This window comes from Paenibacillus curdlanolyticus YK9 (assembly GCF_000179615.1).
Lineage (GTDB): Bacteria > Bacillota > Bacilli > Paenibacillales > Paenibacillaceae > Paenibacillus_T > Paenibacillus_T curdlanolyticus.
The window spans coordinates 173,015-273,121 of the sequence record NZ_AEDD01000013.1; the positions used below are offsets into that span (position 1 = coordinate 173,015).

General features: G+C 49.6%; 80 protein-coding genes, 2 pseudogenes and 1 other annotated feature (1 of these 83 running past the window's edge). Of the genes and pseudogenes, 13 read left to right on the forward strand and 69 right to left on the reverse strand.

The window, feature by feature from the left end; all coding sequences use genetic code 11:
- The 3 genes from PAECUDRAFT_RS21875 to PAECUDRAFT_RS21885 all read right to left on the reverse strand — a co-directional run.
- Window positions 1–1,523, reverse strand: partial view of an ABC transporter substrate-binding protein gene (locus PAECUDRAFT_RS21875; RefSeq protein WP_006040341.1) — the 5' portion only. It extends 175 nt beyond the left edge of the window; the window shows 1,523 of its 1,698 coding nt (coding positions 1–1,523); the start codon lies at window positions 1,521–1,523; the stop codon falls past the left edge of the window.
- A gap of 109 nt (window positions 1,524–1,632) precedes the next feature.
- Window positions 1,633–3,393, reverse strand: coding sequence for a sensor histidine kinase (locus PAECUDRAFT_RS21880; RefSeq protein ID WP_006040342.1), 1,761 nt, complete (start codon window positions 3,391–3,393; stop codon window positions 1,633–1,635).
- Window positions 3,390–4,970, reverse strand: a complete 1,581-nt coding sequence (locus PAECUDRAFT_RS21885; protein WP_006040343.1) for a response regulator transcription factor — start codon at window positions 4,968–4,970, stop codon at window positions 3,390–3,392. Before PAECUDRAFT_RS21885 ends, PAECUDRAFT_RS21880 begins: the two co-directional genes overlap by 4 nt.
- Before the next feature lie 126 nt (window positions 4,971–5,096).
- Here PAECUDRAFT_RS21885 and PAECUDRAFT_RS21890 point away from each other — a divergent pair, with 126 nt between their 5' ends.
- On the forward strand, window positions 5,097–6,254 hold the full coding sequence (locus tag PAECUDRAFT_RS21890; protein WP_006040344.1) for a glycosyl hydrolase family 8: 1,158 nt from the start codon (window positions 5,097–5,099) through the stop codon (window positions 6,252–6,254).
- 867 nt (window positions 6,255–7,121) lie between these two features.
- Here PAECUDRAFT_RS21890 and PAECUDRAFT_RS21895 read toward each other — a convergent pair.
- The 16 genes from PAECUDRAFT_RS21895 to PAECUDRAFT_RS21965 form a co-directional block, all read right to left on the reverse strand.
- Window positions 7,122–7,565, reverse strand: coding sequence for a hypothetical protein (locus PAECUDRAFT_RS21895; RefSeq protein WP_006040347.1), 444 nt, complete (start codon window positions 7,563–7,565; stop codon window positions 7,122–7,124).
- Window positions 7,566–7,632: 67 nt separating this feature from the next.
- Window positions 7,633–7,791 carry a hypothetical protein gene (locus tag PAECUDRAFT_RS25985; RefSeq protein WP_006040348.1) on the reverse strand — a complete coding sequence of 53 codons (159 nt, stop codon included), beginning with the start codon at window positions 7,789–7,791 and terminating at the stop codon, window positions 7,633–7,635.
- Window positions 7,788–8,147 carry a DUF2019 domain-containing protein gene (locus tag PAECUDRAFT_RS25025; RefSeq protein WP_006040349.1) on the reverse strand — a complete coding sequence of 120 codons (360 nt, stop codon included), beginning with the start codon at window positions 8,145–8,147 and terminating at the stop codon, window positions 7,788–7,790. Before PAECUDRAFT_RS25025 ends, PAECUDRAFT_RS25985 begins: the two co-directional genes overlap by 4 nt.
- A 36-nt stretch (window positions 8,148–8,183) precedes the next feature.
- Entirely contained in the window at window positions 8,184–8,501 is a 318-nt protein-coding gene (locus PAECUDRAFT_RS21905; protein WP_006040350.1) for a hypothetical protein, read from the reverse strand.
- A gap of 23 nt (window positions 8,502–8,524) precedes the next feature.
- A complete protein-coding gene (locus PAECUDRAFT_RS21910) occupies window positions 8,525–8,866 on the reverse strand; it encodes a DUF2019 domain-containing protein (protein ID WP_006040351.1) in 342 nt (113 codons plus the stop codon).
- 115 nt (window positions 8,867–8,981) lie between these two features.
- On the reverse strand, window positions 8,982–9,314 hold the full coding sequence (locus PAECUDRAFT_RS21915) for a DUF2019 domain-containing protein (protein ID WP_158306267.1): 333 nt from the start codon (window positions 9,312–9,314) through the stop codon (window positions 8,982–8,984).
- 56 nt (window positions 9,315–9,370) lie between these two features.
- Window positions 9,371–10,507, reverse strand: a complete 1,137-nt coding sequence (locus tag PAECUDRAFT_RS21920; protein WP_006040353.1) for an outer membrane protein assembly factor BamB family protein — start codon at window positions 10,505–10,507, stop codon at window positions 9,371–9,373.
- A gap of 347 nt (window positions 10,508–10,854) precedes the next feature.
- Window positions 10,855–11,298, reverse strand: coding sequence for an RHS repeat domain-containing protein (locus PAECUDRAFT_RS21925; protein ID WP_040713827.1), 444 nt, complete (start codon window positions 11,296–11,298; stop codon window positions 10,855–10,857).
- Between the two features lie 336 nt (window positions 11,299–11,634).
- On the reverse strand, window positions 11,635–12,096 hold the full coding sequence (locus tag PAECUDRAFT_RS21930) for a hypothetical protein (protein ID WP_006040355.1): 462 nt from the start codon (window positions 12,094–12,096) through the stop codon (window positions 11,635–11,637).
- 260 nt (window positions 12,097–12,356) lie between these two features.
- Complete coding sequence (locus PAECUDRAFT_RS21935; protein WP_006040356.1) at window positions 12,357–12,599, reverse strand: hypothetical protein; 243 nt, start codon at window positions 12,597–12,599, stop codon at window positions 12,357–12,359.
- A gap of 202 nt (window positions 12,600–12,801) precedes the next feature.
- Window positions 12,802–13,287 (reverse strand): hypothetical protein, encoded by a 486-nt coding sequence (locus PAECUDRAFT_RS21940; RefSeq protein ID WP_006040357.1) that lies wholly within the window; start codon window positions 13,285–13,287, stop codon window positions 12,802–12,804.
- 4 nt (window positions 13,288–13,291) lie between these two features.
- Window positions 13,292–13,810, reverse strand: a complete 519-nt coding sequence (locus tag PAECUDRAFT_RS26515) for a hypothetical protein (protein ID WP_006040358.1) — start codon at window positions 13,808–13,810, stop codon at window positions 13,292–13,294.
- Between the two features lie 133 nt (window positions 13,811–13,943).
- The gene (locus PAECUDRAFT_RS26520) at window positions 13,944–14,429 is read right to left on the reverse strand and encodes an RHS repeat-associated core domain-containing protein (protein ID WP_006040359.1); all 486 of its coding nucleotides are present in this window, start codon (window positions 14,427–14,429) and stop codon (window positions 13,944–13,946) included.
- A 231-nt stretch (window positions 14,430–14,660) separates the two neighbouring features.
- Entirely contained in the window at window positions 14,661–15,176 is a 516-nt protein-coding gene (locus tag PAECUDRAFT_RS21955; protein ID WP_006040360.1) for a hypothetical protein, read from the reverse strand.
- A 5-nt stretch (window positions 15,177–15,181) separates the two neighbouring features.
- Window positions 15,182–20,815 (reverse strand): RHS repeat-associated core domain-containing protein, encoded by a 5,634-nt coding sequence (locus PAECUDRAFT_RS21960; protein WP_006040361.1) that lies wholly within the window; start codon window positions 20,813–20,815, stop codon window positions 15,182–15,184.
- 32 nt (window positions 20,816–20,847) lie between these two features.
- A complete protein-coding gene (locus PAECUDRAFT_RS21965; RefSeq protein ID WP_158306268.1) occupies window positions 20,848–22,086 on the reverse strand; it encodes a fibronectin type III domain-containing protein in 1,239 nt (412 codons plus the stop codon).
- A 411-nt stretch (window positions 22,087–22,497) separates the two neighbouring features.
- On the opposite strand from PAECUDRAFT_RS21965, the gene PAECUDRAFT_RS21970 reads away from it, so the two are divergent.
- Complete coding sequence (locus PAECUDRAFT_RS21970; RefSeq protein WP_006040363.1) at window positions 22,498–23,808, forward strand: amidohydrolase family protein; 1,311 nt, start codon at window positions 22,498–22,500, stop codon at window positions 23,806–23,808.
- Window positions 23,809–23,905: 97 nt separating this feature from the next.
- On the opposite strand, the gene PAECUDRAFT_RS21975 is transcribed toward PAECUDRAFT_RS21970, so the two are convergent.
- From PAECUDRAFT_RS21975 to PAECUDRAFT_RS22010, 8 genes are all read right to left on the reverse strand, one after another.
- Window positions 23,906–24,880 (reverse strand): LacI family DNA-binding transcriptional regulator, encoded by a 975-nt coding sequence (locus PAECUDRAFT_RS21975; protein WP_006040364.1) that lies wholly within the window; start codon window positions 24,878–24,880, stop codon window positions 23,906–23,908.
- Entirely contained in the window at window positions 24,877–25,518 is a 642-nt protein-coding gene (locus PAECUDRAFT_RS21980; RefSeq protein ID WP_006040365.1) for a YczE/YyaS/YitT family protein, read from the reverse strand. Before PAECUDRAFT_RS21980 ends, PAECUDRAFT_RS21975 begins: the two co-directional genes overlap by 4 nt.
- Window positions 25,515–26,405: a Cof-type HAD-IIB family hydrolase gene (locus PAECUDRAFT_RS21985; RefSeq protein WP_006040366.1), complete on the reverse strand. Its 891-nt coding sequence runs from the start codon at window positions 26,403–26,405 to the stop codon at window positions 25,515–25,517. The genes PAECUDRAFT_RS21980 and PAECUDRAFT_RS21985 overlap by 4 nt, the downstream gene beginning before the upstream one ends.
- Before the next feature lie 146 nt (window positions 26,406–26,551).
- A complete protein-coding gene (locus PAECUDRAFT_RS21990; RefSeq protein WP_006040367.1) occupies window positions 26,552–28,465 on the reverse strand; it encodes an RICIN domain-containing protein in 1,914 nt (637 codons plus the stop codon).
- 473 nt (window positions 28,466–28,938) lie between these two features.
- Window positions 28,939–30,003 (reverse strand): hypothetical protein, encoded by a 1,065-nt coding sequence (locus PAECUDRAFT_RS21995; protein ID WP_006040368.1) that lies wholly within the window; start codon window positions 30,001–30,003, stop codon window positions 28,939–28,941.
- Window positions 30,004–30,147: 144 nt separating this feature from the next.
- Window positions 30,148–31,113 carry an acetylxylan esterase gene (locus PAECUDRAFT_RS22000; protein WP_006040369.1) on the reverse strand — a complete coding sequence of 322 codons (966 nt, stop codon included), beginning with the start codon at window positions 31,111–31,113 and terminating at the stop codon, window positions 30,148–30,150.
- A gap of 170 nt (window positions 31,114–31,283) precedes the next feature.
- On the reverse strand, window positions 31,284–32,918 hold the full coding sequence (locus PAECUDRAFT_RS22005; RefSeq protein WP_006040370.1) for a cellulase family glycosylhydrolase: 1,635 nt from the start codon (window positions 32,916–32,918) through the stop codon (window positions 31,284–31,286).
- 590 nt (window positions 32,919–33,508) lie between these two features.
- Window positions 33,509–34,345 (reverse strand): MBL fold metallo-hydrolase, encoded by an 837-nt coding sequence (locus PAECUDRAFT_RS22010; RefSeq protein ID WP_040713939.1) that lies wholly within the window; start codon window positions 34,343–34,345, stop codon window positions 33,509–33,511.
- Window positions 34,346–34,566: 221 nt separating this feature from the next.
- On the opposite strand from PAECUDRAFT_RS22010, the gene PAECUDRAFT_RS22015 reads away from it, so the two are divergent.
- Window positions 34,567–36,249 carry a ribonuclease J gene (locus PAECUDRAFT_RS22015; protein ID WP_006040372.1) on the forward strand — a complete coding sequence of 561 codons (1,683 nt, stop codon included), beginning with the start codon at window positions 34,567–34,569 and terminating at the stop codon, window positions 36,247–36,249.
- A gap of 120 nt (window positions 36,250–36,369) precedes the next feature.
- On the opposite strand, the gene PAECUDRAFT_RS22020 is transcribed toward PAECUDRAFT_RS22015, so the two are convergent.
- The 11 genes from PAECUDRAFT_RS22020 to PAECUDRAFT_RS22070 form a co-directional block, all read right to left on the reverse strand.
- Window positions 36,370–37,446: a hypothetical protein gene (locus PAECUDRAFT_RS22020; protein ID WP_006040373.1), complete on the reverse strand. Its 1,077-nt coding sequence runs from the start codon at window positions 37,444–37,446 to the stop codon at window positions 36,370–36,372.
- A 171-nt stretch (window positions 37,447–37,617) separates the two neighbouring features.
- Window positions 37,618–42,672, reverse strand: coding sequence for a glycoside hydrolase family 66 protein (locus tag PAECUDRAFT_RS22025; protein ID WP_233516801.1), 5,055 nt, complete (start codon window positions 42,670–42,672; stop codon window positions 37,618–37,620).
- Window positions 42,673–42,766: 94 nt separating this feature from the next.
- Window positions 42,767–44,359 carry an ABC transporter substrate-binding protein gene (locus PAECUDRAFT_RS22030; protein ID WP_006040375.1) on the reverse strand — a complete coding sequence of 531 codons (1,593 nt, stop codon included), beginning with the start codon at window positions 44,357–44,359 and terminating at the stop codon, window positions 42,767–42,769.
- Between the two features lie 68 nt (window positions 44,360–44,427).
- Window positions 44,428–45,315, reverse strand: a complete 888-nt coding sequence (locus PAECUDRAFT_RS22035; RefSeq protein ID WP_050794413.1) for a carbohydrate ABC transporter permease — start codon at window positions 45,313–45,315, stop codon at window positions 44,428–44,430.
- A 6-nt stretch (window positions 45,316–45,321) separates the two neighbouring features.
- The gene (locus PAECUDRAFT_RS22040; RefSeq protein WP_006040377.1) at window positions 45,322–46,290 is read right to left on the reverse strand and encodes an ABC transporter permease; all 969 of its coding nucleotides are present in this window, start codon (window positions 46,288–46,290) and stop codon (window positions 45,322–45,324) included.
- Between the two features lie 83 nt (window positions 46,291–46,373).
- Window positions 46,374–47,981: a helix-turn-helix domain-containing protein gene (locus PAECUDRAFT_RS22045; protein WP_006040378.1), complete on the reverse strand. Its 1,608-nt coding sequence runs from the start codon at window positions 47,979–47,981 to the stop codon at window positions 46,374–46,376.
- Window positions 47,978–49,732: a cache domain-containing sensor histidine kinase gene (locus PAECUDRAFT_RS22050; RefSeq protein ID WP_006040379.1), complete on the reverse strand. Its 1,755-nt coding sequence runs from the start codon at window positions 49,730–49,732 to the stop codon at window positions 47,978–47,980. The genes PAECUDRAFT_RS22045 and PAECUDRAFT_RS22050 overlap by 4 nt, the downstream gene beginning before the upstream one ends.
- Before the next feature lie 81 nt (window positions 49,733–49,813).
- Window positions 49,814–51,490 (reverse strand): glycoside hydrolase family 13 protein, encoded by a 1,677-nt coding sequence (locus tag PAECUDRAFT_RS22055; RefSeq protein WP_006040380.1) that lies wholly within the window; start codon window positions 51,488–51,490, stop codon window positions 49,814–49,816.
- Window positions 51,491–51,512: 22 nt separating this feature from the next.
- Window positions 51,513–52,535, reverse strand: a complete 1,023-nt coding sequence (locus PAECUDRAFT_RS22060; RefSeq protein WP_040713946.1) for a LacI family DNA-binding transcriptional regulator — start codon at window positions 52,533–52,535, stop codon at window positions 51,513–51,515.
- Window positions 52,536–52,622: 87 nt separating this feature from the next.
- A complete protein-coding gene (locus PAECUDRAFT_RS22065; RefSeq protein ID WP_006040382.1) occupies window positions 52,623–53,354 on the reverse strand; it encodes a ThuA domain-containing protein in 732 nt (243 codons plus the stop codon).
- On the reverse strand, window positions 53,351–54,415 hold the full coding sequence (locus tag PAECUDRAFT_RS22070) for a Gfo/Idh/MocA family protein (RefSeq protein ID WP_006040383.1): 1,065 nt from the start codon (window positions 54,413–54,415) through the stop codon (window positions 53,351–53,353). The genes PAECUDRAFT_RS22065 and PAECUDRAFT_RS22070 overlap by 4 nt, the downstream gene beginning before the upstream one ends.
- Window positions 54,416–54,550: 135 nt before the next feature.
- On the opposite strand from PAECUDRAFT_RS22070, the gene PAECUDRAFT_RS22075 reads away from it, so the two are divergent.
- On the forward strand, window positions 54,551–55,441 hold the full coding sequence (locus PAECUDRAFT_RS22075; protein WP_006040384.1) for an AraC family transcriptional regulator: 891 nt from the start codon (window positions 54,551–54,553) through the stop codon (window positions 55,439–55,441).
- 218 nt (window positions 55,442–55,659) lie between these two features.
- Here the strand turns inward: PAECUDRAFT_RS22075 and araA are convergent, their stop codons facing one another.
- Genes araA through PAECUDRAFT_RS22090 form a run of 3 tightly spaced genes read right to left on the reverse strand, consistent with a single transcriptional unit; the run spans window position 55,660 to window position 59,441 of the window.
- A complete protein-coding gene (gene araA / locus PAECUDRAFT_RS22080; protein WP_006040385.1) occupies window positions 55,660–57,084 on the reverse strand; it encodes an L-arabinose isomerase in 1,425 nt (474 codons plus the stop codon).
- 42 nt (window positions 57,085–57,126) lie between these two features.
- Complete coding sequence (locus PAECUDRAFT_RS22085; protein WP_006040386.1) at window positions 57,127–57,822, reverse strand: L-ribulose-5-phosphate 4-epimerase; 696 nt, start codon at window positions 57,820–57,822, stop codon at window positions 57,127–57,129.
- 2 nt (window positions 57,823–57,824) lie between these two features.
- Window positions 57,825–59,441 carry a xylulokinase gene (locus tag PAECUDRAFT_RS22090; RefSeq protein WP_040713948.1) on the reverse strand — a complete coding sequence of 539 codons (1,617 nt, stop codon included), beginning with the start codon at window positions 59,439–59,441 and terminating at the stop codon, window positions 57,825–57,827.
- Between the two features lie 298 nt (window positions 59,442–59,739).
- On the opposite strand from PAECUDRAFT_RS22090, the gene PAECUDRAFT_RS22095 reads away from it, so the two are divergent.
- Window positions 59,740–60,837 carry a GntR family transcriptional regulator gene (locus PAECUDRAFT_RS22095; RefSeq protein WP_040713837.1) on the forward strand — a complete coding sequence of 366 codons (1,098 nt, stop codon included), beginning with the start codon at window positions 59,740–59,742 and terminating at the stop codon, window positions 60,835–60,837.
- Window positions 60,838–60,887: 50 nt separating this feature from the next.
- Here the strand turns inward: PAECUDRAFT_RS22095 and PAECUDRAFT_RS22100 are convergent, their stop codons facing one another.
- From PAECUDRAFT_RS22100 to PAECUDRAFT_RS25420, 3 genes and pseudogenes are all read right to left on the reverse strand, one after another.
- Window positions 60,888–61,259 (reverse strand): hypothetical protein, encoded by a 372-nt coding sequence (locus PAECUDRAFT_RS22100; RefSeq protein ID WP_006040389.1) that lies wholly within the window; start codon window positions 61,257–61,259, stop codon window positions 60,888–60,890.
- 19 nt (window positions 61,260–61,278) lie between these two features.
- Window positions 61,279–62,772, reverse strand: a complete 1,494-nt coding sequence (locus tag PAECUDRAFT_RS22105; RefSeq protein ID WP_006040390.1) for an FTR1 family protein — start codon at window positions 62,770–62,772, stop codon at window positions 61,279–61,281.
- Window positions 62,773–63,091: 319 nt separating this feature from the next.
- Window positions 63,092–63,217: pseudogene (locus PAECUDRAFT_RS25420) on the reverse strand (sigma factor-like helix-turn-helix DNA-binding protein); the annotation flags it as partial.
- A gap of 222 nt (window positions 63,218–63,439) precedes the next feature.
- On the opposite strand from PAECUDRAFT_RS25420, the gene PAECUDRAFT_RS25990 reads away from it, so the two are divergent.
- Window positions 63,440–63,685 (forward strand): hypothetical protein, encoded by a 246-nt coding sequence (locus tag PAECUDRAFT_RS25990; RefSeq protein WP_006040391.1) that lies wholly within the window; start codon window positions 63,440–63,442, stop codon window positions 63,683–63,685.
- A gap of 61 nt (window positions 63,686–63,746) precedes the next feature.
- Here the strand turns inward: PAECUDRAFT_RS25990 and PAECUDRAFT_RS22115 are convergent, their stop codons facing one another.
- Window positions 63,747–64,529, reverse strand: a complete 783-nt coding sequence (locus tag PAECUDRAFT_RS22115) for a fibronectin type III domain-containing protein (protein ID WP_040713840.1) — start codon at window positions 64,527–64,529, stop codon at window positions 63,747–63,749.
- Window positions 64,517–64,777 (reverse strand): hypothetical protein, encoded by a 261-nt coding sequence (locus PAECUDRAFT_RS26760; protein ID WP_006040393.1) that lies wholly within the window; start codon window positions 64,775–64,777, stop codon window positions 64,517–64,519. Before PAECUDRAFT_RS26760 ends, PAECUDRAFT_RS22115 begins: the two co-directional genes overlap by 13 nt.
- Before the next feature lie 114 nt (window positions 64,778–64,891).
- Between PAECUDRAFT_RS26760 and PAECUDRAFT_RS26765 the strand changes: the two are divergent.
- Window positions 64,892–65,010 (forward strand): annotated as a pseudogene (locus tag PAECUDRAFT_RS26765) (LacI family DNA-binding transcriptional regulator); the annotation flags it as partial.
- Window positions 65,011–65,154: 144 nt separating this feature from the next.
- Here the strand turns inward: PAECUDRAFT_RS26765 and PAECUDRAFT_RS22125 are convergent.
- Complete coding sequence (locus PAECUDRAFT_RS22125; RefSeq protein WP_006040394.1) at window positions 65,155–66,315, reverse strand: hypothetical protein; 1,161 nt, start codon at window positions 66,313–66,315, stop codon at window positions 65,155–65,157.
- Window positions 66,316–66,540: 225 nt separating this feature from the next.
- On the opposite strand from PAECUDRAFT_RS22125, the gene PAECUDRAFT_RS22130 reads away from it, so the two are divergent.
- The 3 genes from PAECUDRAFT_RS22130 to PAECUDRAFT_RS22140 all read left to right on the forward strand — a co-directional run bounded on the left by PAECUDRAFT_RS22130 (window position 66,541) and on the right by PAECUDRAFT_RS22140 (window position 69,695).
- The gene (locus PAECUDRAFT_RS22130; RefSeq protein WP_006040395.1) at window positions 66,541–67,551 is read left to right on the forward strand and encodes a ketoacyl-ACP synthase III; all 1,011 of its coding nucleotides are present in this window, start codon (window positions 66,541–66,543) and stop codon (window positions 67,549–67,551) included.
- 156 nt (window positions 67,552–67,707) lie between these two features.
- Entirely contained in the window at window positions 67,708–68,802 is a 1,095-nt protein-coding gene (locus PAECUDRAFT_RS22135) for a glycosyltransferase family 4 protein (protein WP_006040396.1), read from the forward strand.
- Window positions 68,803–68,963: 161 nt separating this feature from the next.
- On the forward strand, window positions 68,964–69,695 hold the full coding sequence (locus PAECUDRAFT_RS22140) for a glycosyltransferase family 2 protein (RefSeq protein WP_006040397.1): 732 nt from the start codon (window positions 68,964–68,966) through the stop codon (window positions 69,693–69,695).
- A gap of 48 nt (window positions 69,696–69,743) precedes the next feature.
- Here PAECUDRAFT_RS22140 and PAECUDRAFT_RS22145 read toward each other — a convergent pair whose 3' ends face one another.
- From PAECUDRAFT_RS22145 to PAECUDRAFT_RS22245, 21 genes are all read right to left on the reverse strand, one after another.
- Window positions 69,744–69,983: a hypothetical protein gene (locus tag PAECUDRAFT_RS22145; RefSeq protein WP_040713842.1), complete on the reverse strand. Its 240-nt coding sequence runs from the start codon at window positions 69,981–69,983 to the stop codon at window positions 69,744–69,746.
- A gap of 1 nt (window position 69,984) precedes the next feature.
- Entirely contained in the window at window positions 69,985–70,710 is a 726-nt protein-coding gene (locus PAECUDRAFT_RS22150) for a glycosyltransferase (protein WP_006040398.1), read from the reverse strand.
- Window positions 70,707–71,693: an NAD-dependent epimerase/dehydratase family protein gene (locus PAECUDRAFT_RS22155; protein WP_006040399.1), complete on the reverse strand. Its 987-nt coding sequence runs from the start codon at window positions 71,691–71,693 to the stop codon at window positions 70,707–70,709. Before PAECUDRAFT_RS22155 ends, PAECUDRAFT_RS22150 begins: the two co-directional genes overlap by 4 nt.
- Window positions 71,690–72,520, reverse strand: a complete 831-nt coding sequence (locus PAECUDRAFT_RS22160; RefSeq protein ID WP_006040400.1) for a dTDP-4-dehydrorhamnose reductase family protein — start codon at window positions 72,518–72,520, stop codon at window positions 71,690–71,692. Before PAECUDRAFT_RS22160 ends, PAECUDRAFT_RS22155 begins: the two co-directional genes overlap by 4 nt.
- Complete coding sequence (locus tag PAECUDRAFT_RS22165; protein WP_006040401.1) at window positions 72,517–73,500, reverse strand: polysaccharide biosynthesis protein; 984 nt, start codon at window positions 73,498–73,500, stop codon at window positions 72,517–72,519. Before PAECUDRAFT_RS22165 ends, PAECUDRAFT_RS22160 begins: the two co-directional genes overlap by 4 nt.
- Window positions 73,493–74,584 carry a non-hydrolyzing UDP-N-acetylglucosamine 2-epimerase gene (gene wecB / locus PAECUDRAFT_RS22170; RefSeq protein ID WP_006040402.1) on the reverse strand — a complete coding sequence of 364 codons (1,092 nt, stop codon included), beginning with the start codon at window positions 74,582–74,584 and terminating at the stop codon, window positions 73,493–73,495. The genes PAECUDRAFT_RS22165 and wecB overlap by 8 nt, the downstream gene beginning before the upstream one ends.
- Window positions 74,585–74,610: 26 nt before the next feature.
- Window positions 74,611–76,176, reverse strand: coding sequence for a glycosyltransferase family 4 protein (locus tag PAECUDRAFT_RS25030; protein WP_006040403.1), 1,566 nt, complete (start codon window positions 76,174–76,176; stop codon window positions 74,611–74,613).
- 163 nt (window positions 76,177–76,339) lie between these two features.
- Window positions 76,340–77,464, reverse strand: coding sequence for a CgeB family protein (locus PAECUDRAFT_RS22180; protein ID WP_006040405.1), 1,125 nt, complete (start codon window positions 77,462–77,464; stop codon window positions 76,340–76,342).
- A 32-nt stretch (window positions 77,465–77,496) separates the two neighbouring features.
- Entirely contained in the window at window positions 77,497–78,633 is a 1,137-nt protein-coding gene (locus PAECUDRAFT_RS22185; RefSeq protein ID WP_006040406.1) for a CgeB family protein, read from the reverse strand.
- Window positions 78,634–78,828: 195 nt separating this feature from the next.
- Complete coding sequence (locus tag PAECUDRAFT_RS26525) at window positions 78,829–78,993, reverse strand: hypothetical protein (RefSeq protein ID WP_233516802.1); 165 nt, start codon at window positions 78,991–78,993, stop codon at window positions 78,829–78,831.
- 113 nt (window positions 78,994–79,106) lie between these two features.
- Complete coding sequence (locus tag PAECUDRAFT_RS22195) at window positions 79,107–79,406, reverse strand: hypothetical protein (RefSeq protein ID WP_006040408.1); 300 nt, start codon at window positions 79,404–79,406, stop codon at window positions 79,107–79,109.
- Window positions 79,403–79,738, reverse strand: coding sequence for a hypothetical protein (locus tag PAECUDRAFT_RS22200; protein ID WP_006040409.1), 336 nt, complete (start codon window positions 79,736–79,738; stop codon window positions 79,403–79,405). Before PAECUDRAFT_RS22200 ends, PAECUDRAFT_RS22195 begins: the two co-directional genes overlap by 4 nt.
- Window positions 79,739–79,767: 29 nt before the next feature.
- Window positions 79,768–80,052 carry a hypothetical protein gene (locus PAECUDRAFT_RS22205; protein ID WP_006040410.1) on the reverse strand — a complete coding sequence of 95 codons (285 nt, stop codon included), beginning with the start codon at window positions 80,050–80,052 and terminating at the stop codon, window positions 79,768–79,770.
- An 88-nt stretch (window positions 80,053–80,140) separates the two neighbouring features.
- Window positions 80,141–81,538 carry a glycosyltransferase family 2 protein gene (locus PAECUDRAFT_RS22210; protein WP_144266628.1) on the reverse strand — a complete coding sequence of 466 codons (1,398 nt, stop codon included), beginning with the start codon at window positions 81,536–81,538 and terminating at the stop codon, window positions 80,141–80,143.
- Window positions 81,539–81,562: 24 nt separating this feature from the next.
- Window positions 81,563–82,723: a GT-D fold domain-containing protein gene (locus PAECUDRAFT_RS22215; protein WP_144266629.1), complete on the reverse strand. Its 1,161-nt coding sequence runs from the start codon at window positions 82,721–82,723 to the stop codon at window positions 81,563–81,565.
- 4 nt (window positions 82,724–82,727) lie between these two features.
- A complete protein-coding gene (locus PAECUDRAFT_RS22220) occupies window positions 82,728–83,495 on the reverse strand; it encodes a sugar phosphate nucleotidyltransferase (protein WP_006040413.1) in 768 nt (255 codons plus the stop codon).
- Between the two features lie 50 nt (window positions 83,496–83,545).
- Window positions 83,546–84,304, reverse strand: a complete 759-nt coding sequence (locus PAECUDRAFT_RS22225; RefSeq protein WP_006040414.1) for a glycosyltransferase family 2 protein — start codon at window positions 84,302–84,304, stop codon at window positions 83,546–83,548.
- Window positions 84,301–85,134, reverse strand: coding sequence for a glycosyltransferase family 2 protein (locus PAECUDRAFT_RS22230; RefSeq protein WP_006040415.1), 834 nt, complete (start codon window positions 85,132–85,134; stop codon window positions 84,301–84,303). The genes PAECUDRAFT_RS22225 and PAECUDRAFT_RS22230 overlap by 4 nt, the downstream gene beginning before the upstream one ends.
- Window positions 85,124–86,056: a glycosyltransferase family 2 protein gene (locus PAECUDRAFT_RS22235; RefSeq protein WP_006040416.1), complete on the reverse strand. Its 933-nt coding sequence runs from the start codon at window positions 86,054–86,056 to the stop codon at window positions 85,124–85,126. Before PAECUDRAFT_RS22235 ends, PAECUDRAFT_RS22230 begins: the two co-directional genes overlap by 11 nt.
- Before the next feature lie 539 nt (window positions 86,057–86,595).
- Window positions 86,596–94,407 (reverse strand): WIAG-tail domain, encoded by a 7,812-nt coding sequence (locus PAECUDRAFT_RS22240; protein WP_144266630.1) that lies wholly within the window; start codon window positions 94,405–94,407, stop codon window positions 86,596–86,598.
- Window positions 94,408–94,567: 160 nt separating this feature from the next.
- Window positions 94,568–95,851 (reverse strand): MFS transporter, encoded by a 1,284-nt coding sequence (locus PAECUDRAFT_RS22245; protein ID WP_006040418.1) that lies wholly within the window; start codon window positions 95,849–95,851, stop codon window positions 94,568–94,570.
- Between the two features lie 312 nt (window positions 95,852–96,163).
- Between PAECUDRAFT_RS22245 and PAECUDRAFT_RS22250 the strand changes: the two genes are divergently transcribed.
- The 3 genes from PAECUDRAFT_RS22250 to PAECUDRAFT_RS22260 all read left to right on the forward strand — a co-directional run bounded on the left by PAECUDRAFT_RS22250 (window position 96,164) and on the right by PAECUDRAFT_RS22260 (window position 98,388).
- The gene (locus PAECUDRAFT_RS22250) at window positions 96,164–96,463 is read left to right on the forward strand and encodes a hypothetical protein (RefSeq protein ID WP_006040419.1); all 300 of its coding nucleotides are present in this window, start codon (window positions 96,164–96,166) and stop codon (window positions 96,461–96,463) included.
- A 133-nt stretch (window positions 96,464–96,596) separates the two neighbouring features.
- The gene (locus PAECUDRAFT_RS22255; RefSeq protein ID WP_006040420.1) at window positions 96,597–97,598 is read left to right on the forward strand and encodes a MerR family transcriptional regulator; all 1,002 of its coding nucleotides are present in this window, start codon (window positions 96,597–96,599) and stop codon (window positions 97,596–97,598) included.
- Between the two features lie 82 nt (window positions 97,599–97,680).
- Window positions 97,681–98,388 carry a class I SAM-dependent methyltransferase gene (locus PAECUDRAFT_RS22260; protein ID WP_006040421.1) on the forward strand — a complete coding sequence of 236 codons (708 nt, stop codon included), beginning with the start codon at window positions 97,681–97,683 and terminating at the stop codon, window positions 98,386–98,388.
- Window positions 98,389–98,436: 48 nt separating this feature from the next.
- Here the strand turns inward: PAECUDRAFT_RS22260 and PAECUDRAFT_RS22265 are convergent, their stop codons facing one another.
- Entirely contained in the window at window positions 98,437–99,666 is a 1,230-nt protein-coding gene (locus PAECUDRAFT_RS22265) for an MFS transporter (RefSeq protein ID WP_006040422.1), read from the reverse strand.
- A gap of 93 nt (window positions 99,667–99,759) precedes the next feature.
- Window positions 99,760–100,022: a binding site (T-box leader), on the reverse strand.
- Window positions 100,023–100,107 lie beyond the last annotated feature (85 nt).

A 100,107-nucleotide genomic window follows, 5' to 3' on the forward strand; every position in this document is an offset into this window, starting at 1 on the left:
TTCACTGTGAAAATTTGGGCCGGCGTGCCTTGCTCCAGCGCAATACTCCATGCCGGGTACCACGGACGAGCGTCAGGCGCGGCGAACAATTCTGCGTACGTCTGAACGCCGTATTTCGTGAGGCGATCCTTCTCTTCCGGCGTGAAGGACGCTTGCGCGACTTCAGGCTGTCTGCCAGGATCAACGGAGTTGCCGTCTGGGTACGTGGAGCCTTGACCGTACATCGGCCAGTAGTACGAATAGTAGCTGATGCCGACTTCACGGGAATAATCGTTGTCTTTGAGCTTCTCGATTTGTTCAGCCGTACGATACAGACGACCTTTGTCATCGATCTCATAGTTCTCGCCTTTGATGCCCCAGCGCGTCAGCTTCTGGTTGTCGTCCGTCAGCAAATTGTCGAAGTACTTGATGATGCGAACCGGATCGTCCGCGCTTACCGTAATGCCAATGCCGCGATTGTTAACGAATGCCGGCGGATCGAGATATTGATCCTTCACGTTCTCGTCGAATACGATCGGCAGCGGGAAATATTTCAGATCGTCGTTGCCATTCTTGTTCAACGTATTGAACGCTTGCTGCGCCTGCCAGCCGTAATCGAAGAAGCCGAGCACTTTGCCTGACGTCAGCTTCGCCAAGTATTGGTCATAGTTGTCGACGAACGACGATTTATCGAACAGCCCTTTCGCGTTCAGTTCGTTAAGCGTTTGAAGCCAACGCTTCGTGCCGTCGTTGTCGCCATAAACTTTGGCATCCATCGTAGTCAGGTCGACCTGTACGCCGCCGTCATTCGGGAAGCCAGCCAAGTGGTTCGGCGGGTTGGTCGTATCGAAGAAACGCCAGTCATGCGTCAGCGAAGTCATGCCGATCAAATCCTCGCTCTTGTGCTTCTCGCGATAATCGGCGATGAGCTTCGTGTATTGATCCAGCGTTTTAATTTTCGGATAACCCGCTTCCTTCAGGACACGGTTTTGAATCCAGAACGCGCCTTGGTCGATCGTCGGATTCGGCTTATATTCGCCTACGAGCGGCGAGAACGGCAGGAAGTAGATGTTGCCGTCATCCGCCTTCATGAGGTTGAAGTAAGGCTCATACACGCGTTTAATGTTCGGGCCGTACTGATCGATCAAATCGTTCAGCGGAATGAATGCGCCTGCATCCAACATTTTATCGATGCCCGCATCCGGCTGGATAACATCCGGAAACTCGTTGCTGGCAATCATCGTGCCGATTTTCGTTTGCAAATCGCCAACCAGAAACTCCTGCTTAAAGTTGACGCCTGTTTGATCCTCTAAAATCTTACCGATCTTGGTTTTATTCGTATCGATGTCTTTGTTTGCGGTTGCATTGAAGTACGTGAACGTGACGGGCGCCGGCTTGGCATCCTGCTCTTTCGTCGCCGACGCTTCGTCGGCATTGCCCGTTTTGGCCGGTTCAGTTGGACTGGAATCATTGCTGGAGCACCCGGAAATTGCAATTGCGAACGTCGCAGCGAGCATCGCCGTCAGCCATTTTTTATTACGCATAAATGTGCTTCCCCCTTAACAACCTTGTATTGTAAGCACTTTCATTATAGGGTCAGAAGCCTACGCAGCTTAATGGAGAAACTATACTTGTTACTGCATTATGTTTAGATCACGTGACAGCCGCCTGGCCATCAGACTCGCGGACGATAATCGACACGCAGGTGCCGACTCCCGGCTCGCTGCTCAACCGGAAATCAACCGCATCGCCATAAAAGAGCTTCAGCCGATAATACACATTCGCAATGCCGACATGCTCGCCCATTTCCTCGCTTTGCGTCAGATTGTCGTTAAGCGCCTGCAATTTGTCCGGTTCGATTCCGCCGCCATTGTCCGTAACTTTGCAGACGAGCCCGTCCCCCGTACGCTGGATGCTGACGTTAATCAATCCTGAACGCTTCACCGCTTCGATGCCATGAATGCTTGCATTCTCCACCAGCGGCTGCAGCGTCATCTTCGGAATGAGCGCTTGCTCGACGGAAGGATCGACATCGATGCTATAGTGCAGTTTATCCTCGAACCGATATTTCTGAATTTCTAGGAAGCAGACGACAAGGTCGATTTCCTCCTTCACCGTCACCCAATCCCGTCCCCAAGTGAGCGATTTGCGGAAAATTTTCGCCATATTCGAAATGATGTGCGCCGTCTCGTTCTCCTGCTTGATCAAGCTGCGCATCCGTATCGTCTCAAGCGCATTAAACAAAAAATGAGGATTAATCTGGCTCTGCAGCGCGTTCAGCTGTGCCTGATTGCGCTTAAGCTCCAGCTCCTTCTTCTGAATATCCGCAACGTACACATCATTAATGAGCCGGCGGATTTGCAGCGTCATCTGATTAAACGCTTGCGTCAATTGCCCGATCTCGTCGCGGGTTTCGGGCTCCACAATCGGCTCGAACGTCTGATTTTTCACTCGCTTCATCTGCTTCAGAATTCGAATAAGCCGCGTGTTCAAGGAGCGGTTAAACAAGATGATAATCAAGGTGGGGACAAGCAGATTAAGCATGGCGAAATACAGGACGAACTGCCGCGACCGGCGCACATCCGCCAACACGGTTTCTTCCTTAAATACGCCGACTACTTCCCAATTCATTAAATACGAGGCAGGAAACGACTCCTTGAATACGAGCGTCCCTCTGGCAGGCTTCGAGATGGCCGCTTCGGTCGCCGCACTGTCCGTCGAATAGAGCAAATGATCGTTTTGCAGCAAATAGAGCGTCCCGTTCAGCGACACGTTGCGGAACACATCCTCCATCAGATCCGGATGAAAATCTAACCGCAGCAGGATCGGCTGATTGTCGCCCTCCTCGCCACCGCTAATTCGGCGAAATAGGCTAAGCGTGTCCGGCTTGCCGGGCAAGTCCGATTCGATCTTCTCGATCGCGACTGCGGAAGGCGACGCTTCGATCACCCTTCCGTACCAGCCCTGCTGCTTGATGTGATCGGTAATCGGCTGAACCCGTCCGCCGTAAATGATCGTGTCATTAGTCGTATAGATCGTGATGGACTGTATCGTTTTATATAAAGGGCTGTATTTCTCAAGCATCAAGCTAATGTAGCTGTTGTACATCTCAACGTAATCCGCCAGACTATCGTAAGGCTGCCGCACATATTGCCATAGCAGCGTATCGTTATAGAGCACCGTGGAAATGCCCGCCGCCGCATTGATCTGGTCTTGAAAATCATCGCGAATCTGCTTGACGGCAAGAGAGATGTCATGCTTCTTCTGGTGGCGGATGTTGTCTGCCGTAATCGAATAGAAAATCACGTTCGTCATGACGACCGGAATAAACACGGACAGCATGTACATGATCAGCATTTTGTTTCGAAAACGGATATTGTTCATGTTCAGGCGCATCCGAAGCTTCGCGATCATGGCGTCTTCGCCAGCATGGCCTGCTTATAATCGGTTGGCGAACGCCCCTCCACCTTCTCGAATTGTTTAATGAAGTACTCGGAGCTATTGAAGCCCACCAGCTCTGCGATCTCATAGATTTTACGGTCGGTCTGCCTAAGCAGCCGTTTCGCCTCATCGATTCGAAGCTGCAGCAGAAAATCGTTAAAATAGACGCCATACGTATTTTTGAACAGCTGGCCCAAATAAACGGGATTAATGTAAAACTGCTTAGCCATGCTCTTCAACGTTATTTCCTCCTGATAATGCGTTTCGATATACTGCCGAATGCGATGGATGCTTCCGCACGTTTTATTTTTGCGAAGCTGCTCCATATGGCCGGCGCTTTCGAGCAAGAAGTGCAAGAGATCCTTCATGAGCATCGACAACGTCTTCGGCGCCTGATTCCACTGCGTCATAATCGAATGGGAAACAACCTTCGGCTCTTGCTCTTCGCCCATGCGGCGAAGCACCTCAAGGGCGCGCATCACGCATTTGGATACCGAAGCGATGACCGCATCCGGCGTAAACGCGCAGCGCTTGAAGTCGCTGCCCATTCGCGCCACCAGCTCGGAAATCGCCGGAATGTTGTTCTCCTCCAAGCCATCCTGCAAAGCGTTGTACACCTCTGCCTCTAAGTCCCGGAAAGATAACGCGATTCTTGCTGCCCGCTCCGGCGTAATCACTTGGCAGTCGTCGAGCGCAAATTTGTAACGCATCGCCTCCCGCGCTCCGTCGTACGAGCTTTTCAAATCCGCCGGACGCATCACGCGCGGGCCAACATAAATTCGGATGGCGGCAGCCTCGTCACTTGCAACCGTTCGCAGCAGCTGCGCTGCCATACGATCGCCGAACATGTCGCCCTGGAAAGCGAAATCGCTTTGTGCCATGAGAAAACCGAAGGTGTGCGGGCCCAAATCATGCAGGATCGGCGCGCTGCCGCCTGTTCGCATAAGCGCTTCACCCATGCTTGTTTTCCATTTGCGAATCGACTGCACCTCCGCCTCAGCCGACTCCTCTCTGCTGTTGCGCTCGACGATGCAATAACAGCAAGGTTCCTGCTCACGCAACCCCAGCACCGCTGCAACGTCTGTTGGAGGCTGCTCTGGCGACTGCTCGAAGAGCAGCTCGTTCAATACGGCTTCCGCCGTACGATGGGAAGCAGATTCCGCTTTCTCCAGCTTCGCCCACCGTTGATTGATGCGCTGCAGCGTACCGACCAATTCATCCTCGTCAATCGGCTTCAAAATAAAATCCTGCACGCCAAACCGCAGCGCGCGCTGCGCATAAGAGAACTCATTGTAGCCGCTTAATATAATAAATTCGGGCGAACGGCCGCCGCTTTCCTTAACCGTCGCGATTAAGGTCAAGCCATCCATGCCAGGCATGCGAATATCCGTTAGCACGAGATCAGGCTGCAGCTGCTTGATCAAAGCAACGGCCTCATCGCCGTCCTCCGCCTCCGCAACCACCCGGTAGCCATGCTCCTCCCACGGAATTAGCTCCATTAACCCTTTGCGCACGAAGATTTCATCATCGACCAACATGACTTTTCGCATGACGCTTCCCCCTTTTGTAAATCTAAGATTTCCGCAGCACGTTCTAAACTTATTACCTTTCTTCCCGCTGGCGTCGGCAGTAAGCTAACGATGTTGGAGTACTTTCTCTTATGGGAGGCCTAGTGGATGATAAAATCAGAACGACAAGGCGCTTTTCACACCGGCCAATATCGCAATTTGCTGCAGGAATATGGCTACAATCAGCAGGACATTGATGCGCGCATCCAAGCCTGCTGGCAGCAATTATTCGGCGATGCGCCCGATACCCGCATCTATTATGAAGCCGGCGATGATATGGGCTATATGCTGGACACCGGCAATCTGGATGTACGGACAGAAGGCATGTCCTACGGCATGATGATGGCTGTCCAGATGGATCGTCAGGATATTTTCGACCGCCTCTGGCGTTGGACGATGACCTATATGTTTCTTGAGCAAGGACCTAACGCAGGCTATTTCGCTTGGTCCTGCCAGCCGGATGGCACCCGAAATTCCGACGGCCCCGCGCCAGACGGCGAAGAATATTTCGCGCTTGCTCTGTTCTTCGCTTCCCATCGCTGGGGAGACCGTGCAGAAGCGCCTTTCAACTACAGCAAGCGCGCGCGAAGGCTGCTCCATGCCTGTATTCATAAAGGAGAGAACAACGACGGCTTCCCGATGTGGAATCCAGACAATAAATTGATCAAATTTATACCAAACTGCGAATTTACAGATCCTTCTTACCATTTGCCTCATTTCTATGCGTTATTCGCGCTGTGGGCGGACCCGAAGGATCGCATGTTCTGGACGGAAGCGACTCATGCGAGCCGCCAATATCTCGTCGCCGCCTGCCACCCCATTACGGGACTTGCTCCCGAATACGCCTACTATGACGGAACGCCGAACAACGAGCGAGGCTTCGGGCATTTCTACAGCGATTCGTATCGGGTAGCTGCCAATCTGGGCGTCGATGCCCTCTGGTTCGGCACCGAGCCGCCATTAGCAGACATCGCCGAGCGCATCTTAACATTCTTCTCGGACAAAGCACCTGCGGATTATCGACGTTATGCGATCGATGGCCAGCCGTTCGAAGAACAATCGCTGCATCCTGTCGGTTTGATTGCAACCAATGCAGTCGCAGCGTTGGCCGCATCAGATAGCGAGCATGCGCGACAAGCCGTCGAGCTATTCTGGCAGACGCCGCTCCGAACGGGCGAACGGCGTTATTACGACAATTGCCTCTATCTGCTGGCTCTGCTTGCGCTTAGCGGGCGATATCGGATCTGGCATCCGCAACGCATGTAATGGGAAGGACGAGTTCAGTTGCTACGGAACTCGTCCTTTTTGTAACCCCTTACAAAATTCTGGACCGTGTATGAAAGCAACACATATGCAACGGTTAGCAAGATGGTTGAGTCAGTTTACCATGGCGGAATTAGGCGGACAAGGACGCTGCGTTTGGGGAATGTCTCGTTATTTTTGGATGTAGTTTCCCGTTAACAGTTCCATCGTAGAGGAAGCGCGGGCTTGAAGGGGATGAAGGAATTAAAGAATTTGTTGCGAAAAGTATAGGGGTTTCTGCGGAAAAGCCCTTTTTCCTTCTCTATCCACTCTGAAAGTCATGATACAGAATAGTCGTTAAGGCGTACTGGCGAAAAAACGAATGAATTTATGAGATTTAATGATTCGGAATGGGAAAAGCCTCGGGGGAATGGGTTCCTCCGAGGCTTTTTGGACTGTAATTTATGGCCGCCCGATTACAATAGGAATCTCGTCAGGTCCATACTTAGATGTAACTTTTAGATGACATAAGTAGCCATTCATTCATCCCCTATAATCCTCTTCAATTACATATCTCAGTATCGTCTTCTTCTTATTAAATATATAAATCCGGGAACAGCTAGTGCATCGCCAAGCTTCGTTTTTAGGATCTGCATCGAAGATATCCATTAATCCATCTTGAACGTCTTCACAGATTTTTTCCCATTCCCTTTGCGAAACAGAATCAGTTCCATATCATTCGGAGAATCTACATTGGACATTAACGTGCCACATACACATCTCATGGATGCCATCGCTGGTCCCTCCTTCTAGAATCCATTTGACACAAGCTGCTGAGATATTAATTTGATCGCCAGAATTTTATACAAATTCCAGTTTACCTCGTTCCATTCAACACTTGCGTGCGCATATTTTGATGAAATCCAATGCCGCTTTATTTTCAGGATCATGATGCAATATCTCGCCAGCAACCTTTTTTGCCTCTTCATCTTCGACAACTTTATCAGGCACTAGATTAAGCAGCAATAATAACTCTTTTATCAAAACATCAGCAGAATCTAGTTCGATTGCTCTTCTTACGTGAAATAAACTTGACGCGTACGCCCCTTCCAGCAAACTTAACGGACCTATCAATACAGTTGCTGCAAGCACATGTAAATCACTAGTTTCATTCTTCATCAATTGATAACAAATAAATGAATATACGGAGACATCGAGCATTTCATAAGCCAGCTCAGTGATTAGGTTATCTAAATTCTCTCCAGCATTTTGACATTCTTGAAGTGCCTCTTCATACCTGCCGTTACTGATAAGATATTTTAATTTGAGTATCATTTAATCCCCCTCGTATTTATCTGTACCAGAGTTAAAAGAAGCACTTGAAACTCACCCTGACTGGGCGTCACATCAAGTGCTTTACGTGGTTTTCAAGCTCAAATCCAATACTTTCTGCTAAAGCAAATACATGCTCATATCCGCCTCGGCGATCTTTTTTTGTAGGATAAATATACCCATTATTAACATCCCAGGAGAGCACAATAAGCTTTTTATTTTTATTCATTCTCCCACCTCTTTTTCAATCAACTTCCCCGCTTCCCACTCTTGCAATATCATATTGGCTTCCATTCCTAAGAGCCCTCTCTCCTTAGACAGTTCAACGAGGGTATACCGTGCCTTCTCAGGTGCATAAGAAATAATAGTAAACGCTGCCTTTAAACGAACATAACCATCCTCATGCTCTAATAGCGTAACTAACTCTCCATAATTAAAATCAGATATTGCTTTAAACTTCAACCGAAGATTCGTTAACTTTTCAGACTCCGTATTAACGGCTCTGTGATCTCCTTCTAATTGTGCTGCACCATATTTAATTGATGTTTCAACAAACTCTTTAATTAACTTAGTACCCTGATCCATAGTTCACCTCTTTATAGTAGCAAGATAAGTTTATTTTCAAACCATTTCTTGCAGCACCATTTTAGCATTGAATCCAAGGAAACCACGTTCGATTTGCAAATCTTCTAGTACGGTTATTGCCTTGTTTTTTACTTGCTCAACTCGAATGAGGTAACTTCCTGCTGCTAGCCGAACATAAGGATTTTCATGAACTAATAAACTCGAAAACAATTGAATATCTGATAGCAATGCAGCCGAAAGCTTCTCAATTTTCTTATACTCTTTATTCGTCACCTTATAATTCCCTTGTTCTGTTGCCTCTCCATGCTTTATCGATGAAATAATAAAATGTTCAAATACCGTATCGATATCCATAGTTCACCTCCCCATTTAATGGTTTAATTCAGGTTGCCCTCTCTCCATTCAGATAAAATCAATTTCGCTTTAAAACCAACACCATCAGGCTCATTTACAGATTCCACTAGTTTCTTTTCACCTAGTTCGGGATGAAATGAGAGTACATGAAATGCTGCTCCTACTCTGACATGACCGTTTTCATGTTTCAATAAATTCAACATTTCCTCTTGCCCGTTTTCTCCTAATGATTTAATCTCTATAAAATAATTTGTCTTGTTCTTGTAATGTTTATTGGCCTCTTTATAATTACCAGATTCACTTTCGACACCATGTTTTATGGTTGATTCGATGTATTTATTAATTAAATCATTTAATTTTTCCATATAACCTCCTAAAATCATTCTAGGATATTTTCAATAACATGTTAAAAAAGAACCTGTAAGGGCTCACTTTCTTCAAGCGCACACCTCACAGGTCGAGTTCAAACATCTTAAATATTTAAAATTTCAAATTCCCATCTTCCCACTCTTTCAATGTCATCTCGGCGCTGAACGAGACATTATGTGAGAGGGATGATCTAAGCTCTTCAAGCACTTTTTCAGCTTTTTCTTTGTTCAGTATAAGCGTATATCTAGCTGCCCAACATCTAACACCTTCATTTTCATGATCAAGTAATATTACCAATTCAGAGACATGATTATTTTCTTTTAACCATACATAAGAGTTATAAAGTTTCTTGTATGATGCATTTGCTGTTCTTGAGTCTCCTTGATCTATACCTTCTCGATGTTTAATTGAGGCTTCTATAAATTTAGATATTGCAGTCTTCACATTCATAAACAACCTACCCTTTAATGCTTCATAGATCCATTTTACGGATAATTCCTCTACCTATACACTTCGAATGATGTCAACTCCAACAAGTAACTATCAGATTCAACTGTTATTGTATGCAGGCTGTTTTCTCCAAAATGAAACCACTGCATTGCCCCGTTCACTTTATAGTTCCATGAAATCTGACCATCCTTCTCTAAACACCAAAGAAATGACTGTGACTTCTTTTTTTTCACTGTTGTCTGCAGATAAATTTTACCCTCGCAGTCCACAATCGGAGTATATTGCGTAATGTGGCCAATATCCGTCTCCCATATAAGCACCCCGTTTAAATCAACCGCTATTACTTTGAAAGAAGTAATTCCCACTATTATATACCCCTCCTTACTTAACGCCGGGGATGAAACAATTCCATTATTATTATTGGGCATGTATACCCAATTTACAGTCCCATCTTGACGAATAGAATATAGCACATGTTTATTTTCTTGACTGGCTATCATGTATAAGTTTCCATGCTCATCTATTATGGGTTCATATTCCAAATAACACTTTCCTATCTCTTTACTCCACCTCAGTTGACCATTGCTAGTCAATGAAATGAGTACCCCCTCATCTTCTACGACACCTCTACTCGAAAAATATAAATCTCCTTTTCCATCCACTACAGGGCAAGTACTTATGTTTCGGCACTGGTATTCCCAAATTATCTCCCCTTCTGGGCTAATCTTAATTAATTTAGACCAAGTAGTTACATAAATTGAACCTTCTCTATCAAGAATAGGCTCAAAATGAAAATCATCGTCTATCAGGCAACTCCAAGCTTCATTACCGGAAGGGCTTAAACAAAGAAGTTTATGTCCAACATTATGATTATAGTCACTGAATATCATATATATATTTCTATCTGACCCAATAACAGGACTTGATATTGATCCTTCCTCACAAAAATAAGACCAGTTTACATCTCCCACCTTTGAAATAGAGGTAACCTTACCATAGTGTGTTCCGAAAATGATATTAGAATCGCGGTCTATTACTGGCCTTGAACTTGATATTGTTTCAGTAAATGGCACTTTCCATTTTATACTCTTTATTTTTGAAGGCCCTGCATAGTTTGTACGCTTCAGCCAAGCTGCATTGGTCGGATGTACGCTAAAGACATCATAACCTTCGTTATTGTATTCCATAGATACTCGCTCCTCCTTAAATGTTGCTTTTTTTGTAAATAGAAACATAAAAATTATAGTTCTTTTCCTCAAAAAATATAAATGATAGTCTTATGGCACAAGTACAGGCACTCCACCTGGAACTACACCAGGTACAGGAATACTAGGAACACTTGGAGTAATAGATTCGGGGAACTTAATTCCATATTGATCTTTAAGCACATTGTATACTTCTTTTGTGCTCATCGCAGTGACGATTACCTTACCATCCTTCCCCGTTTCCTCTCTGTAAAAAGAATATCTGGCTTCTCCATCACTGGGGAACTCAATTCTGCCCCAAGCTGTCCCGGACGTTGATCAGCTGACCGTTAGCATCGTAAGCATAGTACGTCGATAACGATTTGCCATTCGACGTCACATTCATGCTCGCTAGGAAGCCTAATGGCGTGTGCGCATACGTCGAAACCCTTAGCTTCGTCGGGCTTTTTTTCCTCCACTCTAGTTTTGCGCCCGAGCTTATCGTTGTAGGTCCACGTTTCTTTGCCATCCGGCTCGACGGTTTTCACCGTCTGCTGCAGATTGCCTTCGGCGTCGTTCGTCGCATAGGCAGCGTTGCTGTAATAGAAAGATGTCTTCTGCCCAAGCGGGTCCGTGACCTCGCTGATTTGCCCATTCGCGCCGTACAGGTAGGTCGTTTTCTTGGCGCTATCGTTATAAGGCAACGCTGCTTTCAATAAGGAACCGCTGCTGTCCGTTTCGTTCTTCAATATGATTTTGCTAGCTGCTCCAATGCTTCTCGTCTGCTTGTCCACTTCGCCGTAAGGCGTAAATGTGGTGGAGGTCCGCTGCCAACACGGTTTATCGAAAACAGCACCGGCGCTCAATATTCGACGAACGCGAACGTAAAGGAAATGAACCTGGAGTACGACGCCAAGCTCATGAACGTAACGAAGGAGACGGTAAGCGCCAAGCTGGGCAGCGGGCAGGCCTTGTTGCTGGTGGTGTAGGATAGATAGTCGGTTGTAACCGTATCCTGCAGCACCTTGTTCGTTTTTCTAAATGCGCAAAATGATGACTCCTGATGGTAGCCAACATCAAAGAAGCCTTGAAAGGCATAAAGCCAATCAAGGTTAAAGTTACAGTTACTTTCAATTATTTACTTGATAAACTGTTATGGCCTCTCCCATTTCTCCCATAATTGATTGCCTGATTTCTACAACAACTTTTTTATCAGGGAATAATTCCTTAATCAAATTTGACCAACAGTATGTTATTAAATTACAAAATTCACCGAAAATTTCATCATTATCCAGTGATTCATCTCTTGATTGCAAGAAAAAATCTGTTAAAGACCAACTATTAACAAACATTTCTATTTTCCTTTTATCATGTTTAAATTGCTCCTCCAAACTGTCGATGTTATCATTATAAAACTCTTCTATAAAAATATAATCTCTAACTAAAATAATCCTGGGAAACAAAACACTTGCAACTGATAAATAGCTTTCAACTCCACAAGTATTAAATGCATGGTTAATCATCGATTTACCCATAGGATTTCTAAAGCTTTTTAATATATCCTCTTTAATAATACTGGGAAATATCTTCATTATTTATCCTCCTACTTCAATAGCTCTGTTGGAAAAGCACCCTCAATTAAAAAATTAATCCTGAGAGGCTTACGCCTTTCAAGATTAATCTTATGTAACTGTTATATTTTAACTTCTTTTCTCATTAAAGAGTCAACTCTATCAGTCTTCATGGACCAAAAATCTTCTAATTCTTTTACCACAGGTGCCGTTTTATTAAATCTAAAAATTTTAAGAAACCCTGCCAATGAGTCCTGAGCTAATAAGAGGAACTCTACTTGTTAAAAAACTAATTTTATTCCAATATCCGCTTCGACCAACCAGTTAGAACTGTTATTTTGCCAAGTAGCAACATCCTTTAAAATAAGTATGTCCTTCAATCCCTCACCAACATACATTAATTTACAATCAAAGTTTAGTGTCGTTACATCCTCAATTATCAACTTAGGGTATTCATCACCATCGGAAGCATGCGTAGGAACTGAATTGAGCTTGCGCCCATTTCCTCTGTCCACTATTGCCATTCCTAGACACCTCACTAATATACCATTTATCACTCGGATCATAATACCTACCCTTAATTAAATTAGCCCAGCTTCATCATCATAGTAATCTCCAGAATACAACGTAGAAGTTTTTTCCAAATGCCCTAATCATGCCTGTTCACCTCAAAAACAACCGCACAAGTGAAAAATGCGGTTGTTTTTGAGTTTTTATCCGTAAACTTCATTGCTCATAAAGAGTGATTGAAAATCCCAACTCCCCCATAAACCCTTCACTATATTCAACAATTATATCTCTGTCTGGAAATAATTCTTTTGCTCTTCTCATCCAGTAAAATACTAAGATGTCTCCGAACTGTTTTAAGATTTTCTCATTATCCATAGACTCACAGTCTTTTCCTACAAAAAAATCGCCAAAGCTCCAACTATTTACCCATTGTTCAATGTGTTTTTTATTAGAGTTGAATTGTGACTCTAATCTTAATAACTTATCTACTGCTTTGTCCTTTTGAGTATCAAAGAAATCAGCGATAAATATATAACCATTAACTTCAATAATATTTGGGCATAGAACATATGCCACTGAAATAAAATCCTCAATATAATTACTGTTCGCTGAATGGTTAAATAACGAATTTCCCCTTTGTTCTTTGAACTCATGAAAAATCTGTTCGTTTACGATACTTTGGTATAATTTTAAATCATTCATCTTATCACCATCCAAATAAATCTTTAATGAATTGCGGAACTGCCCCATCTAACTTATATGGCTGGTAGAACTCTTTTCCAGCAGGATTAACGTTGATACTAAATGCCTTAACCCTATCCCCACTCAGGTCATAAATTAACTTCCCTTGTCCATCGTACACAAAGACATGCTCGCCATTTGCAGTAGTATAGTAACTATTTGGAGCGCCTGTCACTGGGCGATTACTCCCTGATGAATTAACTTTTACTACCCCATTATTCTTCAGCCCCTTAAACTGATTAACATTTAACTCAGAAGTATTGGTTGCGCCCCTACTAAATGCATTACCCGTACCCTTAGTAAATACACCTTTTACCGCTTTGTATGCAGATGTTGCACCTTTGGCAATTCCCTTTCCTGCCGCTTTTGCAGCACCTACAGTTGCTGTTGCTGCTACACTGGCAGCATCAGCAACATAAGCTGCAGGTGCAACCACCCCGACCATAATTATTTCAGTTACGTAGTCCTCACTAGCGCAGTCCATACATCCAGATACGACCCGACCATTGTCAATATAAACCATACTAGCACTGAGCTGAGCTTGCGCCCATTTCCTCTGTCCACTATTACCGTTCTTAGATACGTAAACTAAATAGTCGTATTGATTCTGACTATACTTAGGACTGAATCCTGTTGGATCCGAAAATATTATGTGGATTATTGCTCACATACGTATACAAATTCAAACTCAACGGATTCGTCAATTCTCCCTCATACGAATCCTCACTAATAAACCGCTTATCACCCGGATCATAATACCTTGCCCTTAAATAAATAAGCCCAGATTCATCATCATAGATTTCCCCGCTATACCTAAACGGATTAGACATCTGCTCCACGTAAGACGTGATCTTTCCCCAAATGTCATAATCATACTTGTTCAGCACAGCGCCGGAGCTGTCTCGGATGGCGATCACATCACCATGGCCGTTATACGAATAATACCCAGCCTTGTTCTTCGTGTAATCCACCCGATAGAGCAGCTCATTGCCCCAAATATTACGCCCAACCGGATTGCCGCTGGCATCCAGCTCCTCGATGACTCTTCCGTTCAAGTAAACGTAGCGAGTCTTGACGCCATTGACGGTTTTCGTTGCACGCAAGCCGTCTCCGTAGTACGTGTAGCTTTCGATTATGACATTAATAAATCATCCCACGAACACATCTCCACAAACCAGTAATCTCTCAAAGAGATGCTTCACAGCTCAATAAAATATAACCTAAAAACAGTGAGCATTAAAAAAGACGACTCCTAATGAATTCAGAAGCCGTCAATTCGCTAATAAACATAAAAGAATGACACAGTTCAACGATATAAGTGTAATGATCTAATATTATTCTTTAAATCCGTATTTAGATGGATTAATACGGTATTCTGTAACTGGAATACAGTCAGATAAATCAAACTCTAGGATAACTTTCCCTTTAGCAATGATATTAAGCTCACAACTTCCAAACGGATTATTATTAACCCCGCCAAATGAATATTTTTTCGCAGATTCATCTGGTAATTCCACTAGCCAGCTGTGAGTTAAGTTAATAATTTCTCTATCGTTACTGAGCAAGAGCTTCTTTGAAGCTTTATCGAGTAAGGCAACTTCCAAATCCCCACCTAACACTTGAGAAATCGTAAAAGTTGCCAACCCTACAACATGTAAATCTTCTTCATTATTTAATCGATCAGGTAATTCCATTAATTTATCTTTTCCAAATGAATATATTAAGTCAACTCCCCAGGCTTGAAACGAAACTGTCTGAGGTAATTTTTCGATTGGATTGAAAAAAAGGAGCGCTTCAGATGTTCCAATTAAATCGAATAAATTATCGGAAACGTCTAATGTTACAATCATATTCTCTACCCCCCTATTTTCCTTAATACAATCTGCATCAGTTTTTCTGGATTAATATCAGTGCCATCTGTAGTCTTTGTACCATACTTATAAGCCTCTTCTGCTTTCCCTGTGGAGACAACCTCATAACCCAATAGCTTCAGATCTTCCGCCGAAGCATTATAAAAGACTTTAAACCATGGATTACTAATAGTTCCAACTAGTGTGAAAGTCCCTCCAGGTTTTAAGGCAGCCGTTGTGAAAGAATTAACCGCAGCATATCCATATGGATTAAGAGCAATCATAGCATCAATAGATTCATCTGCGTACGGTAGTGCTTTTGTAGCATCAATAACTAAATCGATTCCTTTGCCTGTCTTAACATCGCTGTTTATTACTCCAGATATAATATTTTCACCTGCTCCAAGATTCAATACCTTCAATGCTTTTGATTCAGTGAATACTGCTTTTAAAATACCACTAACATATTTAATGGCGTATCCTATTGAACGAATAGATGAGGCTACTCCTGTGCCTACGGGATTTGAATTCAAGAGGTTGTCAGCCATAATTTCTACTGCAGCAATTGTAGGAGCTCTATGCGCTATTTGTAACTGCCTGTCAAATTCCCCTTTGGCTCTACATTCATTATCCCAATTTGCACAAGTTGGCCTGCCCATGTTACCAGTTGGATCAGTGTAATTTAAAGGATTATTGTACACATACGTATAAAGGTTCAAACTCAACGGATTCGTCAATTCTCCCTCATACGAATCCTCACTAATAAACCGCTTATCACTCGGATCATAATACCGTGCCCTTAAATAAATCAGCCCAGATTCATCATCATAGATTTCCCCGCTATACCTAAACGGATTAGACATCTGCTCCACATAAGACGTGATCTTTCCCCAAATGTCATAATCATACTTGTTCAGCACAGCACCGGAGCTGTCTCGAATGGCGATCACATCGCCATGGCCGTTATACGAATAATACCCTGCCTTGTTCTTCGTGTAATCCACCCGATAGAGCAATTCATTGCCCCAAATATTTCGCCCAATCGGATTGCCGCTGGCATCCAGCTCCTCGATGACTCTTCCATTCAGGTAGACGTAGCGAGTCTTGACGCCGTTGACGGTTTTCGTTGCACGCAAGCCGTCTCCGTAGTAGGTGTAGCTCGCAGTCGTCGTATCTGTAGAGTAACCAGATAGCTGATTCAGCGCATTATACGAATAGGAACGGCTTGGGATAAACGTTTCTTCCGTATCACTAGCCGAAGACACCAAAGCGGAAATATTACCAGCGCCATCGTAGCTGTAATAGGTATTCTTGCCGCTTGGAGGCTTCTCCTGTTTGATCCGATTCAGATCATCATATAAATAATCTGTTGCTGCCCCGTTCTCATTGATGTTTGTAATATTGCCCATTCCGTCATAGCCGAACGTTTCGCTCCATAACGTCGCGCCGACGCTATTGCTGTGCGTCACGCTTGTTAATTCGTCGAACGCATCCGTCACTCTAACCTGCTTAATGCCATAAGGGGAAGTCTGCGTATACTTATTCGAATTGCTGCTCGTTTCATAGCTGTTCGACACGCCGCCCATGCCCGGGTAGTAGACGGATTTTAATCGGCTCAGGTTATCGTAGGTGTACGTGACGGCTTGATTGTCCGGATAAGTTAAGGTTGAGAGTCGGTCATTGTTGTCGTAGCCCATCGCATAGGTTCTTCCCGCAACAATCTGCTGATCCTGCCGCTTCCACTGATCGTAATGGAATGCCTGGCTTTCATTCTCGCTGGTCGAGATACCCGTTAATAACCTTGTGGTCGGATCATACACATAGTTTCTTGCGTAGACCTGCGTACCCGAAGCGTTCTTGATCGTTTCACTCTCGACTTCATTGTATGCGGTATAGCCGGAAGTATGGGTAAGTCCTTTCTTATCTACGAAACTGTCTAACAGTCCATTTGTCTTGTAAGTATACGCTTCCGATTGCCCGTCAGCATTGGCCTTCTGAATCAACTGGCCGATTTCATTAAACACGTTCGTCGTCTTCGTCTTGGCATTGATTTTCACATTCGTAACCTGTCCGGAGCTGTTATAGACGTAATCGTATTTCTGTCCCAGGCTGTCCCGGACGTTGATCAGCTGACCCTTAGCATCGTAGGCATAGTACGTCGATTGGGATTTGCCGTTAGAAGTTACGTTCATGCTCGACAGGAAGCCCCATGGCGTGTACGCATACGTCGAAACTCTCAGCTTCGTCGGACTTTTTTCCTCTACTCTAATCTTGCGCCCGAGCTTATCGTTGTAGGTCCACGTTTCTTTGCCATCCGGCTCGACGGTCTTCACCGTCTGCTGCAGATTGCCTTCGGCGCCGTTCGTCGCATAGGCAGCGTTGCTGTAATAGAAAGATGTCTTCTGCCCAAGCGGGTCCGTGACCTCGCTGATTTGCCCGTTCGCGCCGTACAGGTAGGTCGTTTTCTGGGCGCTATCGTTATAAGGCAAGGCTGCTTTCAATAAGGAACCGCTGCTGTCCGTTTCGTTCTTCAATATGATTTTGCTAGCCGCTCCAATGCTTCTCATCTGCTTGTCCACTTCGCCGTAAGGCGTAAAGGTCGTGGAAATCCGCTCCCCATCCGGCGAAACGACATCGATCGTCCGATTGGCATCGTTATAAGCATAGCTAGTCGTTCGTGAAGCAGCTGTCGTTACACTGGAAACGAAGGTGTCGGTCAAAATCCGATCTTTATAGTCATACGTATACTCAGCTCGGCTATTGTCTGGATACGTGACGCTTCGCAATCGCTCTAGTTGGTCGTAAGCATATTGCTTCACGATCGTCGACTTGGCCTGCCCGCTGCCCAGCTTGGCGCTTACCGTCTCCTTCGTTACGTTCATGAGCTTGGCGTCGTACTCCAGGTTCATTTCCTTTACGTTCGCGTTCGTCGAATATTGAGCGCCGGTGCTGTTTTCGATAAACCGTGTTGGCAGCTTGCTGGTGGTGTACGATAGATAGTCGGTCGTAACCGTATCCTGCAGCACCTGACTGCTGCTGTTCGGATCGCGGTAGCTGCTCGTCTTCGTTGCTTTATTGACGGTACCATCCGCGTTGTAGACATAGCTTTGCTCAACGCTTGACAAGCCGTCGCTTGCTGTCTGCTTGGTATAACTCACCTGACGATACGGTCCGGCGTATTGACTCTCGACTTTATTGCCGAGCGCATCCTCCTGATAGGTCAGATTGCCGTACGCATCGTACTCGGTCTTAACCAATGTGCTGTACTTCTCGATATTGGCTGGCAGCGTTCGCGAATTGCCGTTCCGCAGGAAATCTTTGATCGCGGCTGGCGTATTATCGTTGGGCGCCCCGTCACCGAACGTTTTCGTTAAATAAGGCTTCGTTTTGCCATCATCGTATTGATAGCTGACGATTTGCTTCGGTGCATTGGCATAGCTATATCCGTTAGCCGTGAAGCTGAGCCCATTCGTTAATGGCACCGTTTCATTCGTAACGGCATCCAACTGGAGCTGGCCAAGCTTCGTTGCGGAATACGCATAGCTTGTTTTCGTTTTGTAATCCCCATAGTAGTACGTAAACGTATTGTTGACCTTGTCGCCGGAACGGAACGCCCCTGCCTGTTCCAGCCGATGGATCGGCAAATATTTGCTATATGGCAAATCCGTTATCCGCTTCTTCGGCCTCATCCAGATTTCATTGGCTTTGGCGGTGTTGTCTGCCGTTACGCTCATTTGCAGCGATTTGGCAGCATTGTCGCTGTTCTTATAGCTATAGAAGATGTTCACGACTGGGAGATAGCCCGTGTATTTGAGCAAATATCCGTCCAAATAGAGATGAACCGTTCCGCGATGAGCATCTCTTTCTTTGTAGGTCGGGTACGACCTCCAATTTTTATCATAGGATGCATATTGAACCGTCGTTTTGAAGCCGGTATCGTCCGTAACATCCTTGAGCAGCAAGCTCAAAGTTTCGCCGTTCGTTGCATGATCGACGTAATCCGACTCTATGCCCGTGCCGTCGCTGTCCTTGACTTCCAGTACGGCGCCTTCCGTATCGTTATAGGACATGACCCAGTCGTCCTCGAAATTAAAATCGACGACCGTTTTGGCTGATGGCTCGTAGTACGTGTACGTTTTTAACGTTTTGCTGTTTACAGCATCGCTTACAGAGGCCAGCCTGTAATACGTAATGACATATTGCGTGTTGCCGTAAGCTCGTCCATTCAATACCAGCGGCTCATTGCTGCCCACATACTCGGTGTTATACACGATTCGCTTGATCAACGCGCCGCTGCTATTGGACACCGATATTCCGGTAATGCGGCTGCCTGAGCCTCTTCGCTCGATGACGATCTTCTGATTTAACGAGTCGGTAATGGTCGTATCCGGATAGGTTGAATCATCGGCGTAGGCGTACGTCACTTTATCGCCATAGGCATTCGCCTTCTCCAGCAGCCTTCCATTCGAATCGAAAAGATAAATAAGCTTGTCATTATTAAGATATAATCGGCTCTCGAATCTTTGCTTCTGGGCGTTGTATACGGAATATTCCATTCTCGCATCTTCATAAGGGCTGCTAATCGACTTATTCGGCGCTGAGGTAAGGAATTTATACGTCGTCCCATCCTCAACCGTAAAGGAAACGATATCCGAGGACTTGCCTTGCATGCCCGTTGTATACATCGCTTTGCCATAGGGAGGCGCATAAGGATACCGATCATCAATCCTCATATCGAAGTCCAGATAGCTCCCGCTTGTCATAGCGGGTAGGTTAAGCGACCAGCCGCTCGCAATAAAATTATTATCTGAGCTGTCGCCTGCATTCGTAATCATATTGACCAGATTATCCGATAGGCTGCCAATATCACTTACGCTGCACGGTGTCGATACCATCCCTTCGCAGCCGTAATACGGACTCCATGTATAGGAGCTGTTAGAGGAATAGCTGCGGACGAGCGAGATATCCAATCCTTCTCTGCCCGGCAGATAGATATCGACATCTCGCTGGTGAAACGCTCGGAGAGTAGGATCAACATCCCCTTGCGTGTCCTGTTGGTACTTGAAGGTAGCGTCCTTCAGCGAGTAAGCCAAATTGTTAGGCGCCGCGGCGGCGGCTATCAAGCTGTTCGTCCCGGCAATGGCATTTTCCCCTTTGCCATACACCGAGCCGGATACCGTAGGCAAGTCGTTTCCATCGCCATACACACTCTCCGTAACGGTTGACGGCGCTTCGTTACGGTAATCCGTCACTAGCGGAGTAAACCGTTGCAGAAGCGCAATCTCATCGCTGTTCATCTTGTCGACCATCGTGCGAATGCTTTGTTCATCCCAGTTTAATAAGCTTTGAATTTGGGTCGGGTCTAGCAGATGCGTTAGCTCGGGGTAAAAGTACGCTGCGGCCATTAGCATGACAGGCGTGAATTGCTGCTTCAACTGGGCAACCTGTTCCGCATCGAAATGCCCATAGGAATAAATGATGGACTCCTCCGAAACGGTGCCGGCATTACTTACAGGCGTATCCACATGATCCCACGCGGCAGTTTGAACGTCCTGCGCTTCAGCCTTGTTCGAGGTCGGCAGCGGGGTGGCTGTTATGATTAAGATTAGTCCGAGTAACAGGAGCGCTATTTTCTTCATTCGTACCCTCTTCTCCTAATTTGTTAATCCTATTAACTATTGAGATAAAGCTTCATATCGTCCTGAAGCTTTATATAAAAGGTTGGCGAGGCATCTGCAAAATTCGTTGTGATTCTCAAATATCTGGCGCTCAGCCCATTGAAGGTAAAGGCATGCACCATTCGCCCGTTGACGACGCTTGCACTGAACAACCACCCCGTAACAGCCGTATAGGTGATGTTATCGTTGCTCTTGTAAATAACGTAATTCCCCTGCGATAATCTCGTCGTGTTATCCGAGTCCGTCAGCTCTGCTTTCGCAATGCCTCTGCTGCTTCCGAGATCGACGCTTACACTCCGATTGTTGGCATCCAATCCGATAAGACCGCTGTAGCCAGCGTTATCAAATGGGCTGTATGCAGGGCTCGTATCCATGTCGCGATACCCCAAAATTTGCTTCGACATGAGTTTCCGAGTCAGATTGCCGTTCGAATCATAGAGCATATCCGTTTGATGGCGATATAAGCCTTTTTGAACATACGTTTGAAGGAGCTGCCCAGGGCTGTTGTACACATATTGTTTAACGACTTGCGACAAATACAGCTGATAGATTGCGGTCATGTACTGCCCGCTCACGCCCAAAACTTTGATGTAGTACACATTGCCGGGCGTAACGGGGAACGTAACCTCCTCCCATTCACCTGTCGGTTTTGTTCCGGATGCAACGACATTCATGGCGGAATCATAGAGGATTACATCATAATTTTTGATTGACGGGACACTAACGGTGACATGATTCACTGATGATAGAGCTGTAAATTTGTAGTAGTCGACATCTGTCGAAGAGGAGATCATCGAAAAATATAACGTCCCATAATTGATCGGCAATGCCGTTGCTGCCGTGTTATCCGGCTCGTTGGCATCCGCAACGGCATATACCGTGACGCTGCTGCTAGAAGCAGAGATGTTCCCGGCGCTATCCACCGCTTTGACCGAGAACGTATACGCTTGGTCCGCCGTCAAGCCCATAACCCTGTAGGTTGTCGTCGTAGATGTACCCGCCAGCGCTGCGCCATTGTAAATCTCGTACCTCGCGATTGTTCCCGCAGTGCTTGTAGATGGCGACCACACTAGCGTAATACTCGTTGTTGTGCTCACCGTAGACCGCAGTCCCGTCGGTGCAGTGACCGTTTCCGCTGCCAGAGCGGATACGGATAATGCGTTGGACCCCGCATTTCCTTTGTTGGTTAAAGCCCCTCCGCTAGGCGCCCCTGCCGCCCCGATTGATGACAATAGCATGCTTCCTATGATACTTCCGACCAAAACGACGTACCGAAACCTCGACCACGTAATGAAACCAGCTTGTCTATTCACTCTCTCTCCTTGCCTCCTGTTAATAGAATCACTTCCTAAAATTCTTCAATATACTACAATATAAAGGATAATTTTACATTAGCTAAATCTGTAATTTATTGTCGACTGAACCGCGATTCGCTAAAGATTTCCTAAAGCGTTCGCTTCATGTTCGCCACTACACCACACTTTAAATCTGCGCAGGGACACTTTAAATCCACTCTATTTCTCCTACAAAAGTCGGATTTTTTAGCTTTACACAAAAAATGATTGATATGGAACCAATTCCATAAATTAAGATAATGATGCTTTAAGAGAAGGTTAAATAGAGAATCAGGAGGAGTGGTAACGATGCTGTCTGCACCATCATTTAATTGCCCCGCTTACCTTGGATCAGACGGAATTATGCGACTAGCGGAGATTGCTTACAAGGATGACAAATGGGCAAGGTTTGAACTGGGCTCGGAAGGCATTTTCAAAAAATCAGGCTCCTATCTCGTACCATCGATTCCAGTAGAATTCCATTGCCACGGTATCGGCGAATACGATTTCAGCAACCTGGACGAGCTGGACATGGACAAAATCAATGCGTTAGCCGAGCGCGAAGGCATTTATTGCGTCCCGTCGATTTTCCTCCCTCATCACCAATTGGATCAATTCGTAGCGGTGATGAAGGCCTTCCATGAGCAAAAGAAAAAAGGAAACTACCCTAATATTCTAGGCATTTCGCTAGAAGGCCCGCTGTTAGCAAGCTTCGCCGGCACGCCGGAGAAGGGAAACTGGGCGCCGCTGAAGGAAGAATGGAAAAAAATCGCTACATGCGGGCAATATGGCTTGTTGTATACGGTGCTTTCTCCCGACGCCATGACGGAAAACTCCTATTTGAAGAAATACATTACGCCGGAGCACCCAAGCATCGAATGGATCGTGGATACGCTGGTCGAGGCTGGCGTCAAACCGGCTTTAGGACATTTCCAGAAAGCCTATCCGGAAGAAACGTCCAAGCTGATTACGAATGTGATCAACACGGCGCAGAAAAGAAGCAATCATGCTGGATCAACGGCTGTATTGACCGACCACTTGTTTAATGACATGCCGAACAATTTCAAGCATACGTGGCGGACGCCGCAAGAGCGGACGCAACGTCTCGAAGGTTTAAAATCCGCTCAGTTAGAGCAATGGAATATAGAATCCGTAAATACATTAGTTGGCGAGGTGCCTGGAACGTTAATTCGAGCAGCAAAGGAGGGATTATTGACGATTTGCATGAATTTCGATAGCGAGCATGTGGATCTTGAGGTAGCTCGGCGTGTAGTTGAGCTTGTCGGCTCACAAGGGATCATTGCCATGACGGATCGGATCGACACCGATGAGATGTGCGGGCAATCGCTGGAGAAAATCGAAGGAAACAACCTATGGTATCAAGGCAAAGGATACGTTGCCGCAGGCTCTTATACGATTGACCGCTTGATGCACAATATTCGTTCGATCGGCTTTAACGAGCAGACCGTTTGGAACTTGACCTCCTTCGTTCCATTGCGGGCGGCGGGTCACCACCTGAATGCACAAGCCGCTCACGCGGCACAGCCGTTCAGCTTCATCGATGAAACCAAAGGCAGAAATCACTTTAAATCGCATGTGCCTGAATTCGTACTAGCTTAATTCACGACAATAGAAGCCCTATCTCATCTGATGAGACAGGGCTTCTTTCTATCGCTGCACAGCCGCGCTTTAAACAACAAAACAGCCGTTACGGCTGTCAGGTGGAGTTTCGTTTAATGAAGCTAAGGTTAAGCTTATTCGTGCTTGGAACATCATGGCTGTGAATCAGGTTATATAACAAATCCGCTGCTGTATTCCCCAGCTCCTTGATCGGCTGATGGATCGTCGACAGCTCCACTACTTTCGATATCGGCTGATTATCGAATCCGGTTACGGCCAGGCTATCCGGTACGCGCACGCCTTGTTTCCTGGCTTCATAGATAATCCCCGCCGCTACATAATCGCTGCCTACGACCATGGCTGTTGGCCGATCTGGCAGACTGAACAATTGTCTAGCGACTTGAATGCCATCCTCTATCGTATACTTCCCATCGAAATACCAGTCCGCATGCCATCGCAATTGATATTTCTGCTGATAATTGAAAAACGACTGCTTCCGATTGATGCCAACGCCGCTCTTCGCATTGCCAATGCACAGGCCGATATGCTGGTGGCCCTGTTCCCTTAGATGATCGAGCGCCAATTGCAAGCCGGATTCGTGGTCAATAAACACGCTTGCAATCGACTTACTCTCCGATACCTCGCACGATATAATCTTGCCGTAGATCGCCATCTCATCAAGCACATGCGGCGGGCTGATGGTAGAGCCTAGTATGAGTCCATCCACAAGCTTATATTTAAGTTTGTTAAAAAACTCAAGCTCTTGATTGCTATCATTGTTAGACTGATGCAGCAATAAGCTATAACCGTGACGATTGCACGCGTCGCCAATACCAGCAATCAGCTGGCTAAAAAAAGGATGGTCGATCTTCGGCACCATGACGCCAATAATATTCGTTTTGCCTTTGGACAAATGAACCGCATTAAAATTCGGCACATAATGCAATTCCTTGATCGCCTGAAGTACAGCATCGCGTTTATCCGCTTTGACATAAGGATGATTATTCAGCACCCGGGATACGGTTGTACGAGACACCTTCGCTTTCTGTGCGATCTCAAAAATATTCGTCATACAGACTTCTCCTCATTGCGGGCAGCATGGACGATTGTACTGGAAAAACCGATCTGGTGAAGCAGCTTGTCGAAGAAATTGATCAGTACGCCAATGCTTAACATCACGATTACGGTTCCCACGCCTACCGGCCCTTTAAGAATAACAGCAAGAATAAGCGCTGAAGCTTCACCGATCGTTTTGGTAATGTAAATTTTCCACCCCGTACGCTCCGTAACCGCCAGCATCAGCTCATCATTCGGAACCGAAGGCAGCTTGGCGCGCAGATAGATCGAGATGCCCATCGCTAAGATGCATAAGCCTGCCAAAAACAATATCCATTGATAAAGCGCAGCATCAAACTTTAAAAACGTGAGCACTTTCAAATTGAGCAGATCCACGAACAAACCAATGATGATGATGGGAATGCCTCCCGCTAGGTTAGGAAACTTCCTCTTTATTACACTATTAACCAGAATGATGAAACCGCCAACAATGAAAACCCATGAACCAACGGTAAGGCCGACATTGTCTGTTAATGCCACATTAAGCGCATCCCATGGCGCAATTCCTGTGTCCGCTTTGATCATGCATACGACGCCAAGCGATAAAATAAACAATCCAATAATATAGATGACGCAACGACCGAGCATACTCATTGTGGATTTCTCCCTATCGCAAGATTTTCATGAAGAAGAGGATTAATATATTGCTCAAAAGCATACGATACGCCGCACTCCTGATTCGAGCGCGTCTGAAAGGCTGCGAACGGAACCAATAATTGATCGGCATTCCCCATCGCGATGCCAATTCCTGCTACCTTGAACATCGGCAAATCATTTAAGTTATCGCCAATGACAATCGTCTGGTACAGCTGAGCGTTATAGTGGCTGCAGGCTTTATGAAGAGCTGCTCCCTTATCTACTCCGGCGCTTGTGATTTCGAGGTTGAACATGCCGGAGCTCGAAACGGTACAGCTTTTTATTTGCCCAAAATGCTGCTTTGCTTCGATTAGTTTATCGTGCTGCGGCGACACAACCATGATCTTCACCACATTCCGATGCTGGTCAGGCTCAAGCGTTCCGGCTGCATACACGAGGCCATACTGCTCGGTCTGCGGTTTAATTTCCTCCCAGAACAAGGCTTCGGAGAATGAAGGCTCCTGATTTGTTACCGCATGAAGCTGTGCTTTAATTTGCTCGATGCCAAGACTCGATACGATGATTCTATCATTCAGGTACACCTGGTAATACATGTGATTGTCGTTTAGCCAACCCATGATCTGCCTGGACGCCGCATCGTCCATAAAGTGCTCGTAGATGACGCGATGATCGACTTCAATCTGCGCGCCGTTGGAAGCAATGATCGGCAAGCTTAAGCCATGGTTATTGAGAATATTGTGGGCATCGAATAAGGCTCTGCCCGTTGCAATCATTACCTTATGCCCCTGCTCGCAAGCTTGCTTCAAGCAGTTTACATCGTCTGCATGGATCGACTTATCTGAAGCCAATAACGTACCGTCCAAATCTATTGCAATAACCCTCATTTGATTCCCTCATTTCTCCATATAGCGAGCTTAGGAGGAGTTTAACGTATGGTACGCGTTTCAGAGCAACCGCTATTTCCGTCTGATCAAGCCCAAATGTCGAAAAAAAAAAGCAGCTGCCATTGCAGCTGCTCTTCTTACTCAAGTTATGGCGTTTGGAAGGTGAACAATTGATTGTCTCCTCCGAAGCTGGTCCACTGTTGAACAACAGCGCCGTTCGCGGTGGAGCTGTTGGAAATATCCAATCCCTTGCCGCTGCTTCGGTTAATGATCTTGTAGTAGCCGTTACCTGCGGAAACGAGCTGCCACTGCTGATTCAAGCCACCGCTACCGGAGACTGTCCACTGTTGGACTTTGGCTCCGTCCGCTGTTGAGCTGCCATCCACGTCCAGCCCTTTTCCGCTGTTCAGGTTGATAATGTTGTAGTACCCATTCCCCGCATCTCTTAGCGTCCATTTCTGATTGTTGCCGCCTGCATAATCCCATTGCTGAATCGTTGCGCCATCGGCAGTCGATCCGCTTGTGACATCAAGTGCTTTGCTGCTGACCTTCGCCGTGATCTGATAAGTGCCGCCTGCAACTGGCGTAACGCCCGTAACCGGTCCAGTGCCTGTAGAGCCGTTGCCTGACCATTTGAACGTAATCGCGCCTTCAGCCGGCACTTGATACGTGAACGATTGGGAGCCCCACTGGATCTTCACGCTCTTCGCGCTTGCTTGACGGTTGGAGAGAATGAGTGCGATCGAACCATCCGGGTTTTTGTATGCAACGTCTTCCATGCTGTCTTGGAACGTGTTCGTATCGATACGATTAGCGCCTTGATCAACGAATTTACTGCTGTGTCCAAGACCGTAGTATTGCGGATTGTAGCTTACATTGTCTGTAGCGTCGGAACGGATCGTGATCAGGCCGCGGTTCGTGCCGTCAATGCCTGCCAGCGCAGGTCCGCCGTTTTGATCCAGCGCGATGTTCCACATGATGTACGATTTCGCCCAATTGCGAGGGAAACGGATCGTGTGCATGATCAAATCTTGGAACATGCCTTTGCTCGTTCCGCCGCCAATCCACGTGCCGCTTCCGCCTTCCGTAAACCAAATGTCTTTGGACGGATACTGGTTATGGAGAGTCGTCAGGTTCGAGTGGCTTAGATTCGAATAATAGTGGAAGGCGCTGCCGCTCACGTAGCTCGAAGCGCTGGAGCTAAGAACCGTAGACGCATAGTTGATATCGTCATAGTTGTGGTCATACGCCATGATTTTGGTGTTGAGCCCGTTCTGGGAGAGCTTAGGACCGAGCACATTGATGAAATTGACCTGCTCGTTCGCTGTCATGACCATCCCTGGCCAGTTCGGGTTAAATTTCGGCTCGTTTTGAACGGACATGGCATAGATCGGCGTTCCCTTCGCGCTGTACTGCTGAAGGTATTTGACCAGATAGTTGGCATAAGCTTGATAAGCATCCGTGCGCAAGGTTCCGCCTGTGTTGCCGTTCAGTCCTTTATTGGTTTTCATCCATGCAGGAGGGCTCCACGGTGCAGCGAACAGCTTGATCCGGCCTTTGTTCACATTGTACGCCTGGTCCAGCATCGGCCGAATATAAGCGTCCTCTCTCCAAAGCGAGAATGAATTTAAATTCATGTCGTCTACATTGTTTGTCGTATCGTCATAAGTCCACGATTCCCAGTTGAAGTCGCTGGCGCCGATCGGCTGGCGCAGCGCGCTAATGTTAATGCCGGAAGGGCCGAACAGATTGTTCATTACTTCCGTTCGTTTGGAAGCCGAGAGCTTATTGGCAAGCAGCCAAGCGGAGCTGTCTGTTAGCGATGCACCAAAGCCGTCCATCGATTGATAAGTCGTTCCATTGTTTACGTTAATCGTGTAGTCGGCGCCGCCGCTGGAGCTCGCGAAATTCACATCGGCTTGACGAGCAAGCCAGGTATTGTTATTCGGGTTCGTTAGCCAAACCTGAACCGCTTCTCCTGCCGCATGGGTTGTGACAGGCAGCGACGGAACCGTCAATGCCAACACCGTGAGAGCGGTTACAATTTTCTTTTTCATCATGGATTTGATTTCCCCTTCTGATTTAGAATCGTTCTTCGAGGTTTCTTCAAGCGCATCGAGCACCTAGGTTTTTGGTTTGTATGCGTTTACATATTTTTGCCCTGCAAATGAACGAGCTGCACGCTGGCCATGCATGCCTTTTTACTTGAACATTGCACCGTATTCGATTCGTTAATTAAGCAAACATTTCGATACTTGAAAATGTAAACGATTTCATTTATCCCTTTAAAAAATACCTAGGCTTAGGACACTCCCCCTTGCTAAGTAACTGTAAACATTAAAAGGAATTCAGCTGTTTCCGGTCAAGAAATCTAGAATTTCTTAACAATCACATCCTAACATGTTTTGAAATCGATTTCAAGATGTTAAGTATAAAACCGTCTTTTAGCCATCAGACTGCCAAGCCGGCACTTAAAAGCTGCCCTAAGGCAGCTTTTATTGTTATAGCGTTTGCGAAGCCCGATTCGCTCTCCCTAGCCCCCGCTGTGTAAAGCTAACGAATGCGTATGCTTTTCTTCCAAGCGCTGGATTAGCCCTTTCAATGCTTTAACCTCTATGTCTCTCACCTCATCAAGCATAGCATATAGTTGGTCAAGCTCCAGCTGATTCCGCAGCTTCATCTTGATAGCAATGTTGCGCAAGCGCGCCGCTTGCTTCTCCAGCTGCTCAAACTCCTGCACCAACCCATAGGGCATATTGATCAGTTGGCTTTGATTCAAATACTGAACGCGGGCAAGCATCAGCTTTTTATGCTCCCATAAGGTCGTAAGCGCAATTAACGGATCAAATTGCTCATAATGCGCATAAACATAGGCAATCCAGCCTTTAATCGTCTCATAGATGGATAGGCCAAAATCATAACAATCCACGTTAACGTTCTGCTTTACGACTTCAGACCTGCAGGTGGATTCCATGTAATCGACCAAATCGTTCAGCAATAACCGGGTGTCCACCTCATGCCATTGAGGCCTGAATGCGAATGCGCCTTCCGGGCACTGAATAAAGTACATCTTTTCATTCCAAAACTCATAATTGCTATTTTGAATCGCTAATTCCATATCGCCAAAGCTAACCTGAATCGTAGTAAACTGCTTATATTTATTGTAGCAAAGAACGTAATACAACTCCTTGTCCTCATCAACTCCGTACACCAAAATATCCTGCGTAACCTGTATGTCTTGATAAAAAGGCGATGAAGGAATATAAAATTTGTTTGCGAACATGTAGACGTATTTTTTGTTAGCGATCGCGCTGCGCACCACCTCCAAAACGGAGCAATTTACCTTTTGGAAGGACGGCGCACTCATCACTTCCAAATCAATCATTGACGTATAATAAACCGGGCTGTCACTCTTGCAAAATCGCAGATCATTGTTGAGATTGCCTAGAAAATCCGGCTTGTTGCACTGTAAATTCACGAAGCTGCTGAATAGCCAGGGCTCATGGTTTTCCATCTTGGTGATGATCGCAAGCATCATTGCATAGTGCATCCGACAATTAATGATCGGCGTCTCATCGATCGGTAAAATTGTTGCCATTGATTAGCCTCCTACATATAAGCATGCACGCTATGTAAGCGAAACCGTTGCATACGAATACATTTTTTATACTAGCAAACAGATATTAGCATTGACTGAAATCGATTTCAACAATTTTAATTAAAAACACCTATCTCTAGGTGTTCAAGCAAACCAACTCGCGTATTTTTGCCTTATATAAGCCAGCTTCGCCTCTGTTTGCACAGCGCCGCCGCCTTCGTGGCCATTAAACGGGTAAATGTTGATTTGCTTCTCGCTCTTGATTCGGTTATACGTGGCGAAAAACATATCGGGCGGGCATACCTCATCCTTTAATGCTACTGAGGCGAACACGCTGCAGGTAATCCGGTCCGCCATATTCATCGTGTCAAAATAGCTAAGCTGCTCCAGCACATGATCCAGCTGCTCCGGATGCTGCTTGATATATACCGTCACCGCCGCAAAAGCGCCATGCATCCCTTCTACGCGCCGTTCCAAATTGCTGTTGCTTGGCACATCCGCCATGGCAAGCACCGGCCGATCATCCAGCGCCGCCATCGCGATCGTGAGCGCTCCCCCTTGGCTTCCGCCTTCTACCACAATCCGCGAGCTGTCAACTTCTGCTTGGGCGCAAGCAAAATCGATCGCCTTCATGCAGTCCATGTACACAAATCGATAGTAATACTCATAGCGGTTATGGACGCCTCTGCTCGCTACATTCATCGCAAATCCGCTCGTAGACGAAGCGCGGCTGCCAGTGGCCCCGCCTTGATCCCTGCAATCAATTGACAAGACGGCAAACCCCATCATGGCCCAATGCATGAAGTCGGATGGCTCCCCCCGATGATGGGTAAATCCATGATAGTGAATCAAACACGGATAACTATCTTTTTGCAAAAAAGCAGGCACGATATACCAGCCGTGAATGGGTGTCCCGTCCATCCCATCATATTGAATATCATAAATATCCACATGCTCAATCGGATGCGCGACCTTACGCTTGACTGGATTGAGCGGAACAGCTCTTGCCTCGCGAATGGTCTCCTCCCAGAATGCATCGAAATTTTCCGTTCTTGTTAATGCCGGCAAGTAAGCGTAAAGCTCTTTCGTCGTTCGATCCATATACCCCATGTCGCTAACCTCTCTTTATCGGTTAAATTCATAGCTTCTATGTTTGACTTCGATATGCCGATGCCGAAATTCCTTCCCATGGTCAAAAAAGTCTCGTAGAACGTATTATCGCATCTCTACCAATTGAAACAAGCCAGCCCTATGCAAGACTAGGGCCGGCTGCTTTTTAGTTATGGCTGTAACGTTATTGGATCGACGGAGAGCCACTCCAGCGCGACCTGCCCGTCAGCTGAGCGAACCACGATGCGGCCGTTGCTTCCCTCCGAGAACAAACAGCCGCTCAATGCAACGGTTTGCCAATCGCTGCCCGTGAGCTCCGCTCGCCCCGCCGCTTTGCCGTCGATCTCAACTTCGACAGTCGCCTGCCCTTCCGGCGCGGCAACGCGCAGCATAACCGTATGCGCAGCGCTGCTCGCCGCATTCACCTCATAAGCGAGCCAATCGCCCTTCGTGAGCCGAACATGCAGCCATTCGTCCGCCTCCCATGCCAAGCCTCGCCCAGGATGGAAGTTCGGCTTATCGCGCTGGCTGTCGGTGAAGCGAATGTCAGTGCCGTCGTCCGAGCGGAAGCCAAGCGTGTGGCTGATTGGCTGCTGGACGCCATAGCTGACGCCTGCACCGTGAAAGCCGTAGAAGATCGCAGGAATGCGTACGGAAGGCCGAAATAGCAGCGCGTTCACGACCTCCGTATGATAAGTGCACGATTCAATCCGCAGATTATCCAGATACGTCCACAAAATCCGCTCCGCCTCGCCGCTCTCCGGCTTTTGCCCCCCTTCCAAGTAGGAAACAAGCTTGTCCCACCCTTCCGGCTGGTTGACGGAGCATGGCGAGTTGATCGTTTCAAGTTTTTTCCACGTCCAGAAATTCCACGAAATATCGTGATCCTCGTATAACCGGAACCCGCCGATGTACCATTCGATATTATTTTCGCCGCCCTCGCCCATATAGATCGGCACATTCCACTCGTCGCGCTTGTCGAGAAACTTCTGAATGCTCGCTGTATCCGGGTTATTCCAATATTTATGGAATTGCAGCATCAGGTTGTTTTCATCCGGCTTCTCTTTGAAAATCGACCAATCCGTCGCCCAATGCGCGCCTTCCAGAATAATCATATGCTTGTCGTCAACCTCGCGAATGGCGCGTATGATATCGAGGTATAATGGCATGATCTGGTCGTTGTACATCGAAAAATATTCCGGCAGCGGCTCGTTAAGCAGATCATATCCGGCTACAATCCACTCATCCTTATAGCGCTCGGCCAGCATCCGCCACATCTCCACCGTCAAGCGCTTGTTGGCCTCATCCTGGAACAGCTCCGGCTGGTCGTTGCGCGAATCGTCGATATTCGCGCCCGTCTGCCCGCCAGGCGCACCGTGCAGATCAAGCACGACATACAGCCGATAGGTTCTGCACCAATCGATCACTCGGTCAATAAGTGCAAGATGCTGCTCATCGAATATAGGCTTAGTCTCTTCCTTCAGCAGCGACCGGGCATTGATCGGCACCCGTATGGAGTTGAAGCCCTCTTCCGCAATGCGGCGAATATCGTCCTCCGCAATATAAACATCATAATAGGTGTCCCAAAATTGCTTCGCCTTGTCTTCGCCGATCAACTCATCAACCATCTTCTCAATCCGCCGCGGGCGGTCGCCCGCTACCGGGAAGCGCCACATGTAACCCTCGGGCAGCAACCAACTGCCCAATCCGACGCCGCGCAGCAAAAACGCTTGGCCTGCGCCGTTTACGATCTTGCGGCCCTCTGCTTTCACAAATCCCTCCACCTCATGACTAATCTTGTTCATAAGTTCATCTCCTTTTGGAATCGTTTTCAAAACGGTACAGAAACTTGCTTAACGCCAATGGCTGCCACCATGGGAATTAGCTAATTTTAGTTAGATTGTTCCCTTATGTATACCCCTCGTTTTTCGGGTCAAGGTGCAGTTTTTTGTTTTTACGAAAAAACGATCTGTTTATACATAAATCAAAGGACAAGAATCGCTCATGAAAAAAGAGGCTGCTGCGCAGCGCGTCGACCACGCCATTGCACGCTGTACAACGAGAAAAAGACGATTTGCCTTCACTAGACGCTCCCATTGCAGTTCATGCAACGAGACACGATCCAGAATAGATAAAATGGGCCCGGAATATAGAAAGCCGTCTTTCCCGTTGCACATTTTGCAATGATGTTACCACAGTTCCACGCTCGAGTTTGATTCTATTGTATGAACTGCAATGAGCAGACTGCTGTACGCACCAGCGTCGCCTTCAATATGACATACAGGCGCAAAAAAAGGAGGTGTCCTCAGCCGTCGCGGCTTTTTGGCCCCCCTTTTGTTGCTCCTCGGTTTCATACTGCTCCTTCGCTTGCGAAGGACTCCGTCTCTATACTCCTCTACTTTCCTTCATGAGGTAAAGCGATCTCATCAAAGTCCGTTATCAATCGTTGGAGGCTCGTTGCCAGCAACTCCCCTTCCATCGGTTTGCCGTGCCCCGTTACGGCGATTAATGGCTTCAACGCTTCTAATTGCATGATGGAGTCACGTGCAGAAGGCCAATCCGTCGTAAAGTATTTTGGCGGACCGCTGATTTCCATTTCTTGCATAAATACTTTATAGATAGACTCTTGTTTCACAGTAACAAAAGCATCGCCCGCGATTAAAGCTCTGGCACCCGAATGGAACAATGAAACATGGCCTGGCGTATGCCCTTTCGTGTGAATCCACCTCCATTGCGGAAGATCAGGAATTGACCTGTCCGCTGGCAGCCTCCGCAGCTTGTCTCCGAGATTGATTGGCTCATTAGGGAACCATGGGGACATTCGTGACACCAGTCCTCCACCTACTGAAGGATCAGCTGGCAAATAAGCTTGTTTGCCTGTCAGGAAAGGGAATTCTAATGGATGGGCGTACACGGGCACATCCCAATGCGCAATCAGTTCAATAATCGAACCGACATGGTCGAAATGGCCATGGGTCAGCACAATAGCTCTAGGAGAGCAATTCGGTCCGAAGCGTTGCTCTGCTGCTTGAATGATGTGGCTGGCAGAACCCGGCATCCCGGCATCAATGAGCATCCAATGTTGGTCTTCAGGCGAGCCTACGAACAAAACGTTCACGATCTGGACAGTCAAACCAAATAAATCAGGCATAATCTCTTGGCCGACACCACTTTCTAAGGAGGTCACCGGCAAATAATGATAATCGGATCCATAGGACATTTCTGTTTCAATTTCCATCTCGATGCTAAAGCCCCTCCCAATAACCAGCATGGAACGATAGCCGTTAAGCCATTCATTCGATTCTAGGCGTTGTCTGCAAATTAGAATGAACCTATTCTGACAAAATTATAAATAGAAGCAGATATGTCCGATTCGACAGGCAGAAGCGGAATAAACAGGAAGCGCAAAGGGCAAAACAAATCGGAATTTACAAAGCCCAATGGAGGTTTACCATGCACGAGGTGAAAAACCGGCTCTCAATTATCCCCCTTGGCGGCGTCAATGAGATTGGAAAAAATATGTATGTCATTCAATATGATGACGACATCATCATCGTTGATTGCGGCTCAAAGTTTCCGGATGAAAGCTTATTAGGGATTGATTTAATTGTCCCGGATATTGCTTATTTGCTTGAAAATAAAGAAAAGGTTAGAGGGCTTGTGGTTACCCATGGCCACGAGGACCATATCGGCGGTATCCCTTATATCATTAAACAGTTCAATATGCCGATCTACGCAAGCCGACTTACTTTGGGTCTAATCAAAGGAAAATTAAAAGAACATCGCCTGCTGGGCACGACAGCGTTGCATCAGATTGATGCTGATTCCAAAGTCGTTCTTGGAAGCATTCCGTTAAGTTTTTTTACGACTAGCCATAGTATCCCTGATTGCTTAGGCATCGCCTTTCACACGCCTCAAGGCACAGTCGTACATACTGGCGATTTTAAGTTCGATTTCACTCCGGTCAATGATCAATTCGCTGATATTCATAAAATGGCTGAAATCGGGAAAAACGGTGTGCTTGCCCTTTTGTCTGAAAGCACCAATGCAGAACGTCCCGGCTTCACGCCTTCTGAACGATTAGTCGGCGCAAACATCCTTGAAGCTTTCATAAACGCAGATGGAAAAATATTTATTTCAACCTTTGCGTCCAACGTACATCGATTGCAACAGATTTTCGACGCAGCCGAAAAGACGGGCCGCAAGGTTGCTCTTGCTGGCAGGAGCATGGTGAACGTTGTGGATGTAGCTTCAACGTTAGGGTATTTGAGCATTGCTGCAAACCAGCTTGTGGAACTATCAGAAGTTAACAAATATAAAAACCATGAAATTGTTGTTCTTTGCACGGGAAGCCAAGGGGAACCGATGGCCGCTTTAGGACGAATTGCAAGCGGCAACCATCGCCAGATTGGCATTGCTCCTGGAGACACGGTTATTTTTGCTTCTTCCCCTATCCCAGGCAACGAAAGAAACGTGGCGCGCATTGTAGATAATCTCTTTGCAAGGAAGGCTAAGGTTATCTATGGCTCAGCCACAGTTACGGGGATGCATGTTTCCGGGCATGCAAGCCAAGAGGAATTGAAGCTTATGCTGACGCTGATGCAGCCAAAATACTTTATTCCTATTCATGGCGAATACCGGATGCTTCATTTGCACCGAATATTAGCGGAATCTGTCGGCGTAAACGCAAGCAACATTTTTATCGTTAGCAATGGCGATGTTGTGGATTTCATCGGTTCTGAAGCTATGCAAGAACGAAAAGTAGCTAACGGGAATACGCTTGTGGACGGACTTGGGATTGGTGATGTCGGTAATATCGTCTTGCGCGATCGAAAGGTGTTATCCGCCGACGGCATTCTCATCATCGTGCTGACGCTCGGAAAATCGGACAATAAAATTGTCTCGGGACCTGAAGTCATATCAAGAGGCTTCGTATTCGTGAAGGAATCCGAGGGCTTAATGGAAGAAATTCAACGACTAACTTTAGATGAAATTGAGAGGCTTCAGGAGCAATACACCAAGCTTAACAATCATTGGGGAATCTATAAACAATCGATCAGAGATTCCATCGGGAAATTTTTGTTTGCGAAAACCCAAAGAAGGCCTATGATCCTGCCAATTATCATTCAAGTGTAGTCATACAGAAATCAACACAAGCTTCAGATCATACAAAATAGGCCAACCTAACGTTTAGGTTGGCCCGCCTTTCGGTCAAGTAAAAAGCCGCTCATTCACTTCCCCATCTAACTAAACCCGTTATGGCTTAACTCGGGCACCGATAATTACGGGGGTAGAAGAAACTGCGGGCACCACCATAAAGAAGTTAACCGTAATCGTAGCCCCGGCTGCTACAGGGCCTGTGTCGATCATATCGCAGTAGTAGCCCGGTCCTACCCAAGCGTATGATTGGGATACACCCGCCATATTAACGAAAGGAAATCCGGAACCGCCGGAAGCCGCCGTTTTGCCGATCATAATCAGGAAGTTCTTTGATACAGTGAATGTGTTCTTGATCTTCATCGAAACAGCGTATTGCTGGCCAAAACCGCCTTCAAGCAACCCCGTCGAGTTATTGCCCGTCGGCGCGTAGTCTGTCACTGTCGGGATATCGTCTGTACCGAACACGCCAGGATTCGCAGCCGATCCGCAAACTCTATATGCAATGCCGTTTGTATCAACAGGTGCAATTTCCGCTAAGTTCATAGGATTGTAGTATGTCGGCGCCACGCCTCTCCGCATCGATGGACTTTTCAACGTTGCCCAATCCGTTGCACCGATGTTCGTATTAAGATAGGCAACATCGTAGAAGATCGCATTCGCAGCAGCACCGGTGCTGTTGTTCACGACATTGGTGCGTGCCACAATACCGAAGTTATAACCTGCTGAGATGGTTTGTTGGAAAATCGTCCCGAATGCGTTTGGCTGAATAACGATCGGGGTCGGCAAGTGATTGTTTCCTGAAAAGTACTGTGTCCATCCTGCAATGTCCGAACCGCCATTGGATTGCGTGAGACCATTGTTGGAGGATGAAACGGAAATCGCGAAACTGTTGGGATTGTAAATGAGCAGTGCATGCTTAAACGGTGCGCCCGAGCCATTGGTGTGCCACATATAAACAAGTCCCGCTCCATTTACTGTTGCTTTGTTAAGCCACCGTTTCCCGCCTCCATCCACCAGATCGAAACTACCTAACGCCGGCCCGTTTGTAACACTTTCCGGGTTGTCCGAGTAAAAACAATATCCTCCTTGGCGATTTACTGTACTGGCGCCCTTGCTGGTTAGAATCGTTGGGTTGAGCGCATTCTTTAAAGAGTTTGTTACTAAGGTTGGCATAATCAATCATCCTCCTTTTATCCTGAAGCTCAACGCATTGGCTCAGGTTACTTTATAAAGTGAAAGAAATCTTCTAAATCGCAACCTTGCAGAATATGAAAAACACCTTCAAGATTGTACCCAGCACTTTCGAATTCGAAATCTGGATACACTTGAAGGTGTTTCACTCCGTTAAATACTCGAGTTATTTACTCGATTAAGCAAGTTGTCTAATGCCATAGCTACTTCACTGCGTGTGCAATTGCGCGTCGGAGCAAACTCCCCATTCTGCAATCCTTGCAGGAGTCCATATTCAGTCGCTTTTTTTACGGCGTCCTTCGCCCAGGCTGCGATCTGATCAGCATCCGTATATTCTCTTTCCTTACTCGTGAATGCATGACTGCCAAATGCGCTATATGCCCTTACTAACATAACCGCCAATTCTTGACGGGTAATTGGGGCATTCGGCATAAACTTACCGCCAACACTGCCCTGCACCAATCCTGTCTCATATGCAGCGGTTAGCTCTTCTGCATACCATGCTGTCGCAGGTACATCAATGAACGAAGCATCACTGCCCTTGCTCTCCAGATTCAAAGCTCGTGCTACCATCGCTGCAATCTGTGCTCGAGAGCTCGTTTCAGAAGGTGCAAAGTTAAATTCCGTCACCCCTTTGATCGCTTGCTTCGCAACCAAAGACGAAACTGCCTCGAAAGCCCAATGGGTGCTTGGCACATCTACGAAAGATTTCTCATACTCGAAGAACGCGAATGCCCCCTGCGTTGCTAGTCCGGCATAGAAACTCTTGTCATTCGTATTGTAATGCCCTCCGGCATACGCCCACTGCCCACTCTTTTTGTCATAGACATAAAGACCGAGCAATTTACCGCTCATTTTTAACCCGTCTACACGGTAGGCAAGGTTTACGCCCGGCTCCAGGCTTTCAGTCTCGAGCGTTGTGCCGTCCTTCATCTTCAAAGTCATTTGGAGGGAATAAAAGCCCCCTTTTTGCACGAATGCTTGTGACGGAGTTCCTTTAGCCGGGTTATCAATCGGAGTAAGCTTTACCTCTAGATAAGCCCCTTCCTGCTTGGCTGCACCAGCGCACAGCTTCTTAATCGCACCGGCATTCCAGCTCAATGCAAGCGGTCCGTACTGCAGCTCTAGCTTGTTGCTTCCGAGCAGCTCGCCTGCTTCTGCAGGAATTCGTACAGACTTCATTTCGCTTGGTAATGCAATCATTACTTTGCCGCCATTCGCCTGCTGAAGCTCTTGCACTGTAACAACTTTCAGTCCATCAGCCGCTGGTGGAACCACAACTGGAATGCCTGTACCAGATGAAGAAGAATTGCCGCCAGCATTAAAGATCTGTTGTACCGTGCCCTGTTGGGGATTGCGGTCCACTACGAGCATCGACCAATAAGAGACCGAAGGAACGTTAATGAGGATATGGTCTCCGTTCCAAGTGTAAGTTAGTTCTTTCATGGCTCCTTCATTGCCATCCGGAGTAGCCGCGTATACTTTCAGATTTGGAGCTGCGTCCTGCGTAAGCCCGAGCGCATAATCGACCTGAATATCTTGCAGAAGCGCCGGCTCATTCGCCGCATTGCGCCAATCCGAAACCAAATGAATGAGATCATACGTTTCAAAGCTCGCATTACCAGCATTTGTGCGAACCGTGTACCAAAGCGTATTCGCTGTTCCATCCTTGCTTGTTTGCATAGCATCGCCGTTAGCATCCTTTACGCCGATCGTTCCGGAAGTATCCACCTTGCTATCAAAGAGCAAATTTTCATAGGCAGCGAAGAACTTATAGTAATCTTTCATCGCTTCTTTCGTATTCACCGTCATTTTCTTGCTTCGGTTCGGATAATACTCGTGTGCCAGCATGTTGGGCCCTTCTTCAATCCGTTCCGCAGTGCCGATTTCAATGTGCGTGGCTCCCATTGTTGCCAATGCTGCATCCATTAACCGAACGGAAGGCTCGTTGAAATACCCGGCTGTCACGCCTCGAAGCTGAACCGTGCCCCGCTCATCGTCCGCTTCCGCCTTCAAGGTTACGGTATGATTCCCCGCTGTCATAGCAGGAACGATGACATAGCCGTCTTCGCTGTATCTATCTTTGCTCTCGGTGCCCGAGAACCAAACTTTCAAGTCATTCCCGCCTGCATCTTTTGCCCGAACGCCATCGATATAAACGGAACGAGAGGTGCTCGCGCCAGCATTCGAGTAAGTGAAGATCAAGCTTTGCTCGCCAGTCTGCGGAATCGTCACTGGATACGTCACCTGTTGGCCAATTTCACCGAAGTTAATGACCGTATCTTTATACAGGGAAAAAGTTTCTGCTTCCCGAATGCTTTCCGCCTCATAGGCATAAGCTTCATCCGCTGGAGAGCCGCTTGTTTGAACGGTCAGCTTATCTAGCTTGATCCCATTGTCTGCCTGAGCATTCATTTTAATTTCAATGCGATTGTTCCCTTGCTGCAGCTGTACGCCGCTTGTTACGGCTGTCTGCCAAGAATTGCCCAGCGTAGGCACAAAGCTTACCGGTACGCTTTGCCCGTCGCCAACCGTTACGCTGCGAATCGCCGTCCCTGCGTTTGGCGCATTATTCTGGTACACCCAGTTCAGATCATAACTGCCAGCTGCATCTGCCGTCACATCGAATACAACCCGGTCATTCTCATTATTGAAATCATATACATAGCCTACCAATGGCACGACACCGCCGTCACCCTGTGCGCTGCCCGTGCTGTATTCAAAACCGCCAACAAGGATGCCCCCAACGTTAATATATTGCCCGCTAGACTCCATCTTCAGCGTCACTTCGTGCTTGCCTGCCGGAATTGCTACCGTCAGCGTCTTCGGCTGCATTGCACCATCCCAACCGCCTGATGTCCGCAGGAACGCCACATTCTGTGCCTGCTGCGCGGGCTGGCCATCGACTAGCACCGACATGACAGGATCGTTATCGCCGTGGTATAGCACAGTAATGCTATCGACAGCTTGGGCGTTATTCACTGTATAAGTGATGCTCTGACCCGCTTGGCCAAAGTTATCCGTCTTGCTTTCGCTCTGCTTAATGCTGTTTGTCTGCGGAATATCCGCGTAGAGCGCATAATATTTATTTGCCCCGACAGTCATATATTGCAGTTTGATGCCCATATCATCCTTAGGGGCTGCTAGTTTGACCGTATTGTTGCCTGCAGCTAGATGCACAGTAGACATGTTTTCCCGTTTCGTGAATTTATCCCATGCGCCTGCTCCTTGAAACGCTACACGGCCTTGTTGGACATCATTCACAACGAGTTCGCGATCTACACTCTGCCAGTCAGAGGCATAACTGAACCCAAGCGGATAGTCTCCTTCAGCAGGCACATTCACGTGGAAGGTTACATAGTCGCCTTTCGTATCAAAGTTATAGACATTGCTATACTGATCGACAATGACCGTATCCAGCTTAGCATCTACCGCTTCAAAGCGTTCTTCAATCCCTTGTCCCTTTACATCAAGGCTCGCCAAATTCAACCATAGCCCATTCGTATTCAATGTTAACTTGACGGTATTCGTCCCTGCCTCAAGCTCAAGATTCACTTTGGACCCAGATACCGGATTACCCCATCCCGTATTTGAATCAAATGCTATTGCATCTGCAGCAACCTGACCGTTTACCGTTAACTTCCCCTCTGGATACCCAGACCCGTTGCCTTGGCCATAATTTAGTGTCAGCTCGTATGATCCCTTAACGGGCGCGTTAACCGTGAAGGTAACCGCATCCGTATCCTTACGACCAAAGTTGCCGACCCACCCGTATGCCTTGGTTATACGGGATTGATAATCTGCTTCTGCCGGTACATCCATTGCATCAGTGCCACGGGTCGTCACTCCTGTCGCCTGCTTATAGTTCATGTAGCCAGCGATGACCATCGCTTTGCCCCCGTTTTTTCCTCTCGTATCCTCTACGACTTTCTGCAAGTCACGATATTGATTGCGATCCTGCCATATTTCACTATAATCAAAGTCTGTTTTCGTTTGTGGATTCGTAACCGCACTATAGTCGGCATTGCCGCCAACCATGTTGAGCGTAACATCGCTTTTCTTTGGATTGTTCGCTACAAGCGAATCCTTGACGGCGCCAATCAACTTATCGTAATCCAGCGAGTAATATCGTTTGTTTCCGTTGTAATCGTAAAGGAAATCATTGTCGCTAGCGCCCCATTGATCGAGATGAATCCCATCGAAGCCAAATACATTCACCGAACGATTAAATTGTTTCGATATATACGCCTGCCATGCCGTATTTCCGGGATCCTGCAAAAACAAGGATGTTGGCTTGCCATTAACTTCAAATGTAAACCCGTTCTGATCCTTCTGCGGATTTGTTGGGTCAAGGGGGAACTGCGCTGACTTGTTATACAATCCCCATTCCGGGCTAACGCCGAAATCCGTATAATTCTCTCGGGCTGCGTAATTCATCTGATAAGCCATTGCAGCAGACCCATATTTTTGTGCCGATTCTACCTGCTGCTTGACGGACATTGGATAAAGCGTTCGCCCAAGCAGATCAGTATAATGGGTGCTAGCATTGATTTCTTCCGTAATATAATTGCCATTCCCATCCTTCAGCGGTTTGCCGTTTTCATCGGTTTTGGAATAAACCGAGACGTCGTGACGCCACATCCAATCGTAAAACTGATACCCATTCAGATAGTAATCTTGCGATAATTGCTTTAGCTTAGCATCGCTTTGCTCTGCCGTTTCATTCGGAAACTCACTAACATACCCATAACGCGGATACCGTTTCCAATCGCTTGATACATCAATGGCAGCGGTTGCAAAATCATTCTCGCTAGCGCCATTCACCGATGCCTTCACCAAATAGCCTGTAAAATCCCGTTCGGGCGCTTTCCATTTGACCTGCAGCTCCCCTTGTCCTTGCTTCACCGCTACCGTCTTTGCTCCACTAGCTACTAACTCATTGATTTGATAAATTTGCAAATTCAATGTTCCCGTCCAGTCCACTCGGTCCGCCAGCTTGATTGTCAGCGTGACTTCTTCACCAGGCAGATAGCGCGCTTTATCTACAGAAATTGAAGTAACCGTTTTCAACATTTCTTGCATGGTTGCTATTCCATTTGCTGCTCCAGCATGTGCGACTTGTGCATCTCCTGCGTTGCCTTGAAACGGAATCTCTCCTTGTCCCGCAGCAATGACGGATAACGTGCAGAGCAATATTGTTTTCTTCATCCCCATAATATCCTCCTAATAATTGTAAAATTGGCTTCTTGCACGTACAAACAAAGGGTATAACCGCGTAAGTTATACCCTTTGCAACTACTTCTTATTTGCCGTTAGCCTTGAGCCAAGCGTCGAGCTGCTTCTGTGCTTCCGCAATAACTTTGCCCGCTCCCGCTGCATTTTGCTTTTCGATCATTTTCGGAATGTTAACCTCAGGATCGAGTTGGCCCGATTTGATGCCATCCGCAAATGCTTTCTGTGCTGTATCAATTGCAATCATTTCGTTCTTCACCGGCTCTGGATCAAAGATGAATCCGAAAATACGGGATGGATTCTCAGACACCATTGCATTGAACTTCTCGTAATTCTCATATTTCTTTGGATCTTCGCCAACACGCGTATAGTTCAACATCTGGTTGCCGATTTGCCACATAATATCATGATAGTAGCCTACATCATTGTTCGTTTTGCCTTCTGGCAATGCGATTTGCCCGTCCTTCATCACATAATGCTTGCCCTCGACACCAAAGTTGAATAACGTGAGCAATTTTTGATCTTTAAAGAACAGATTTAATAGCATCATTGCGCGAGCAGGGTCCTTGGATGTCTTGGAAATCGCCTGCATGGTTGCTGTCATCTTGCCGGTTTGCAATCGGTCAACATTCAATGGAATTTGCAATACTTCGCGGCCTGCTTTCAAAGAGCCGTTCGGCGATTTCGCCACGGAGCCGATCGACATATCTGCGATAATATCCATATCCCCAACTAGAGCAAACGCCTTGCCTGACTGGAACTTTTTCCATACGTCAAGGCCAGGAGTCAAAGCGTCTTTGTTGATATAACCGGCTTTAAACCACTTAAAGGTGAGCTTCGCTAGTTCCATATAGCGCGGAGTAGAGAACGTGTTAACAACCGTATAGTCCTTCGGATCTGTTCCCAGAACATTCACGACAGCCAAGCTGCCGACGCTATCCGTCGTCCCGGAAGAGTAGTACGCTTCAAGCGGGAAACTTGGAGCAACGAGTGGCGTTATGCCTGGCTCGTTCGCTTTGATTGTCGCCAACATCGAATCCAGTTCTTCCACCTTGCCGGATTTGAACACGCTCAAATCAAACTTATATTTATCTACCAAAGCTTTATCGAGATAGACGCCTTGGGTTCCGCCCAATTCCTGATGCGTATGAATGCCGTATAGCTTGCCGCCGCGTTTAGCTGGCTCGTGGTAATCCTTCTCTACTGCTTCAATATCGGGTCCATATTGTGCCAACAGATCGTTCAACGGGAGCAAACCGCCTTTAGATACCTGTTGGTTATACCCGAGCCAATCCGCTGTAAACATCAGATCGAACTTCTCGCTTGAAGCCATCATTAAATTGGTTTTATCGCTCCACGCGCCCCAATCGATCGGATTCAGCTTAACGGTCATATTTAGATCGGGGTAAGTCTGCTTCAAATAGTCATTCATTGCGCTTTGCACAGTTCCAATATCATCTTGCGGCGAATCCGGATAAACCATAACAACCTCATAGGGCGATAACGACTTCGTTCCATCTGCGTTCGTTTTCGTTGTTGCCCCTTCTCCGCCTGCATTGCCATTGCCTTCGGAATTTTTGCCGCTCGAGCAACCTGTTGTTGCAAGCGCAACAGACATTAGCAGTGTCGTCAACACCATAGATGCTTTCTTGAATCGTTTCATGTTGTAACCCCCCTAAGAATTAGCAAGTATAATGGCCTTCTATATACTAAACCGAAATAATTTCGGATCTAGCCCTTCACAGCACCTACAGTCAAGCCTTTAACGAAGTACTTCTGTAGAAACGGAAACACGAGCACGAGCGGTCCTATTGCGACCATAGCCATCGCCATTCGAATCGATTCCAGCGGCTGCGTCACATTCGCTGTATTACTATAGGCTTTGTCGGCTATAGATTGTAGAAAAGCTGCATTCATCAGTGTTTTGTTAAGCAAGTACTGCAACGAGTAGAGATTCTCATTACTTATGAACACCAAGCTTGTAAACCAGTCGTTCCAGTACGATACTACCGTGAACAAACCGATCGTTGCCATGACTGGCAAAGAAAGCGGCAAAATGATACTGAAGTACGTTCGATACTCACTTGCTCCATCAATCTGAGCGGAATCAAGCAAGGATGGCGGAATGCTGTTGGTAAAGAACGTACGCATTATAAACACATTGAAACCACTAAGCAGCCCCGGCAATATGAGCGCCAACAACGTATCCTGCACATGGAGGAACCTCGTGTATACGAGATACCAAGGCAGCAGGCCGCCAGAGAACAGCATGGTGAAAAACACGTAAAAACCAAGGGCATTTCTAAACGGAAAATCAATTCTAGACAGCGTGTAAGCCATCGCAGATGTAATGAATAAGCTGGCGACCACACCTACAACCGTGACAAAAATCGTCACCCCGTAAGCACGAATAATATTGGCGGAGTCGTGAATCAAATATTGATAAGCGACCAGATCAATTTTTTTGGGCCAGAAACGATAGCCGTACGAGGCGATATCATTCTCATTCGAAATGGACACCGTCAGCACGAGCCAGAACGGGATCACGCACGCCAAACTGAAAAGGCTTAAAAATACAATGATAAACGGGTTCGTTCGCTTGTTTAACACCTCGCCCATCCTCTCCTAGAACAACGCGTTCTCTTTGCTGAATTTTCTTACGATGAAGTTGACTGAAATCACAAGCACGAATCCTACAACCGACTGTAAAAGGCCGGCTGAAGAGGCAAGTCCCGTATCTCCCGTTACCAGCAACGCATTGTAGACGTAGGTATCGATAACTTCGGTCGTTTCCTTCAGCATCGAGGAGGCCATAGTCGCTTGATAGAACAATCCGAAATCCGCACTGAAAATTCTTCCTATCGCTAACAGCGTCAAAATGATAATAACCGGCGTGATCAGCGGAATCGTAATGGCCGTCATTTGCCTCCACTTGCCTGCGCCATCAATCTTGGCCGCTTCATAATATTCTTGGTCAATTCCGATAATGGCAGCTAGATAGACGATGGCAGCATAGCCGACTGATTTCCAAGTATTAACGATTGTCAGGATATAGGGCCAATACTCCGGCGAAGCATACCACGCTACCGTTTCTTTCCCCATCGGTTCCAATATCGATTTATTAACGAAACCGAGCTCTGGATTCAAGAAACCGAATACCAAATAGCCAACGATAACCATGGAGACGAAATTAGGCAATATTGCGGTGCTTTGGAACACCTTCGATAACACTCGGTTTTTCACTTCATTGAGCAGAATCGCAAGAAGCACAGCAAGCACGGTGTTGATGACTAGAAAAGCAACGTTGTACAGCAGCGTGTGCTTAATAATTTTCCATGCGTCATTGGATGCAAATAGAAACTCGAAGTTTTTAAACCCGACCCATTTGCTTCCCCATATCCCCTCGGTATAGTTCAAATCCTTAAAAGCAAGGAAAATCCCGAACATAGGGAGATAGTTGTTGATGAATAGCATGATAATCCCTGGCAACGCTAAAATAATAAGTGCTCGATAATGCCATACTTTTTTCAGAACACTTTTTCGACGAGTATGCGTCTGGGCATTCTTTCCTACCGCTAAATCTACTGCGGCCATACGCTCCACCTACTTGTTTAGTTTTGTATGACCTCAGTATACTTCGAACGTTGTTGCGCCTCCGCCGTTTTTGTAACCTGGGTTTAGTCGTTTTGTGACATTGCGTTGCGATATTCCTGTGGGTTCATGCCAAACTGCTTTTTGAACATTTTTGTAAAATGCGAGAAGTTACTGTAGCCAACCTGCAGTGCAACTCCACTTACTGTCAGCGAAGTTGATTCCAATAATTGCTTGGCACGTTTCATCTTTGTCTCAATGAGATAATCAATCAAATTGGCGCCCGTTTCTTTCTTGAAAAGGCGAGACAAATACGCCGGATTCAAATTCACATGATTGGCCACGTCATCCCGTGAGATATTCTCCTCCACTTGCTCCTTTATGAATTGAATCACTTTCTTCACAACCCCATCCGATTCCCTATTGGCTAGAACAGTATCCATAACGGCCCATATCAGATTTTCAGACCAATGCTTGTACTGCGATAAGTTGCGGATTGGAATCGCTGTCAAGATTGAAAATTGAGGCACATCATCCGCTTTAATCCCCTTAACATGAAGATAATTGTAGACAACCTGCAGCGTATCATGGTAATACGTATCCAACTGCTGTTGAGTAAGCGTTGGCGTCGCTTCAAGCTGTTCTATGCTCTGATGAATCAGCTCGATCAGCTTGTCCCGCTCTCCATTGAGCATATAGGCCGACCATAGCGAAACGTCGATGTGGTTGGGGACTGGCAAGGAGCCAACCGTAACCGCTTGCGGCTTGTAAAAAATGACAGACTCCTTTTGGTTAACATTGTTCCGCTCCATGCTCTTCAGCGCTTCGCACAATCGAGATACCTCCTGCAATTGCGCCAGACGGCCGACATAACAAGTGACCTGACAGTAAAAGTAGGTACGGCAAACATCAATAAACCTCGTGCAGGCCTGCGTCCAATCATCCCCGCTAAAACCATTCTCCCGGACCAACACCAATAGCACTCCGCTCCGATCTGTAATAACATCACCGGCGTAATGGGAGCCTGATAGAAAAACCTCTTCTGCCGCCTTCTTTAATGCATATTCCATAATCTCCTGATCTCGCGCATCCAATGGCTTCTGCCATTCCTCAATGCTTATTAGAATGGGCATGACCTTGTCCGTTGCACCCAAATCTAATTGCGCATCTTGAATGGCTCGTTCTAGAAAATCGCCAAAGGCAAAGATGCGCCGGGACAGCAAATCCTGCCAGAAACGCTCAGCCAACAGGGGCTGCTGCTTTTTCCACAATTCCTTGTACTTTAGATACATCTCGTTATGCTGTATGCTCTCTTCCTTCTCTTTAATTGCCTGAAGCATACGTTTAACTGCTTGTGCCAGCTCCTCTCCATCCACAGGCTTGAGCAGATAATCAAAGCTGCCCAAATTGATAGCCTGCTTGGCATAAGTAAACTCCGAATGGCAGGTAAGAAATAACGATTCGGTACATGGAGAATTTTCCTTCGTCCAGCGAACGAGCGACAGCCCGTCTTCATCCGGCATCTCAATATCACAAATCAGGATGTCAATTCGGTACTCCATTAGAATTTTTCTCGCTTCATCGGCATGATTGGCCGTATGCACCGATTCAATCCCTAATGCACGCCAGTCTGCACACTGGCAAATTCCCTCAACAGCAAACCGTTCATCATCCACAACCAGCATTTGCGTCATCGCTCATCCTGCTCCTTTACATGTTCGATCGGAAGATGCAACCGTACTCCTAATCCGCGTGGCGCATTGTGAAAGAAAACAATTGCCGCTTGATCGCCATAGCGAATCGACATCCTTCTTTTCACATTCCAAATTCCGATATGATTGCCTTCCGACACCTGCCCCCTCCATTCCGTCGATAAGGCTTCGAGCAGCTCAGGCGAGACCCCTTTGCCACTATCCTTCACTTCCAGAACCATTCGTTTGTTATCTGCTTGGTCTAGTCCTGCTAAAATATGCAGCGTGAACGGCTCGCCCTTCACGCTCATGCCGTGTATCATCGCATTTTCGACAAAAGGCTGGACAATAAGCGAGGGAATTTGTGCTTCTCGCAGCTCCTCTGCAATGTCTAGCTTAAATTCGAAAGATTCTTGATAACGCATCTTTTGGATTTCCAAGTAATTGCGGATATGCGCGATCTCCTGATCGACCGTGATTGTATCTCGACTCGCATTTAACATGAACCGAAAATACTGAACGACATGGCGGACGGTCTTTTTCACCAGCTCAAAGCGTTTCATGTCTGCTAATTGAAAAATGATGTTTAACGTATTAAGAAAGAAATGGGGATTAATTTGCATCTGCAAATGCTTCATCTCGGCCTTCTGCGCATTCAACCTTTCTTCATACACGCCGATCTTTAAACCTTTGATTTCATCCACCATCGTATTGAAGGTGTGGTGAATGATATCAAATTCGGTGATGGAAGAGCCCGGCAGCTTCATTTCCATATCCCCGTCTTTCGTTCTGCGAATTGCCCCGAGAAGCAGAAGGATCGGATGATAAATTATTCTTCGCAAAATATACAAATAAATAAGCAGAATAAGGAACACGATCAAAGGAAGCAGATAAGTAAAGGTTTCGAAACTTTTCAGCCCTCGCAACAGCTCAGAATAAGGCAGAACAACGGCCATGTTGATCCTGCTGACAGGAGAGCTGCTCGTTATAATAAAAAGATCTTCTCCCTCGTCCGAAAAGGAAAAAGAGGTATTCGCCATCAGCTTCTCAGCCGGTAACCGGAACTTCTTATTTAAAGTTGGAGAAATGTCAGATAGGACTGTCCCGTCTTCGCCTGCGAACAAGACGTCTCCGCCTTCACGCAAATCGAGATTCCCCAACGCCATTTTCAAAGTGTTCACGTTGATTAGCGCACCTATGAACGTGTTATTGCTCGTATCGTTGCCCACAACCCGGTGAAGAAAATGTTGATTGCCGATTCGCACGATCGACCATTGATACATCAAGGATTGTCGTGCATCAGATGTTTCCAGGGAATTAGTGATCCAATCTTTAACCTGATCATGATCCGATCCCGGAATGACATTGGTCGTTGCAAGCCGATCCGTTGCCCTGGAATAAATGTAGAACATGTCCACCGTATGATAGTAGGAGCGATAGGCTGTGTTCCGTTGAAGGAGCTCCATTTGGGCAAAATAATACTCGGAATCGGTGAGGTCACTCCTCCCGAACTTCTGGAAATTCTCATCATGATCAACGATATAAACCATGTTCGTTGTAATATCATTCAAACTCCGATCGATCATATGAAGATTGGAGTTAACCAAGTTTTGATAAGAATTGGCTACTTGCGTTAGAACAATTTTTTGAGCGTAATGGCCGGCACCAAATAATATAAGAAGCAACGGAAGCGCAAGAGCAGAGAAAAGCAGAATGAATCGGGAGCTAAGTTTCCTTGATTTCTTATGTTTCATTTCAAGCCTGACCCCCTCGTGCAAGTTTGAATAAAATGCGTAACGGGCCCACCAGTGCAGACCCGTCACGCATTTTATTAGTTAACATTGGAGTTTATAGACAAGGGCTTCGTACGGTCGCAACGTTATGCTCCGAATATCCGTGTCAGCTTTTGCCTCGTAATTACTAATCAATAATTCATGCTTATGGAACGTAATGTCATCCGGCAGTTGGAATTGTGCAGGCTCCTTGAAGAAATTCAGTACAACGAGCAGCTTCTCATCCCCCAGCGTACGAACGTAAGCAAATAGATTTGTGCTGTCCTCCATCAATAATCGGAAGGCTACGTAACCGGTTACGTTATGCGCATAACGAAGCTCGATTAACTTCCTGTAATAATGATAAATGGAATGCGGGTCTTTTACCGCTTGTTCGGCATTGATGCTCTGATAATTAGGATTAACGGCAATCCACGGCGTCCCCGTTGTAAATCCGGCATGCTCGCTTCCATCCCATTGCATTGGCGTTCGTCCATTATCTCTGCCCTTCACATAGATGGCGTTCATAATGGTGCCAATATCTTCGCCGGCAGCCAAGTGCTCCTCGTACATGTTCAATGTTTCAATATCTTTATACTCGCTGATGGAGTTAAACTTCACATTGGTCATGCCAAGCTCTTCGCCTTGATAAATATAAGGTGTTCCTTGAAGCGTATGGAGCAACGTTGCCAGCATTTTAGCCGATTCCATACGATAGACCGTATCGTCACCGAACCGGGAAAGCATGCGAGGTTGATCATGGTTATTCAGATACAGGCTATTCCAGCCTTTGCCTTCCAACCCGATCTGCCACTTCGCAATAATTTGTTTCATTTCTCGCAGATCCCAAGGTTTTACGTCCCATTTGCCGTGTTGGCCTGAATCAACTTCCATCAGCTCAAAATGAAATACCATGTTCAATTCGTCCCTGTCCTCGCCAACATAAAGCGCTGCATCCTCTGGCGTTACTCCGATCGTCTCGCCAACCGTCATAATATCGTATTTGGACAATACCTCACGATTCATCTCTTTCAAGTACTCGTGTACGCGCGGACCGTTCATGAAGTGCTCGCCGCCAAAATGGTATCCCTCTCCATTGCCAACCGATGGCAGCTGAGGCACTTTGGAGATCAAATTGATTACATCCATCCGGAATCCGTCGATTCCTTTGTCGAGCCACCAAGTCATCATCTTATAGATCTCTTGGCGAAGCTTTGGATTTTCCCAATTAAGATCCGGCTGTTTTTTGGAGAATAGATGCAGGAAATATTCGTTTGTGCCTTCATCGAACTGCCAAGCTGAACCGCTGAAGAAGGACCCCCAGTCGTTCGGTTCGCTTCCGTCCGCGCCAGGCCGCCAAATGTAATAGTCTCTATAAGGGTTGTCTTTCGACTTGCGGGATTCCACGAACCAAGCATGCTCATCGGAGCTATGGTTGACGACTAGATCCATAATGAGCTTCATATCACGATTATGGATTTGCGCAAGAAGCTCTTCCCAGTCCTCGATTGTCCCGAATTCCTTCATAATGGATTGGTAGTTGCTTATATCGTAGCCATTGTCATCATTGGGCGATTCGTAAACCGGACACAGCCAGATCACATCCACGCCCAGCAGCTTCAAATAATCCAGTTTAGAAATAATGCCCGGGATATCGCCAATGCCATCCCCGTTGCTATCCATAAAACTGCGCGGATAGATTTGATACACAACGCTATCTTTCCACCACTTGTTTGCCATTTATTCCAATCCCCTAACCTTTCTATAATGAGTTGAGTTCCTTTACGGTCTGCCTTTCCATAATACGGTGCGGCAGGATAAGGCTTGTTGCCACCTGTCCCGTTTTAGCCATCTCCAACAATTTCCCTGCAGCCTCCTGCCCGAGCTCCCTTAGAGGCTGATGAACGGTAGAGAGAGGCGGATGAACCATCGTAGAAAGCCGGATATCGTCAAAACCAATAATGGACAATTGATCCGGCACATGAATTCCCGCTTTAGCTGCATAATGCATAGCGCCGATTGCCATTTCATCGCTAGCGGCAAACACCGCTGTAAATTCAACATTATCCCTCAGCAATTGTTCCATGGCTTGAGCTCCGCTTTCATAGAAGAAGTTCCCATAAGCAATCCATTGTTGATTAACGGCAAGTCCATGATCGAGAAGCGCTTGCGTATAGCCTTCCATTCTCGGAATCGTTGCATTTAGGTCCTCCGGTGTGCCGCTAATCATCGCAATTTGCCTATGGCCTTTAGTGATCAGATAGTTGGTAGCATCGTAAGCGGCCTGACGGTCATCTATTTTGATGTGTGGATATTGAGGATCGTCGGTAGCGGATGAAACCAAGACGACAGGGATTTTCATCGCACGAAGCTCCTCTTTATAAGCCTCCGTCAACACCTCACTGACGAAAATGAGACCGTCCACCTGCTTTTCGCGGAGCACCTGCAAGTAATCTAGCGTTCGATGGCCATCTGTATCCGTGTTGCATACTAACACGCTATAACGATGGTTATGGGCATACTCTTCAATGCCATGCAGCAGGGCTGATGAGAACTCGCTGTTGAGTGCAGGGAAGAGAACGCCAATCGTCTGAGTTTGCCTGTTGTTCAAGGATCGGGCAATCGCATTTGGACGGAAGCCCATTTGCTCAATCGTCTCCATCACTTTCTGCTTTGTTTTGTCAGAATAACCGCCCAGATCGTTCAATATTCTTGAAACAGTCGCGACAGAAACATCTGCTTTCTTAGCGACATCTCTTATTGTAGGTATAGCGTTCGCGCTCATAAGCCACATCCCATACTCGAATTCCTGCTTTCACACGTTTACGTAACCGGTTACTCAGAGTATAAATTCGAATATGCATGGCGTCAATTAGCTGTTTATTGGCTCGATCGGGTTTACGCGACCATAGGATACGGAAGCCCCCTGTGCAGGTGCAGCCCATTTTACAGCGTTTTTAATCACTTGCAAAATTTGTGGGTGATGGTACACCGGGAATGTTTCATGCCCTGGACGGAAATAGAACAGCTTCCCTTTGCCTCTTCGATAGCAGCAGCCACTGCGGAATACTTCACCGCCCTCAAACCAGGAAATAAACACCAATTCATCCGGAGCTGGGATTTCAAACCGCTCGCCATACATTTCTTCTTTCGGAATCTCGATGTATTCATCCAAACCATCCGCAATTGGGTGCCCGTGTTCAATGACCCATAGTCGCTCCCTCTCGCCGTCATCCCTCCACTTAAGCGCCCCAGTGCGGGTACCCAACAATCGTTCGAACACTTTGGAGCCGTGGCCCGAGTGAAGCACGATTAGGCCCATGCCTTGCAAAACACGGTCTCTCACCTTATCTGCGATGTCGTCCCTAACATCACCGTGCGCCATATGCCCCCACCAGATTAATACATCCGTTTGATTAAGCACGTCATCCGATAACCCATGATCAGGTTCGTCAAGCGTCGCCGTCACCACTTTCAATGCGTCTACGTTTTGCAAATAACCTGCTATCGCATGATGAATCCCTTCTGGATAAATCGCTGCAACCTGGGGATTGGTCTTCTCATGCCGATACTCGTTCCATACCGTTACTTTAATCGTTTTCATGAAGTCTTCATCTCCTTTTTAATGGAAATCCATTTTTGCTCCGTGAACGATTGAATAATGGCGTCAACTGCCAATTGGTTTACGTAACCGTCCGTCATCGTCGCATCGTACCCGTCTCCCATCCCATTCACGAGATCGAAAAATGCTTGCATTTGCCCGACTTTACACTCGTCTGGAGCTTCAACCTTGCGGAATTCCATGTCGTTCTCATCTGCAAGCTTCACCTGAAGCGTATCCTCATCTTCCAAGTTGTAAATTAATGCACCCTTGGTTCCATAAATTTCGATCTGCTGATAATTTCCTCGGCCATACGCAAAGCGCGAGATCATCATTGCTGAAGAGATGCCGCCCTCGATCCGAGATAGGACATGGCAGTAATCATCGACATCAACCGCTCCTTTACCCGAGCCGTCAAGAAGCTCGCGTTCAGCGATCACCGTATCTGCATCTGCCAGCACACGTTGCGTGTCTCCGATAAGAAAACGGGTTAGATCCAGAATGTGGCTTCCCAGGTCTCCGATCGCTCCGGAGCCGGTCAGTTCCTTACGAAACCGCCACACTAACGGAATGTCGTCTCGAAGCGCCCAGCTTTGAAGATATTGGCTATACACATGATGAATTGTTCCGAGTTTGCCCTCATCAATCAATTGCTTCGCATATCTGACGGCGCTCTTATACCGATAAGAGAAACAAATGAAGTGCGGCAGCGGCTTTTGTTCGATTAATTGCTGCAGAATAGCTGCTTCGCTAGCATTTAATGCAACCGGCTTCTCAAGAGCAAATGTTTTGCCGTTCTCAATGGCCGACTTCGCGATCTCGAAATGGTTATTGTTTGGCGTTCCAATCGTGACAGCATCCAGTTCAGGATCTTGGAGCATAATCTCATAATCCAGATAAGTGCGTGAAGCCGGAATATCCCATTCTTTGCTTCTGCGCTCAAGTAATTCTGCATTGCAATCACTGATTGCCCAAATCTCTGCATCAGGGCTTTCCAGTATCCCTTTGCTGTGAAAATCCGCGATGCCGCCCAGCCCGATTAGGCCGACTTTGAGCTTAGCCATATACGTATCACCCTCACAATAGGTTGGTTGAACTTCATTTCAAGCATAGACTGTGATAGGATGAATGAAAATGTCGGATAAAGACTATTTTTGTACAAAAGCGACTTTAATAAAAAATGCAAAGAGGGTCTTGTCATGCTTGCCGTGAATATGGAATGGATTCCGCGCATTACCCTAATGGGATTCGTATCTTATAAAAGTTTGTGGATGCACTTTAAGCGCACGTCAGACGAGCATATTTTATACATCATCAAGAGTGGGGAGCTGCATATTCAAGAGGAGGGGCAGCGGTTTATCCTGCGGGAGGGCGATGTGTTCATGCTTGAGCCTCATCTCGAGCATGAAGGCTTCGAGATGCACATTTGCGACTATTATTTCATTCACTTTAAGCATCCCGATATTTCCGCACTCACCATAGAGGATCCATTATCCTTTGCCCAAGCCTTCTTCTTAGAGGATCATGAGCACCAGCAGCACAACCGTTCGTGTTTTCCAAAACAAATGAACCTTACAAGCAATTCAGCCAAATCACAAATTTATGGCGGGTTGAACGAAATGCTCCGGCTCTACCGGCGAAAAAACTACAATCGGGCGCTTACTGCACTAAAATTGTCTGAGCTGTTTATCTGGATGTCACGCGAATATATGATGTTGGTTTTGCAAAGCAATCAGAAACGCACGACGAAATCTAACTTGAAAGTGTACGAGCTGCTGGATTATATTCATCAGCACTATGCTAGCAAAATTACTAGTGAACGAATTGAAAGCGAGTTCGATTGCAATTTTGACTACATCAACCGGACATTCAATCAACTGACGGGTTATTCAATCGCCCATTATGTGAATAAGGTCCGAATCGATCATGCCCGCGAGCTTCTTCAAACAACCAAGCTTAGCATCGGCGAGATCGCCGAGCTTGTGGGGTTTTTCGATATTTATCATTTTAGTAAAGTGTTCAAGCGATATGTAGGTGTTTCACCAACTACCTATTTTAAAGGCATACAAGAAACAGTGTATGGACTCTAGCGCAAACTTGGCTCAAGCACATGACTACGTCTTGTGTGGTGTCATAATTCGTGAGAATACATGAGTAAAAAAGTGCTTAATTTTGTCCCAAGGGATCAAGGTTAAGCACTTAGTTTTTTGAGTATGGATTGAATCTACTGTTATTTACTAGCGTTTAACGGCATTACGACTTACGATTTCAAGCAAATGGCCTATCTCTGGTTCTGTGCGCTCTTGGCCTACTTTATAACGACATATTCCAAGTTAACCAGCTTGGCGTAGGTTACGATCTGGTCTGTCTTCAGGTTCAAGGATCCGACAGTATGATGGCCGCCGCCATTCTCGATCCAAGCTTTAACGCCATCCTGGAAGTTTGGCTTCACGCTCCAGAGCACGCGAGCAACAGGAAGATTAGGCGCCGGAACAGTCGGCTCGAATGCGGAAATCTCGTTAATTAGCAATTTATAATGCGTGCCTAAATCCACCATGGATACGACGATACCTTCTCCAGCTTTGCCATCAAACACAAGTCGAGCCGGATCTTCACGATTACCGATGCCGAGCGGGGAGACGATGATTTTGGGCTTAATACTTGCGAAGGACGGGTCTACCTCAAGCATATGGGATTGCAGGATCGCTTCCTGACCTGCTGCCAATTCGTAAGTATAATCTTCCATAAAACCTGTATTCTGATGGCGGCTCATCACCTTCATTAAGCGACTAAGAGCAGCGGTTTTCCAGTCACCCTCGCCGGCAAAGCCATAGCCTTGCTCCATCAGACGTTGAACGGCAAGACCAGGAAGCTGCTTCATGCCATGCAAATCTTCAAATGTCGTCGAGAAGGCATTGTACCCTCTCTCGTCCAAGAAACGTTTGATGGCAATCTCATAGCTCGCTTGGACTCGAACGCTAGCTTCCCAAACTTCTTTCGGATACGTGCCGTAGTCGAAATCGTAGAGCTCCGCATATTGGCCCATCAGGTCATCGATTTCTTGCTCTGCAACGGCATTCACGTAGTGCACAAGGTCGCCGATACCGTAAAAGTCTACTGTCCAACCAAATTGAATTTGGGCTTCGACCTTGTCGCCATCCGTTACGCCTACATGGCGCATGTTATCGCCGAAGCGAGCGACTTTGATGTTGAAGCTCTCGTTATACGCAACCGCAACATCCATCCAATCCGCCAGCTGTTGCTGCACTTCCGGACGTTCCCAGTAGCCTACAACAATTTTATTTTGTTTCTTCAGACGGGCATTGATGAAGCCGTACTCGCGATCGCCGTGAGCGGCTTGGTTCAGGTTCATGAAGTCCATGTCGATCGTTGCCCAAGGAATGCGCTCATTGAACTGGGTTGCCAAATGAAGCAAAGGCTTCTGCAGCAACTTCGTGCCGCGAATCCACATTTTCGCTGGCGAGAACGTATGCATCCAAGTGATGACGCCCGCTACTTCATCGCGATAGTTGATTTCTTTCACGATGCTTGTAATTTTATCAGCACTGATAGCCAGCTCCTGCAAAACAAGCGGATAAGGAAGTACGCCGCTGTTATTCAAGGCATCCGTCATCTTCTGTGCATTAGCTTTTACTTCAGCAAGCGCCTCTTCACCGTAAAGCTGTTGCGAACCTACTACGAACCAAAACTGTTTAGCTGTTGCGTCAGACATTCTAATCATCCTCTTCTATGAAATCAATGCAGAGTAAAGCGATTATTTCTGCCCGTAGTAAGCATCCGTTCCGTGTTTCCGAAGATAGTGCTTATCCAGAATGCCTCGCGGCAATTCTTTGGCAAAATGATTCAATTGCCGAGCATATAAATTCATTTTGCAAACCTCCTCCAGCACGACGCTGTTCACGACTGCCGATTTCGCGTCTTTCCCCCAAGTGAATGGCGCATGTCCATGAAGCAGGACAGCCGGGACGGCCATGATGTCCAGCCCGCGTTCCTCGAAGGTTTCGATGATGACGCGACCTGTCTCCGCTTCGTATCCCCGGTCGATCTCCGTTTGGCTCAAGAAACGGGCGCAAGGTATATCGCCATAGAAGGTATCCGCATGCGTCGTCCCCATGACAGGCACATCCAATCCGGCCTGCGCCCAGATGGTCGCCCAAGTCGAGTGGGTGTGAACGATTCCTCCGATTTCCGAATAGCGCTTGTATAGTACAGCATGAGTCGCAGTGTCCGATGAGGGTCTCAACTCTCCTTCGACTACGTTACCGTCAAGATCCACAACGACCATGTCGCTCGCCTTCATCTTCTCGTAGCTGACTCCGCTCGGTTTAATGACGAACAGCCCGCTAGCCCGATCGATGGCACTGACATTGCCCCAAGTGAATTTCACCAGTCCGTGCTTTGGGAGATCCAAATTCGCTTGATATACCTCTTCTTTGAGTTCTTCTAACAAAGTTAGTCCCTCCCGTTCTCTAACAGATGGTCTACAGCCGCTTGTTCGATCGCGAGACCCGCTTGATATCGATGGATGAATGTTTCGAATCCTTTGACATCCGCTGGGTCCGGGGCAATCTCCAGTCCTTTGGCATCCTTAAAGACCCGCTTCTCAAGAAAGTCCTCCAGGCTCTCTTCTTGCCCCTTGTTGATCATGTATGAAGCCAGAAGCGCCATGCCCCATGCTCCGCCTTCACCAGCCGTAGACATCACCGAGATCGGTACGTTCAACGCAGCGGCTAAAGCTTTTTGTCCCACTACAGGGGTTTTGAAGAGGCCACCGTGAGCCAAAATGCTGTCTATCGACACATTTTCGTTCTCGGTCAGAATATCCATGCCAAGCTTTAACGCTCCAAAAGCAGTGAATAAGTGCGTCCGCATGAAGTTAGCCAGATTAAAGTTGCTTTCAGGCGAACGAACAAACAGCGGCCGGCCTTTGTCCATTCCTGTAAGGTGCTCGCCCGAGAGATAACCGTAACTCAGCAGCCCGCCGCCGTCCGGATCGGCTTCGAGAGACTTGTTCAGCAGCACGCTGAACAATTTGCCAGAATCTACTTTGCGTCCTATAGCTTCGGAGAATTCGCGGAACAATCCCATCCAGGCGTTGAGATCGCTGGAACAGTTGTTGGCATGCACCATGCCTACTGGGCTGCCGTCTGGCGTCGTAACCCTATCAATCTCGAGATATCGCTTGGATAATTCCTTCTCCAAAACAATCATCGCAAACACGGAAGTTCCCACGGAAATGTTGCCCGTACGTTTTCTGACACTATTCGTAGCGACCATGCCTGTTCCCGCATCGCCTTCTGGAGGACAAAGGGGAATGCCCGGCTGCAGATCCCCGTCTGGATCCAGCATGTTTGCACCCGCTTTCGTAAGTTCGCCAGCATGTTCGCCGGAGAGATGCACCTCGGGAAGAAGATCTGCAAGCTTCCATGTAAAGCCTTGGGCCGTGATTAAATCATCGAACTGCTTAACCATCAATGAATTGTAATCATGATTGCATTCATCAATAGGGAAGATCCCAGAAGCATCTCCAATGCCTATCGCTTTGTTGCCGGTCAACAGCCAATGGATATATCCCGCTAGTGTTGTTACGAAATCAATGCGAGGCACATGCTCCTCTTGGTTTACTATCGCTTGGTATAGATGCGCGATGCTCCACCGCTCTGGGATATTAAATTGGAACAATTCTGTGAGGTCCCTTGCTGCCGTACCCGTTGCTGCGTTGCGCCAAGTCCGAAACGGCACCAGCAGCTTATCCGCGCTATCGAATGCCATATAACCATGCATCATAGCGGAAAAGCCGATTGAGCCCACAGTACGAAGGGTGACTCCGTACTTCTGTTCCACTTCTTGCTTCATTTCACGATAAGCGGTTTGAAGGCCGATAATGATTTCCTCCTGGCTGTAAGTCCAGTACCCGTCTATTAACCGGTTCTCCCACTCATAGCTTCCCGAAGCGATAGTCTCAAATCGATGATCAATTAGCACCGCTTTGATCCGCGTAGATCCGAACTCGATTCCTAGCGCGGTTTCCCCATTGGCTAATGTTTCTTTCATGTCTGCAAGATTCATGTTCACGTAAGTCCCCTCTCTGTTCGTGGTTTTCGACTTTCAATCGAAAACAGGAGCGTCCTCTTACTGACAGCCTCAGTGTATTTTTTGTACGTACATTTGTCAATATTAATAATTAGTTATACCTACATGTTAGGCATGACGGTTATACGGCTCCAAAACAACGACGCACTGAGAGTGAGCGTTATACTTGTACCATTGGACTTTTAGACATGTCTCATTCCATTTGCATTCCTTACTGTATGTGATAAAATATGTACGTACAACTATACGGACATCAATGAAAGAAGTGGATGACATGAAACCAAAATACCAGATCGTAATTGATGATATTAAAAGCAATATCCTATCGGGAACTTACAAAGAAGGCGAGAAAATCCCTTCCGAGTACACCATGCAGGAAAGCTACAACGTTAGCCGGCAGACGGTAAGAAAAGCCATTCTGGCGTTATCGAACGAGGGATTCCTCAGAAGCGAGAAAGGATCAGGCACGTACGTGAGCACTCACTATCGATCCAAAGTGGGTGGAAAAACAATGAATAAAACGATTGGCGTTATCACGACCTACATTTCGGATTACATCTTCCCCTCCATTATCCGCGGCATTGAAAGCCGTTTGAATGAAGATAACTTTTCATTATTGTTAGCCAGCACCAATAACGATATCACCCAAGAAAGAAAAGCTTTAGAAATGATGCTCTCCAATGGCGTGGATGGGCTGATCGTAGAACCTACCAGAAGTAATGTTTATAACCCCAATATCGCTTACTACCTGTCTTTTAAAGAGCAGGAAGTGCCGTTCACGATGATCAATGCCTATTATGAAGAGCTGGACGTCCCTTTCTTCTGTCTAGATGACGTACAATCCAGCTATCTTGCAACGCAGGAGCTGATTGCCAAAGGACATACCCAGATCGGTATCATTGCGAAAATGGATGATTTGCAAGGAAAGTATAGAATGAAGGGATTTATCAAAGCGCTGGGGGAAGCCAAATTACGATTTAAGCAGGAGCATGCGCTTTCATTCGATACAACGACAAAGTCGAATCTGTCCGCAAACTTGGAAGTGTACTTACACGACAATCGAGATGAATTGACTGCGCTTGTATGTTACAACGACGAAGTAGGCTTGGAAGTTGTACATGCGTGCAGAAAATTGGGGATCTCGATACCAGACAAGCTATCTATCATTGGTCAGGATAATTCCTATATTGCCAAAAACGCAAATATTAAACTAACGACGCTGACACACCCCCAGGAACAGATGGGACGCGACGCAGCGGATTGGATCATTAAGCGTTTACAAGGCAAAAAAGACTTACCCACCAGCACCTACTATCAGCCTGTATTAATTGAGGGCGAGACCGTAAAGGCGATTGAAAAGGAGGTGGAATAATGACATAAAAAATCCACATCCGATTTCCCATCGAATGTGGATTTGGCGTTTTATTTATTGATCTCATCAAGAACTTGATTCAATTCATTAACGGACTTCGTAAGTACTTCTTTATCCAGCGGATCGACGCCGGCGCCTGCTTCAATAACATGCAGCGGGGTTTCAGCTTTCTCGTACAGCTCTTTGGACTTGTCTTTGACGTTGTCCTCGAACTTCGCCCATGCTTCCTCCAGGTTGGCAGCTTCGGTCTTTGCCTTTGCCGCATCTCCCGCGTCAACCGCTTTTTGGACATCCGTTAAAACGGTCTTCATGTTGCTTACACCGTCGGAAATCTTGTTGTCCTCTTTGTTTCCGCAAGCCGACAATACGATTGCAGCTGTCAGCATCATTACAACTCCGAACTTCATTCTTAACTTCGACATGATGAATCCCCCTAATCGTTTAAATATTTTTTATCTTTAATTGCTTTTGCAATCTAAGATTCTTCATTCGGTTCCAGATGACGATTCCGACGGCCGCAATGAGAAGGAACAGCTGTGGCACGAGTCCTTCCCAAGTTGGATAAATCGCGAGGAAATCAATCGTCGTTAGACCGCTCACATCCGTCGCCGGAAGCATGCCCGAGAGCTGCAGGCCGTGCACGCCCATGCCCGCGAACTTAAAGCAAAGGTAGAACACAAGCAAGCTCGAGACGAGGAAGAACGGACGGATCGGTATTTTCACTCCAAACTTCAACATGATGTAGGCGACGGCAATTAGGATCAAAACCGCGATGCCAATACCTAAGAGAAGGTTGAAAAGCGAAATCGACGAGGCCATGCCAATCAGGAACAATACCGTTTCGGTGCCTTCGCGAAACACCGCCAGGAACGCTAAAATCGCAAGTGACCACAAGCTTCCTTTGGCTAGTGCATTTGAGCTCTTTGTCTTGATGTATTGATTCCAATACGAGATGTTCGCGTTACTATGCAGCCAGTAGGTCATATAGAGCAGCATAATTGCAGCGAAAATACCAGTGAATCCTGCGATCATAAAGTTGTTCGATCCGAACACCCCAGAAGAAAATAGCACTTGAACGATGACTCCGAGAATCAAGCTAACTCCAATTCCAACACCGACGCCGGACCAAATCCATTTGCGTTTGTCTTCATGACCCGATTTCTTCAAGTAAGCGAGCAATGCCACAACGACAAGAAGAGCTTCAAGCCCTTCACGCAGCAGGATGGTTACGGCATCCAGCATGTTGTAGGTGGTTTTGTCGGCAAGCGGCTTCAAGTAGTCGACCATTGTTTCGATCGTCTGCAGGGCTTCCTCCTTTTTCGGAGGATCGTTCGATAGATAAGCATAGGTAAGCACCATATCTCTTTCGGCATCGCTATAGGCAGATGCGGATTGGGACAAAACAATGCCTTCGATATCGAGCCATGATTCACGGAACTGCTCGATCTCAGCCTTGGCTTTATCGGTGTCCCCTTGCTCCAACGCTTGCTTGGCTTCATTCAGCAGTCCGATCAGAGAGGAGACGCTCCCCTTCGTGTTCGCAGCTGCTGGATCTTCTAATGCGTAATCTCCTGCAATAAAACGCTTATTTACATCGGAAAGCTCATTGAGCGCTTTGACGGCATTCGCCTTGTTAACGGGGTCTTGCAAAAAAATAAATTCAATTTGGCCCATGGCATCCTCAACTTCTTTGTAAGTCGAACGGGATTTCTCCTTGACGCCTTGTTCGATTTCAAACCATTGCGATTTAAAACCGTCGAATTGGTTCTTCGCTTCAGTAACGTCCTGACCATTCACCAGCGTAATCGCTTTTTCCACTAAAGCATTCGCCTGCTTCACGTTTTCCTCGGCTGTTTTTCCTGCCGCGAATGCGGAAGATACCTGAAGTCCTAGAAACAGTACAAGCGCAATCACTAGCCCATATCGTATTTTCACCGATGCTACACCTCTATTTTGAATGGTCTTACAAAATTGACATTGATAATGATTTTCATGTGCAATACAATCGAATTATATGAGTTGCCATTCATTTTGTCAATAAAGATAACATAGATCTATCAACAAGTTCGTTTTCAATGCTCACTTAAGACAAGACATCTAATGTCAAACCAGCAAAGATGCGGTTTACGCGGCTTCTTAGGCAGATAGTTTACTCCCGTAAACTCCCAAATATCTGAACTTTACTAGTGGTCAGTTTTCTAATCATAATAGGAAAACGAAAAAAGGCCACTCCCCACTGGAGCGACCTCGTCATTCACTTCTTCATCTTGTAAAACTCATGATAAAGCTTCGTCAACGCCCGCTTCTCAATCCGGCTCACATAGCTCCGCGAAATCCCCAACTCCTTCGCGATCTCCCGCTGCGTCCGCTCTTCTCCCCCTCGCTAACCCCTCAAAATGGATCGACACTGATACACTAAGAAATCTCCATTGGCCGTATCGTTTTAGCCTGATACCTCGAATCAGCTTGAAGGCGCTAATGAGATGTGAGAACTAAAGAGAACCCTAAAGATTGTAGTACTAGTTTTTTGTTAAAATCGATCACTCAATAACAACTATAGAATTTTGAATACTACTAATTAAATGGAAATAAGGTGACTATAATGTCAGCAAAAAAGGACTCAAAAGACCACATCGAGGAAATATTTATGCGTGATACTGATCTAGAGTCATTGCGATTAACTGACGCTGAAATGCCTCAAAAAAAAGAAGAGGGTGGATACGAGTACGGCATTGTAAATGCAATTTGTCAGCCTGGTTACTATAATGACTCATTTCATCTATATGATGCTTATTATCTAATGCTATTTGTATTATCATTAGTAAAAAGATCGCCACATCTCGGATGAACCAAGTGTGGCGATCTTTCATTCATTACTTTTTACCTGTTCATTTCTTTGACCCTATTAATTAATTAGTAACTACAGGTACATTCACATCATCCACATTCAAATGTCCAAATCCTCCCGTAGCGCTATCCACGATCTTAATGTAGCAGGAAGTTCCTACATAGGAAGCAGCGTTCCATTGAATGCGACTATAAGCTTCATTATTACTGCCGGTCGCCTTCAATAATTCCACGCCATCTGAAGCTCGAACAAGGGCGATATACAGGTTATTCAAATCGTTGCCCCCGCCAATCAAGAAGTCGATCGCTCCAGTTCCCCCAAGCGTAAACGTCTCCGATTTGAGAACGCCGACTTGGCTGTCTCCGCCGTCCTTGTATCCCCACAAATGATAGGATCCGCTTTGGTTGAATGGACCTCCCCAGCCCCAATTCACATCAGTTGTAACATCTCCTGCGCCAAAGGCATTACCGCTTACAATTGTCCAGCCTGTCAAGTTCCCGCTCTCGAAATCATGATTGGCCAGTGCGCCAACTATTCCTGTTTTCACTTGCAATGAATTGCTTAAACCCGACAGATTGTTGGCTGCATCAATTGCCTTTACGGTGAAAGTATAAGTAGTATTTGCTGTAAGCCCGGTGTCTTTAAAACTTGTCGTTGATGTACTTCCTACCTCTGTACCATTTCTATAAATGCGGTAGCCCGTCACCCCCACATTATCTGAAGAAGCAGACCATGCTAGTGAAATGGATGTATCCGTCTTACTAGTTGATGACAAGTTGCCAGGGATGGTTGGAGCTGTCGTATCGATCACGGCAGCACCTGTCGGCACATTCACATCATCCACGTTAAATGACCAAATCCACCTGTAGAGCTGTCTACGATCTTGATATAGCACAACGTTCCTACATAAGAAGCAGCGTTCCATTGGATTCGATTATAAGCTTCGTTATTAGCTCCGGTTGCCTTCATCAATTCCGCTCCGTCGGAAGCACGAACTAACGCAACATACAGATTATTGATGTCGTTGCCTCCGCCAATCAGGAAGTCAATCGCTCCTGTACCTCCAAGCGTGAATGTTTCAGACTTGAGCACGCCAACTTGGCTGTCTCCTCCATTCTTGTATCCCCACAGGTGTTTCCTTATACTAATTTGGAAACGTTTCAAATTCAATCAGAATAAAGTAGCGGGCATTAAGGGAATAACTCGAATGAAGTCGCAAGAAATTTAAAGATGAATAAATCGAATTTGATTGCTTTATTATTGCCTAGTATATGGAACCCTTTCTTTTATATAAATTAATACTCTGCAATAGTGGGGGCAAGCCATCGTCGTATATCATACCAGCGAATTCACCAAGATGAGTGACCATTTCGGCCTCTAGCATCTCTTGGAGCGTCTCAGCGAAGATATAAAAGCCAGAAGCCTGCGTCTATTAGACACAAGCTTCTGGCTTTAATCATCAAAGGATTCTAATGGTTCCTTCCGAATTCGGCATCTGTTATCGACAAGTAGTGAATAAGCTCATAATCGGTATTTGTAATTAGTGCACTTATATAATAATCAATCTTCTGGCCACTATTATTGTTCTCGACAATACCCAGACCACCTGTCTCATTTTCCTTAGCAAGTGCGTATGTAACTCCTGTATCATTGGAGAATGTTGGTTTGCCATACAGCCCTTCCATTACTCTCCTGTTCGTTAGTAGCCCGACTCTCCGTGGAGTTTCATAAATTTTTGGTGAATTATCATTGAGCCGTAGCGTCAGGCTTACAACGATATCATTCCTGTACCCGATTACTATTCCATCATATTCAATCGGAACAACATCCTGGCTGCCTAATAATATTCCAGTACTTTCAATCCCGTATATGTTGCTAACAACCGGAAGTCCCACAATAGCTTCTGCTTCATGTCTTGTCATTCCGAGGGCAACATTGGATTCCGTTCCTTGAATTACGAAAGCTAAATCGGTAGAAGTTAACGGTTCTGGTTCATCAGTCGATGCCTCCTCAGCATTCCTATATGCCATGTTCCCTGCCATTTGAGCCTTGTAGTCGCCCCGTTCGATCTGAACGCTGTAGATATGCCCCTGCAAATCCCTTCCTAGCTTCAACTCATAGAATTTTCTACTTCCTTCATAAACCTTTAGTGTCTGCTCACCAAACACTTGTTCGAGCTTGCCCTCATCCTCATTCCAAAGGTATCCATAGGTAAGCGTCTGCGGGACCGATGGTGCTCCGAGAGTCGCCTCCAATTCTGAGGGGATCAAAAAATCACTATAAAAGCTATTCCACCATGACCTATTATCACTCAGAGTAAACTTTACCATGGCAAGTGACATATCCATATATCCCACTGTTACATCGCCATATTTACAATATAAAGGCCCTAAAGGAGAAATATACTCCACTTCTTTTCCAAGCAATCGGCCTATATCGAACGAATTCATGCCCATTCGGATCTTTACAGACTCTTTTCCTACTAATTGTTCGAAAGACAGCTTATCATCCATCACAATATAGCTTGGTGTAGTTGACCTCAGCTGATCTGAGACAATAGCAGCAGCGATAGCGAAGGGAATGAGCAGCAATCCAATAAGAGCTAACCTATTTTTTCTTTTCTTTGCCATACGTGTATCTCCGTTTCTTCATCTAGTCTAGAATTCTGTAATAATCCATTTTATAGGTCTATTGTCGGTTCATGGTGTAGGAATAGTGTACTACATTTCTAATTTCGAGACTATCATAACACTCACAACAAGCCTGCCACTTTCGCCGCTTGACACCCGCCTCCGATTAGTACTAGTATTAGGTATTAGTATCTGGTACTAAATCATGAAGGGAATGAATGCGGCATGACTCAATCCTATAGCCTTTTATCTAACGCACGTATTACGGCAATTGGCTCTTACGTACCTGAATCAATCTTATCCAACGCGGATTTGGAGAAAATGGTGGAGACGGATCACGAATGGATCGTCCGCCGCACCGGCATCGAGGAGAGACGCATTGCGGCGCCGGATGAGTTCAGCAGTGACCTATGCATACAAGCCGTTGCCGATCTGCAGCGTCGGTACGACGTTCAGCTCGACGACGTCGATTATATTATCGTCGCGACGACGACGCCGGATTCCCCGTTTCCTTCTACGTCTGCGCGCCTTCAGCAAGCATTTGGGATGAACTGCAGCGGCGCGATTGACCTGCAAGCGGCATGCGCGGGCTTCACCGCCGCCTTGCAAAATGCGAACGGCCTGCTCCTGTCCGGCGCGGCACGCAAAGTGCTCGTCGTAGGCGCGGATACGATGTCCAAAATTACCGATTACACGGATCGCTCAACGTGCATCCTGTTCGGTGACGGCGCTGGCGCGTTGCTGCTGGAAGCTGAGGAGGGCCGCGAAGGCGACCTGCTCGCCTCCTACTCCGTAACGACGGGCTCCGGCGGTCATCATGTTTATCTGACTGGACTCTCGGAGGTCGTTGGCGAGCACAAGCTCGAAAACCCGGGGAAGGTCGTACAGAACGGCCGTGAAGTATACAAATGGGCCGTCGGCACGGTACCCGAAGGCGTCGAAAAGCTGCTTGAGCGCGCTCATCTCCAAGTGGAGGATCTCGACTGGTTCGTGCCGCACAGCGCGAATCTGCGCATTGTAGAGTCGATCTGCGAGCGTACCGGCATCCCGATGGAACGCTCGCTCGTTTCGCTTGTAAAGTATGGTAATACCTCTTCTGCGTCCATCCCGCTCGCACTGGATCTTGCTGTTCGCGAGGGACGACTAGAACCCGGCCAGCTTATGCTGCTGTATGGCTTTGGCGCCGGATTGACGCAAGCAGGCGTCATTGTTCGCTGGAGTCTTCCCAAGGCTTAATCAGGAATGATTATGCACAAACAACACTTGCAGCTAGAATAACGTAAGCGTTTTATGCCGCCCGCTCGGGCCTGACCTTCCTAGCATAATATAGAACAGACCCATGGCGATGCCGGTGTCAGTTCCATATGTTTGCTAGGAAGGCGGGTATGCCGAATGAAGCTATTATTTACTTATTTCGTACCGAGCGGCGGCATCGAAACGTTGAATCGGCTTCGCGCGCGCGTCCTGCGACGCATCGGAATCGAGAGCCATCTTTTCTATCTATGGGACGGAGCCGGCGTCCAAAATCTCATCCGCACCGACATCCCCTATCTGATCTCCAACGACGATCATCACATCGCGACGATGCTCGCGCTCCATCAATACGATGCGATCATCGTAACATGCGACCATTTCTTGCTTGACCGTTTGAGGGGACACGGCTATAAAGGGCCGATTCTGTATGAAGCGCAAGGCCACGGCACAAGAGAGCATGCGCTATCTACAACTCGCGAAGCCTACCCTTACATTCGGAAGCATGCTCAAGCTGTACTTGGCCCTCAAACCTCCCATCTCATGGCGACCTTTAATCACTTTTTTCACGACTTCCCCCGTTTCTATATGCATAATCCTGTGGATACGGAGCAATTCCATTACCGCACGCTGCCAGAGGCTAATCCCGGAGGCGCTCCCGTACTCGCATGGATCGGCCGACTGGAGAGCAACAAGAATGCCCCCCTCTTCCTTCAAATAGCGGCGCATCTCGCACGCTCCGTTCCTAATTTGCAGCTTTGGATGTTCGTCGATCCTTCCCTTGGCGAACCGGATCAACGACTACTATTCGAAAAGCTGGTACGCGAGCTAAATCTCGGCCATCGACTAAAGCTGCTTGCTAACGTCCCGCATCATCACATGTCCGATTACTTATCTGCAGTCGGCGACAGCGGCGGCTTCCTTCTATCAACTTCCGGAACGGAAGGGTTCGGTTATGCGATTGCAGAAGCGATGAGCTGCCGCTGCCCGGTGCTCGCTACTGATTCCGATGGCGTTCGCCATTTTATCGAGCATGAACGAACCGGCTTGTTTTTCCGTACGGGTACGGTCGAGGAAGGCGTCTATTACGGGCTTCAGCTGCTAACTGACCGCGAAGCGACGAGCCGGATGCGCAATGCAGCTTACCACTTGATGAAAACGACCTTCAGCCCGGATCGTTATTGCGCCGATTTGACGAACGTTCTAATTGCGCTTGGCATTCGCCCGCCGCTTTAACGCCCGCTCCGCTGCCTCTTGAGAGGCTGGCCTGAGGGGATTTTATAGGAATCGAAATGGGTCCAAATTAATGGCCAAGGCTCGGGCATTCGACGTGACCCTATTTCTCTAGCGCTCGTATAGTAGCATATAACGAACTAGGAAAGACGGGGTGTACCTTCATGCTGCCGGCAACCGGCCTCCCGAAAGTTTCGATCATCATCCCCTTTTATAATGACCCTTATGTGGCCCACTCCATCTCCAGCGCGCTAGGCCAAACGTATCCGAATATTGAGGTCATCGTCGTCGACGACGGCTCGACCCGCCATCAGGATAAGCTTGCCCCCTTCCTCGGACGCATCCATTATATTGGCAAAGCAAACGGCGGCACCGCCAGCGCGTTGAACTACGGCATGAATCTGGCGTCTGGCAAATATGTCGCATGGCTAAGCTCGGATGATCAATTCAAGCCGGACAAAGTGGCGAAGCAAGTCGCGTATATGGAGCGGACCAGCGCGCAGATCAGCCATACCGACTACGATGTGATGAACGAGAACGACACGATTACCGCAACCTGCGCATCGGCTAAATTCCACTCGGCCAAGGCGTTTATCGCTTCGCTATTGACAGGCTGTGCGGTGAATGGCTGTACGATCATGATGACGAAGGCGCTGTTCAGGCAGCTCGGCGGATTTAATGAAAGCCTGCCCTATACGCATGATTATGAGCTGTGGATTCGCGTCGTGCTCGCCCGTTACGATTTCCATTACATGAATGAATCGCTCACGGTTTACAGGCGCCACCCCGGGATGGGGACGGCACGCTATTTCGATACGATCGTGAAGGAAGCGAATGCCATTATGAACATCTATCGGCAATCCTTAACAACGCTCATTGCCCAACTGCCAGGATAATGGAGACGCGTAAGCCGCCCCCCTGCATGCCCAGAGCCGAACGGAAGCTCAGCTGCCGCTATGCTCGGGCGGGTACCAGCCTGATCGCCGCAGAGGAATCCCGCAGCCGCTTGCATTCGTTCGGCTTGCCGCATCTGGCCTCATTGCGGGGCCTTTCTTCCGGCAGGCTTGTCCTTCCGCCTTGTTGCTCCCTCGACAGCGAATTGCGGACAAGCGGCTCTCCCTGATTCTCGAGACCGCCGCTTGCGCTGCCGCTGCCGTTGCCGCCGAAGCACGCTTTTCAACCACTCTATTTTATGCCTAGCTGCAATAGAAACGCTTTATATCGGTTTTCGTATCTATGGAATGTTTCTTGCGTTTCTTGCTCGATCGCCTGCTTGTTCCGCAGCGTCCCCATCTGCTCATGCCAGCGATAAGCGATGAGCGGATCGGGCGTCAGGTGGAACGGGAAGCCGGCCAGAAGCACGCGAAACCAATAATCCAAATCCTGCGTATACGGCAGGCGCTCATTGAAAGGGCCGATCGCTTGATAGAGCGGCTTTCTCATCATGACCGTGCAGCCGTTAACGGGGTTGCTGTGGCGAAACGACCGCAGCAGATCATGCGTATCCTTCGGAGGCGCTATGGCGAACTGGGTATATCGGCCTTTGCCGTCAATGCAATCGAAGCCGGTATGTCCAATCCAAGCATCGACGCTGCGCATACCGTCGAGCTGCTGTTTAATTTTGTCCGGATAAAACACGTCGTCCGAGCTAAGCCAAGCTATATATTCCCCGCTGGCATGGCGAAAGCCATGATTCAGCGCGCTTGCCGTGCCGCCATTGGCTTTGCCCAGATAATGAATACGATCCCCGTACGGCTTAAGCAGCTCGGCATGCGCCGTGGAACCATCGTCGACGACGATGACTTCTATATTGCGATACGATTGCGATAGCGCGCTGTCGACAGCTTCACGCACGTAAGGGTCATTATAAAACGGAATGACAATAGAAACTTTCGGTTCATGCCTGCTCATCCCCGGTCCCCCTTCTGCAGCAGCCTTGCTCTTGCATCCTGTAACGTGTCCTGCAGCGATTGTTCCAGCGTAAAGCCGGGCTGCCAGCCGAGCGACCGGATGCGGCTTGTGTCGGCAGGAGCAGGAGAGGGCGACGTGGACTGACCGATGTCAAAATGCAGCGGGCAGCACGCAAGGTCGGCAAAGCGCTCGGCCAATTGCTCTAGCGTAACGAATCGGCCCGAAGCTACGGGATACACGCCGCCTGGCGCGCCTTGCTGCAATAACAGATCGTACGCAGCCATCGCATCGCGAACGTCCAAATAATCGCGCTGCTCTGTCCGCGACGACAGCCGAAACGGCTCGAGCTGCCGGGTCGTCACCCCCCTGCTGCTTGCATCGCCAGTCGCGGCGGAATTGTTCGGCGCTGCCTCAGCTTGCGCTAGTGCCTCCGCCTGCGCCGCATACCTCGCCAAACGCGCACACAGCCCTTGCGATCGGCCAGGCCCTATTAGGTTCGATGGCTCCGCAATGACAACGTCCATGCCATACAGAATCGGCCAGCATTGGGCCAGCAGAACCTGCATCGTTTTGCTGACGCTGTAGGGATGCGTCGGCTCAGGCGCTTGATCGCCTGCAGGCAGCTCGAAGCGAAGCATCGATCCTGCGACGAGGACGCGGCAAGGGCGCCCAAGCCCGCGCACAGCTTCCAGCAGATGGACCGTCCCCATCACGTTGGTCAACAAATAGCCAGCTGGATCGTGCCACGATCGGTCAGCTGCGTTCAGCCCTGCCAGATGAACGACATAATCCGGCTCTACGGTTTGAACCGTACGTTTGGCAGCAGCAATGTCGGTCCAGTCACATGCGATCGCAGCGGAATGCGCTGGGTACTCTTGCCGAACCGAAGCGACAGCCTCATACCCCGCCTGCGAAAAATAAGTCATTGCGTGCTCCCCGCAAAACCCGCCAGCACCTGTAACGAGCAGACGCGGGCTGCTCATCGCACCCGCATCCAGTTCGCCAGCTCAGCAAGCATCTCGCGATACGGCGCCGCCTGATAACGCCAATCCGATCGCGTGGCCAGCAGCGTTCGGTCGATAGCAGGCTCGGCAGCCGGAATGATCGTGACCCCGTCATGCTGGTAAGCGTGCTGGAATAGCCGCAGCAGCTCCAGCTTGCTGACGGTTTCCGGCGCCGTCAATTGCACGATGCCGCCAACCTCCGGATGCCTCATCGCATACGCAATCGCTTTGGCCAGCTCCAGTGTCGTTACGCCGTTCCAATAGACGGAAGCATACCCGCGAACCTCGCCCTGCTGCTTAAGAAACCATTGCAGCAAGCCGATGCCCTCTGCCTTCGGGTCTGGCCCGATGATGGATGTACGTATCGTCAGATGCCGCATCTCATTCGATTCGCCCAGCGCCTTGGTCCGTGCATACATGGAGGTGCCCTCTGGCGCGTCATACTCCGTATAAGAGCCGCGGTCGCCCGAGAAGACGCAATCGCTGCTAATATGAATGACTCTAGCACCTATCGTATCGGCCGTATGGCGAAGCCAATGCGGGAGCCATCCATTCACTTGGAAGGCGGCAAGCGGCGCTCGCTCTGCCGCCTCGTTCAGTATGCCGACTGCATTAACGATAACGTCAGGGCGCTCCCGCGAGATGACCGCCTCTACCTGCTCATAATCGGCTGCATCAAGCCATATGCCGCTTGGATCGTCCGCTCGTCTGGTCGTATATGCGACTTGGAGGTTTGATCTGTTTTGGAAGTATCGGACAATCATATGCCCTGCCATTCCGTTGCCGCCGATAACGAGCAGTTTCATGCGAGGAACCCCCCGCGTACGAGCATATCCCGAATTTCCTTCTTATTCATGATTTCCGTGCTGGAGCTGAAGCTTTCGAACGATACAGGCGAATAAGACGCATAATGGCTCTTCAGACCTGGGATGTCCAGCGCAGGCAAAATAACCAAATACTCGTCATCATAAACAACCGTGCTGTTGCTCTCGAATTCGGTGAGCAATATCTCGTGCAGCTTCTCGCCAGGGCGAATGCCCGTCTCGATAATTTCCGCATCTACGCCGAGCGACTCCATCAGCACCTCCGCGAGATCGACGATCCGGCAGGTCGGCATCGTCATGACGAAGATCTCGCCGCCAAGACTCTCGGACGATGCCTTGAACAGCAAGGAAATCGCATCCTGCAGCGTCAGGAAAAACCGCGTCATCGCAAGGTCCGTAATGCCGACCTGCTTCTTCGTCCGAATCTGATTCATAAACAAGTGGACGACGCTGCCGTTCGTGCCGAGCACATTGCCGCCGCGTACGCAGACGAACTTCGTCTCCGATCGAAGCAGGTTTGCATACACGATCAGCTTCTCGCCAATCGCCTTGGTCATGCCATAAAAGTTTGAAGGGTTCGCCGCCTTATCCGTCGAGATGTAAATGACGCGTTTGACATGATTGGCGATAGCGGCTTCAATCACATTTTGGGTACCGATAACATTCGTCTTGAGCGCCTCATACGGCTGATCCTCACAGACGGGAACATGCTTAAGCGCCGCCAGATGAAAAACATAATCCACCTGATCACATGCGCGCAGCAGCGCTTCCTTATCTCGAATATCGCCGATGCAGAATGTCAGCCGGTCATCCTCGAACGTCCGGCTCATCGCCACCTGGCTTGATTCATTGCGCGAGAATACGATAATTTGCTTCGGATTTTGCGGCAGCAGCTGACGGATTAATTCGTATCCCCATGAACCCGTCCCCCCGGTCACCAGAATACGCGTATTATTAAACATTCCATTTCCCTCCAAGCACAAATTTCACCACAATATCCGAAACGTTCGCCGCCTTGTAGCCCTCCGGGCTTTCCCAATCCGCCGGCAATCCCATCATGACAGCCGCCGCCCCCGCAATCCGCTCCGGCGACAAGCCGCATACGACGTTGCTGCCGCAATCGACCGTCTCGGGACGTTCCGTCGTATCTCGGATCGTCACCGTCGGCACACCGAACAAGCAGCATTCCTCCTGAACCGTCCCACTGTCTGTAATCGCCAAACGCGCATGCTGCTCCAGCTGTACAAAATCGAAAAATCCGAACGGCTCATGAAGCTCGACGAGCGGATGCAGCCCTTGCTGCATCTCCGCCTGAAGCTTCGACCGCGTACGCGGGTGGACGCTGCAAATGATGCGAAGACCGAATTGCTCTGCTACCCGATTCAACCCATCGAAAATCGACTGCAGCCGCCGAGCGTCATCGACGTTTTCCGCACGATGCGCGGTGACCAGCACGTACTGGCCTTTTGCCAAGCCCATCCGCAGCAGCGCATCGCTGCGATCGATCTGGGGCTTATAGTGGGTAAGCACCTCGTAGATCGGATTGCCGGTTTGCACGATCCGAATCGAAGGAAACCCTTCCCGCAGCAGATTGCCTTTGCTATAGGACGTGTACGGCATGTTAATGGTCGACACGGCGTCGATGACGCGCCGATTTTTCTCCTCCGGCACCTTCAAATCAAAGCAGCGATTGCCTGCCTCCATATGCACGACGGGAATCCCCATTCGCTCGGCTATGATCGCGCATAATGCGCTGTTCGTATCCCCGAGCAGCAGCACGACGTCCGGCCTTTCCAGCAGCATGACGTTCTCTGCCTCGCTGAACGTTGCCGACAATTGGGCGCCCAGCGATTGCTTGCCTGCTGCCAACGTATAATCAGGCAGCCGCACGCCCATTTCCTCGAAAAAGATGCCGCTAAGTGAAGGCGAGAAGTTCTGCCCGGTATGAACGAGTACATGCTTCTCCGCCAGTCGATCCAGCTTTGCAATAATGAGGCTAAGCCGTATTATCTCGGGACGGGTGCCGAGTATAGTCATGACGCGCATCTTGTTTCTCTCCTCTCTTCCAGCAATTAACGACGTCTGCTTCTTCGGCCTCCCGATTTGCGAGGCCGGCTTGCTTGCTTCCGGCGGTTTCTAGACCGGCTGCCGCCCCCGCTTTGCCGGCCTCTCCTGCGACTCCTGCTGCTTCGCCTTGCTCGCAAGCTTCCGCGAAGCTTGCGCGATGCAGAAGATACAGGCGGCGCCATCAGCAGAACGGGCTGCACGGCAAGCGTGCCAATCGGCTCCCCGAGCGGCAAAGCCATTAGCGTTGCATCGTCCACCTGCTTCACCTGCTCGAATGTGTAGCCTGCTTCCAGCAGGGCCGTATCCGATACGAACGGCCGGCGTTTCCCATTGTCGAACAGGTAAACCGTTGGCGTGCTCCCCCGCATCAAATGCGGCAAGCCCTGCACCTTGAAATTCATGGCATCAAGCAGCTTCATCAGCCGGCTGCGATAAGCCGCGAGACCGTAAGCCATCTCCGCTGCATGGCTGTTCCGGCTCGCCACTGCCTCCATCTGCATTCGGTCATCGAGCAGCTCGCTCACCTTGGCGATAAGCCCTCTTACGTAGCCAGTCGGAACTGCATAAGCTTGATTGCCTGTCGCACGCATAATCTCGGCAAGACCGCCTGCAGCGAATGCGACGACAGGCTTGCCGAATAAAATCCCTTCCAGCGCGGTCAAGCCGAAGCCCTCCGACGTCAGACTAGGCACCACGAGCATATCGAACGCCGGATAAACCGACTCGATCTGCTCCTCGAATCGGATCCACCGGAACCGGTCCAAGAGGCCTTTGTTACGCGCGAGATCCAGGCCCGCTTCGAACAATGGCGGATCGACGGGATTGCCGATCAGGAGAAACATGGCGTTCGGGTAACGGCCCGCCACCTCGACGGCCAGCTCCATGAAGGCGAGATAGCCTTTGTTCTCATAAATGGATGACGCAATAAATCCGATGAGCTGCTGATTCGGTTTAATCGCAAGGCTTGCGCGGCGACGCTCGCGATGCTTGGGCCACGATGCGGGCTGCAGTTCCTGCGGGTTCCACGATGGAGGCAGCAGCAGCCATTCCCGCCGATGCGGACAGTTCGATTGAATCGGCTCCAATGTGGATTCCGAAATGCCTACAATCCAGTCGGCGTATTGATCGATGATTCCGACGGCTTGCGCGGTAAAGGCCGTTCTCCGAATCGTCTCCATTAGCATCCATACAACAGGTATGCCTAGCTCTTTGGCCGCGATAGCCGGCATCGGGTGCACGGACGTATTCACGAGCACGGCGTCCGGCCGCCGATCTGCCAGCAGCTGCACGAGAGCGGCATATTCCGGCGTGCTGCGGAACTGATGAAGCTCATCCAACAGATGAGACTGCGCCAAATAAAGCGATACCGCCAGCGGGACCGGGAGCACGAAGATCGGTATGCCGGCAGCGGCTGCCCGCTCGGATAGATAGCCGTTATTCGGAACGACAAGCGTGCAAGCGAAATAAGGTTTTAGCTCTTGAAGCATGAACAGCAGAAGCTTCTCCGCTCCGGTAACATAGGTTGGACTGCAAATATGCGAGAAGACGTACAATTGCGGTTTGGAACGCAAGAAGACGCTCACCTCCTAACAGTTGATGCTTCACAGCAATCCCAGGTAGTACAATATATTGGCGAGACGGTCGTCATGGCACGACAGATGAACCCGCAACAAATGCACAAAAATTGGCGGTTCAGACACCGCGCCTGCAACGCCGCGCATCCGCCCGCCTCGTTTAGCCGAACAATATGGACAGCATCGTTTCCAGGCGCTTGGCATACGTATGGTCACGCATCGTCCGGTACAAGCCGCGCAGCGCGATTTGCTGCCTTTCCTGTTCATGGTTTAAGTAATAATCGATCTTCTCGACCATTTCTTCTGGCGAAGCATACGTAATAATCTCGACATCCGGCGTATAATACAGCGGTAAATCCTCGCGGATATCCGTTAGCTGCAGCGTGCCGCAGGCGGAAATTTCGAAGGTGCGCGGATTCGGCGATACGGCTCCAATGTTCGCGCTGTTATTGTTGAACGTCTCGTCATCATGCGCCCGGTGCATGTTAATGACAATCTGCGCGCCATTGTACGTATGCGCGGTTTCCGCAGGGTCCATCCAGCGGCCAAGCGCAATTTTGGGCTCAAGCTTCGCAAAATCGCGCAGCCGCTCCCACCAAATTCCGCTGATGAGCGTATCCTTCGTAGCCAAATAGCCTGTAATTTGATTGAAGAAATCGACGCGTCTCCAATAGGCCGAACCGACGAAGCTGATTTCCCGCCGCATGCCGCGGGGAGGATTAAGCGGCCGGAACGAAGCCGGATCAACGCCAAGCGGCAAATAATGAACATTGTTGCAGCCTAGGGCGCGGTAATAATCAACACAGGTGCGCTCCAGTGTAAAAATGTCATCATAATGCGGTGCGAGCCGGGATGTAATGTCGGTATAATAGGGGTCATCCGTGAACCAGACAACGGTTCGTATGCCCAGACGGCGCATCTCATCGACCTGCTCCGTATCAAATTCCAGCCCGTCCAGCACGATGACGACATCCGGTCTTAACCGGGCGGCTACTTCTGCAACGGGCTGATTCGACGTCGTGATGCTAAGCCGCGCTGTTAAAGCACGCAGCGTCTCCGCGATCGATTCGTCCAGCGGGGAATAAGGAAAGCCTTTTCCTGTCGCAACGAAGAGGACATGCACCGGCGTCACGCGAACGTCCTGCGGCATCGCCCGCAGCAGCGACTCGCATCTGCCGTACCAATAGCCATGGTCCCAGCCCTTGCGGAAGCCATCGTCCCGCCCTTGCCGGAACGCCCCCTCATATCTGCTCTGCCGTTTAACCTGGCTTCTCGGCGTAGCCAATAAGATCACCTTCCTTCTGCAGCGATTTGGGATTAATCAAAATAACGCAGCGCCTGCATAACCTGCTCCATCCGCGACATGTAAGTATGATCTCTCAGCGTTCGCGCGAGCCCCCTCACCGCAATCGCGCTGCGGAGCTCCTCGTTGGCAAGATAGTAACGAATTTTCTCGCCAAGCTCCTGCGCATGCTGGAACGTATCCAGCTCAAGCCCCGGCTGGTAATGCCGGACCAAATCCTCTCGAATATCCGTCAGCTGCAGCGTGCCGCAAGCCGCGATCTCATACGTGCGCGGATTAATCGACCGGCCGGGATAGCGATAGCCATTTTTGTTATCCAAGCCTGCTTCAGTCGTCCGATGCATGTTAATGACAATGCGAGCGCCGTTGTAATATTGAATCGACTCTTCCACGGGAAGCCAGCCTTGCCGAATAAACGGCTTTAACTGATTAAACGCGGCCAGACGTTCCCACAGCCCGCCTGCGATAAACACCTTCAAGCCGGCTAATTGCTCAGCAAGCGCATCGAATAGCTCAACGCGGTTCCAAAATGCTTGCCCGATAAAGCAAACATCCGACCGATACTCGGCAGCAGCGGGAGCGGGCCTAAACAAAGCAGGATGGACGGCGAGCGGCATATAATGCACGTCGCGGCAGCCAAGCGACTGGTACAGCGAAATCGTGCTTAGCTCATGCGTCAAAATCGTGTCGTAATGCGGAGCCACCTTCACGGTGTCGTCCGTTACGTACGGATCATCCGCGAACCAGATGATCGTGCGTATGCCGGCAGCGCGAATCGTATCGATTTGCGCCAAGTGATTCTCAGGGAATACATGCAGACCGTTAAGCACGAATACGAAATCCGGACGAATGAGCAGCGCCTGTTCGGCCATCTGTTCCGCTGGAATGACATGCAGCTCCTTGACGGTCTCCGCCAGCGCGTGTGAAACCCCTTCGTCAATTGCCTGAAACCCTTGCGGCACATAAATCGCCCTAACGCTTCTTCTTCTTGCAACGGGCAGGGCTGTGTGGCGAAGGACTGCTTCGCAAGCGCCATCGCGCCAGCCCATCCGATAACCTGCCTCAAAGCCTTCGATTACTGCGTCGGCATGGGGCACGATCACCGGGCCCGGCACCGCGCTATGGATGCCAGCTCGCCTATTCCGGCTCATACGGTTCACCTCATCTCCACCATATGCTCTCCATGTCGAACACACATAGGGTATGTGCCGCGTGTCCGCCAAATTTGGCGAATGCCCGCCGTCCCTGCCTGTCCAGCCATAACAAATAGCCCGGCAGCTGCCATCAGGATGGGCAAATCACATCCGATATGGCGCTAACCGGGCAATCGAAAGCGGCTCAACCGATTATGGCTGCTGCTCGTAGGCAAGCTGATGACCATCCTCGAAGCCTTTGGCAAAGCCGGAATTATATCCCTCATTGTAAGCTTGATCAAATCCTTGATTGTACGATCCTTGCTCCGTCAATGCCGGACGCTTGCGGCGAGTCGCCGCTCTTCTTTTAGATATCACCTTGGATTTCCGCGAGGCGGTTCCTTTTCTAATTTGCGACTTTACCGACTGCCTGCTGCGCTTCTTCGTCCTGGTCGCCTGACGCCTTGCCCGCTTCGTTCTCTTGCTGGCTATCATTCCTCATCCTCCTTGACCGATCGGCTGCCAATACCGGCCTGCCGCTGCAGCCACGGCTCCGCTGGCCGCCCCAAGCGCGGCTTGCCGAGCCGGAGTCCGGTGGCGGACTCCATCAGCATCTGCTGCATGCGCGCGAGCCGCTCGACATTCTCCTTAAGCGTGCGGGCAAGCGGGTCGGATCGTTCCGCAACGTCGGCGATCGATTCCAATATCCGGGCTAGCGCATGCTGGCTCCGCGCAATCGAAGCCGCAAGCTCCAGCTTCACGGCTCGCTCTTTATGCTGTAGACGGCTCACAGCCGACCTCCTGATTGGCCGCCCCCGAATAGGTTGCCGCCATCGCCTTCATTGTCCAGCCCATGCTCTAGCGCTACCTTCATGATCGCATTCATGCCCCGGCCGAGCTTCGTCAGGCCATCGATGACTTCGACGATCTGATCATGCAGCCGCATCGTTTCTTTCAACTGCTGATGCTGTTCAATAAAGGAATCCGACGAGACATGATTGAGCATCCAGTTTCGTACTTTTTCCGCTTCTACCGCTTTCGCTTCCAGAATCATAGAGACGTTCCATTGCAGCTTGGCGGCGGTGTCCAACATTCGCTTATAAGCCTGTTCGCGGTCCGCCATCGTCGAAAGCAAACCTCCCTTGCCAAAGGCTATTCTTCTTCCTCTTCCATCTCCATAATGACGTGATACAGCTGCTCAGCCATCATCTCTTGCAGCTCAGCCACGCTATTCAAATACGCAATGACGCTGTTCGTCACGCCATTGGCTTGATCAAGCAGCCCCATGAACCCGCCCAGCTCCGGGTCTTCATCCGGCAGCGCATGCACGACCTGTGCCATTCGGACGGCAACATGCCGTTTTGCTTCCAACACCCTTACCAGCTGGCGATTCGTGTGAGATACGTGCTCGATTAACGCGTCGATCGGATCCTCCACGACGTTGCCCCTCTCCCCCACGCCTTACTGTTACTAACATATGCGGTCAGCCTCATGCGGTGACTGCGACGTACTCGCTCCCTTGCTGCTACAGCGACTGTCGCAATGTGATCGGCGCAATGACAGGCAGCCCTTCCGGCAGCTCGTTTAGCTCCGATTCCGTTAACGTCATGATCCTTCGCTGATCAAAGCCCCAGTGCTTGGCAGCCGCTGCGGTTACGATTGGCCGCTTCGCGCTTGCCTCTATTAAGTAGCAAACCGCACCGTTCTCCCCGGTTACAATCGTACCGTCACGAAGCGCGGCGCCTTGATGCACGGGAGCAGCGATCCGCGCCTCCAGTTCGCTAGCATGGATCGCCGGGCCGATCGGATAACGCCGAATATCATATTGGGACAGCCTTGTTATAGGCAGCGCCACTTCGCCCTCGAGCGGCCGCCGCTGACCATTTTCCAACCAAAACACGAGATCCCCGATTCCCTTGACCAGCACGCCCTCCGGATAAAAGGCCGATTCCCCATTCGCAATGGCGGCCAGCCCTTCTTTGGGCTCTTCCTTCGCTCTGCGCTGCTCATTCACCCGATGGACCCATTCGTAGGGATTGCCCCATTTGTCCATATAGAACCGCATATTATGGTCGTTCACCGATTCAAATTCGTTCCCGAGCGCCTTCATGCTCACGCTTCCGAAATGATGAATAAACGAATCGCGGGCAATGACGAGCGAATAGCCCTGCAGCCGTACGCGAATGTTGAAGTCGTCATCCTCGTAATTTCCGATTTCATAGCCTTCATCAAAGTAGCCAGTCCGCTCCAGCAGAGTCCGACGAAACAATAAGCAGAAGCCCGTCAATCGGTCGGTACGCTGCCATTTGGCCGGATTCGTCTCATTGTTGCGCTTGGCATACTCATACATGTCCTCGATTTCCTCATAAGGAACCTCGACGCGCTGGTCGCCGCTAATATAATTCGTTACTGGCCCGACCATGCCGATGCGCGCGTCGCTATGCAGGCACGCCAACATATTATCCAGCCAGTTGTCCGTGACGAGCGTGTCGTTGTTGAGCAGGAGCACCGTCGTTCCCTTCGCCATCATCAAGCCCGCATTTACCGCCCCCGCGAACCCTAGATTGCTGTCCAGAATACGATATCGAACCTGCGTCCCAATTTCCCGCAAATAAGCGCCCGTCTCATCCGTCGACTGGTTGTCAACGACGATAATTTCATACGGCAAATCCGTATGGTCGCCAATGCTCTCGATGCAGGACTTCAGATAGGCGGCTTTGTTATACGTTGGTATAATAATGCTCGTGCCTTCAAAGTGGGTCTCAAAGCTATCAAACCCGGAGCGTTGGCCCTCATCATAACCTGCGCGATATCCTGCCTCGTAACGCTGCTGCCGCCGATCGACCTGCTGTCCGCGCCTTCCGGACGCACTGCGCCTTACTCTGCGATTGGAGCGTCGAAGCGGCTTAGCTGTGCTTCTCATGCCCTTCATCCTTTCTCCCGTATCTTAGGGTGAAAGCTGTATCTGGCCTTTAACGATGGCATCAGCCATATGGCCAAAATCAAGCGCAACCTTCCCCAGCTCCTCTGCAATTCGCCAAGCGATAACCGTTGCCGGAATGCCAGCCGCAACCAACGCAAGATCGAATTGCGCAGCCCTCGTTTCAGCCATCACTCGTTCAATGTCGGCAATTCCTCGCACCGGAGCAATGATGCCGGAAACGATGTACCCCAAGCCATGCAGCACATTTGCCAGCGATGGGCATGTATTGCCGATGAGCAGCAAGCGTTTGCCGCGAAGCAGCGGCTCCAGCAGCCCTGACTGGAAGAGGCTGTAGTTGATCGTCGACGATGTCAAGCGGAGCTGGTGGACCGAGATGCCGTGTGCCCGTAAAACGGGGTAAAGGAGCGGTTGAAAATAATTGCGGCGCGAAAGCGGCACGCCGACAATGTTGGCGCTGCTTACCGCCCTTGCCAGCAGATCGCGCGCGGACAGGTCCGGGGGATTAACGCCTGCGTACGGCAAGAAAGGCGCCTCCTTCAAGATGAAGTCTGCCGGATAGACAACATCCTGCGCCAACGCCATCAGCTCGCCATCGCCGATCCGAATAACGGAATATGGCTGCGAATCACGGATCGCGGCTTCCAGCTCATGGTAAACCGTCTCGGTATCGAGCAGCGGTATCGCTGCAGGGAGCAGCTTCTCTACCCCGGCGGCGATGACGTCGCGCAGCTCGATGTTCGGCAGCAGCATATTCGCGGGAATCGCCTTCTCCAACCAATGCTCGCCAGCCTCATACACAGCGTCCGCAATCGGGTCCTCTACGCCGTTCTCGCCGATTATCGGGCGAGCATCCAGAGGAAAAACAGCTGCCGGGCTCGCGGCATCCGTAGACGACGGCAGCTGCTCTGCCACTGCGATCAGCTGCGGACGAATGGCAGCATGCAAGCCATTGGATGTTCGCCGGCGCACCGTGCGGCGGCGCCTTGCAGGCGCAGCGGCGGCTGCCTTCCGTTTCCGTCTGGCGTTATCCTTGGGCACTGCAGCACGCAGCGGGCGGCGCTGGCTGCGAGGGCTTCTCTCGCTTCGAAGGCTTCGAACGCTTCGAACAATTCGAGGGCTTCCTCCTTGACTTGCAGCGACTGGCTTCACTCGTTGCAAAGGCATCACCTCACCCCATTCCTTCTCCTTGCTCTGTGCCACTGCCGCCGCTTGGTTTAGCCAGCATTTGATGCGCCGCCTCATGAAGCGACTCGAATGTGCCTGCATCCGCCCACCAGCCTTGCAGCGTTGCATAGGATAGCAAGCCTCGCGTAGCATAAGCATTATTCAAGTCGGTAATTTCAAGCTCTCCACGCTGAGATGGCGCAAGATCCCCGATCAGCGAGAAAACGGTCGAATCATAAAAATAAATGCCGGTTACGCTAAAATCCGTATCGGGATGCTCCGGCTTCTCCGTGATGCGCGTAATGATTCGGCCATTCTTTCCTTCGCCGAATGTCGGCACGCCATAACGATGCGGGTCCTCGACCTGCTTCAGCAATACCATTGCGCCCGCTTCCTGCCGTTCATACTGCTCGGCATAGCCTCGCAGCGAATGCTCAAACAAATTGTCGCCCAGCAGCAGCACAAACTTCTCGCCGTTGCCGACGAAGGGCTCCGCCAAATCGAGCGCTTGCGCGATGCCGCCTGCCTCCTCCTGAATGCGATAGGTGAGCGATACGCCCAGCTCCTCACCGCTGCCCAGGTATTGGATAAACATGCCTGCGGCCATTCGTCCCGTAATGAGCAAAATGTCTGAAATACCCGCTTCCTGCAATTTAGCTACGGCATAATGGATCATCGGATACCGGCCAACGGGCAGCATATGCTTATTCAAATATCCGGTCAACGGCTTCAGCCGCGTTCCCGTTCCGCCGGCTAATATGACAGCCTTCAAGGCAACATCCCTCCTGTTTTGGTCAAATGAACGGCAATGCTCCTAATGCCTCAACCGGATACGAACGTGTTGGGGTCTATGCCCCACTTGTCTATAAATTTCTGGCGATTCGCCGCCAGCAGCTGCGAAAGCGCATCCTGATCCGTATGTCGAAAGCTCGCGCTGCCTTCGTGATAGACGAGCGCATCCCTGCATAGCAGCAGGCCGTAGCCATGCATCCGAATACGCAGGCACAAGTCATCATCTTCGTAGTGGCCCGGCGAAAACCGTTCATCCAGATCGCCGACCCGTTCGTACACCTCGCGCGTAAACAGCAGGCATAAGCCGACGAGGCGCATGACACGCTCTCGTTTGAGCCGGCTCGGCTTATTCACTTCTCTTGCGATGTTCACGAACTGCTCCAATGTTTCGAAAGGATAGTCGACCTGCTGGATGCCGCTTGCATAGTTCGTTACAGGGCCCACCAGTCCGATTCCCGGCTCTTGCACCAGGCCTTCCGAGAGATTCGCAAGCCAGTTGGGCGTCGCCACGATATCGTTATTCAGCAGCATGAGCCGATCGCCAGCGGCAAGCCGCAGTCCTTTGTTACAGGCGGCAGGGAAGCCCTCATTCGACCCTAGAGACAGGAAGGTGAGCCGCTCATTGATGCACCACTGCGCCGTGCCGTCCTGCGATCCGTTATCGACAATAATAAGTTCGTAAGGCGTCTCTGCCGCATTCGTATGCTCGCGAATGGACTGCACGAGGCGCTGCAGCAGTCCCAATCCGTTGTAGGTCGGAACAATTATGCTAGTCATCGGCTTCGTCATCGGCTCGGCTTCCTTGACCCGTCGCTCCGCTGCCGCATCGTATCGAGATGCGCCAGCCTACGCCCGTCCTTCTCCATGACATGCTTAAGCGCTTCGACATGATCGCCGACGATTAAGCGGGACATCTCGTTATGAAGCCCCACATTGTTATCGCGATGCCTGTTCGGCCCAAACACATTCACTGATGCAGCCGTTTGGACGCGCAGCCCTTCACGCAGTGCCGCAGCCTGCGCCTTCGGAGGGACTGCGAGCAGCGAGCTGCCAATCATGTTAACCGCACGGCGGGATAGCGCGTGAGGAACGGAAGTCATCGAGTTCGCGAGCAGATCCGGCCGGCCCAGCGACAGGTTCAAAAAAGCTTTGAGCCTCGTCACGTCGTCCCAATCGCGGAATAACGGCAAGTAAGGCGTAATGTTGTTAAGCGCGACGTCCGCCCCTCGCGCCACGGCTGCGATGAAGGCACGCAGCTGTTCTGCGCCAATGCGAAAGTCGCCGTCAACAAACAGAACGATATCCGCCTTTGTCAGCCTCGCTCCTATCGCCCGGCCAACATCGTGCCCAAGCTTCTCTGCATAGTGTACGATCGTTGCGTCGGGGAACGATCTCGCAATGCTGAAGCTATTGTCGGAGCAGCCGTTCAGCACAACCACCGTTTCGGCGAGTTGCAGCTTGGCAAGCTCGCTGAGCACGAGCGGAAGCGTATCCTGCTCATTGTGGGCCATGACAACGGCCGCTGCACTTCCTTGAAACGCTGTCGATGCGCTAGGGTCCGAATATTTGATCCTTTTGATTCGTCGACTGCCATTCATCCGCTTACGCTCACTTCGCATATTGCCGCCTCCTGTAAGGATCGCGGAAGCCGCCTCGCTCGCCGCTCCGCTCAGTCAACCAATCGATCGCCTCCAAGTGGTCGCCGACAATGACAGTTTCAAGCGGCTGGATCCGCTCTCGCTCCCGCCTAGGGCGATTCAGCTTGCCAACGTTAATTCGCTTAACTGCCGCCACGCGCAGCCCCGCCTTGATCGCTCTGGCATGCGCAAGCGGCGGCACTGCCAACGCCTCCGTGCCAATAGCCGACAAGGCAGCACGGTTCATCGCATGGGGGATTGCGGTCAAGGAGGTGCCATTCAAATCCGGCCGCTCGAGCAGCGCATTCAACGCATGCTTGGCAAGCACGACGCTATGAACGACGGTTTTGGCCGTAGGGCCTGAATAATCATTTAACGCCACGTCGATGCCTTCGGATGCCACTGCCTTAACGAACGGCCGCAGCTGTGCCGATGGAATGACCATGTCGCCATCAATAAACAGCAGTACCTCGCCCTGCGCAGCGGCCGCGCCTACTGCTCGGCCAACATCATGCCCTAGCGGCTGGGCGTATTCAATAACCCGCGCGCCCGCGCGCCTCGCCAAGCCAGCTGAGCCGTCGGTGGAGCCATTGGCGACAACAATAACTTCTGCTGCCGGATGCACCGCGAATGCTTCGCGAACGACGCGGCGAATCGTTTGGCGCTCGTTCATGACGGGGATCACGACGGACACAAGCGGTACTGCTTGCGAACGCGCAGCTGCTTGTTCGGCTGGACCAGCGTAGGCTTCAGATGTCCGCCGACGCATGCGCCTAGCGCGCTGCTGCACCGTGCCTTTCTTGCGTGCGGAAGCTCGCGGGCGCAATTTAGCGGACGCTGCTTGCGAGCGTTTGCTGCTAGCAGGCTTGCGAGATCGGCTGCCGCTTACCGCGATACGCTCCATTCGATCACCTCCTCATGAACAGAATCGCTAACGAGCGAAGTAGCTTATCTGCTACCTTTACAAGCTATTGTATGTAGGGAGATTTGCTTCGCAACGGCGTATGTACGACAAGGCATTCGCGGGTGCGCAGATGCAGCGGCGACGATCGGCACAGTTGTCCCGCAGCGCCTGCCTAATTGGCGCGATCGCGCGGCCCGGAGGCCGATAGGGCAGGTTTTTATGCCCTATTGGCGCTTTCGCGCGGCCCGGAGGCCGATAGGGCAGGTTTTTATGCCCTATTGGCGCTTTCGCGCGGCCCGGAGGCCGATAGGGCAGATTTTCATGCCCTATTGGCGCTTTCGCGCGGCCCAGGGGCCGATAGGGCAGGTTTTTATGCCCTATTCGCGCGATCGCGCGGCCCGGGGGCCGATAGGAACCAAAATAAATCCCACGCTCTAATAAACGTGGGATTTATCCATAATCCAGGGCTGCCGATAGCTTCCGATTGCCCCTCTTATATGCAGCTTGCTTGTTGCTGCTCTAGCGAAACTTCCTGATCCTTACCCCATTCCGATCGCGATCCAGTTAATCGTGCCGGAAAGCTCGCTGCTGAACCGGATGCGCGTCACGTTAATGACCGCGAACTGCTCAGTTTTACTTTTAATTGATGCGATACAAGCGCCATGATCCGTAGTGGTGACGAACGTATAGAATACATTGGCGAACGGTTCATCGAAGGGAATGATGACTTCGCATGTTTCTTCTTGGCCCGCGAATGTAAATGAGCTCAGTCCGAACTGCTGCAGAGGCGTCGGGCAGCTCGATGGCGTAATAATCGGATTGCAAGCTAGCTTGTCGATAGTAATGGACTTCGCAGCCAACTCGCGATTGCCCACCGCGCCTTCCGCCAGCTGCCGCGCTTCCACGGAGCCATCGGCGATTAAGTTTCCGGTGATCGGGCCAACACTTTGCCCTTCCGCTGCGGGCTTTTGCAGCAGCTCCAGCACATCCGGTCCCAGCTTGCTGGCAACAATACTGCCATCCTCAATGGCTCTGCTCGTTACGACCCCTTCTTGCAAATGCCTTGGTTCAATGCTGGCAGTCGCAAGATGAGCAGAACGGATCGCGGCATTCGCCACATGATCGCTTTTAACCGCTCCAGCAGCAAAATGCTCCGACTCAATGCTCGCATATGCGATGTGTGAAGCCCGAATCGATACATCCGCCAGCTGATCGCTTCCGACTGCGCCCGGGGCCAGTTTTTCCGATGTGACGGCGCCGATGGCCAGCTTGCTTTCCGTAATAGAAGCGGATGCCAATTTCGGACTCGTTACGCTAAAATCAGCTAATTGCTCAGCTCCAACTGCGCCTGGCGCCAGCTTCGCGGCACTGATAACGCCGTTCATGAGCTTATTGGACGTAATCGCCCCATCGGCCACCTTCGATGTCGTTACCGCGTCATCACCCAGCTTCGACTCGCTTACACTGCCATCCTGTAATTGGGCATTGCCAACCGCTTGCGCCGCGAGCTGCTGCTGCGAAACCGCGCCTTCCGCCAGCTTCTCGCCCGTCACTGCGCCATCTGCCAGCTGCGGCGAGTCGATCGCTCCCGATGCAATCAGGCTCGTTGTGATGGCACCTTTCGTGATTTTGCCAGAAGTAATCGATCCTTCTTCCAAATGATCGCTTCCGACTGCGCCATCCGCCAATTTATCGGACGTTACAGCGCCGATTGCCAGCTTACTTCCCGTCACGGAAGCAATAGCCAGCTCGCCGGTTCCGATCGATCCGGGGACGAGATGCACGCCAGACACCGCGCCACGCGCTAATTTAACGCTCGTTACGCTGAAATCCGCCAGTTGGTCGCTTCCGACCGCGCCGCTTGCCAGCTTATCAGCGGTGATTGCTCCGTCTGCCACTTTCGATGCGGTGATCGCCTGATCGCCAAGCTTCTGCTCGCTTACACTGCCGTCCGCCAGTTGGTCGCCGCCGACCGCACCCAGCTCCAGCTTATCGCTGCTTACTGCGCCGCTTGCCAGCTTATCAGCGGTGATTGCTCCGTCTGCTACCTTCGAGGCGGTGACTGCCTGATCGATCAGCTTCTGCTCGCTTACACTACCGTCCGCCAGTTGGTCGCTTCCGACCGCGCCGCTTGCCAGCTTATCAGCGGTGATTGCTCCGTCTGCCACTTTCGATGCGGTGATCGCCTGATCGCCAAGCTTCTGCTCGCTTACACTGCCGTCCGCCAGTTGGTCGCTTCCGACCGCGCCGTTCGCCAGCTTATCAGCGGTGATTGCTTCGTTCGCCACTTTCGATGCCGTGACCGCCTGATCGCCAAGCTTCTGTTCGCTCACGCTGCCATCCGCCAGCTGTTCGCCGCCAACCGCACCCAGCTCCAGCTTATCGCTGCTTACTGCGCCGCTTGCCAGCTTATCAGTCGTGATTGCCCCTTCCGCTACCTTCGAGGTTGTGACGGCTTCGTCAATCAGCTTCCACTCGCTTACGATGCAGTCCGCTAGCTGATCGCTGCCGACTGCGCCAAACGCCAGCTTATCGCTGCTTACTGCGCCGTTTGCTAGCTTATCGGCCGTGATCGCGCCTTCTGCGATTTTCGAAGACGTAACCGCTTCGTCGATCAACTTCCACTCGTTTACAATGCAATCCGCGAGTTGATCGCTGCCGACTGCGCCGAACGCCAGCTTTTCGGACGTAATGGCTCTATCTGCTAACTTCGAGGCCGTAACCGCTCCATCGCTCAGCTTCGATTCGCCCACGCTGCCATCCGCCAACTGGTCGCTTCCAACTGCTCCCTTTGCCAGTTTCTCAGCGGTGATCGCTCCGCTGGCTACCTTCGAAGCTGTGACTGCCTCGTCGTCCAGCTTCGATTCGCTTACGCTGCCATCCGCCAGCTTATCGCCGCTGAACGTGCCGTTTGCCAATTTTTCAGCGGTAATTGCGCCATCCGCTACCTTCGACGCGGTGACCGCTTGGTCGCCCAGCTTCGACTCGCTTACGCTTCCGACCGCCAACTGGTCGCTTCCAACCGCGCCCAACGCTAATTTGTCGCTGATTACGGCGCCATTCGCCAGCTTATCGCTCGTTATCGCCCCATCGGCTACTTTCGACGATACGACAGCTTCATCGCCAAGCTTCCACTCGCTTACGACGCCGTCCGCCAACTGATCGCTGCCAACCGCACCAAGCGCTAATTTGTCGCTGATTACTGCGCCGTCCGCCAGCTTGCCGCTCGTTATCGCCCCATCGGCCACTTTCGACGATACGACCGCCCCATCGCTGAGCTTCCATTCGCTCACAGCGCGATCCGCCAGTTCGTCGCTGCCGACTGCACCAAACGCAAGCTTAGCGGACGTAATGGCTCCGTCTGCTATCTTCGAGGCCGTGACCGCTTCATCTTCCAGCTTCCGCTCGCTTATGCTGCCGTCCGCCAACTGGTCGCCGCCAACCGCACCAAACGCTAATTTGTCGCTGTTTACTGCGCCGTTCGCCAACTTATCAGCCGTGATGGCGCCTTCTGCTACCTTCGACGTGATAACGGCTTCGTCGAGCAGCTTCCACTCGCTTACCGTGCAGTCCGCCAGTTGATCGCTGCCGACTGCGCCGAACGCCAGCTTATCGGACGTAACGGCTCCGTCCGCTATCTTCGAAGCCGTAACCGCCTCATCGCCAAGCTTCTGCTCGATTACACTGCCGTCCGCCAGCTGCTCGCTTCCGACTGCGCCAAACGCTAATTTGTCGCTGCTTACGGCGCCGTTCGCCAGCTTGCCGCTCGTTATCGCTCCATCGGCTACCTTCGACGTGATGACCGCTTCATCGAGCAGCTTCCACTCGTTCACGATGCCATCCGCGAGCTGATCGGTGCCGACTGCGCCCAGCATCAGCTTGGCGCCGCTTACTGCCCCATCCGCGAGCTTATTGCCCGTAATGGCGCCATCCGCTACTTTCGACGAAACCACTGCCCCATCGCTCAGCTTCTGCTCGCTTACGCTGCCATCCGCCAGCTTATCACTGCCGACCGCGCCCCGCGCAAGCTTCGCGCTGCTTACGGCTCCATTCGCGAGTTTATCGCCCGTGACAGCACCATCCGCTACTTTCGATGACACAACCGCTTGATCGCTCAGCTTCCACTCGCTTACGCTGCCATCCGCCAGCTGATTGCCGCCGACTGCGCCTTCCTCCAGCTTCGCGCGGCCAACCGCGCCATTCGCCAGCTTATCGCCCGTAATGGCGCCATCCGCTACTTTCGACGACACGACCGCCTCATCGCCAAGCTTGCGCTCGCTCACGCTGCCATCCGCCAACTGTGCGCTGCCGACAGCGCCATCCTCCATCTGTTCGCGGCCGACCGCGTGATCCGCCAACTTATCCGAGGTAATGGCGCCTCTTGCTACCTTCGAGGTAATAACGGCCTCATCGCTCAGCTTCCACTCGTTTACGCTGCTGTCCGCCAGCTGATCGCTGCCGACCGCGCCCCGTTCCAGCTTCGCGCTGCCGACCGCTCCGTTGGCCAGTTTATCGCTCGTAATCGCCCCGTCAGCCACCTTCGACGAAACGATCGATTCATCGCTCAGCTTCCACTCGCTAACGCTACCGTCAGCCAACTGATCATTACCGACCGCGCCCCGCGCAAGCTTCGCGCTTCCGACTGCGCCGTTCGCCAGCTTCTCGCCCGTAATAGCCCCGTCCGCTACTTTGGACGAAACGACCGCCTCATCGCTCAGCTTCCATTCGCTCACGCTGGCATCCGCTAGCTGATAGCTGCCGACCGCGCCTTCCGCCAATTTATCCATTGTTACTGAGCCTGTCGCAAGCTTCCCTTCCGTAATCGATGCCGTAGCTAACTCGCCTGTTCCGACCGATCCTACGGCGAGATGGACGCCCAATACCGAGCCTGGCGCCAGCTTTGCACTCGTTACGCTAAATTCCGCCAGTTGATCGCTGCCGACCGCGCCTTGCTCCAGCTTATCGCTGCTTACTGCGCCATCCGCCAGCTTATCAGCCGTTACGGCGCCTTCCGCAATCTTCGCGGCGGTGACCGCTTCATCATTTAACTTCGACTCGGTGACGCTGCCTTCTTGCAGCTGCTCGCTCCCTACCGCGTGCACGGATAGCTGCAGCTGCGAAACCGCACCCGGCGCCAGCTTACCGCTTGTAACGGCTTCATCTGCCAATTGCGTTGTATGAACCGCGGATGGCGCAATCAAACTTGTCACAATGGCGCCTTCCGCAATATTGCCCGATACGACGGCCTCATTGCCCAGTTGAAGCGAACCGATGCTGCCCGGCTGAAGATGATTCGAGCCTACGCTTCCCGCTGCCAGATGCTCGCCTGTTACCGTGCCGTTCTTGAGCTTATTGCCGCTGAGGCTGCCCTCCGGCGCTTTATCGAACGCTAGCGCTTCGCCCGATAGATGGGACAGCGTAATGGAGCCTTTGCGAATGTGATAGCCTTGAATCGACTCCGCCTTCAAATGCTTGCCGCTAATCGACTCCAACGTCAGATGGTCGCCGTTTACTGCGCCTTGCGCGATTTTGTCTCCCGTCACCGCATGCGGTTGAATCGACGCCGTCTGTACCGATTTTGCGGACAAATGCTCTGCTTTGATGCTATTGGCGGACAAGTGACTTGCCTGCACAGATCCCTCTGCCAAATGAACGGCACGCACTGCCCCATTCGTCAAATGGTTCGATGCGACAACTCCGTCCTGCAACTGCGTCGAGCCGACCGCATCCTGCTTCAGATGCTTGTTGTCGATGCTTTCCGGCGCCAAATGCTCGCCCTCAACCGAACCGCCAAGCAAGTGAATCGAGCCAACGCTCTCTGGCGCCAGGTGGAAGCCCAATACCGCGTGTTCTTCAAGCTGCCTGCTGCCAACCGATTCAGGGGACAAATGCTGCCCTTTCACCGCGCCATCCGCGAGCTCGCGGCTCGTGACGGCTCCCTCCTGCAGCTTCTCGGAAGTGATCGCGCCTGTCGCTAACTGCTCCGTTTGCACCGCGCCCGTCGCCAGCTGCTCCGTTCCAACCGCTTCTGCCGCAAGATGCGAACCCTTCACAGCGCCGCTTGCCAGCTGCTCCGAGCCGACGCTTTGAACAGCCATTTTCTCGCCTGTCACGCTGCCTGAAGCCAGCTTGCTCGTCGTAATCGCATAATCGGTTACCTTATCCGTCGTAACCGACTCCGGAGACAGCTTGAGCGAATTGACCGCGTAATCGGCCAAATGATGCGAAAATACGGTGCCATGGCCCAAATGGCGCTCCGTTACCGACTGCAAAGCCAGCTTGGCGGACGTCACCGCGCCATCCTTAATCACATCCGACCCGACCGACAGGCTGCTCAGATGCTCCGCTTCGATCGCGCCCGTACGAATATGCTTGGCATCGATCGCCTCTTCCAGCACGGCTTCGCCGGTAACGGCTCCTTCCGTCAGATGATAGGACCGAACCGATGCCTGCGCGAGCTTATCGAACGTGACACTTTCATCTTGCAGATGCGAAGTGCCTACTGCCTCTCGCGCCAGCTTCTTGCTCGTCACCGAACCGGCAGCCAGCTTGCCTTCGACAACCGACTCTGCCGCAAGCTGCGTCATGCCAACGGCCGCGAATCCGATATGCGTTTCGCGGACGGATTGCGGCGCCAGCTTCGTTTCGGTTACGCTGCCTTCGCGAAGATGCTGCCGATCGATCACATTCGGCTGAAGCTTATCAGATGAAACTGCCCCTTGCGCAAGCTGCTCCTGCCTTACGCTTCCTTCTGCAAGCTTCTCGCTCGTCACGCTGGCGCGGCCCAAATGCTTGCCTTGCACGCTTTCCTCCACCAACTTCGACGACGAAATGCTCGTATCCGCCAGCTTCGATGACGTAACCGCATGGTCGGCCAGCTTAATGGTCGTAACGGCCTGCTCCGCCAATTTCGAAGAGGTCAGCGACTCGTCGATAAGATGATACGCTTCGATCTGCGCTGCCGCGAGATGAATGCCTCTTACTGCATCGGCTTGCAAATGCTCAGCGGCAACGGCGTCTGCTGCCAGCGCGTGCGAGGTGACGGATGACGATGCCAGCTCCCGCGCGCCTACCGCTCCTTCTGCCAAATGCTCGGAGGCGATTTCGCCTGGCACCAGATGCTTTCCCTGCACGCTGCCGAACGCGACATGCTCCGCCAGCAGGATGCCCGGCTTCAGATGTGTCGAATCAATCGCCTCAGGAGCGATTTTATCCCCGGTCACGACGCCGTTGCGCAGCTTCGCTTTGGTCACAGCGCCATCAGCGAGCTTGGATGTCGTAATCGCTTCGTTCGCCATGTTTTCCGTCTTGATCGTGCCGCTGCGCAGCTTGCTTGCCGTAATCGATTGGTCTTCCAGCAGATCCGTCGTAATAATAAAAGGTTTCAAATGTTTGGACTCAATCGAACCTTCCGCGATTTTATCCGAGCTGATCGTTCGATCGGCCAGCTTCTCCGAAGATACGCTGTTATCGCGCAGCTTATCGCCCGTAATGGAGCGATCGCGAATTTTTTGGCCGGAAATCGCATTTTTCGCCAAATGCTCGCTCGTGATCAGCTCGGGAACCAGCTTCGATGACGTGATCGCGCCGTCCGCGATTTTGATCGACTCTACCGCATAATCAGCAAGCAGCGACGTTTGTATGGCGCCCGGACGGATCTTGGACGTATCAACCGCTCCGGGAGCAAGCTTATCGGTTACGACCGCTTCATCCGAAATGTCATCGGTAAAAATAATCGCTTGCGGACGCTCCTGGCGTTTCTCCTCCAGCTTCTCCTGCTTCACTTGCTCGTCAATAACCGGAATAACGACTTCCGCTGCCGGCGGCTGTACCTGCGAAACGGGAGCCTCTGGTTCGCTCGGCGCGGCGAGCTGAGCTGGCGCTACGGCTGAAGCCGCAGGAGGCGCTGCTTCCGCGACTGGCGTATCCTGAACTTGGCTGGCTGGCGAACTCTTCACTGGACGCGCGCCGCGCGACTTCCCATTTTGCAAGGCTGCCTTGGTAACGGGGGCAGGCTTCTCAGCAGACGGGTGTGCTTGCTGCACCGTGGAGGCTGACAGCTCGAAAGGGCTGGCGGCACTCGGCTGGGGCAATGCTTCAGGCAACTGGGGCGCTGCTTCAGGCGGCTGCGGTTCAGCAACAGCTGCTGCATGCAGCGTCACTGTTCCTTGCTCTTCCGCTTTCGGCACATTCGCCGCAGAAGCTTTCGCCTCCATCGCTCTTACTCTTGCGTCTTTCTTTTTCTGCAAATCATCAAGCCAACGCAGCTCCGATGCGTTTGGATTATCAACGTAAAATAGAGGCTTCCGTCCCTTGGGGCTGCTCCCTTTCTTGCTCTTCGCCATGGCCATCTCCTTCTTCCACCTAAGATGTCATAGGCAATATATGCGTATACCCATGGGCGCGACACAGCAAATGGGAGAACTCCAGAAATCGAATGCTTCTTATACAATCCGCACGATAAAAAAACGCCGCAGAGGGCACACCTCTGGGCGTTGCAGAATAATTCAATCAGCCGTTTTGAACCACGCCAGTTATGGGTCGGTGACTATTTTTCACCTGGTAGCGATAAACAAGAAAATACGCTGACATCGATAATGCGCTCAACGCCACATTGATTCCAATCAGCAGCTGATAGTTATGCAGCAGATCGAAATTCGCACCGCCCGCTATGCCAGCCAGTATGCCTCCAACCTGATGAACCATAATTAATACACCTGATTGCAGGCCGAATTTTTGCTGCGGCTTCAAACTTTCGCTCGCTAATAATATTCCACCCGGTATTGCCCCGAGATAGCTTGCTCCGAATATGAGTGAAAATAACAGAGGGGTAGATTCCCAATGCATGAACAAAATAAAGAATGCCGCAACCCTCATAAAGAACAGCGCCGATAGTGCTGCCGCCCGATTCAATCGATCCAATAGATAAGAGAATGTAAATCCGCCCATTAGTTCCAAAACACCAAGCATGCTCAAGGAAGCCGCGAACACAGCAGCGTTGACATGCTCATGTTGATGAATGGCCATTAAGTGCATTTCTACCGTTCCCATACCAAAACCACAAGTAAACAAAGAAAATGCTACGACCAATATAACCCGATTGTTTAGGTACCCGTACAGGACCCTCATCTTGTTCGCAAAGCTCGCTGATATAGCCTCATCTTCTCGAGCAGCATCGGCTGCCGCACCTGCATCCTTATTGTGCTTACGTTCATGAACGAATAAAAGCGTAAGAGGGATAAATACGATTCCGATAAAAAACAATATCCAATACGCACCGATCCAGTTCAACCACGATTTGTTGCTTACGAACACGGGTGTGAGGATCGCTAATCCCAACGACCCGGCGCTCCCGAGTATCATCAATGCCTTCGCCCTGTGATGACTAAACCAGTCCGTAATAATCACATACCCTGTCGTAGCCCCAATACCCGCAAGGCCCGAACAGACCCCGAAACCTAGAAAATATCCTATCGGATTGGTAGCCAGTAATATAATGGTAGAAGAGAGCGTCCCCAGCACACTCGAAAAGACAATAACTAGCTTATAGCCATATCTATCTACGAGCCAGCCGCCTAGCGGCGCGCTAAGCGCCCCAATCAATATACTAGTCGACCATGTTACACCTAGAAAGCTTCTCCCTATGTTTAGCGTCTCTGTAATATCGCTCTGATAATAAGCTAGTACGAACCTACCGATTGAACCAATAAAGCCAAATATCCAAAAGAACAACAAAATAAACCATGCGTAGCTTGATTCCTTGAACCACATCTTTTGCTGCATGTCATGTTCCAAACGCGATACCCTCCCTTTTCGCTGCCTTCTTCATAAAAAAACAAAAAAAACAACCCCAGTCACTCTGTCAGCCAGAGATACCGGGGTTTGTTAGTAACCAAATTGGTTATAAATCAGCGCCCTCATCATTGTAATTCATCTTAAATTTACTTATTTTATGTGTCAATACAATTATTTCATTTATTTTACAGATAGGTGATGCATGTCTTATTCCTGCTTTCATCACTGCAGCAAGTTCCCTTGAGTAATACATCAGCCGTCAGCCTTTTATAATAATAGTGCGCGATTCATCACAAGGGGGGAGTTGACCCAATGATCGAACGATTGACGGCACTCGAGCAGCGTCTCATTAACCAGCATCACCGGGACTTATTTCTTCATACGAAGCATACGATCAAGGCGATTGACGACCTTGCGGAACAGCACCGCCTGCTAAGCGCTGCGCATGCCATTAACGGCTATAAAATTGTCGGCAGCGAAGAGGCTTTGTTCTACGAAACGTTAGCGCAGGCGAAGGAGCAAATTCTGCTTACGCTGGAGAAAACCTTGGACGATCTGGAGCATAAGGGCGACAAACACTATGATAAAAATTTCAAGGATGGCGTGGAATAATAGATGTGATACACGATAGACGCATAAAGCTGCTGCAGCTTTATGCTTTTTTTCTTTCATGTCCGCTTTACATTGACGTTACGTTAACGTTTAAGGTATGACTGTAGTAGGTTTAGGAAGGGGGCGTCTTGTTGTGAAAATAAAAGAAATCGCTGAACGGCTCAACCTGTCCGCCAGAGCCATTCGCTTCTACGAGCAGCGGGGATTAATTGCGCCTCTCAAGCAGGCCGGCAACCGCTATCGCCGCTTTGACGAGAAGGACGTGTGGCGGCTGCAGACGATCATCGCGCTCCGGGAAGCAGGCATGGCGATTGAAGAAATTAAACAAGCATTCGCCGAAATCGCAGGCGATGACTATACAGCGCTTCAGCATTATCTGGCGCTCCAGCGCGCCGTCTTATTCGCCAAATGGGTTGAGATGAAACAACTGATCGAAACGACAGACGATATGATTCAGGTGCTGCGCAACGAGAAATCGCTGCCGATCGAGCAGATCTATCAGCTGGCCGAGGGGTCCAAGCGGCTGCGAGATCAGCGGAGCAATTGGCAGGATCTATGGAATTTTGATCAATTGGCAAGCCTGCATGATCAGAACGTAAGCGCGAATGACCAGGAATATAAGGATTATGAGCTGGCACTGGATTTAACCGTGAAATGGGTATCCCCGATTGCTGGCGAGAAAGGGCTCGATATGGGCACCGGTACGGGCAATTTAGGTGGAAAACTCATGGCACAGGGGGCCCAGATGGCAGGCGTCGATCAGTCCAAAGAGATGCTCAACGTATGCCAAAGCAAATTTCCGGCGATGGACTGCAAGCTCGGAAACTTTCTCGCCATCCCGTATTTTGATGGACAATTCGACTTTGTCGTATCCAGCTTCGCGTTCCGTCATCTCGAAGTCGAGCAGCAGCAGCTGGCAATCGATGAAATGCGCCGCGTGCTGAAGCCTCGCGGACGCCTCTGCCTGACGGACCTCATGCTAGCAGATGCGACAGATGGGCAGCCTCCGAATCGGGACAAGCCTTATCCGAAGGTCGCGGACCTCATCAGCTGGCTGGAAGCCCGAGGATACGTTACCAAAACGTTTCGTTACAACGAATCGCTTCACACGATATACGCATTGCCCATTCGATAAAAAAAGGATTGACCTTCTCGTAACGTCAACTTTTATCATTAGCAGCGAACGATCGTTGACCAATTCAAGGAGGACATCCACAATGCCACAAATGGACCACAATCTCGTTTATCAAAAAGAAGCCGACCAGTACCATCTGCTGATCAGCAAACAGCCGCAGCTTGCCGACGTCGTGAACAGCATACGGGCGTGCAGCGGATTAGACATCGTTGATCTTGGCGCCGGCACTGGAAGGCTTACGGCCGCTTTGGCGCCATACGCCAAGTCGATTAAAGCGCTGGACGCATCGGCAGCGATGCTGCAGGTTAACGCCTCCCGTCTGCTGAAAGGCGGATTCGCCAACTGGACGACGGCAGTCGCGGATTTGCGTAAGCTGCCACTGGAGGATCAGAGTGCGGATCTCATCGTCGCAGGCTGGTCGATCTGTTATTTGGCAAGCGACAACGACCCGAGGTGGAAGAACAATCTCCAAGAGGTAATGGCGGAAATGCATCGCGTGCTGCGGCCGAACGGTGCGATTGTCATTTTCGAAACGATGGGAACCGGAACGGCCGCGCCCAACCCGCCCGGCTTTTTGAAGCCTTACTATTCCATGCTGGTTGAGCGCTACGGCTTCTCCCATAAGTGGATTCGCACGGACTATCAATTCGAAAGCCCGGAGCAAGCCGAAGAGCTGGCGCGATTTTTCTTTGGAGATGAGCTGGCGGATGAAGTCCGGGAGCAAGCGCTTAGCGTCGTGCCGGAGTGCGCGGGAGTTTGGTGGCTGAATCGATCCAGCCATTCGAAATAAACAACAAACAGATGACTTCTGAACCATCAGGAAGTCATCTGTTTTTATTTATGACTTAAAATAACCGTTTTTTGACGAACGCATGACGCTCGCACTTAAGAGCATTCCGAATAATGACATGATCAGAACGCCGACAATAACAACAGCCTGAATAGACACTATCTCGGCCGCAGCGCCCGCAGCTGCAGTCGCAGCCATGATCAATATCGCTTCAAGCAATCCGTTCATGCTGCCTACTCTCCCCATAATTTCGACCGGTACATGATTCTGATAGAACGTATAGAATCCAGTATTAACAAAAGCCAGAAAAAAACCTAGAGCAAAAAAGCTGGCAGCGGCGACAGCAAAAGTAGTGGAAAAGGCATATACAAGATAGCCTGAACAAACACCCAGCGTACCTACACCGATCATTGTCAAAATGCGAACCTTCTTTACGATTAGCGTGTTGATGCTCGCTCCGACGATCACGCCCGCCCCCGAAATGCTGACAAGGATGCCGTAATCACGCTCAGACAATTGCAGCACCGCTTTGGCGAACGCGGCTTCAAGCGAATCAACCGCCGATGCCATAACGATCATCACGATGCTGAATAGCAGGCAGATAACGCCGACAAAAACATAACGGCGATAAAATTGAATGACGACAATCCAATCTTGCTTCAGCATCTCCCAAGTTATCCGTGTTTGCGAGGATGCTAGGAATGCTCCCTTCTCAATGTTCGGCATGCCGATCGTAATCAGCCCCGATAGGAAGAGCGCAGCGGCATTCATATAAATCGCTAGCGACGGCGATCCGATCATGAACAGCATGCCGGCAATCGCGGGACCGATCATAAAGGCGCCTGACCCCATCAGGCTGTTTAAGGCGTTAAACCGCTGCCTTTGTTCCTCAGGAATCAATTTTGTTATATAAGTGCCGGAAGCCGGCCCAAATACCGAACCTGCCATATTGATTATGAAAACAAATGAGTAGATGTACCACAAAGAGGAGCACAGCGGGAGCACCGAGATCAATACTGCCCGCAATAGGTCGAGGGCTGTCATCACATTGCGTTTGTTCATTCGGTCGATCATGCTGCCTGCCCAAACATTCGTAAACAGCGTCGCCAATGGCCTCAACATATACAAAGCGGATACCGCCAACGCTGAATGCGTCAAATCGAGGACAATCAAATTGAGTGCAATAAAATACACCCATGCCCCAATATTAACGACTCCAATGCCGAATAACAGGAAGGCTGGATATTTCCATGTTGCTGCCAGCGCTTTTATGTTCATCCGAGTTGCTCCTCTCTTATCGATTTATTGAGCGAATTAGTAACAGGCATCGGATTGTTGCACGCAAAAAAGCCCACCTCCCAAGACCTCAGTCTTGGAGGCGAGCCTTACCCTCGCGGTACCACCCCAGAATCGTTAACATGTCGCCATATTAACCTCATCAAGTAAGCCATTGTCGCCAATGCTTACTTCTGCCCGATAACAGGAGCTCCTGTCACACCATCCCTTCAGCTTAGGTCAGTTCCGATGTGATGCTCAGAGGCTTGCTTCAATAAAAGCGTCCTTGCTCCTTCTCATCTGCCGGAGCTCTCTGTTAGAAGAACACATTTATTTACTCTTCTCTTCATCGCATTTATATAATTAGGTACTATATCAAATGGGAGGGCAGATTTCTATGCCCTATTCCGGCGCTTGGGCCCGCCGCGGGCGGATAGGGCAGAT

Bases quoted from the DNA above. Each gene is read 5' to 3' on its own strand.
- PAECUDRAFT_RS22155 (WP_006040399.1), bottom strand. From the start codon at position 71,693: ATGAGCAGCCCGCGTCTGCTCGTTACAGGTGCTGGCGGGTTTTGCGGG.
- PAECUDRAFT_RS21935 (WP_006040356.1), bottom strand. From the start codon at position 12,599: ATGGCAATAGTGGACAGAGGAAATGGGCGCAAGCTCAATTCAGTTCCT.
- PAECUDRAFT_RS21930 (WP_006040355.1), bottom strand. From the start codon at position 12,096: ATGAAGATATTTCCCAGTATTATTAAAGAGGATATATTAAAAAGCTTT.
- PAECUDRAFT_RS22015 (WP_006040372.1), top strand. From the start codon at position 34,567: ATGCACGAGGTGAAAAACCGGCTCTCAATTATCCCCCTTGGCGGCGTC.
- PAECUDRAFT_RS22130 (WP_006040395.1), top strand. From the start codon at position 66,541: ATGACTCAATCCTATAGCCTTTTATCTAACGCACGTATTACGGCAATT.
- PAECUDRAFT_RS22160 (WP_006040400.1), bottom strand. From the start codon at position 72,520: ATGAAACTGCTCGTTATCGGCGGCAACGGAATGGCAGGGCATATGATT.
- PAECUDRAFT_RS22250 (WP_006040419.1), top strand. From the start codon at position 96,164: ATGATCGAACGATTGACGGCACTCGAGCAGCGTCTCATTAACCAGCAT.
- PAECUDRAFT_RS22135 (WP_006040396.1), top strand. From the start codon at position 67,708: ATGAAGCTATTATTTACTTATTTCGTACCGAGCGGCGGCATCGAAACG.
- PAECUDRAFT_RS22035 (WP_050794413.1), bottom strand. From the start codon at position 45,315: ATGGGCGAGGTGTTAAACAAGCGAACGAACCCGTTTATCATTGTATTT.
- PAECUDRAFT_RS22150 (WP_006040398.1), bottom strand. From the start codon at position 70,710: ATGAGCAGGCATGAACCGAAAGTTTCTATTGTCATTCCGTTTTATAAT.
- PAECUDRAFT_RS22235 (WP_006040416.1), bottom strand. From the start codon at position 86,056: ATGGAGCGTATCGCGGTAAGCGGCAGCCGATCTCGCAAGCCTGCTAGC.
- PAECUDRAFT_RS22100 (WP_006040389.1), bottom strand. From the start codon at position 61,259: ATGTCGAAGTTAAGAATGAAGTTCGGAGTTGTAATGATGCTGACAGCT.
- PAECUDRAFT_RS21885 (WP_006040343.1), bottom strand. From the start codon at position 4,970: ATGCGAAAAGTCATGTTGGTCGATGATGAAATCTTCGTGCGCAAAGGG.
- PAECUDRAFT_RS22075 (WP_006040384.1), top strand. From the start codon at position 54,551: ATGCTTGCCGTGAATATGGAATGGATTCCGCGCATTACCCTAATGGGA.
- PAECUDRAFT_RS22095 (WP_040713837.1), top strand. From the start codon at position 59,740: ATGAAACCAAAATACCAGATCGTAATTGATGATATTAAAAGCAATATC.
- PAECUDRAFT_RS21995 (WP_006040368.1), bottom strand. From the start codon at position 30,003: ATGGCAACAATTTTACCGATCGATGAGACGCCGATCATTAATTGTCGG.
- PAECUDRAFT_RS22200 (WP_006040409.1), bottom strand. From the start codon at position 79,738: ATGGCGGACCGCGAACAGGCTTATAAGCGAATGTTGGACACCGCCGCC.
- wecB (WP_006040402.1), bottom strand. From the start codon at position 74,584: ATGCGCGTCATGACTATACTCGGCACCCGTCCCGAGATAATACGGCTT.
- PAECUDRAFT_RS22260 (WP_006040421.1), top strand. From the start codon at position 97,681: ATGCCACAAATGGACCACAATCTCGTTTATCAAAAAGAAGCCGACCAG.
- PAECUDRAFT_RS22230 (WP_006040415.1), bottom strand. From the start codon at position 85,134: ATGCGAAGTGAGCGTAAGCGGATGAATGGCAGTCGACGAATCAAAAGG.
- PAECUDRAFT_RS21955 (WP_006040360.1), bottom strand. From the start codon at position 15,176: ATGATTGTAACATTAGACGTTTCCGATAATTTATTCGATTTAATTGGA.
- PAECUDRAFT_RS22140 (WP_006040397.1), top strand. From the start codon at position 68,964: ATGCTGCCGGCAACCGGCCTCCCGAAAGTTTCGATCATCATCCCCTTT.
- PAECUDRAFT_RS21940 (WP_006040357.1), bottom strand. From the start codon at position 13,287: ATGAATGATTTAAAATTATACCAAAGTATCGTAAACGAACAGATTTTT.
- PAECUDRAFT_RS25025 (WP_006040349.1), bottom strand. From the start codon at position 8,147: ATGGATCAGGGTACTAAGTTAATTAAAGAGTTTGTTGAAACATCAATT.
- PAECUDRAFT_RS25990 (WP_006040391.1), top strand. From the start codon at position 63,440: ATGTCAGCAAAAAAGGACTCAAAAGACCACATCGAGGAAATATTTATG.
- PAECUDRAFT_RS21910 (WP_006040351.1), bottom strand. From the start codon at position 8,866: ATGGAAAAATTAAATGATTTAATTAATAAATACATCGAATCAACCATA.
- PAECUDRAFT_RS21975 (WP_006040364.1), bottom strand. From the start codon at position 24,880: ATGACGAATATTTTTGAGATCGCACAGAAAGCGAAGGTGTCTCGTACA.
- araA (WP_006040385.1), bottom strand. From the start codon at position 57,084: ATGTCTGACGCAACAGCTAAACAGTTTTGGTTCGTAGTAGGTTCGCAA.
- PAECUDRAFT_RS22210 (WP_144266628.1), bottom strand. From the start codon at position 81,538: ATGAGAAGCACAGCTAAGCCGCTTCGACGCTCCAATCGCAGAGTAAGG.
- PAECUDRAFT_RS21960 (WP_006040361.1), bottom strand. From the start codon at position 20,815: ATGAAGAAAATAGCGCTCCTGTTACTCGGACTAATCTTAATCATAACA.
- PAECUDRAFT_RS21985 (WP_006040366.1), bottom strand. From the start codon at position 26,405: ATGAGGGTTATTGCAATAGATTTGGACGGTACGTTATTGGCTTCAGAT.
- PAECUDRAFT_RS22000 (WP_006040369.1), bottom strand. From the start codon at position 31,113: ATGGGGTATATGGATCGAACGACGAAAGAGCTTTACGCTTACTTGCCG.
- PAECUDRAFT_RS22215 (WP_144266629.1), bottom strand. From the start codon at position 82,723: ATGCCTTTGCAACGAGTGAAGCCAGTCGCTGCAAGTCAAGGAGGAAGC.
- PAECUDRAFT_RS21980 (WP_006040365.1), bottom strand. From the start codon at position 25,518: ATGAGTATGCTCGGTCGTTGCGTCATCTATATTATTGGATTGTTTATT.
- PAECUDRAFT_RS22065 (WP_006040382.1), bottom strand. From the start codon at position 53,354: ATGAAAACGATTAAAGTAACGGTATGGAACGAGTATCGGCATGAGAAG.
- PAECUDRAFT_RS21890 (WP_006040344.1), top strand. From the start codon at position 5,097: ATGATAAAATCAGAACGACAAGGCGCTTTTCACACCGGCCAATATCGC.
- PAECUDRAFT_RS22225 (WP_006040414.1), bottom strand. From the start codon at position 84,304: ATGACGAAGCCGATGACTAGCATAATTGTTCCGACCTACAACGGATTG.
- PAECUDRAFT_RS21920 (WP_006040353.1), bottom strand. From the start codon at position 10,507: ATGGAATACAATAACGAAGGTTATGATGTCTTTAGCGTACATCCGACC.
- PAECUDRAFT_RS22060 (WP_040713946.1), bottom strand. From the start codon at position 52,535: ATGAGCGCGAACGCTATACCTACAATAAGAGATGTCGCTAAGAAAGCA.
- PAECUDRAFT_RS22020 (WP_006040373.1), bottom strand. From the start codon at position 37,446: ATGCCAACCTTAGTAACAAACTCTTTAAAGAATGCGCTCAACCCAACG.
- PAECUDRAFT_RS22070 (WP_006040383.1), bottom strand. From the start codon at position 54,415: ATGGCTAAGCTCAAAGTCGGCCTAATCGGGCTGGGCGGCATCGCGGAT.
- PAECUDRAFT_RS21880 (WP_006040342.1), bottom strand. From the start codon at position 3,393: ATGATCGCGAAGCTTCGGATGCGCCTGAACATGAACAATATCCGTTTT.
- PAECUDRAFT_RS22050 (WP_006040379.1), bottom strand. From the start codon at position 49,732: ATGAAACATAAGAAATCAAGGAAACTTAGCTCCCGATTCATTCTGCTT.
- PAECUDRAFT_RS22090 (WP_040713948.1), bottom strand. From the start codon at position 59,441: ATGAATCTTGCAGACATGAAAGAAACATTAGCCAATGGGGAAACCGCG.
- PAECUDRAFT_RS21990 (WP_006040367.1), bottom strand. From the start codon at position 28,465: ATGATGAAAAAGAAAATTGTAACCGCTCTCACGGTGTTGGCATTGACG.
- PAECUDRAFT_RS21970 (WP_006040363.1), top strand. From the start codon at position 22,498: ATGCTGTCTGCACCATCATTTAATTGCCCCGCTTACCTTGGATCAGAC.
- PAECUDRAFT_RS22030 (WP_006040375.1), bottom strand. From the start codon at position 44,359: ATGAAACGATTCAAGAAAGCATCTATGGTGTTGACGACACTGCTAATG.
- PAECUDRAFT_RS22025 (WP_233516801.1), bottom strand. From the start codon at position 42,672: ATGAAGAAAACAATATTGCTCTGCACGTTATCCGTCATTGCTGCGGGA.
- PAECUDRAFT_RS22005 (WP_006040370.1), bottom strand. From the start codon at position 32,918: ATGAACAAGATTAGTCATGAGGTGGAGGGATTTGTGAAAGCAGAGGGC.
- PAECUDRAFT_RS22055 (WP_006040380.1), bottom strand. From the start codon at position 51,490: ATGGCAAACAAGTGGTGGAAAGATAGCGTTGTGTATCAAATCTATCCG.
- PAECUDRAFT_RS22040 (WP_006040377.1), bottom strand. From the start codon at position 46,290: ATGGCCGCAGTAGATTTAGCGGTAGGAAAGAATGCCCAGACGCATACT.
- PAECUDRAFT_RS22125 (WP_006040394.1), bottom strand. From the start codon at position 66,315: ATGGCAAAGAAAAGAAAAAATAGGTTAGCTCTTATTGGATTGCTGCTC.
- PAECUDRAFT_RS25985 (WP_006040348.1), bottom strand. From the start codon at position 7,791: ATGAATAAAAATAAAAAGCTTATTGTGCTCTCCTGGGATGTTAATAAT.
- PAECUDRAFT_RS21895 (WP_006040347.1), bottom strand. From the start codon at position 7,565: ATGATACTCAAATTAAAATATCTTATCAGTAACGGCAGGTATGAAGAG.
- PAECUDRAFT_RS22045 (WP_006040378.1), bottom strand. From the start codon at position 47,981: ATGACGCAAATGCTGGTTGTGGATGATGAACGGTTTGCTGTTGAGGGA.
- PAECUDRAFT_RS22185 (WP_006040406.1), bottom strand. From the start codon at position 78,633: ATGAGCCGGAATAGGCGAGCTGGCATCCATAGCGCGGTGCCGGGCCCG.
- PAECUDRAFT_RS26515 (WP_006040358.1), bottom strand. From the start codon at position 13,810: ATGGACTGCGCTAGTGAGGACTACGTAACTGAAATAATTATGGTCGGG.
- PAECUDRAFT_RS22240 (WP_144266630.1), bottom strand. From the start codon at position 94,407: ATGGCCATGGCGAAGAGCAAGAAAGGGAGCAGCCCCAAGGGACGGAAG.
- PAECUDRAFT_RS21905 (WP_006040350.1), bottom strand. From the start codon at position 8,501: ATGGATATCGATACGGTATTTGAACATTTTATTATTTCATCGATAAAG.
- PAECUDRAFT_RS22265 (WP_006040422.1), bottom strand. From the start codon at position 99,666: ATGAACATAAAAGCGCTGGCAGCAACATGGAAATATCCAGCCTTCCTG.
- PAECUDRAFT_RS22165 (WP_006040401.1), bottom strand. From the start codon at position 73,500: ATGTTTAATAATACGCGTATTCTGGTGACCGGGGGGACGGGTTCATGG.